An 87,147-nucleotide genomic window follows, 5' to 3' on the forward strand; every position below is an offset into this window, starting at 1 on the left:
TCACGACGCAGAAGCCCAATGAAACGGTGCGCGTGATGTTCGAGCAGATAGATTTCCTGCAACGCCAGATCATCCGCGAAGAACCGCTCGGCAACATCGTCAGCGGCTTTTTGACTTCGTTCTATACCAAGCTCGAAACCAATGACGCCCAAGCCGCGCGTCTAGGCGAATATGAATTGCTCGGTGGCGGCTGGCGGCGCGCGCTCACCTGGCTCGACGAAGTCCGCAAGGTCAAACCCGAAGACATCAATCGCGTGGCGAAAACGTATCTGAAGAATTTCCATTTCGCCGCCATCGGCAATCCGGCGTATTTCGATAAGGAATTGTTCCAAAGCAGATAGACGCAGCCACAGGTAGCGGCTGCGTCCAATCCGGTCACTAAAGCACCAAGGCCACATTCGCGCACTCCCTCGTGAGCGCAGCAGCCCTTATTCCCCCTGCATGCTGCTTACCCTATGACCCAGGGTCTATTCATGCTCAGCAGAGTTTGCCACAGAGGCACAGAGGCACAGAGCGTTAGAGAAGCAGCGGCGGGAGAAACCACGCAGATCCACCAAAAGTTGCGTGATGCAATGCGCGTTGCTCTGTGCCTCTGTGCCTCTGTGGCCGGGAATGAATAGACCTTGCCCTATGACCAGCCTGTACTTTTTTTCGATCGCTCCCTGGTGAATGGATTTTAGTGTGCCCTGGTTATTGCAATTACTCCAAATCCGGCTAATATCGCTGCCGCTGAGGTCACAAATCCCATACGCTTCAGCACCCAAGCCAACGCGCAATTAGAGTTTGAAGTTACTCCTCATGTCCGCGACTGAGGGAGCCTTTCTGATCGTCTCTCGGAATGGAGCCTGATGAAGCTCTCGGCTCGTATTATGGCAGCGATGCTTGCGCTGGTCGTCTTGACCGCTTCAGCCGTAGGTTTACTTACCTATCGCAATCTCGCAGCCGCCATTCTGCCGACCGAATTTGACCGCCTGGCGAATCACACCCAAGCGCTGACGGCTGAGTTGGAGACGTCTGTGCGGCGCGCGCGCAATGATTTGCTGATTATGGCGGGCGGGCCAACCGTTACCAACCTGATCCAAGCCCGCGTCACGGGCGGAACGACCCCGCGCAATACCGCCGCTGAGACCGCCGGGCGTGAGCGCCTGACCCGGCTATTCATCGCCACGCTGGCCGCTGTGCCTGAGTATCTACAATTTCGCCTGATCGGAGTTGCGGATGGCGGGCGCGAGCTTATCCGCGTGAATAGATCGGGAGCGAACGCGGCGCTTCGAGTCCTGCCTGCCGCCGAACTAGAACGCAAAGGGGAACGCGCTTATTTCAAGGAAGCGCTCCAAACCGCCGCCGGTCAAGTTTATGCCTCGCCCATCGAACTCAATCAGGAGCTGGGCGTCGTCGAAAAACCCAACTTACCCATGATGCGCGTGGCGACCCGCGTAAATGACGCTGACGGCCAGCCCTTCGGGATGCTGGTCATCAACCTGGACCTGCGCCCGGCCTTTGCCCACTTGCGTGCGGCCGCGCGCCAAAACCGCGCCATTTACCTACTCAACGAACGTGGCGATTATCTCGTGCACCCGCAAGCTGACCGTGAATTCGGTTTTGCTTTCGGCAATCCCTTCCAGGTGCAAGACGAATTTCCCGCCCTCAGCGGAGCGGGAGCAGCCCCAACAGCCAGCGTCAAAACCATTCAAACTGCGGCGGGCCAGCCAATCGCTGTGGCCATCAGGCCATTGCGGCTGTTGGATCACACACAGATCGTGTTGCTTGAAACGGCGCCGTATCAAGCATTGCTGGCCGCGACCGCCACTGTGCGCCAAGCCAGTTTGCTGGCCGGGTTTGCCGCCACACTGGCCGCCATCCTGCTGGCGCTGGTCTTGACGCGCTCATTGACCAAACCGTTGGTAAAGATGACCGCTGCCGTGGACGCCTTCAGAGGCGATGCGCCGTTGGAAGTGCCGCTTGACGCAGGCGGCGAATTGGGCGTTTTGGCCCGCGCTTTTGCCCGCATGAGCGCCGAGGTGCAAGAAAAGACGGCGGCGCTCAAAGGGGAAATCACCGAACGCCAAGAGGCGGAGGATAGATTCAGGCTCGTGATCGAGGCAGCCCCCAGCGGCGTTGTCATGATTGATAGCCACGGCAAAATCGTTCTCGTTAACGCCGAAACCGAACGGCTCTTTGGTTACGCGCGCGCGGAACTGCTCGGACAATCCGTCGAATTGCTCGTGCCCGCGCGGCTTCAAACCATGCATGCCGGCCATCGTGGCGGCTTTGTCGGCGCGCCTGAAACACGGCGCATGGGCGTGGGACGTGACCTTTTCGGACGGCGCAAGGATGGCAGCGAGTTCCCCATCGAAATTGGCTTGAACCCGATTCAGACCGGCGAGGGGTTGCTGGTGCTGAGCGTGATCGTGGACATCACCGAACGCAAGGAAGCCGAGGAACGCTTCCGGCTGGTCGTCGAGGCCGCGCCCAGCGGTATGGCGATGGTGGATGCAGCGGGCAAAATCATTATGGTGAATGCCGAAACGGAACGGCTGTTTGGGTACCGGCGCGCCGAATTGATCGGTCAGGCGGTTGAAATCTTCGTACCACCCCGCTTTCGGCAACGCCACCCGCAATCACGCCAGGGCTATCAGACCACACCCAAAGTGCGCAGCATGGGCGAAGGACGAGACCTTTACGGGTTGCGCAAAGATGGCAGCGAGTTCCCGGTGGAGATTGGTCTGAACCCGATTTCAACGCCCGCAGGCCCCTGCACGCTAACCACGATTCTGGACATCACCGAGCGCAAACAGGCTGAAGAGGCGGTGCGCGCGGCGCGCGACACGCTTGAGGCCAAAGTGGTGGAACGCACGCTGGAGTTGGAAGAAGCCTATCTGCAACTCAAAGAAGTTGACCGGTTGAAATCGGAATTCCTCGCCACGATGAGCCACGAATTGCGCACACCGCTCAATTCGATCATCGGCTTCACCGACATTTTGTTGCAGCGGCTGCCCGGCCCGCTCAATGAAGAGCAGCACAAACAGCTCTCGATGGTGTATGCCTCCGGCAAACATCTGCTGGGGTTGATTAGCGATTTGCTGGATTTGTCGCGCATCGAATCCGGCAAGGTCGAAATCGCCCGTAACCCCGTCAACATCGAAGAAGTGGTCGCGGAAGTGTGCAATACCGTAACGCCGCTGGCCCGGCAAAAGAAGCTGCACCTAATGACCGAATTCCCCGCGCCCTTGCCAGTCATCGCCAGCGACCATAAACGCATTTTCCAGGTGTTGCTGAATCTGGTCAGCAACGCGGTGAAATTCACTGAACAGGGTGAAGTCAAAATCTCCGGCGTCCGCGCCGACGGCCATCTCAAACTGACGGTCTCGGATACGGGCATCGGCATCAAGCCCGAAAACTTCGCCCTGCTCTTTGAGGCCTTTCGCCAAATTGACGGCTCCTCTCAGCGCCGCTATGAAGGCGCGGGACTGGGGCTGCATTTGTCAAAGCGCCTGGTGAATCTCTTAGGCGGAGAGATTTTTGCGGAAAGTGAATATGGTCGCGGCTCGCATTTTTCCTTTACGCTTCCACTGCATGCTGAAAAGGAGGGGGAAGCATGAGCAAAAAAATTCTGATCGTCGAAGACAACGAACAGAATCTTTACCTGGCGACTTACCTGCTGCAAAACAACGGCTATGAGGTCAGCGCCGCCCGCACCGGCCTGGAAGGCCTGGAGTTGGCGCGGACGCTGCAACCGGATCTGATTCTGATGGACTTACAATTGCCCGAACTGGACGGTTACGAAGTGACCCGGCGGCTCAAAGGCGATCCGGCCACACGTCAAATTCCTGTCCTCGCGGTCACCTCCTACGCCATGTCGGATGATCGCGAAAAAGCCTTGGCGGCTGGCTGTGCCGGCCACCTCGAAAAACCCCTGGCGCCGGAAACGTTTGCTTCGCAAGTGGCGAAATTTTTGTAACCTGAACTGCCGCTCTTGCGACTTTAGGGAAAGGTATTGAATGAAGATTTTAGTATGTGATGACAACCACATGGCGCTCTATTTGTTTGAGACTTTGTTGCGCAATCATGGGTATGACGTAATCACAGCCAGCAATGGCGTCGAGGCGCTGGCCTTGGCCCAGCCAGGCGGCCTTGATCTGATCATCTCGGACATCCTCATGCCGCAGATGGACGGCTTCCAGCTTTGCCGGAAAATCAAAAGCAATGAACGGTTGAAAGAGATTCCTTTCATCTTTTGCACCGCCGCCTATACCGACCCTAAAGACGAAGCCTTTGCCCTGAGCCTGGGGGCCATCCGGTATCTCGTCAAACCGATTGAACCTGATGTTTTCATTCACATCCTGCAAGAGGTGTTTAACGACATTGCCCTGCAAGCGCGCGTCGCACCGACACCCCAGGTGACGGAGGAAACGGCCTTCCTCAATGAATACAACCAACGGCTGACTAAGAAGCTCGAAGAAAAAATGTTTGAGCTGGAGGCGCTCAATAACCAGCTCCGGGAATCGGAAGCGAAATATCGTGAACTGATCGAGAATGCGCACGATGCGGTCGTGCTCATCCAGCCCACCCAAACGTTGAGCTTCGTCAATCCGAAATTTTGCGAACTGACCGGCTATACGCAGGAAACCGCGCTTCACCTGCGCTTCGACGCCTTGCTCCATCCTGATGATTTATTGCCTTACATCGCGCAGACCCAGCGCCTGCTTAATCATGAATGCCCCTCTATCGAAAGCGCCTTTCGCCTAGTCAAGAAAACGGGCCAGTTCATAGACGTTGAGGGGCGTTTCAATCTGCTACGGCGGAATGAGACTGTCACCGGCATTCAAGCCATTCTCAGAGACATTACCGAACGCAAACTGGCCGAACAGCAACTTCAGGCTTCGCACGAACAATTGCGCCGCTTGGCCGCGCACCTGCAAACCGTGCGCGAAGAAGAACGGGCTTCGATCTCTTATGAAATTCACGATGAACTCGGCCAATTGCTGACCGCCATCCGGCTGCGGCTCAAAGGACTCGAGCGCCAGCTTCCGCCTGATCCGCAGGTCTTGTCCGAAGAACTCGCGGCGACGCTCGAACTGGTCAACCAAACGTTGCAAATCGCCCGCCGCATTGCCATGAACCTGCGCCCGCCCATCCTGGATGATTTCGGTTTGTGGGCCGCCCTGGAATGGCAGATTGAAGAGTTTCAGAAATACTCCGGCATTCAGTGTCTGTTAGAACCCTTGCCGCTCGCGATTGAGTTGGCGCCGGATTGCGCCATCGGCCTGTTCCGCATTTGCCAGGAATCGCTGACCAATGTGGCGCGCCACGCGCAAGCCAGCCAGGTTTCCATCGACTTCACCCAGCAAGCGCAGCAGCTTGTGATGCGCATCCGCGATAACGGCAAAGGCATCAACCCCGCTGAACTAAAGCAACGGAGATCGCTGGGGCTGGTCGGCATGCGCGAACGCGCGCTGGCGTTTGGCGGCGCATTCGAAATCCAAGGGCAGCAACAGCAGGGCACCACTGTGACCATCACCATTCCCATCGCCAACAACGTCAATCTTGCACCGTAACTCGCGGGATATGGCGAATGCTTCCCGTGCCGCGCGGGCCACGTTTACCACTGCAATAGCTTGCGCAGTCCCGGCAAATGATTGCGGCTGACGCTGACCTGATGGCCGCTGCTGAGCGTGAGTTGCGCCGTCTGGTTGTCGTAAGGATGGATTTCGCGCACGTGATTGAGGTTGACCAGCACCTGACGATGCACGCGCTGAAAGATGTGCGGGTCATGCTGCGGCTCAAGCTCAGCCAACGTCGTGAACTTCGTCCGGAACTCGCCTTCGGCCGTCGTCACGCAGACCAACCCGCGATCCACGCGCAACGAAGTGATCTGCTCCACGCCCAGCACCAGAATGCGTTGCTGCACGCGCACCGGCAGCCGTTGCAGAGATGTCGTCACGCGCGGTGGCAACGTTTGCAGAAAGTTCGTCAATTGCGCCCGCGCCTGTTCCCACGCCGCCAATTGCCCGCGCGCCTTGCCCAGTGCCTCTGCCAGCCGCCGGCTGACCGGTTTGAGCAGGTAATCCAGCGCGCTCACCTCAAACGCATCCACCGCGTATTGATCGTGCGCCGTGGCGAAAATCACCAGCGGCAGTGCGGCAGGTTCCAACAACCGCAACACGCCAAAGCCGTCCACATCCGGCATCTGCACATCCAACAACAACAAATCGGGCCGCAACGCCTCGACGCGCTCGACAGCCTCAGCGCCGGTTTCTGCCTCGCCGATGACCTGTACCTCCGCTGCGCGCCCAGCAGATCACGCATTCGTTGCCGCGCCAGGGGATCATCATCAACAATCAGCACTCGTATCATTTTGCAGCTAATCCAGCAGGTATCTGAGACCAAGGAATAATGGACGGGAGCGGTCGCCACCTTCGAAGCAAAACTCGTAAGACAAAACACATAGCGTCCTGCTAGGAAATGAGTTCAAGAATCTCCTGGCAATAACCTTGGGCGGTTAGCAGCACGGACTCACGCAGCTTATGTTCACGGCTGTGCATCGTCGGTGTGCGAACTTTGGCGAGATGGGTAAAACGTTCACTCCAGTAACTCTTCTCTTTATTACCCAGCGGCTCCTCGAATAACTCCCACGCGCCGCTGATGATGACCCACAAATCCATGGGGTAAAGGTAATCCAACAAGCGTTCAGCAGCACCGTCACCAAAATTCCTACGCTCTTTTTCCCGCTTCTGCTCTGGGGCGCTTTGCGTCAGCATTGTTTCGATGGAAGGGCAGCGTTGTTTCAACGTATCTAGCCACGCAGAGCCATGCTTGCTTACACATATTTCTTCGATGTAGTCCCGCAAGGCTCTTTCGGTTTTTCCGAGCAATTCACTGGTGGAAGGATCAAGTGGAGGCTTCTCTCGCGCGCATTTCTCGAGATAATCTTGAAAATGTTGCGACCAGCCTTCGTATCTGATCGGGTAAATTTCACGATTTTGCCTAACCAAGCCGTAGGCCAATAAACGCTCTAGCACGATATTGGATGGCTCTGACCAACGTGGGCCAACACAAAGTTCAACTAGGTGATTAAACAAATTGTCCTCAACCAGGATCTCACGCATCTGCTCATAGAAACTATAAATCTCATGATTGGCTTGCAGAATGCCTTCACTGACGGAATTGGCGTCCCAGATATGGCAACACATCATCTCTGCTAAGAAAGGATGTCCACCAGTTCTGTCATAAACATAACTGACCGTCTCATTATTGAATAATTCAGCCCGGCCAGCCGCACGCGCAACAATGGCTTTGACTCCGTTCAAGTCAAGTGGCTTTAAGTAGTAGAGGTGGCAAATCCCTGCAAGTGTTGAGACATCGCGAATTTGTTCCTCAATTAATTTTATTCTGCGGCGGGAAATAATTACTCCGGAGGTGCCGGTTTTGGCTTCGTTATAAATCAACTCCCTGAGTCGCTGTATGGAATCGCTAGCTTCTTTCAGATGCCGAATCTTATCAAACTCATCAAGCACGATGGTTATCTGCAAGCCTTGTTGACGTAGTTTTGACAAGCCTCGATAACATCGATGATAGGCGTGATATGAAGAGTCGTTGGGTAAAGCCAGAATGTCTTCGTTAAACCTGTTAGGTAATGGCAACCCTCGTTCACTCAGAAGGTCTACTACTGCGTCAAGAATGACGGTGAACAAATCTGCTGCCCCGGTATTAGTGGACAAACCTGCAAGATCAGGTTCGACAATCAAAATTTCAGGATTTCTTTGACGCAAGCGGCAAAGTATCTCTGCCACTAATGAGCTTTTTCCCACGCGGTTTAATCCGACCAGCGATATATTACTCCCGCCCACGAGATGGGTAAGCATCTCTTCAATTTCATGCTCTCGCCCGACCAGTCTGTCGCCTTGAATAACTCTGCCATATGCTAAAAATGGATTATTCATGGATTCCCCTGTGAGCTTGTGTTAGTAAGTCGGCGCTGAACGTAACCACTCGGCGAACAATCCGACGCGAATTTTCATGCGTCCGGCAATATCGAATTCAATAACATCACGATCAGTCATGTCCTTCAATAAAAAGTCGCGATTATCAAACACTGGTAAATCCGCCAGATTGGCACCCGTGAAGGGCGTAGAGGTGTTGGCAATAGCGGTCAGCAAACCGAGATAAGTCTCTCTATCGGCTTCAGCGACAGATTCGCCTGCTGCCGTAATCAGAGGATCGAATCTTTCAATGGGCAACCGGTCATTGCCTACCGTCAACTCGCGCGCAACGTTATTGATGTCAGCTTCAGTGATGAACGGGGCTTTCTCTTTGTTGAGGTAACGCACCAGCCGGTCACACATGATCTGAAGGTAAAAAGGACTCCCAGCCGTTAGCTCAAGTAGGCGCGGCAGCGCTTTATTTCCCCGATAACGAGTTTTTTCATCCAACAGGATAGGCTGCACGGCCAGCGAGAGTGCATCGTGTTCTGAAAGGTAGGTAATACGCTCGTCATAAGTAACCCCGAACTCATTCGCGTAAGCCTGCTTGAACTTCGTCATCGAATCCTGCCCCACTACCACAGCACTAAAAGTGTTAAGTTGCAGCAAGGCTTTCCAGTTACGCATAAAGCCTGGCGAAACCAGCTTTTCGGTAATGTACTCAAACAGGTAGGTAAATTCATCAATCAATAACACGATGCGTGGCTCGTGCCAGCCGTTCTCTTTAAGCGTGCGTATTGTTTGCATGACCGCTTGACGGAAGGCGCGCACGGGGTCGTCATGCACCTCGCTCATTGAAGGCCAGGTTGCCAGATTAAAGCCAAGTCGGTCAACTACCTTCATTTGGAGTGAATCAAGGCAGGTTTGAATAAAGCTTCTTTCAGCCGCCTCTGTATTGATTGCTCCAACCGTTAACGAAACAGCTAGATTAGGATGAGTAATTCGCTGCTCGACCTGATGCACGACGGATGACTTACCCGAGCGTTTTTGTCCATATAGCACAAAGCATTGGCCGACCGGACCGTGCAAAACGTATTCCTCAATCCGCTTGACCAGATCTGCGCGGCCAAAAAACATTTCGTGCTTTTCGACTACTTTGCCACCCGCATAAATCCCATACGGATTGGCAATCGGGACGAATGAGTCAGCCAGACTAAGGCGAATCGGAATCGGGTAAACCGCGCTCCTTTCGTTCTGACCGGCGCGAGTTCGATAACGAAGTACCGTCAATAGCGTGAAAGTCTGATCTTCGACCTGGGCTCTTGAGGGTTTGATTTTAAGTTCGATTTCCCGGCGCTCCCCGCTGCGCAGCACTTCGGGTGAAACGCCAGCCTCTTCAACGCTTAAGCCGTTTTCTTCTTCCGCGATCACTTCCAGCGCTTCGATTGGCGCGCCACCAGGCTTTGAGAAGATTTCTAGCCTGACTGTCAAACAACCATCCTTGAGTAAAAAGTAATCGTCTTTCAGCAAGTTGGTCACCTCAAAATCCGGCTTCGCATTTGCTTGGAAATCCTTGAAATTCTGTTTGATCTGTTTTTCGAGATGATGGCAAATCGGGAGCAGCGATTCGACCGAGAGTTTGGTAGGGCTGGTCCTGATCTCTTCGGTGATGGTGTCAAGTTCCGTGGTGACTCGCCCAAATTTGGCCTCACGTTCAATGTAATCATTATCCTGCCAATACCTGGCGACATCAGCCATCACCCGGCTCACTGTGGTCAGTCGTAACCTGTCCAATTCAAAGCGGGTGTTTTGCGCGCACCCCGCCAAAGTTTTGGACATGTCCTGCAACACTCCCACGCTCAGCGGCGAACCTGCCAGCGCATCCAAAGCGGATTTTTCCCGTCGGCAACGATCTTCTTCTGCGTACAGCGCTTCGTTTAGATTTGTGTATTGCTTCAGGAAATTAGCAGGCGCGCGCGATTTTGTCAGTTCAGTTGACAGAAATCGCACAGCGTCGTCGGACATTCGCCCATAATAAGGGAAATCACGCTGAAAACGATTCCACCCGGAGGCATCACTGTCAAAACGTTTAAGTACCGTATTGAGATAAACTCTTCCTTCTTTTGAGAGTAATTCTCCGGGGGCAGGTAAGGCTGAAAGATAAGTCGCCAGCAAGTAGGTCAAATCCTGTTCATGGACTCTTGTGCTGGCCAGCGCGATGGCTTCGGCAAAATAGCAGCGCGCCGTATCGCGCGGGAAACTGTCATTCAGCGCCATTTCCCCAAGGTGCGAGAGACTAAGGCGCATATTTTCAACTACTGTGCGTTCACCCGCAGCTTCTGGGGCTTCCTGGCAAATCGCCGCAATCGTTAGACTGATTTCCGCACGTTCTTTCGGGACTCTGCCCCGCAAGGCATCGCGTTGCCGTTCAAGCCGTTGTATATCCTGTTCGTCGTAATAGCCGCGCGCTTTTGAACGATCATCCACGCGCCGGAAATCACAGGTACTAAGAAGATATTTGGTGAAAGCAGAAAAACCGGAGGAAAAACCTATCAACTCATCGAAGTAGCTGTTTTCCGGTGTTTGATTGGGTTGAAGCCCTTGTTCACGGTATTGCTTGATCTTTTCGATAAAAGCAGTTGTCAGGGGATCAGGCGGCGCAGCGCGAAGCAAAGCCAGAGCTTCATCGAATTTACCCAAAGCGAACAAGCAGTAGGCTTGCTGGCGTATATAGTTGCGCTGTGGGACCCCGGTGGTTTCGCGCTTCAGTTTAGAGAAAACCCCGGCAGCCTGTTCATAACGATTGGCTTTTAGCAAAATTGTAGCCTTAAGGTTATCGAGTGAAATGGTGCTGGCAAATGATTTCCGATACTTGTCTAGAATGGCTATCCCTTCATCGAACTCCCTCAGGCGATTGTGGAGTGCCGCAAGATCTTTAACGGCGCTCAGCCAACGCGGTCCTTGTTGACTGATCTCTTCCATAAAGGAGGTTTTGGCGGTTTCGTAATCTCCGTCCTGCTCAACTCTTTTCGCCTTTGCATAGGGTGAAGACCCTTTAGGAAGCTTTGAAAACGGGCTGACCGGCGAAGAAGTTGGTACGACCACTTCACTATAGTCAGTGTAACCGGTCTCCTTTCGCTTGATTTGCTCCACCGCTTCATACCTGCCTTGTGGCGCATTATCGTGAACCGCACGGGTGAATAAAACAGTTTGGCCGACTATTCCTTGGGTAACCTGAGTGCGTAAAACCTGATCCTCTACGCTGCTGAAACGAAAAAAATAGGTTGTGCGGCGGCTATCTTCGCTTAAAAAGCCAAACCATCGGTCAGGGAAAACCGAAGAAATGTGCCCAGATAGTATTTGTTGCTGACTCTTTAAGTCGCGTGTCAACTCAGCTAGATTTAGGGCTGGTTCGTGATGTTTGAGATCCAAACCATCGGCTTCATCAAAAACTGGGGAGCCGGATGCCAGGGAACGCGCCAACTCAAGGTTCCCCTGCAATGCAACCTTGGCGGCTGGCAGAAAGCGCTCACGCAACGAAAACGCAAGCAACGCCAGCGACGTTCGCCGGGCCAGCGGAGTTTGCGCTAGCAGCGTAATCGCAGCCAGTCCAGGTAATTCTTTGTTTGATAAGTTGCTTATACAACGTCCGATATTGAGCAGTATTTCCTGTTGCAGCGCGGGATTGTCTGCGGGCATCCGCTTCACGAAGCGGCAAAGATATTTGGCAGCACTCTCCCAATCTTTTTCCTGAACTGATAGATGTGCCAGCCCCAGCGAGGCGGAATCATCGCCTAATCGAAACGCCTCACTGAAAAGTGTTCGCGCTTTTTCCGTATCGTTGATTTTGATTGAAAGTAACCCGCATAAAAGAAATATTTCAGCACGCCGATGGCTGCCAGTCTGCCTGATTAATCCTGGCAGGAAATCGCGGATGCGATTCAATTCCTTCATTTTGGTGGCATATTCATACTTGTTTTTACACTTGTTCAGTTCGGCGTAAACCTCTCTTTCATCGCCACTCATGGTGTAAAGATCAGGGTTATCTGGCAAAAAGCGCGGTTCAGGCAATGTTATTGCCACCGGGCCGCTGAACTGGTCAAAAATATATTCCGGTATTTCGGATGTTGGTGGTGGTTCCTGCGGCTGCACTGTTCCCGATGGCGTAGGCGGGTTTGGTGCCGGAGGCGATTGAGGCAAGGGAGTTGGCAACTCTTCTGATTGACCGGGGCCCGTTGGCCTTTCATGCGTGGCTAAAAGAACTCCTTGCTCTATTTTCTCAGGCGCATCGGGTATTTCCGCAATCACAGTTATTGGAGAAGTAGCGCCAGCGAGCCGAAAGGTTCGAATGTCCTTTGCCTCAACTGCGATGACATCCTGTTCGGCTCCCAGAATGACGACGCCCCATTCCTGAATTCTCAACAATTGGCCGCTGACGGTTTTCTTTTTTCCCTGATCTTCATACGAAAGATCAATTTTCCCATTCAGCTTTGCGAATTGTTTCAGGATCTCAAACTGGTTCATAGCGGTTCCTTCAATGGTTCTGGCGTTTAATTGGATTAAGAGTGGCCTAGCACCAAGCTGTTCATCAACTGCCGTTTGTAATCCAGTTGTTGAATTGCCGCGCTGATCGCCATGTCAGCTTCAAACTCGGTAAGCCGTTGCAAGGCTGCCAACGCGCGGGCATTGTCGGCGTAATAAGCGATTACCTCAGCAGCTTTACGCCTGACAAAATCGTGTTTATCCGACAGCGCGCGTAGCAAGCCTTCTGCCAACGTAACGAGATCAATCTGGTTGAGCGATTGCGCGGCTTCCCACTGCGCTTCGCCGTCGAGTGCGTGGAGCAGGACGGGTACGGTTTCAGCAACAGGTGAGTGCCCCAGCGCGGTGATAAGCGTTCGGCGCATGGTGACATCCGCACGCGGCAGGGCTGCCAGCAAAGCCGCTTGTGCTGCCATTCCTCCAATACTGCCCAGTGCGGCGGCGGCCCTTCGGCACACGAAGGAGTCATCGTCATGAGCCAAGGCGCGGCACAATTGGGACAGAGCCTGAGCGCCCCCGATTTGACCCAACGCCCTGACCACACTTTGCCGCACGAAAGGGTTTGCATCGGTCAGGGCTTGGCACAAAGCCGGGATAGCCGCTGTAACACGCCTTTGGCCCAGCGTGTTGGCCGCTTGCAGACGCTGGTCGCTCTGCAAATGACGCAAGTCGGCAATCAGATTGGGGACGGTACGCGTGTCAGTTGGTGCGGGTTCAACGCCTTCCGCTTCTTTGTTAATTGTGGGCGCAGGTTCGGCATCCATCACCAGCCGCCGGGAACGCTGCCGACTTGCCGTCCCGGGCAAGTCGGCGTGAGCGAATTCCCCAATGGAGCCGAGCGATTCGAGCAAGAGGCTCAGCCCTTCTCCATTACGCAGCCGTAACGCCGGTGCTAGGGCTGCCGAAAATTGCTGAGCCAGTTGCCCGGTGATTCCCGAAAAACTGCGCAGAATGGCCGGCAGGTATGGCTCGTCCGACGCGTTGTACCCCCCAAGCAAGCGAGACAACCGATCTCTCAACCATGCTGAGTGGTGCGGTGCGGGGCTGGCTCCGTAGGCCAGTCCGCGCGCCTGCAAACGCAACCTGACGAAGTTGAGTGATTCGGGCAGTTGCTCTAACAGGTCGTAAGGCCGGGCAGACGGTCCGGCCAACCCTAGAAACATGGGTAGCACTTCCGATTCAACCAGCACGGGATCGAAATAAACCCGGCAGAAAGATTGCCTCCAACCTACCTCAGTGGAGAGCGCCGCAGCCGCCAGATATTCCTGCAGAGATGGATGGATGAAGGTATAAACACCGTGTCCAGCCTGACACAAAAGCGCGCTGGCTTTGACATCATCAGCCAATTGATGTGGTGTTACGGTTGGCGCCTTGGCGGCGCAATAGCGTTGGGCTGCTGCCAGCAACAGTTCATCGCTGAAGAGATACACGCTGACATCTTCGGCCGCAAACAAGCGCGCAAAGGCGAGTTGTTTCAGAAAGTCGAGTTTCAGATTGCCACCGCGATCCGGCACCTGGAACCGCGCGACTGACTGTTTGGCCTCGTCGAAAGTGCACGCCAGTAAGCGGACGATTTCGTGGTAAAGCGTAAGCCGATCCCATTCAGTAGCTTGTCCGCTGGAACCCGGCACGCGATAAAGCCCTGCGATGAAACCAAGCAACGCAGGAACACGCGCCAATTCGCGCAATTCGGGGTGGCGCGCCAAAACCTCCTGTAACCGTGTCACCTCAGCGGTGTCACGCTGATAATGCCGGAGGAAATTGCTGATCTGTTCCGCCTCGAAGGGGACGATCTCTAGTTGCCAGAGTTCGTCCGAAGACGAAAGCTGTGCGTAGGGTCGGGTGCTGACGAACAGCCGATTGTGCCCATAAACCGATTGCAGAAAGCGTGTGATCGCGGCGCGCAAGTTCGGAAAGAAATCCGTGCCGCTGACTTCATCCAGACCATCCAGAAAGATCACGACGCGCCCATTCCTTAGGTGCGTATGAAACTCCGCGCAAAGCTCCGTTTTTTCCGCTTCGGAAAGTTGCAGCGGGCGCGCGATGGTGTGCTCGAAAAGTAATTCGACCAACTCCTCGCGCGCGGCGGCAAAGTTCCGGGCCGTCACGTTTTTCAGTTCGAGAAAAACAGGGAAGCTGTCTGGGCCTTTGAGCGCCTGGCAAGCCAGGTAACGCAACAACGTTGACTTGCCCGCCCCTGGTCCACCGGTAATCACGGCTTGCCTGTGAATATTGAATAATTCATCCACTTGGAGCAACTGCCGCTGTGGAGGTGGATCGGTTGAATTACTGTGTACATTGGCCCGCACCTGCATGCGAGAAGGTGCAAGGCTGAGGCTGAGCATGGGTTTGACGAAAACCCGTTCCAATCCATATGACTTTCCATCAAAGAACTGCACCCGGTTAAGCTGCCCGTTCAGGTAATTTTTGTAGTTTTCTAAGCGAGACGATGCGGGCTCGGGCGTAAGCGTTGCGGTTTTGGCTGCGTTACTCGGGACCACAAGACCAGGCAGGTAATTGGTCAAATGCTGTCGGACAAGCCGCTCGAATTCGGCTTTCCCTTTGTAGCCCCACCACAAGCCGTCTTTGGGAAACTTTTCCTGAAACTCCAGCACCTTGCCCCATTGATCGGTCTCCGACTTGTTTTTTGGGGTATAGGCCTTTTGGTTGAAATAGACAAAGACTTGCGGGCTACCTTTTTTCTCCCAGGCGGAATAAGCGAGCTTGAATTCATGCTCAGTACCGGAATTTGACCGTTTGGCAGGAGTGCCGAAGCGTTTCCAGAAAATGCCAATCAGGAGGTCGCAATTTTCGATCTCGAGGTACGGATCAATCAGCCCCTGTGGGCCTTCCCGATGAAATCCGGGGTGGGTGTCTGTTTCCCAGCGTGAAAGTTTAAGCTGCAAGCCGCACAGAGCGGCTATCCCGCGATTCAGTTCATCAACCACGTTAGGCAGACAATCGCGTTCGGCTTTAACATCGCCGGGGGAGGCAACAACGATGCGGAGGATGTGCGTGTCTTCCATTGTTTTGGCTTATTGCTAGCAGACGCTTGCGTTTGGCAGTGAGCAATTTTCAAGCGAGATACAATCAATCTACCTGCTCGAGAATCCTTCAAGTAATTTCGCTTCAGCGGATTTTGTTGTGACTGAAATGCTGCTTGATTGATAAATCTTGATCTGGGGCAGGCGAAGTATGCACACGAGACTGAAGTGAGGCAAGCCGTTTTGGTTCTGACATAAGCTAAAAATTGAGAGGCGACACAACCAACGGAAGCGTAAACGCCACCGGCGTGCCCTGCCCCAGACTGCTGTCAATCCGCAGCCGCGCCGTCTGGCCATACAGCCCAATCAGCCGTTCATTCACATTCGCTAGACCAACGCCGCTCGTCAAGACTTCCGGCAAATGGGCTGGCGCAATGCCAACGCCGGTATCCGCCACGATCACTTTCAAACCATCCGGACGCAACGCCGCCGACAGCGTTATCACGCCGCCGTGCGTAGTGCGTTCGAGGCCATGTTTAACGGCGTTTTCGATCAGCGGCTATATCGTCAGCGCCGGGATTTTTATCGCCCGCGTTTCGGGCAACACGGCCATTTTGATTTGCAGCTTGGCGCCCAGCCGCACGCGTTCGACTTTCAGATAAGTCTCGACCAACTCCAATTCTTCGGCCAGCGTGACGAATTCCGGTTTCTGTTTGAAGGCGTGGCGGAACAGTTCGGCCACGTCCTCCAATAACTCTTCGGCGGCACGTGGCGCGCGTTGAATCAGCGCAGCGACCGAATTCAAAGCGTTGAAAAAGAAGTGCGGATCAATCTGCGCGCGCAGGGCCTTTAGTTCGGATTGCGCGACCAGTTTGCGCAACTCCTCTTCGGCAATCGCGTGCTTGCGACGCGCCTCGTGCAGCCGCTGGTTTTCGAGCGCGCGGCTCAACTGCGCTGCCAGTGCGCGCAAGACGCTCAACTCTTCGCTCAAATAACCCTGCCCGTAAGCACGCGGCCCGCGAGCCAGCACGCCCGCGAACTCGCCATTCACGCGCAACGCCAGCGCCGCCTTGATGTGCCGCCGCCCAAATTCCGCTTCCAATTCCGCGTCGGCGAGTTGCGCGCGTATCAACACCGCAACCTGACGTTGCGTAAACAACGCCGCCAGCCGCTGCTGCTGCTGCCCGCCCGACAATTGATCGAAGCGGCTCGCGGCCTTTTCTTCCAACACCACCAGCGCCAGCAATTCATCCACCCCAATGCTTTGGCGATAGAAGCTGGCGAACAGCGTCAAGGCCTCGCGCACCTCAATCTTGTCGGGCAAAGCCGTCACCTGCAACGTCACGCCCAGGCGCTGTCTCACTTCATCCGCCTGTGTGGCCGGGTCGAAGCCACACAGGCGGATCTCACCGCCATCGCGCCCGCGCAACCTTTCGATCATCTCGACCGTCGAGGTCTTACCCGCGCCATTCGGCCCCAACAAGCCGAAGACTTCGCCCTGCCGCACCTCAAAGCTGACGCCATCCACCGCGCGCGTCTCGCCGTAGCTTTTGCGCAACGCAGTAACGCGCACTTGGCTAAGCACGCCGCTGTTGTCTGCCGCCCTCAAATTTTGTTTTACTGTTGTGTCGAGCAACATACGTTCCTCCATTTCAGCCAGGTGTTAATGCGCGTGGCAACCGATGCACGACGGCACGTTGCGATTCGGTTGCGGTAACGGTTGATTGTCCAGCAAGCCTTGCGCGCGCGTGACATAAGCCGTGCCGCCAAGTTCGCTGACGATGCGTCGCGCGTAAGCGCTGGCCTTGGCGTGATCGCCCAACCGTTACCAGCCGCTGGCCAAACCCCACAGCAATTCGCCGCGCGCATGTTTGCCGAGTTTTTCAAAGTAGGCTTGCTGCAAGGCCAGCGTCTTTTCGTAATCCTGCACGGCGGTTTCCAGCAAGGCCTTGGCCTGCACGGGCACGGGCACATACTTGGAAGTTTCCAGCAACATCGCGCCGCGTGGGATGCGTGTGGACACGCTATTGGGTGCGAGCGCCACGCCTTCATTCAATTCCTTTTCGCCGCGCTCACAAAGTTCGCTGCCTTGTTGCAGCTCGCCTTTGCCGAAAGCCCAGCCCGCATACCTGAGCAAACCGCCGCCGTGCCAGACCAATGCTTCGGCGTGTTTCGGGTCTTGCGCCAGCATCTCTTCGCACAGCTTCATGGCCTTTTCGAAACGCGCTTGATCGCCCGCCATCCCAGCAAAAAAATCCTCGCGCACCTGCAAATCGAAGCGTTCGGCATTGGCGGGCGGCGCAGCTTTCGGTTGCGCCTGGTTTTGCGCGGCAGCCGGTTGCACGAAGCGGCTGGCGAACAAAGGCCACGCAATAGATGCCAGCAGCGCAGCGCTGACGGCCAGTTTGAGCAGTTGGTTCCGTGATCGAATGGTGTTCATTTCTTTTCCCTCCCAAGAAATTGTTGAGTTGTCGCTTGCACAGCCGACGATACGTCAGCGCGGCGCGGCTGGGTTGAGGCTTTCCGGGGAGCGGTAGGAAATTTCGGCTGAACGGTGGTCAGCCCGTGGGCGCAGCGTGGCATGGTTTTGCGCAGGGGAAAACGGACGCTTTGGCGTGCGTAGCACAACCTGCCGAGGGTGTGCTACGTCGCAGCTACGGCCAGGGCTTCACTTGCGACACCACGCAACCTCGGCAGGTTGCGCTACACCCGTGCGAGTCACACGTTCCTCCAAAAACGTCCTTGTTCATGAACACTGCGCGACGCTTTGGGAGGGATCAGGTTTGTTTCGTTCCGCAAGAAACCGCTAGCGAATTTGCGCTTCGACGACGTTGGCCGCCTTGCCCTCCACCCGCAATTCGACATTCACGACGCCGCGTCCGGCCAGCGTGCGCGGCAGGCGGATGTTGGCTTGATCCAGCCCGGCCAAGCTGCCTTGCGCGCCCGCGAAATTGAGCGGGACTTCGACGCCGCCGACGCGCGCGCTCACGTTCGCCAGACCTGTGTGATAGCGGAAGCCCGTGCCGAACAGGATCAAGTAAACCTGCTCTTGCTCTGCGCTCACATCAATCGGCGCGGCTACGAAGCGATTGAGCGCCGCGTTCCATTCGGCCACGGGTTCGACGCTTTGCGCGCCGTCGGGCTTGAGCCGGAAGACGACTGCGGCGGCCACACCCGCGCCACTGGCGTTCGCCGAGAAAATGCTGGGCGCGACGGCGGCGATTGTCAGCGGGCCAGTTGCCACGAGGTCAGCGCCGTTGTACACATTGAGTGTCGCCGCGCCGGGCGCTGTGCCCGCCGGGATCAAAGCGTTGAGTTGCGTGGGCGAGACGAAAAAGAGCGGCGCATTGCGTTCGCTGCCCGCGCTGTCTTTGACGCGCACTGAAGCGCCCGCGAGCACGGTCGGCAATGTCGCGGTCGTCGCGCTTTGCGTGGCCGTTGCCAGATTTGCGCCGAACGCCGCGATGATGGATTCAGGTGCGAGTTGTTGCCCGATGAAACTGGCGGCGGAAACTGTCGTGACGGCGGCGGGCGCGGTGGCGCGGCGCAATTCCCAAACGTCGTTATAAAGCGCATTGCCCGTGCCGCCAATGAGCAGCCAACGATCTTCGGCCTCGATGTAAGCCGCCATTGCGCCATTACGCGCGGCGGGGCCAGCGCCCGCTGACAACGGCGTCCATTGCCGGGTGCTCAGATCGAATTGCCACAACTCATCCGAGTTGCCGTTGCTGGTAAAACCGCCAAAGAGAATGAAGCGGTTGTCTTTGTCCACAAAACTACTGGCGAACCAGCGACCCGCCGGACGCTGCGCGGGCGTCAATTCCGTCCAGGCACGTGTTGCCAAATCAAAAGCCCAAATGTCATCGAGCGGGCCGTTGCGTTGGCCGCCGTAAATAATCATGCGCCGATTCGCGCGGTCATACGCGCCGGTCAACAGGCAACGGATTTGCGGGCGCGTCCCGTTGGGCGACCAATCCTGCCAGGCATTGTTGGCGAGGCTGAAACTTTGTGAGTCATTGAAGCGGCCCGCTTCGGAAGTAAACCCCGCGAATGAAACCAGGCTGCGCGAAACCGGATCGAAGATGCCCGCCGAGCCATAACGCTTCTTCGGGCGCGCGCTGTCAGCGGCGGGCGAGACATCGCGCCATTGCAGCGTCGTCAGATTGAGCGTCCACGTATCGTTGAAAAAGCCGCTGCCCTGCCCCGCATAAACGACCAGTTGCTGGCCCGCCGGATCATAAACGCCGTCAAAAGCGAAGCGTGGCGGCGGCGGCGTACCGACGGTTGACAGCTTGGCCCAAGCGCGCGTTTCCAAACTGAAGGCCCAGGTGTCATTGAGCGGGCCGTTGTCGCCCGACCCGCCAAAGATGATGACGCGTTTGCCGATTGGATCGTAAACCGCGACGCCATTGCGGCGCGCTTCGGGCTTATCTCCCGACGCGGGCGTGAGATTGCGCCACTGCCAATTGGAGGGAGCTTGCGCGGCAGCAGTGATTGCCAGCAACGCGACGATCAAGGCGAGTTGAATGAAGTTTGTTGTTTGACGCATACAGTTCCTTTACGGAAAGTTGGCAGTTGGCGGTTGGCAGTTACTTGCTTTTGATATTTTGTCTCATCCGGTTATTAGCATCGCCAACGGATGGTCGCTTCAAATCAACAACTGCCAACTGCCAACTGCCACTCGCTGTATCGCCAAACAATCGAGTTTTATTTCGCCTTTTCTACTTTGCCGAGTTCACGCAATACATCTTCATTCGATGGGCGCACTTTGTAATCCACCTCGACAAAACGCCAACGCACCTTGCCGTCACGGTCAATCACATAGGTCGCCGGATGCGGGAGGGGACGCTTGGAGCCTGCATTCAATAAGCCGTAACGATCAATTACACGGTGGTCGGCGTCGGAAAGCATCGGAAAATTGACGCCGGGCTGATCTTTGAGTTTGTCACGCAGGAAATGCGCCTTGTCGTGCGGGTCTACGCTAACGGCCAGGATTTCGACCTTGTCGCGGTAACTTTCATCTACAACGGATTTCAGCTTGCCAAGCTGAGCAGCACACCACGGTCACCAATAGCCACGATAGAACACCAGCACCACCGACTTTTTGCCGCGATAGGTTGAAAGCTGGACGGGTTTGCCGTCCTGATCTTCCAACACGAAATCGGGCGCGGCGTCGCCGACTTTGATGCGCTGCAAATCGGCGGGCGGCAAACCGGCGCCGTCTTGCGGCCCTGCTTTCACTTGCGCATTGGCCGTAGCTAGGCTCAAACCACCGAGCAAGACACACAGCAGCACGACCCAACGAATGTACGTCATACAGATTCCTCCAAAAGTTGAATTGAAAAACGCGCCGATCTTAGCAGGCTGAAACAGGTGCGTCTGTAGGCGGGATTACGTGCCGGATGTTCGTCTCGTTTACCGGATCACGCCGGACGGTAAAAGGCACAGGACTTCGCTGATGCCTGACTCCTGACTCCTGATTCCTGATGACCGAAAATTGCGGTGATTTTCAATGATCAGGAATCGGGAGTCAGGAGTCAGGAGTCAGGCGCGAGCTTAATCGCAACCGTCCAACGCATCGCGCAGCAGCGGCTTTATTAGATGCGTGTACGGGCAGCGTGGGGGTGCGGTACCGCGCGCGCGAGCAAGCGGAGGCGCTGCCCTGCTGCCAATTCGCCTCATTTGACGCGCCGCTTGCTCACGCGCGCGGTACCGCCCCGCCGTTCAGTGGTTTTCCCGTACACGGAAGTAAAAACCGATCTAGGCTTGCCATTTGCGCCACGCGGGGCCTCAGCGCACCACCGTCAACGACAGCGCTTGTGTATCAATGGCCGCCGGTGTTTGCGCATCCTGCACGCGCACGGTGAAGCTCCACGTGCCGCGCGTCGTCGCCGTGCCGCTGATGACACCCGTGGTCGCATTGAGCGCCAGCCCTGGTGGCAAGGCGCCGGCAGCCAATGACCAGGCGTAGGGTTTAAGTCCGCCCGTGGCTTGCAAGGTTTGCGCATAATTGCGGCCCTGGCGCGCGTTGGGTAATTTGCCGGTCGTGATATTTAGCGGCGCGGGCGCATTGACGGTCAGCGCAAACGCCTGTGCAGCAGTATCCGCCGGGGTTTGCGCATCGGCGACTTGGGCGGTGAAATTGAATGTGCCTGCCGCTGTGGGCGTGCCGCTGATGACGCCGGTCGCCGCATTGAGCGTCAGCCCCGCAGGCAAACTGCCGACGGTGATTGACCACTGATACGGCGCAACGCCGCCTGTGGCCGCGAACGTGGCCGAATACGCCGTGCCTACTGTGCCGCTAGGCACGCTCGTCGTCGCCAGCACTAAATCCGCCGGCATGGCACCCGCCAATTCATACGCGCCGATGTCGAACCAGCCATCATTCGGACGCGCTTCGCTGCTTTGATGTTTGACGTATTGCCACACGACGTTGTGCGCAGGCAGCACCGCCGCATTCAATGCTACGCCCGCATTGATGCAAGCTGAGCCGACGGCCAGCCTGTAATCCTGCCCGGCTTCATTCACGAAGCCCGGCGCGCTGCCAGTGACCGAAGTGTTGTTGTCATTCACAGTGCCGGTGAACGTGCCGAACGAAATCACGCGGCCCGGCTTGAACCAGTTATAAAGCAAATCAAGCACGCCGCTGTCGTCCAGCAGCGAGACGGTGTTGCCCGCCGCCGTCGCGTAAAAGATGTTGTTGCGCGCCTCGCAACGCTCTTCGTTCGTCGAAAGGCGAAAGAGCGTCGTGCGGTCGGTGCGCGTCGAGATGATCGTGTTGTTGTAAAAATACAGCACACCCTTGCGGTAATTGGCCGTCGTGCCACTGTCGCCGCCGTAATGCGTGAGCTGCCGATTGCCCGCCGCGTCGGGTTCAATCAACACATTGCCGTAAACGTGCGTCGTGCGGTAACGCGGATCGTTGCGAATCAGCACGCTGTCTTCGCCATCGGTCAGATCGAGTTGGCGGTTGCCGCCTTCGATCCAGTTGTAACGCACGACCTGCCCCGCCGAACGGTCTTTCAGATTATTGCCCAGACAGCCGGTGCGCAGCGGGCCAAAGCGGTTGTATTGATAGGTGATGCCGATGGCGGCGGTGTAGGCGTTGTGTTCGTAGATGCTATTCACGTTGCCGTTGTCGTAAATGTAGTTGCCCTCGACCAGGATGTCGCGCGAGGCCAGCGCATCGCTCGATGCCACAAAAAAGCCGTTGCCGCTGTCGTGCAGGATGCAGTTGCGGACGGTGATGTTCTCGCCCTTCTCGATGTAAATCGTGGCGGCGTTATTGACGTAACTTTGCGTCGCGCCGCTGGTCGAGGTGTAGGTGTAAGGCGGACGCCCGCTGCGAATGTCCAGATTCTCGATGGTGATGTAACGCGGCGTCGTGTCGGCGGGCACGCTGGCTCCGCCGATCTTGATGATCGAACGGTTCTCGTTCCAATAACTCAGCGCACTGCGCGTGGTCGCGCCGTTGCCGTCAATGATGGGCAAGGCACCGGTCGCGGCATCGGGCACGCCGCGCACGATGATCGGCGCGGCGGCGGTGCCCTGGCGGCAGATTACCCATTTTTCTTGGTACGGCGTCGCGCGCCAATAAATCAGCACCGTGTCACCTGCCAACAGCGATTCCCACGGCACCGCGCCGATGCTGGCGTAAGGCTTGCCCGGCCCGACTTCATAAACGGCGGCTTGGGCGAAAGGCGCGGTGAGCGCGAACAGAATGCATGTGAACAACAACGTAAAGAGACGATTTTGCATTGGTACTACCTCTTGAGAATTTTCACTGCGCTGCAACGCAGGCTCGCGCCTGCCTGTGCTGTAGCATGGTGGATGGTTTCAACGTGGATAGAGTTTGAAGCTGACGCATCACGACAGGCTCAGTCACCGGCTGAGCAGAGACGCCTTGGCTGGCAGGCTCAACGCCCCCAAGCCCGAAGCTGGTGCTGCATCATCATTTCCTCTCTAAAGATCGAAGGGTTGCGTGAGGAGCAAGAACGAGGGCAATCAATGTGGGTAACAACGCGGCTGGCACAAATTCCCAAGCGTTTTCACACCTAAACCCAATCACCTATACCTGTCACCTGAAAACTCGTGGGTTCTGCGATGGCGGCAGGGTAAAGCAGTTCGGCGGTTTGCGCCAGCGGAAAAATTTGCACCCCAGACTGTTTTTTTCACTCGCATCAGTGGCGTGAGTCGAGGTCAGCGCAGGTGATAAGGCAAGTGTCTGAGTTGTCTTACCACGCGTTTCAATCAACCGGGAACCCAGTAATAACGCTCGTAAGCACCAAGCCGAATCAAATCGCTTTCAGTGCGGCGTCTCCGCTTGTTCACGCGCGCGCTCCGGTGACTTGGAGCGGTTTTCTTTGCGGCTGAGTTCAGTGTTTTCGAGTTTGAAGCGCCCGTGGGCAAAGTCCAACATGCGATTGGCGCCGGCGGTTTCAAGCACGACTTGCTCAAGGGCCAACCCACGCTGCTCGTCTTGCCGATACGTCATCGTCAGCGCGCCCAGGTTGAAACGCAATTTTCCTTCAGTGTCACGCTGCGGCGGAAAACCAAAGAAGGCTTTCAATTGCGGCTCGGCTGCCGCCAAATCGCTGACCGTGAGCACCACTTCTTTGATTTGGGTCGCGCCGTTGGCGTGGCTGCGAGCGCTCGCGTCAAAGCCTTTGTCGGCATCGTCAGGCGAACAGACCAGCGGCAAGAGGGGGTGCAGCGGCACCAGCAAATTCCGCGTGATCAATTCGCCTTGAGCGCCGCGCCTTTCTTCGGGCAAGAGTTCCGAAACAAGCAGGCCGTTTTCAAGCAGTGCGCGGCGGCAACCCGTCAAATCGCGCGCTTGGAAAACGACGGATTCCCAGTCTTCATAAACATCCACCTCGTGCATCAGTTTGTGCAACGATTGGCCGCCGAACAGCTTGTACAACCCAAACTGACGCAGCCAGCGGGCCGCGCTGAGTTTCGGCCCGGCCCGGTACGCTCGCAACTCCAGATAGGTATTATCGCCAAAATAGATGAAGGCGCTTTCGCTGAGGCCATTGCCAGCCGCGCCGCCCTGGCTCACGGTGAAGCCGTTTTCCCGATAAGTCTGCAACGCCTCTGGCAGGTCGCGCACATTGAACACGACGTGCCCCAACCGCAAGGGCGTCGGATGCAACTCCGCCACCGGTTGTAAAGGGGCCTTGAAATCCAGTTCGGCATACAAATAACCACCAGCCAACACCAACACATCAATTGCCAAACCAAGTAAGAGCATCTTTTTAAGCTTGGGGGATACCATCTTTGCTCCGTTTGGGTGTTTAGGTCAGCCGCAAGCTGCAACCACAACAGTCAAAGCAAGGCGGTGGCGTGATCACCGCAAAAGCCGCGCGACAACCATCTCGCGCGGAGTGACAGCGCTCTAAATTTCGAATTTTTGAAAGCGATACTGTGGCGTAACTGCGGCCCGTGCTGTTTGACGGGCCGAGCATAAACGCCGCCGCCAATTATTGCCAGCCAGCGCCCCCCCTTCAGCCAACAAGTAAGTGCCCACTTACAATTTTAGCTTGCGCCGCCCGCGTGGCGTGTGGTAAGTAAGTACATACTTACTTACGATTGACTCCGTCAGGACTGAGGTGATTGAAAAACGCGCATGACGCCCAAACACGAACTTGAAAAACCCAACGTGGCCCGCATGGCCGCCGAAGACCGCCGCCAGCAGATCATTGAGGTGGCCGTCCGGCTTTTTTCGCAAAAGGGCTTTCGCGGCACCACGACCAAAGAAATCGCCCTCGCCGCCGGGGTGAATGAGGCGATTATCTTTCGGCACTTTGCGACCAAACGCGAGTTGTACACCGCGATTATGGATCGCAAGGCCTGCTCCGTGGAGATACAGGCGATTCAGCAGGGCTTGGATGAAGCCATGCAGGCCAAGGACGATCACCGCGTTTTCACGCACCTGGCCTTTCATCTGCTCGAATTCCACGAGCACGACGACACCGCCATCCGGCTGCTGTTGTATAGCGCGTTGGAAAAGCACGAATTGGCTGAAATGATTTTTCGCAATCATATTTCGCGCAAGCACCGCCAGTTGGCCGATTACGTCAAACAGCGCATCGCCGATGGCGCGTTTCGCCGCGTCAATCCGCTGCTGGCCGTGCGCGGCTTTATGGGGATGCTCATCAATCAGGTGATGCATCGCAAGTTTTTTGACTTTGACGGGCACGACACCGTGCCGCAGAACAACCGGCATCTCGCCGAAAAATACGCCGAGATGTTTCTGGCCGGCATCCGGCAGACCGCAGAGCCGAAACGCTAGCGACGGCGACATTGACGAATAAAGAAACAGGCTCCACATCGTGGGAATCTCTGGAGAAGGAACAGCAATGAAGAACGAGCAAGCTCTCAACCGAACTTTCATACACTCCCTCGCGCATTTCGCGCTGCTCTTGGCGGCCCTGGCGCTGGCGTTCTATGCCAGCGCATGCAGCCGCAAGGCCGAAAGCGGCGCCGAACCCATCGCTGAAGCCGCCGGTAAAACCACCGGCAAGGCCGAAGCGGCGCCGACTGCCGTGCCACCGGTCGAAGTCACGACGGCCACCGCCATCATGCGCAACCTGCAACGCGGCGTTGACGTCGTCGGCTCCTTCACCGCCGACGAAGAGGTCGTCGTCGCCGCGCAAGCCCCCGGCGAACTGGCGCAACTGAATGTGGATTTTGGCAGCTACGTGCAGGCGGGTCAGGTCATTGCCACGATTGATCAGCGCGATGCCAAACTCAAAATCGAGCAGGCTGAAGCGACGTTGAAACAAACGCTGGCCCGCTTAGGAATGAAAGACGGAGCAACGTTTGACGCGACGCAAAATGCCGATGTCAAAGTCGCCAAGGCCCAACTCGATTGGACAAAAATGGATTTGGAGCGCGCCGCCAAGCTGGTTGAAAACGGCGATGTCTCGCGTTCGATCTACGATCAGGCGCAAACGCAAAACAATCTGGCGCAGGCGCGTCATCAGGCCGCGATTGATGCGGTCAATCAACAACTCGCCGTCGTCGAGCAGCAGCGGTCGGCGTTGAATCTGGCGAAGAAAGCGCTGGCGGACACGGTCGTGCGCGCCCCCATCAGCGGCGCGGTCAAAGAGAAGCACACGGCGCGCGGCGCTTATCTGCCCGTCAATGGCCGCATCGTCACGCTGGTCAAAATCAATCCGCTGCGCTTGCGCGCCGACATTCCCGAAGCGTCCGCCGCCAGCGTGCGCACGGGTCAGCAGATGACGGTCACCGTAGAGTCCTTCCCCAATCGCACCTTCACCGGGCGCATCGTGCGCATCGGCCCGTCGTTGAATGAGCAAACACGCGCGCTGACCGTCGAAGCGCAAGTCGCCAATCCCGGCAATTTGCTGCGCCCCGGCATGTTCGCCAAATCTTCGCTGATCACGGTGCCCAACGCGCCCGCGATTTTGGTGCCCAGCAAAGCGGTCGCCACCGTCGCGGGCCTCACCAAAGTATTCGTAATCGCCAACGGCAAGGCCGAAGAAAAGATCGTCAAGCTGGGTGTCACTGACGGCGACCTGATCGAAATCAAAGAAGGCGTCAGCAACGGCGCGACGCTCGCCACCAGCAACCTGGATCGGTTGCAAACCGGCAGCGCCGTCAGCACGAAATAAGACGAACGATGAAGAAAGCCTGAAACAAGGCTAGGAATCAGCAGGAGAAGCTATGCAGAAGTTAGCCGAATTATGTGTGCGCCGTCCGGTCTTCGCCACGATGTTGATAATGACGCTCGTGGTGCTGGGCATCTTTTCCTACAACCGCCTGACGGTCGAGCGCTTCCCGCGCGTCGAATTCCCGACCATCACCGTGACCACGCGGCTGCCCGGCGCGGCTCCCGAAGAAGTCGAAACCGAAATCACCGACAAGATCGAAGAGGCCGTCAACACGATCAGCGGCATTGAAGACCTGCGCTCGACTTCGTCCGAAGGCGTCTCGCTCGTTTTCATCACCTTTGACCTGAACCGCGAACTGGATTCGGCGGCGCAGGACGTGCGCGACAAAATCAACACGGTCATCCCCGAATTGCCGCAAACGATTGATCAGCCGACGGTCGAAAAACTAGACCCAGACGCCTCGCCGATTATGACGATTTCGGTGGCCTCCAATCGCAGCGTGCGCGAGATCACCGAATACGCCGACAAGGTGTTGCGGCGGCAAATCGAATCGGTCAACGGCGTCGGCCAGGTGCAAATCCTGGGCGGGCGCAAACGCCAGGTGAACGTTTATCTCGAAGGCGACAAGTTGCGCGCTTACAACCTGACCGTCGCGCAAGTTTCGCAGGCGCTGCAAGGGCAAAACCTGGAAGTCCCCGGTGGCCGCATCGAACAGAGCAATCGCACGTTGACGCTGCGCACGCTGGGGCGGCTGCAATCCACTGCCGAGTTCAACAACATCGTCGTCGCGAACCGCAACGGCTACCCGATCAAAATCTCCGACCTGGGTCACACCGAAGACGGCGTCGAAGACGAACTCAGCGCCGGGCGTTTGAATGACACGCCCGCGCTGCTGTTGAACGTGCGCCGCCAATCGGGCACCAACACGGTGGATGTGGTGAACGAAATCAAAGCGCGGCTCGACGAATTGAAGAAGAACCTGCCGCCCGGTTACACGGTGCAAGTCGTGCGCGACCAGTCAGTCTTCATCCTCGCCTCGTTCCACGCCATCCGCGAACACTTGATCATCGGTTCGATTCTGGCGGCGCTGGTCGTGCTGCTGTTTATGCAAAACCTGCGCGCGACGATCATCGCGGCGATTTCGATTCCGACTTCGATCATCTCGACCTTCGCGGCGATGGAATATGCCGGGATCACGTTGAATGGCCCCTCGATGCTGGGGCTGACGCTTTCGGTCGGCATCGTGATTGACGATGCGATTGTGGTGCTCGAAAACATCTTCCGCTACATCGAAGAGAAGGGCTACGAACCATTCCAAGCGGCCATTGAGGCGACGAAGGAAATCGGCTTGGCGGTCATGGCGACGACGCTTTCGCTGGTCGTGATCTTTCTGCCCATCGGCTTTATGCAGAGCATTCCAGGCCGCTTCTTCAAAAGCATCTCGCTGACGATGGCGTTTGCGATTCTGGTTTCGCTGCTGGTCAGTTTCACGCTGACGCCGATGCTCAGCGCGCGAATGTTGAAACGCCTCAAACGAAAAGCGGGCGAACCGAGTCAACCCGGCGCGCCAGCCCACGAGGTCGAAAAATCTTCGTTCATTATGCGCTGGCTGGATCGCGGCTATACGAAGTTGTTGACGCTGGCGCTGCATCATCGCGTCATCGTGACCGGAATTGCGTTGCTGGTGCTGCTTTCGCCCGCTGTGCTGGGCCGTTTTGTCGGACTGAATTTCTTCCCGCAAGATGACCAGGACGAGTTCGAGGTCAATTTGCGTGCGCCCGAAGGCGACTCGCTGCAAAAGACGCTGGACTTGGCGCAACGCTACGCGGCCAGCATTCGCCAGCTCGGCCACATCAGTTACACGCTGACGACGCTGGGCGAAGACCAACAGCGCACGTCCAATCTAGCGAAAATTTATGTGCGCCTGGCGCCGCTCAACACGCGCACGATTTCGCAGTTCGAGATCATGAACCAGGTACGCGATCAGATTTCGCCGAAGTTCAACGCAGAAAACCTGCGCATCACGGTCGCGCCGGTGGCCGCGATTAGCGGCGGCGGCAGCAATTTCAGCGCCGATGTTGCCTATGTGCTGCGCGGCCCCAATCTGGAAAAGCTCGACCAGTATTCGACGCGCCTGCTCAACAAACTCAAAGCCACGCCCGGTGTGGTGGACGTGGACAGTTCGCTGATTCTGGGCAAGCCGGAATTGCGCGCGGCCATTGACCGGCAAAAGGCGGCGGATTTGGGCGTGAACATTTCCGATGTCGCACAAAGCTTGCGCCTGCTGGTGGGCGGCGATCAAGTCTCGACCTATAACGAAGGCGGCGAGCAATACGAAGTGCACGTGCGCGCGGCGGAAGATTTTCGCACCAACGCGAGCGGCATCGGCCAACTCAATGTGCCATCCAATCGCGTGGGCAGCGTGGGGCTGGACAACATCGTCAAGCTGCAAGAGGCCACCGGGCCAACCCAGATTCAGCGCTTGGGGCGGCAGCGGCAGGTGCTGATCACGGCCAACCTGCGGCAAGGCTTTTCGCAAAGCGCCGTGCTCGCCATGCTGGCCAACGAGGTCAAGGCGATGAATTTGCCGCCCGATTATGTGGCGGGCGTTTCAGGCAACAGCAAGGAACTGGCGCGCACGGGCAAAGGCTTTCTGCTCGCCTTCCTGCTCTCGTTTATTTTCATGTACATCGTGCTGGCCGCGCAGTTCGAATCATTCATCCATCCGGTGACGGTGCTGCTGGCCTTGCCGTTGAGCCTGCCGTTCGCGCTGCTTTCGCTGATCATCACCGGGCAGGCCTTCAATATGTTCACGATGCTGGGCCTGCTGGTGCTCTTCGGCATGGTCAAAAAGAACTCGATCTTGCAGATTGACCACGCCAATGGCTTGCGCGCCAAAGGCATGGAACGGCACGAAGCGCTAGTGCAATCCAGCCGCGACCGCTTGCGTCCGATTCTGATGACGACGATTGCTTTTGTCGCGGGGATGTCGCCGCTCGCTTTCAGCAAAGGCGCGGGCGCGGGCATCAACCGGTCGACTTCGGTGGTCGTCATCGGCGGGCAAACGCTCTGTCTGTTGCTGACGCTGGTGATGACGCCGGTGTTCTATTCGCTCTTTGACGATGCCAAAAACTCCGCCATCTGGGGGCGGATCAGCGGTTTCTTTGGCGGGATGATGGAAGGCGCGCGGCAAAAGACGGCGGAGGCGGTTTCGTCGTTGCTTGGCACGTTCGGTAAGTAGGAGTGTGCGGTGCCAGCCAAAGACCTTTTCCATGATTCAGTCAAACTCAGCCTTGAGCAAGCGGGCTGGACAATCACTGCTGATCCGCTTTTTCTCAAGGTTGACGGTCAAAAGCCTACGTTGATCTGGCGGCGGAAAGGGTGCTGGCGGCACAGCGCGGAGCCGAGCGAATTGCTGTCGAAATCAAAAGCTTTACGAGCGGATCATTTCTCGATGACTTTCATTACGCGGTCGGACAGTATTTGAATTATCGCGCCGTGCTGGCGCTGCGTGAACCGGAGCGCGTGCTCTACTTGGCGGTGCCGCTTGATACCTATGAAGCCTTTTTCCAAGCTGGGATTGCGGCTATTTCCGTGCAGACATACGCAATCAAATTGCTGGCTTACAATCCCGCCACACAGGAGGTGTTGCAATGGATAAATTGACTGCTTACCAAAAAATCGTTGAAGCGATTCTGCGGCAGTACTACCAACTTTCCCTTGACGTGCCCGCTGGCGCACCAACGATTGAAGATCAAATTTTGATTGACCACGAAAATGGGCATTACCAACTCATGCACGTCGGCTGGGATGGCATGAAAAGGGTTTACGGCAGCCCCCTGCACTTGGACATCAAAGACGGCAAGATTTGGATTCAAGCTGATGGAATTGATATTCAGGGCGGCATCGCCAAAGAGCTGACCGAACGCGGCGTGCCCAAAGAAGACATCGTGCTGGCTTTCCACGCCCCTTACAAACGCCCTTACACCGGCTTTGCGGTGGCGTGAGCGGAAATGAAAAAAGCGGCTCAGGCCGCTTCGTTTACCGTTGAGTTGTTGAACCGCTTAGCGCACGCCGCCGAGACCGTAACCGTCGGCCGCCACTGCGCGTTGCACGGGAGAGCCGCCGACGGCATAGCCGCTGGCCGTCACGGTGCGTTGCACGGGCGCTCCGCCGAGGCCGTAACCGTCGGCCATCAGGTTCAGGTTCGCGGGGTTCATCATCAACAACCAAAACATCATCGTGTAAAACATAAAAGCTCCTTTTGAAAAAAAGTATCTCGTTCTTTTCAACGACCAACGGGCTGACCGGCAGCGCGTTGGCTTTTTGGTTCGCTTAAACCAATTTCGTTTCTCGTTGGCAGCTACGGCCCAGCCAGGGCGGGTGGATTCAAGCGTGCCGCGAATTTTTTCTGAGCGGAATTTCAAATGCCTCTCTATTTGACCGAACAAGACGTAACCCAATTGCTGACGATGGGCGAGACGCTCGCCGCCGTCGAAGCCGTCTTCAAAGCCTACGCCGTGGGCCAGGCCAGCAACCAGCCGCGCCGTCGCGTGCGCGGGGGCGGCGGCACCTTGAATGTCATGAGCGGCGCGGTCGCCAACATTGGCGGGTACGATGGCTTGCTGGGAATGAAAGCGTATACCGTGACGCCCAAGGGCTATCGTTTTTTCGTGAATCTGTTTGAAGCCACGTCGGGCCAACTGCTCGCTTTCATCGAAGCCGACAAGCTCGGCCAAATGCGCACGGGCGCGGCCAGTGGCGTGGCGACGAAATACCTGGCGAAGCCGGAGGCGCAAACGGTCGGCCTTTACGGCACCGGTTGGCAAGCCCAGTCGCAACTGGCGGCGGTGTGCGGAGTGCGCAACATCAAAAGCGTCAAGGTGTATGGCCGTAAACCCGAAAAGCAGGCGCAGTTTTGCGCACAGATGAAAGCCGAATTGCAACTTGATGACATCGCGCCGGTCACGCAACCCGAAGCCGCCGCCGAGGCGGACATCATTTGCACCATCACCACCGCGCGCGAACCGGTTTTGCACGGCGCGTGGTTGCAACCCGGCGCGCACGTCAACGCGGCGGGCGCCAATTCGGTCTTGCGGCGCGAATTCGATGACGAGACAGTCAAACGCGCGGCATTCATCTGCGCCGATTCGGTCGAACAGGCGCATCTCGAAGCGGGCGAACTGATCGTGCCGATTGAAAAAGGTATGCTTAATTGGGAAGCCGTGCACGAGTTGCGTTATGTCGTAAATGGCAATTTGAAAGGCAGACAAAACAATGATGACATCACCGTCTTCAAATCGCTGGGACTGGCGCTTGAAGACGTGGCGGCGGCGGCGGTCGTGTACCGCAACGCCATTGCACAAAAGATTGGGAAGGAGCTATGAAAAATCAGTTGGCAGTTGGCAGTTGGCAGTTGGCAGTTGGCAATTTCGCAAGACTTGCGGAGCGTATTTTTTGTTTGTTGGCTGTGGGCTTCGCCCTAACAGGGATGGCGGCGGCGCAAGACGCCAATGTCAAATCTCAAATATCGAATTTGAAATCCGAGCAACGGGTCGGCGTGGATAGCGCCAAGCGGCAAAACCTGACCATGCGCGAGGCCATCACGCTGGCGCTGGAAAACAACCGCGACATCGAGATCGAAAAGATCAATGTGCAGATGAATGAGTTCGAGGTGCGCGCGGCTTACGGCGCTTATGATCCGACGGTGAGCACGGGGTTGTTTTATAACCGGCAGACGACGCCCGTGGCTTCGATTCTGGCGGGCGGCGAAAACGGACGCTTGACCACCGATAGCCTGTCGGGCACGGCGGGACTGACACAGCGCTTCATGGAGCAAGGCAGCGTGTTGCAAGGCACCTTCGACAATCACCGCGACACGACGCAAAACCTGTTTCAGTCGCTCAATCCGACTTACAACACCTCGCTCAATTTCAATTTCACGCAGCCGTTGTGGAAGAACCGCACGATTGACGCGCCGCGCCGCCAGATCAAGATCGCCAAGAAACGCCTCGATCTGTCGGACAGCCAGTTTCGCCAGCGCGCCATCGAGATCATCGCGTCCGTGCAACGCGCCTATTGGGAGTTGGTCTTTGCGCGCCGCGACCGTGAGATCAAACGCGAATCGGTCGAGCTGGCCGACACGCAACTCAAACACAACGAACGCCTGGTCGAAGCCGGCACGCTCGCGCCCGCCGACATCATTTCGGCCCGCGTCGAATTGGAGCGCCGCAACGACGAGGCCGAAGCCGCGCTCGACGCCATTCAACGCGCCGAGAACGCGCTGAAGACCTTGATGCTGCAACCCAGCAGCGGCGGGCAATGGCAGGCCGAGTTGATCCCGGTCGAAGCGCCGCAGGTGGATTCGAGTAATTCCCTGCCGCTCGAAGACGCCGTCCGCCTGGCGCGCGTCAATCGCCCCGAGATGCAGCAATTCAAATTGCGCGGCGAGATCAACCAGATTGACGCCACCTATTTTCGCAACCAGACCAAACCGCAAATTGATCTGGTCGCCAATTACGGCACTATCGGCTTGGCCGGCAGCGCGCGCACCGAGACGAACTTTTTCCAGGCTTCGAATGATCTGCTTTACGCCAATCTCAACAACCTCATCACCCGCGTAAATCTGTTGGACACCACCAAGCCGCCGATACCACTATTCCCGACTTCGACGGGCGGTTCGGGCATTCCCGGCTTTCTGATCGGCAGTTATGGGCAGAGCCTGGCGAATCTGTTCAAGAATGATTTCCGCACCTTCCGCGTCGGCGTGAGCATCAACCTGCCGCTGCGCAATCGCACCGCGCAGGCCAATCTGGGCCACGCGCTCGCCGAAGGCCGCCAGATCGAAGTGCAGCGGCAACGGCTGGAACAACTAATCGAAGTCGAAGTGCGCAACGCCCTGCAAGCTGTCGAGACGGCCAAGAAGCGCGTCGAAGCGGCCAAGAATTCGCGCACGAACGCCGAGCTGCAATACGCCAGCGAGCAACGCAAATTCGACGCGGGCCAGAGCACCAACTTCCTGGTGCTGGATCGCCAGAATGCGCTGTCGGCGGCGCGGGGCCGTGAATTGCGCGCCTTGACCGATTACACTAAAGCCGTGGCTGAATTGCAGCGGGCGCTTTCGACGACGCTCACCAGCAACAGCGTCGAGATTCAATCGGCGATTCCGAATCAATAGAATTTTGCCGCCGATAAACGCCGAAGACTGCGGATTGATCTTGGCTTGATTCGCCAAGATCAATCCGCAGTCTTCGGCGTTTATCGGCGGCAGCTTTGCTTTACCGTACCCGCATGGTCGGATCGCCAAACAACACAAAGCTGTTGCGCACATCGGCGTTGCCAGAGGCGAGACGCGCCGCCGTCATCGCCTCGCCCAGCGTTTTGCCTTCGCCAAACAGCGCCTGAAACAACGCCTGATTGAACAGCAAAGCCGGTTCGGGAAAGATCAGCGCCGAGGTGCCCACCGTCGCAAACGCGCCGCCACTGCTTTCCACCAACACAGCTTCGCTCAGGCCGGTCTGGCTGGGGTCAATGAAATATCCATTCAGGCAAGTCGTCATCACGAACAGGGCTTTGGCCGTGTTGGTCAGCGCGGGCGCATCTTGCGAACGCAACAGGCCATCGCCCGTCCAGAATTGGGTCGAACCGTGACCGAGCCAATTGACCACCAACGGCGCTGCCTGATTGACGCTGTTGACGATCATGCCGCGCACCTGATCGGCCGTGCCGTCATCGCGGCTGATGAATTGTTTGACCATCAACGGCGGCAATAACGCGGCCAGGCGTTCGTTCTCGGCCCGAAAATCCAGCCCCGGTTGCGCCCGGTCGGAAACCAGCAACGCGCCGCGCGGCGTCAGCGCGGGTTTGAAACTGACGAGCTTCGTGACCAGCGCCTCGGCTTGCATCGCCGTCCGCACGGGCAAGCGGCCCAGCGCCAATTCCGGCAAGGCGTCGCCATCGGCATCCGCGAACCAGTTGTCGAGCGCCGTTTCAAAGAAAAAGGTCGCGCCCAATTTGGTCGGCACAAAATCAAAATCGCCCAGCCCCAGATAATTGCGCGGGTCTTGTGTGGCATCGCCGATAAACAGCGCGTACTTTGGCTGGCGCGACCAATTGGCGCGGGCGTAACTCAACAGGTCTTTGACGGCGGCGGGCGTGCGCGTGCCGCAGGCGAATTCGTCGTAGGCGTCTTCCACATCCACGACCGCAACATTAATTCCGCTCAAGCGGCGCGCCGTGGCCAGGCGGTCGGCGGCAGCGCGAAAATCACGATGCGTCACGATCACCAACTCAGCGCCGTTCTGGGGCGCGCGCCAATTCGACGGCTGATTCAACGTCAGGCCCGCGACCCGTGCCAATTGATTGTCGGCCAGCGCCAGATAACTGCCCCCCGCCTCGCTCTGCAACGCGAAGCCGAAGCCCGCGCCCGACGCTTGCACGCGCACCAACAATTCGCGCGCCCCCAGCGCAGCGCCGGTGATTTCCAGCACGCGGATGTTCGGCGTGCTGAAACCATTGATGAAGGCCGTCTGGCCCGCATTCAAGCTGAAATTCAAAGCATCGGCGTCGGCAACGTAGCGGCGCGGATAGCGCAGCCGCACGCTTTCAACCAGGCTGATGTCAGCGCTGCCGACGGTTGAGAGCAACCGGATTTCGTTGTCCCCTTCAAGCAGCCAGCGCACCGGCAAGCTCAACGCGGCGACCTGGCGCGTCGGCCCCGTGAAATTGACGGCATCGGTGGCTTGCCCGTTGATCTCGACCAGCACCGTGTGCGCCTGCCCGGTCACGCCCTGCAACGTCAGTTCGAGTTGGGCTGGCCCGGCGGCGGCGCGGTTGAGCGCTTTCACATTCAGCGCCTGCACAATGGCGTTGTTACTGACGACCGGGCCAAACCAGTTTTCGGCGTCGCCGTTGAACAAGCCTGAAAAATAGATGCTGCGGTCTTTGCGCTCGATGGTTGAAAGGTAGCTGGTGGCGTTGACCGTGCTCGCCGTTTTTGCTGGCTGCTCCTCAATGCGCAACGCCGACTTGGTCGAAAGCGTGCTCGCCACCAGCCAATACACGCGCGTATCGGTCGAAGGCAAATCATTGCCGCGCCCATAAAACTCCACCGTCTCGACGCGATTGCCTTTGCCCGTGGTTTTGATCGGCGCTTCGCTGCCGTCGGCGAACATGCGCAACCACGCGGGGTTCACATTCGGATTGAAACCAATGGCGGTCAACTCCGCCGCCGTCACGCGATACCAACCGGGCTTCCGCACGGCCAGCTTGGCGGCTTTTTCGTTGGGCACTCCTGTCCAAATGGAGGCCGCCGTGCCGTTCTGCGCTTGCAACCACTGCCCGGTCTCGACCGCGCGCCAACCGCTGGGTTCACCATTCAACGCCAGCCCCCACGAACTTTCCGCGGTGTCCGCGCCGGCCCACTCACGCTGGGCGTCGGGTTGCGCCTCGACATTGATTTCGCTCAGCAAACGCGCGTTCACCGCAGCTTTCCCACGGGCCACATTGTCTGCAGCGGCGGGCTGCTGGCCGGTGGCATAAACCGGGCCATGCCAGCGCGTCGCGCCGCTCAGTTCCACGACTTCGAGCCAATAGCTATCGCCCGCCACGCCCTGCGCATCGTTCCAGGCATAGGATTGCCCCGCCATCAGCACGCCGTGTTCGCCCGCCAGCAAGGCCGAACCAGCAATCAAAGTGGGATTGACCCGCACGCGCTCACCGGCTTCCGTCCGGTAAAGATTGAAGCCCAGATTGTCGGCTTCGTAACCCGTGCGCCAGCGCAAACTCACTCCTGCGCCGCCGCGCCTGTTGGGGCGGACAGCGGCGCGGCTTTCACTGGTGACGGCATTGGTAACGGCATTGGTAACGGCGTCAAATTCCATCAGCCGGACTTCGCGGCGGGCCGGTTCCTCTAACTGGTTAGGATTCGGGCGCGCCTGCCGCGCGGGGATTTGCGCCGCCGTGCGCCACCCGCGCCCGTCCGCGCCAACCAGCCATACGGCGCAGAGCAAGAGCAGGAAAGTTGTGAGGGAATAGTGCCAGGCAGCGCGCTGCCTGGCCTTCGGTGATAGGGCAACCTTGGGATGCAACATTTGGGTACTCCTCTGAAAACTGGCGGGGCGCAACGCGTTGACACACGCCAAGCTGAACCTTGCGCAGCCGCGACAGAACGCCGCGACGCATAAGATGCAACGCCAACGCAACACGCCAGTTTAGGGAAAACCAGTGCCGGTTCTGGATTCAGTTGTTCTGTTTCGCTGAATGCATCAAGGAAGGCTCAGAGGATTTATCCGGCGGTAGCGATAACCGTTCACCAATTCCCACCCTAGCTCACCATGGCTCACCGGAAACAATCAGGGCACCATCATTGCACTTCCGCTCGTTTGCGAGGAATCTCGCCCGCAAGGGCTTATACCACATCTGCGACTTTTGAACATGAGGGTTGAGGACTAAGACGCAATTTATTTCCAGGCAGGATGGAATCCAACGCCCACCGCATCAGTGCCAGGAGAGGGATGAGGGATGAAGGATGAACCAAGATTGTCAGGACTTACGCAGAAACTTGCCACAGAGGCACAGAGACACGGAGCAAGACCCAGAACTCTCCTGACAAGCGAGAAAAGCTCTGTGTCTCTGTGCCTCTGTGGCAATCTTGCTTGGTTTTTGCGTAAGTCCTGATTGTTATTCATCCTTCATCCCTCATCCTTCATCCTTGAGTTATTGCTGCTGCTGTTGCTGGGCATAGTCGTCATCCATTTGTGCCGGAGCGCTCCAGGTGGCGACGGGCATCAATTTTGTTTCGAGCAAAGGGGCTTCGGCCAGGGCGACTTGGACGCCGACGCTGAGTTCACTGCTGGCATTGCCTTTGAACACCCCGCGCGTGGGCGGCACATCGCTGTAATCGCGGCCCACGGCGGTGCGAATGTGGCGGTCACCGACCAGCAGATTGTTGGTTGGATCAAAACCGATCCAGCCCAACTCCGGCAACCAGGCTTCGACCCAGGCGTGAGTAGCGTTGGCTTCGGAGCGGTCTTGGTAGTCGCCGTGATACAGATAGCCGCTGACGTAACGCGCCGGGATGCCGCGCCAGCGCAAGAGCGACAACATAATGTGCGCAAAATCCTGGCACACGCCGCGCCGCTCATCCAGCGCGAGATCAATCGGCGAATCCACGCTGGTGGCGTTGGGAACATAATCAAAGTGCTCATAAATCGCCGTGTTGATGCGCCGCAACAGACTCAACGGGTCTGCGTCCTGATCGAGTTGCCAGTCATGCGCCAGTTCCAACAACAGCGGCGTTTCCGCGACGAATGGGCTGGGCGCCAGATAGTCCCAGAGTTCATCGCGCTTCCTCGCCTGTTGCAAGGCCTCCCATACATCTTGTCCGACGGCGTCCGGCAATGCGGCAGCGGGCGTCATTTCGACGGTGGTTTCCGCCGTGATCTTCAGTTCTTTATGTTTGCCCGGAATGTCGAAGTGGTGCACGACATTGCCCAGGAAATCGCCGTAGGCTTGCAAGCGCGCGCGCGGTTGCGTGTTCAGGTCGAATTTCAAACAGCGTTGCCCAACCTCACTGCGCGGTTGCATGCGCACTTCGGTGATGCTTTCGGTAATGGGTGAACTGTATACAAACCGCGTGACGTGGCGAATGGAATAAAACATAGTCAGTGGTCAGTGGTCAGTGGTCAGTGGTCTTGGTTTCAACTGACCACTGACCACTGACCACTATGAAGCGAGGGCGACCTCTACCGGATAAGAAATGTATTGTTGCGCCACGGCAGTATGAATCTGCATACATTGGCGCTGAATGTTGTCGAGATAGGCGTGCAGGTTATCGGCGATGATCTCGTCCATCTGGGCGAACCCCAGCGTCGCGCGCAACTTGCCGGCCAGGCGTTCGGCACGGCCCGCCCGGCCTTTGCCGGCAATCTTGGCGATGGCTTGCAAAGCGGCTTCGACGCGTTCGGCGGCAAAGCGCACGGAGCGCGGGGATTCGGCATTGAGCAACATAAATTCGGCAATGCGCTCTGACTTCAAATCCGCCGTGTAGGCCTGGCAATACGCCTCAAACGCCGTACACGATTTCAACAAGGACACCCAGGAAATGTAATCAGTGCGGCTCTGTTCCGGCTGCTCCGGCGCATCCAGCAAGGCGCGCAAATGCACATCCAACAGCGTCGCCGTCGCGCCCGCGCGTTCGATAAAACGTCCCAGTTGGATAAAGTGCCAGCCCTCACCGTGATTCATCGTCGCATCGGTGATGCCTTGGAACAGATGCGAGCCGTCTTTGATCGGACGGTAAAACTCGTGCGGCTGGGCGTAGATTGCATCCATCTTGGCTTCGCGCGCGCGCAGATAAAGCCGGTTCAGCCGCTCCCACATCTCTTCGCTGATTTGTTCGCGCACCTGCCGGGCGTTCTCACGCGCCGCCGTGATGCAGGCGACCAGCGAATCCTGCTGGCGCAGATTGAAGGTCAAGTGCTCGGTGATGCAATACACATCGCAGGGCGACGTTTCCGGCATCGCTACCCGCAAGCTATTGAGCATCCATTGCCAGCGCTCGTTCGCCTCATCCTGCGACTGATCCAGCAAACTCAGGTTGAGATCGAGCAAGCGCGCCGTATGCTCGGCCCGCTCCAAATAACGGCTCATCCAATAAAGATTGTCAGCAACTCGTGAAAGCATGTTGTTAGAGGCTAGAGATTAGGGGCTAGGAGCTAGAGCTAATTAGCCCCTAGCCCCTAGTACTCCATCAAGCTGAAAATGAGGGATGTAGGGCGGGATTTAATCCCGCCCTACATCCCGGATGCGCTCTCAGCATCCATCACTTACAGCTTGATGGAGTACTAGCCCCTAATCCCTCAATATAAAATCCAAGTGTCTTTACTGCCCCCGCCTTGCGAGGAATTGACGACCAGCGAGCCGCGCCGCAAGGCCACACGGGTCAGGCCGCCCGGTACGATGGTGGCTTGCTCGCCATAGAGAATGTACGGGCGCAAATCCACGTGGCGCGCCTCGACCCGGCCTTCGATAAAGCAGGCCGCGCGGGACAGCGCCAGCGTCGGTTGCGCGATGTAATTGCGCGGATCGGCCTGAATGCGTTGGCGAAACTCTTCGCGCTGCGCGGCAGTGCTGTGCGGCCCGATCAGCATGCCGTAGCCGCCCGATTCGCCGACGGCCTTGACCACCAGCTTATCGAGATTTTCCAGCACGTGCTGCCGCTGCTTGTCTTCACTCAGCAAAAAGGTGTGGACGTTCGGCAAGATCACGTCTTCATTCAAATAGTATTTGATGAGCGCGGGCACATAGGCATACATCGCCTTGTCATCAGCGACGCCCGTGCCAATCGCATTGGCGAGCGAGACGTTGCCTGTGCGGTAGGCGTTGAAAAGGCCCGCCACGCCCAGCCCCGAATCGGGCCGGAAGGCGAGCGGATCGAGGAAGTCATCGTCTACGCGGCGGTAAACCACGTCCACGCGGCGCAACCCCGCCGTCGTGCGCATGTAAACCACATTGTCATGCACGATCAGGTCGCGGCCTTCGACCAGTTCGATGCCCATCTGCCGCGCCAGGAAAGTGTGTTCGTAGTACGCCGAATTGAAGACGCCGGGCGTCAGCAATACGATGGTCGGATCGGGCCGATTGGCCGGGGCCAGCGAACGCAACGTCGCCAGCAACGCTTGCCCGTAATGGTCAATCGGGCGGACGTTGTAATTGCCAAACAGGCGCGGATAGACCTTTTTCATCACCACGCGATTGGCGAGCATGTAAGACACGCCGCTCGGCACGCGCAGGTTGTCTTCCAACACGGCGAAGCTGCCATCATTCACACGCACCAGATCGGTGCCGACGATAGAAACGTAAATGTCGCGCCGCACGCGGATGCCGCGCATTTCGCGCCGGTAATGCTTGCAACTGTAAACCAGTTCGCGCGGCACGACGCCGTCCTTGAGAATCTTTTCGTCGTGATAGAGGTCTTGCAGAAAGAGGTTGAGCGCCGTGATGCGCTGGGTCAGCCCGCGCTCCAACTGCGTCCACTCATCCGCCGTGATGATGCGCGGCAGCAGATCGTAGGGGAAGATGCGCTCCGTCCCCTCGTCGCTGCCATAGACGGTGAAGGTGATGCCCTGATTCAGAAAAGCGAGGTCGGCCAGTTGCTGCCGCTGTTTCAATTCAGCGGGCTGCAATTCCAGCAAACGATGATAGAGCTGTTGGTACTGCGGGCGCGGCTCGGTTGCCGCCGCGAACATCTCGTCGTAAGCCGCATCGAGTTGGTAATTGCCGAAAGGCGCAGCAAGCCTCTGCGTTCCTTGCGCAACTAGCGAAGAGTCCATGCAAAACTCCGCAAAGTATCGCGCACCAGTAGGGTGCCTCTTCAGGGGAGGAAGTTAAATCGTTGCTGTATGGTGGTGCTTGCCGTCGTTGTCGACAATTTATATTGATGGAGCAGTAGATCTGCGAGGGCTTTATACCCTATCGCCCGGCTATCCGTCGAGAGAGGAAGGCTCGCCCTACCCTGAAATGCTAAAAGCCTTGTGCACCTGTCACGAAGAGGATGGCTGGCCGCGCCGTGGCGTTTCACCAACCGCGCTGAACGCCAACCTCAAGTGAACATCCATTATGGCAGTTTGCAGTTGCGTGCGACTGGGCCCGCGCGCGATGCCAGCGTAGGGCAGGTTTTCAACCTGCCCTACGCTGGCATCGGACGGGTAGGTTGAAAACCTGCCCTACAACTTGCTGGGTCGCAGACAAGTGCAAATCGCTCTAAGCTGTCTTGTGGTACTCCATTTGCCATAAATCCGCAGTGGAGATTAAAACGTCGCGCGCACATCGCGCAGCCACAAATTACGGACTTTATGTGAGTGACGAATGTATGGAAAACCAACAATGAAGCAAAAAATGGCGGGTGAAGATACACCTGTGAACACTGCTCTCACCGCATGAAATCCAGGAGGGATTCAAACATGTTTCATTCAATTAAGCTCAAGAAACTGGCGACGGTATTGCTCGCGGTCGTCTTTCTGCTGGCGACGCTTGCGCCGAGCGCAGAAGCGCAACGGCGGCGACGGCGTCCGAGCAAAACCAAGAACATTGCCGTGAGTACCGCCATCGGCGCCGTGGGTGGCGCACTGATCGGCGGCAGGAAAGGCGCGCTGATTGGCGCGGGCGCGGGGGCTGCCGGTGGGTATGGCGTGTACAAATACAAAAAGCATAGAAGACGTCGTTAATGGCAAATGCTCGGTCGCATCAATGCCAGGTGGCACGGCAACTGCTCTGTAGTTAGTGCCCCTGGAAGAAAGACCAGGCAGATGCAATGAGGAGGACTTATGAAACGACAATTAACGCAAGTAGTGGGATCGGTGCTCTTAACAGGCGCGCTAACGGGGCTTGTTCCAAGCAACGCGCTGGCGCAAGATCGCTGGCATCGTCGGCAAGAACGGCGCGAAGAACAGGTAGAACGTCAGGCCGAACGATTGGATCGTCAACAGGAACGCTGGGAATTGCGGCGTTATCGGCAACTGGACTGGCAGCGGCGGCTTCGTTATCAAAGCCGCGGTGGCAATCGTATCGTGGGCTATTATGACCGCTTCGGACAGTTCCAAGCGGTTGGCTATTATGATCGGTTCGGTAACTTCTGGCGTTATCGCTAACACAATAAATGTTTCCACGAAAAAAGGCCCGCCGCCAATTCAATTGGCGGCGGGCCTTTTTTATTCGCGGCAGCCTTCATCGCCTACTAGTACTCCATCAAGCTGAAAATGAGGGATGTAGGGCGGGATTAAATCCCGCCCTACATCCCGGATGCGCTCTCAGCATCCATCACTTACAGCTTGATGGAGTACTAGCTACTTAATCTCCAAATAAACCTGCACCGACCGCAGCCCAACGAAAAAGCACTTGCCAGCAATGAACTGGCAAGTGCTTTTAAGTGAAGACGACCCGTACGGGATTTGAACCCGTGTTACCGCCGTGAAAGGGCGATGTCCTGGACCGGGCTAGACGAACGGGTCAACGAAAATGAAAGAACAAGCTAAGCCGCAAAAACGAAGGCGCGATATTACTGACCGAACCCTATGGCGTCAAGCCAGCGGGCAAAAGATTTTCAGGGCTATCACTTAAGCCCCAACCCCAGCACTTCGCGGCAATACTTGAGGCTCTTTTCCAACTCCGCCTTTTGATATTCCTGTTCGGCCACGCGCCGCTCCTGCCCCGCCGGGACCTTGAATGGCGCGCGCGCCTGGCCGCGTTTGGCGAGCTGAGTGAAGCCCAAGAACTCCTGCGCGCGGATGTCGTGGTAAGGCGTCCAGAAATCCGCTTGCTGATAAGGGAACGGGCGAATGCCGCCAGAAATGATTTCGAGTTGCACCGCAACGCCGGGGCACAGTTGCGCAAAGCGGTCGAAGTATTTCGGCCAATCCACCAACCCATCGCCCATCGCCATCCACATCACTGACGCACCCTCGGGCGTTTCCCAAATCATCGAATCGCGTATGCCGGTCGTGGCCGCATAAGGCCCCAGGATTTCCAGATTGTGCAGCGGGTCTTCCAGCGTCCAGGCGGCATTGCCGGAATCGAGCGTCGCGCCGACGAAATCGCGGCCACAGGCTTCGATCAGATTCACCAATTCCCAGGCTTGCATGTCGCCCGCATGATTTTCGATGGCGATTTTCACGCCCGCATCCAAGGCACGCATACGCACGGCGTGGCAAACCTTGATCGTATCCTGCCAGCGCGCCTCCAAGCCGCCGGGCAACAGGCGGTCGTCGAAGGTGCCCTGGTAGCAACGCGCCACACGCGAACCCAGCGTTTGCGCGACGCGAATCAGCAAGGCCAGATGTTCTTCGGATGTGCCGTATTTCTTGTTGAAGCTTTTGGCCGACGGGCAAATGCTGCCCGTTCCGGCCTGCACTTCGATGCCCAGATCGTCGGCTTTTTTCTTGATGTCTTTCAGATAGGCTTCGCTGTGGTTCTCATACACGTCGAGGTCGGAAAAGAGCACGGTATCCACCTTTAACGTGGCCGCGTAATCGAGCAGTTGCGGCGCCTTCCAGCCAAAGGCGCGGATGGCGAAATTGTCAAAGCCCAGTTTCAAATTGCGTTTCTTGGTTGTTTGCATGGGATTCTTTTGCGCCGCGCCCGAGACGACCGAGCCAGAAACGGCAGTCAGGGAGGCGGCAGTCATAGATTGGATAAACTGGCGGCGTGGTATCGCGTTTTTCATGCCTGTAGTGATGTTCGCTCGGGAGTTTGCGCCGCGCCTTCAAGACCTTATCCAGGAGAAAGGGCGCGTTGCGCGCGCGCAGTATAGTTGATCCTGAAAAGCTTGCCGAGGGTGGGCCGCGAATTTCTGTATCAATCTGCGGGGCCTCGACGTCTATGCTAGTGCTAGGGGGGTGAGTCCCTCAACACCAATAACCCTGATTTCAACCCAGATTTCAACAAGGAGAATTTTCAATGAAAACGCGAATTGCATCTCTGTCCGCCTGCTTCGTCCTGGCTTTGCTGACGGTCGCATGGGCCGCCGACGTCAACGGCAAGTGGACGGCAGAAGTTCCTGGCCGCCAAGGCGCCATGCAAACCATGACCATGACCTTCAAAGCTGAAGGCAGCAAGCTGACGGGCACGGTGTCGGGCCAACAAGGTGACACGGCGATTTCTGACGGCAAAGTCGAAGGGAATGACATCTCTTTTACGGTCGTGCGTGAGTTCAACGGCAACAGTATCAAGCAGGTCTTCAAAGGCAAACTGGCCGGCGATGAAATCAAATTCACCCGCTCCACCGAAGGCGCACCGGGTGGTCAAGCACGGCCACCGGTCGAATTCACCGCCAAGCGCGCCAAATAATCCGCCGGGAAAGCTCGAAAAAACTTTCTGCCACGAAGTGACACAGAAACCAAGAAGATGCTGCTGTAGCCTTTCTTCGCGGTTTCGGCGTCACTTTGTGGCTCAGTTTTTTTGGTGGCAGCATGCAGGCTTGGCCGGGGCGACAGTCAAATCCAAGCGTTCTTTCAAGCAGCCCGGTACACTGGAAGCGGTGCGTACCCAGGTTCGGCTTATTTCTTCAGCGGCACTGTCAGCCGCAAGCGTGTGCCCTGCCCCTGGGCGGAATCTATCTTCAAGCTGCCGCCGAGTTCCGCCGCGCGCGCCTGCATATTTTTTAGACCGTTTCCGCCGCGCGTCCGGCTCAGCACAGTGAGGGGGCTGCCTACAGCCAACTCCGCCGCCGAGAGTTGATAGTCAAAGCCGCAGCCATCATCGCGAATGTCGGCGGTCAGTTGTTGGGGCGTCAATTCGAGGTTGATAGAAAAGTTTTGGCAGGCGGCATATTTGGCCGCGTTGTTGATAGCTTCTTTGAGAATCAAAAAAAGATGGCGGCGGCGGTCGGGATCGAGTTTGATTTGCGCAATGTCAGGCGGGGCGGTGAAGCTCCAATGGACGCCTTGCACTTCAAAGACATCCGCCGCGAACTGGCGCGCGCGCGCAATGACCTGCTGCAAATCATCGCGGCGCGGATCAATTGCCCACACCAGATCGCTCATCGAATCCACCAGCCCACGCGCCGAATCGGCAATCTCCGTCAGCATCACGGTCGCTTGCGCCTGCTGCCCATTCGGTTGACCTTGGGTCTGCTTCACGGCCTCGCTGAGGATGGCCATGCGCGACAAACTGGCGCCGATGTCGTCGTGCAAATCGGTGGCGATGCGCGTGCGCACACGTTCGATTTCCAGCAGCCGATTGATGTGATAGCGGTTGGCGAAAATGGCGGTGGCGCTCAACAACGCCAGCCCCACTGCGATAAACCACCAGCGTTGCCAGAAGGGCCGCAAAATTGTGAAGCTAATGCTAGCGGGTGCGGAGCTGACCTGACCAGCGGCATTCACCGCGCGCACCAGGAAGCGGTAACTGCCGGGCGTGAGATGGGCGGCGACGGTGCGTTGCTCGCTAGGAGAACTCCAATCAGGGTTGTAGCCCTCAAATTTATACTGGTAACGCGGCGGCGCGCCCAGGGCGAAATTCACGCCAAAGAAATCGAGTTCGAGTTGATTTTGATTCGGCTCCAGCCGCAGTCCGTGAAATTCGCGTTGGCCTAATTCGGCTACAGCCTGCGGTTGTCCGGCCACGCGCAACCCGCTGATCACCACGTCTGGTGGCGGTGCCACCTCGTCGTGTTCGGCGGGAATCATCAACGACAGCCCTTCGCGACTGGCGAACCAGAGCGCGCCGCTTTGATCGGCAAACGCCGCCAGCACTTCGCCACGCGCCAAGCCATCGTCTTCGGTGAAATGGTGAATGCGCCCGGTGCTCAGTTCCAGGCGATCCACGCCGCGCGCGTGCGCGATATAAACGCGGCCCCAGCGATCTTCGACCACATACCAAACGACATCGCTCGCCAGGCCCTGGGCCGCCGTGTACTGTGTGAAGCGCGGCTGGTCGGCGGTAGGGTCATCACAACGCACCGCGCCGCGCCCCTTGGTGCCCGCCCACAAACGCCCGCTGCGATCCAGGTTGACGCCCTGCACCAATTCAAGCGGCACACCGGCTGCTTGTCCGAAGTATTCAAAGCGCTGGTTGCGCCAACGCACCAAACCGCCGTTGTGCATACCCAGCCAGACATTGCCGGCGCGATCTTCGGTGAAACGGTTGACCCAGTTATTGGGTGGCAGGCCCTCGGCTTCGCCGTAACGATGCCAGGCGTTCGACGCACGCTCCCAACGGGCCAGCGTAGTCGGCGGATGATAGGAACTGACCCAGATGTCGCCGCGCGCATCGGCAAAGATGCGATTGACGTTGTCGTCGGCCAAACCATCGCGAGTGGTATAAACGCGCGGTTGCACGCGCCCCAGATCGGCCAATTCCTGGATGCCGGAAAAGCGCGCGACGCCCGCGCCGCTGCTGATCCACCAGTCGCCCGCTGCGTCCTCGACCATCTCGCGGTTGCCGACGCTGGATTCGCTGAGCTGTTTGGGCAGATTCAACGTCACCGAATGAAACCGCGCGCTGCCGAGTGGCGTGCTGGCGGGCCGCTGTTCTTGCCGATTTTCTTGCCTGTTTTCCTGGTTGATGTACCAGGCGTTGCTGATGACCGTCAGCGTGCCGTGGCGGTCGGCAAAAATCTGCATCACGTCGTTGATGGCCAAGCCGTCTTCCTGCCGAAAGGTCACCATGCCGTAGCGCGCCACGCGTGTCACGCCGCTGCTGCGTGAGCCAATCCAGAGGTTGCCCGCTTCGTCTTCGGCTAGCGCCGTCACACGCCGCGTGAGGCCTTCGGTGTAGTTGGAAAAACGCCCGCCATCAAACCGGCTGAGCGCGCCGCTGCGTGTGCCCAGCCAGATGCTGCCCGACGCGGCTTGCTGGAATGCGCGGATGTTCGGATCAACCAAGCCGTCTTTCGTCGTGTACCAGCGCACTTCGCCCGCTTTTTCGGGCAACAGCACGCGGCCATTGGCGAGGTTGTCGCCGGTTGATGCAGTTCCCAATGAGCCGGGCTTTTCATTTGCCAGGGCGGCGGGTTCGGGTTTGAAAATCAACAGGCCGGAATAATGCGCGATCCAGATGCGGCCCTGCGGATCGCAGAGCAGCGTCCAGACCATATCCATGTTTTCGCTGGGTCGAATGCGGTAATGTTTGCGCCGTCCATCCGGCAGCAGGCGCGTCAAGCCGTAATTCGTGCCGATCCAGATGCTGCCTTCGGCATCGCCGCGAATGCGCGAAACTTCGATGGTGTCTTCACTATGGCCGGGAATGCGCAACTCGACGCGCTCAAAAACAACCTGGGCGCTTTGCGCGGGCAAGCGGTACACGCCGTTGGTCGTGCCGATCCAAAGCGTACCTTGCGCGTCTTCATACAGCGTGACGACGCGCAACACCGGGTTGCTGGCGTTGATCGGATAGGTGGTGAAAAAGCCCGCGCTCGTCCGCGCATTGCGGGCAGGCGTGAAGCGTGTGACCCCGGCGTAGGTCGCCAGCCAGAACGCACCGTTGCGGCTCTCGACCAGATCGTTGACCGTTGCGTGCGGCAAGCCGTCTTTGACGCCGTAATTGACAAAGCGGTACCCATCAAAGCGCGACAAGCCATCCAACGTGCAAAACCAGAGAAAGCCCCGTGAATCGCGCACGATCTCCAGCACGTTATCGTGCGTCAGCCCGTCGGCAGTCGTGTACAACTTGAGCGGCAATTGCTCCGCGCCAACGCACGCGGCGAACAACGCCAGCCAGAAAAAGGCGAACCTACTTGTGCGTAACCGGAACGGCATAGTGGAATAAGTACCGCAAAACGCCGAGACGCGCCACCGCGCATAGGAAAAAGGGTAGGGGGTCAAGGGGAGAGCCAAGCCGCAGATCAACGCGGAGCACGCCGATCAATCCGCTTGGGTAACAAGGTTGAGCAGCGTTTTTCAGCGTTCATCTGCGGCAAGACCTCTCCTCTTTGAGCCATTACCGGAAAAAGAAATCGCCCACGCAGACAAACGAAAGGACACGAAGTAGGATTTCAAGACTCCTATTTCTTCGTGCCCCTTCGTGTGTCTGCGTGGGCAAGCCCATCCCCACAGTCATAGCGCGTCAATGACTGCCAACACATCCTGGCTGTGCGTCTCCGGTTTCACTTTGCTGAAGATGTGCGCGATCTTGCCCTCTTCGTCAATGATGTAGGTGATGCGCGCAATGCCCATGTACTTCCTGCCGTATAGACTTTTCTCAACCCAGGCGTGGTACTTTTCGAGCATCGTATGTTCGGGGTCTGACAAGAGCGTGAACGGCAGCCCATATTTCGCGGTGAATTTCTGATGCGCCTTTTGGTCATCGGCGCTGACGCCCAAGACCACCACACCGCGCTTTTGTAACGCGGCGTAATTGTCGCGGAAGCTGCACGCCTCTTTCGTGCAACCGGGCGTGTCGTCTTTGGGATAAAAATACAGCACGACTTTTTTGCCTTTGAAGTCGGCCAGCTTGACCGTCTGCCCGTCGGTGTTTTTCAGACTGAAGGCGGGCGCTTTGCTGCCGACCTTGAGTTCGCTTGCCATTTGGTGTCCCCCTAAAAAATCTGTAGGGCAGGTTCTCAATCTGCCCACGATTGGGCAGGTTGAGAACCTGCCCTACACCTTAAAACTAACGCTCCACCGTCAGCGGCCGCTCCAATTTCAAACGCACGATGGCGTTTTGATCCAGGCGCACTTCTTTGCCCCTGCTCAGCAAAATGCCGACAATCACCGCGCCGCCATAAACACCGGCGAGCGCGCCAATCGTTCCGCCATAGCCGTAACCTTCGCCATTGATGGCGCTATTGATGGCGCGCGCGTTGCCTGCCAGCACCGCGACCGTGGCTCCGGCGCTGGCTAGGCCCACCGCCGTGCCGACATTCGTCAACACCTTGCCGCCGTCTTTGCCGCCTTTGAGCGTGCCTTCGCCATCGCTTTTGATCTTCTCATCGCGGGAAAAATCCGAGACCGATTTGATCATCGAATTGAGCCGCCGTTCGCCGCTGTTTAAGCGAATGCGCTCGAAAGTCAGATGCAAGCGACCGCCTTTGAGCAAGCGGCCCGCCGGTTCGGCGACGGTCACACGTCCGACGACTTCGGTACCCTGCTGGATGATGACGCGGCCATCCACGACCACATCGCGGCGCACGGTGGCCAGAATCTCGTCGCCCGGCTCGCTCAGTTTGGAACTGACCGAGTCGCGCAGGCTCAATTGCATTTCGGTGCCGGCGGGAATGACGATCACATCTTCATCTTTGATCGGCGCGGCGGGCGCAGGATTCTGGGCGGCGCTAGCGAACGCCGGTAATAACAAGGCGCATAAACAAAGCTGCGTGCAAAATCTTTTGAACATCCACTTCCTCCTAAAGCTTGCGGCTCCGACTTGCGGTTCAGTTGCGTGGCCAAATTGCCTGTTTGAAGCTGAGCAAACGCGCAGCGCTGGTATGCTAAACCCGCCCCTCTGCCGGGGCAAGCGCGCCGCGTGTACGTTTGCAACAGCACAGGAACGGCGGGCGCTTCAATTGTTGCAAAGGACGGGCGGACACTATAGCCTTGGGACGGATTTTCTAATGAACGATCAACTCGACATGAAATTGTTTTCCGTGGAAGAAGCCAACGCGCTGTTGCCGGTGGTGCGCAGTCTGTTCGGGCAGATTGACCGCGAACGCGCCGTGCTGCGCCGCCTGGCCCCTGAAGCCAAACGCGCTTATGACCGCGCCGAAGAGAATGGCGGCATTGATCAAGGGGTCAAATACGCCCACGCGCTGACCGGCTTTATGGTCGCCGTGCAACAGCTTTTGAGCCTCGGCGTCGAGATCAAGGATTTCGAGCGCGGGTTGTGCGACTTCCCCCACTGGCGCGACGGGCGTGTCGTTTACCTGTGCTGGCAACGCGGCGAAGACCGCATCGAATGGTGGCACGATACCGACGCCGGGTTTGCGGGGCGACAGCCGTTGTGAAGGCAGCAGACAGAAAACCGTCTTGCTGATACGCATGTTGCAAGACCGGGTTGTTGAATTGCCGGGTTGTTGAATTGCTGGGTTGTTGAATGGGAGGATTTCATGATGACCAGTGAAAAGAATCTGACGCTGGAATTAACTCAACCTGAGGCGGAACAGTTTCAAGCCTTCCTGGCGGACTATCTGGAAAAGGTGCGGCTGTCGAACGAGCGCATGGACAAGGAGGAAGCCGAGATTCAACTCCTCAAAAAAGAATCCCGCCGTCTGCTACGCCAAATTGGAGACACGCTCAATGTTGAAACAGTTTTTTGACGCCCTGCTGAGCGCCTATCAGATCATGCAGCGCGTTGAGCGGCTCGAAAAAGAGTTGAAAGAATTGCGGCAAGAACACAACGCGCTGCTGGCCCTGGTACAACGCATTGCCCAAGAACAACAGCACGCCAAAGAACGCGAAACAGATCAGCACCGCCTGCTCCGGTTGGAAATCGAAAACCGCATCCTGCGCGCACAACGGCAACTGCCTCAGCCTGGTAGCGCCACCGAAGAATAAATCGCTATCGCCTGCTACTGCCAACCGCCAACCGCCAACTATCTTGGAAACTGATCGGGGTTGTCCGTAAACAGCGCATCCACGCCATACGTAAACAGGAACTGCCGCATCTCTTCGCGCACGTCTTTGTATTTTCCAGATTGACCGAGGTGGAAGGTATACGGCGTCACCGTCAGCCCCAGTTCATGCGCCCATTGAACGATCTTCGGCTCGGCTTCGATCAGGCTTTTGGAGGGGCCGATGCCGTCGGCGAATTTCTTGACCTCTTGCAAACCTGCGGGATTCAGCCACTGCTTTTCATTCCCGTTATGCACCAGAAACACGCGTGTCAGTTTTGAATTCAACTCGAACGCCAGTTTGCGCAGGCTGGCGGCACTGAAGGATTGGATGATGATGGGCGTTTTGGGATCGGCGTTGGGTTGATCCAGCTTGTGCTTCTTCAGCTCGGCCAGCAGCAGCTTTTCCATCTCGAAACCGCGTTTGCCATACACTTCTGGCTCTTTGGTTTCAGGGTAAAGACCGGCTTTGCCACGCACGGCTTGAATGGCTTCGGTGAAGGTCAGCACGCGCGTCCCTTTGAATTTTTCGTTGAACCAACTGCCCGCGTCCAGCCGCTTGATTTCGGCCAAGGTGAAATCGGCCACGTACCAATGCTTGACGCCGTTTTCAACGGTCGCACGTTCAGGGAAAACTTCTTCAATATCGGTCGTGCGTTCGAGTGTGAGGTCGTGCAGACAAACCAGCACGCCGTCTTTGGTGATCTGCAAATCCTGCTCGATGAAATCGGCCTTCTGTTCAATGCCCAGCCGGTAGGCCTCGATGGTGTGCTCCGGCGCGTAACCCGACGCGCCGCGATGCGCAATCAGGATTTTCTTTTCGGGCTGGGCCAAGCTGACGGCGAGCGGCAAACTGACCAGCAACAAAGCGAGCAAGCCAAGTTGCCCAAGTCGAATAAGGGTGCGTGACATAAAGTTCCTCCGGAGATGTGTCTGTGATGTGGTAATTGATGGCGGCTATCCTGAGAACTTCGCCCGGGTAAGTCAATCGGTGCATAGGTTGCGCGGAAAATTTTGCGGCAATTTTAGGTGAAAGAGTGTTTTCCGCCCGCTCGATCAAGGGTTGATGTGGTATCTTGCCAATCTGCTTTGCCAACCTGCTTCGGAGTGGTTGCGCCGCGTTTTCACATCAGTGTTGCGACGCCTACTTTGAACTATGCGGCAAGCGCGGTTCACAAACTTTTCCCCCGCGATTCCACTGTTTGAGGTCGTACCAGTTATGAACGGGATTGTCATCCGGCTGGCCGGTGTGCCTAACCCAGAGACCCGCATCCTGCAACAAGAGGCCATCAGCATCGGCACGGCGGCGGATTGCGATTTGCAAATCGTCACCGAAGACCACTTCCTGCCGCCTGAAACGTACCTGCTGACCTTGCGTTTGAAAGACGGCGTTTATCGCGTGGCCGCCGCGACCAGTGAAGCCAATTTATTGCGCGACGGCGAACCGATTGCCGTCGGCGAAGCGATCCATGACGGCGACACTTTCCATTTTGGCTCAACCGGTATCCGGCTACGTTTCTTTGCGCTCAGCGAGGCGACAGAATTGAACGACTCCTTGGCACTGGGCACGGCAGTGCTGAAACGTGTCGGCCCGGCTTCCAAGCCCCTGCGTATTCGGCGCAGTCGGAATGGCTCGGCGGAAACGCTGCCCATCCCCCGCACTGATGTCGCGCTGGTTTTCGTCAAACAACTCGTGCGCGAGTTGGCCGCCGAAATCCCCAAACGCTGGCTTTACGTGATGGGCGGGCTGGCTGTGTTGCTGGTGGGCGCGGCGATTTACATTCCGACGCTGGGGTTTATTCAAGGCCGCCAAAATCAGCGCGCCATCAACGACCTCAACAAGACGATCGAAGAGACCCGCACCAAGCTCGAAGCCGTCAACAAAGAACTCACCAAAGTTGGTGAGAATGCCCAAAACGCCATCACCTCGGTTTCCTTCGCTTCACAAGTGGTGAAAAGTTACGGCGACAGTGTCTGCCTGATTTATGGGATGTATACCTTCGTTGACCCGCGCGCCGGGCGCGAAGCGCGCTTCCGCGAATTCAGCGAGAACAGCAATCCGATCAGCGCCAGCGGCGGCTTGAACCTCAGCACCGACGGCAACGGGCGCGTGTACGAAACCGAATTTATCGGCACTGGCTTTTTAGTGGACAAGGGCATCGTGCTGACCAATCGTCACGTGCTGCAACCCTGGGAAGATGATCCAGTCGCCAGCCTGATCCGCGCCCAAGGCTTTCGCCCGCGCGTGCGCGAGTTGTTGGTGTATTTTCCCAAAGCGCATCAACCCATTGCGCTGAAACAATTGGAAATCTCGACCGACCGCGACATCGCGCTGTGCGGTTTCGAGCAAGGCGACTTGAATTTGCCGGTGCTCCCCTTGGATGAGAAGGACGAGGGCGCGGTTAGCGGCCAATCGGTGGTGTTGATGGGTTACCCGGCGGGTTTGGAAGGCTTGCTGGCGCGCGTGGATGAGCGCGAACGCTGGGGGTTGTCACGCGTGACTTTGCATGCCGCGTTGAATGAACTCGCGGGGCGTGAGCAGATTCGCCCGCAATCTACGCAAGGCCACATCGGCGACATTACGCCGCGCCAACTGGTTCACGACGCACCCACCAGCGAAGGCGGATCGGGGAGTCCGGTCTTCGGCCTGAATGGCAAAGTCATCGGCGTCAACCAAGCCGTGATGCTCAACACCCCTTCCAATTTTGCCGTGCCTATTCGGTATGGCGTCGAATTGATTCAAAAACATAAAGCGCAAGCCCGCGCGGATGACGGCGCCTCATCGGCAAGTCCGGTGCTGGGGCAATAGCTTTCTTTAGATGCCAGGCAATGCCTCCGCACCACACCACATGTTGCGTTAGCCTTGCTATCCTTTTCTCCAACCGCTGTCTCTTGTATGGTGCACCAATCTCTCAAGAGGAGCTTCACTGTCATATTATGGAAACCACCGCTCAAGCAGCACCTGCGCAACTCAGTTTCCGCGAAGTCTTGCAATTGCCGCCCGTGCGCCGTTTGTGGCTGGCGCAAATCGTCAGCATCTTTGGCGACTTTCTGGCGCTCTTCGCCGTGCTGAGCGTCGTCTCGTTCAAATTGCATGGTTCGGCGCTGCAAGTCACGCTTATCAGCGTGGCCTTCATGATTCCGTTCGCCTTTGTCGGCCCGCTCGCCGGGGTGTTTGTAGACCGCTGGAACGTAAAGCGCACAATGATTGCCAGCGATTTGATACGGTCGGGGCTGGCGCTCTGCCTGGTGTTCGCCCACAGCTTGACTCAGCTTTATCTAATTCTGTTCGCGCTCAGCTTTGTCTCGACTTTCTTTGTCCCGGCGCAAACGATCACGCTGCGCACCATCGTACCGCAGAATGGTTTGATGGCGGCGAACGCGCTGATGCAGCAAGCCTTTCAACTGGTGCGCATCGTCAGCCCGGCGCTGGCGGGGTTGATGGTCGAACGGCTGGGCGCGCAATCGTGTTATTACGTAGACTTCGTGAGCTTTCTGTTCTCCGCCTCAATGATCGCCTCGCTGGTGATTGCGCGCGAAGCGAAACAACCCGATCCCAACAGCCATCCGCTCAAATCATTGCTGGATGATTTGATGGCCGGGATCAAATTCTGCTTTACGCACGAGACATTGGCCTTTGTCATTCTGGCCATGTCGGCGGCGATGTTTGCGATCAGTTGCTTTGGGCCGCTGATCGCGATTTATGTGCGCGATGACCTGCACGCCAATTCAACCGCCTTCGGCATCATCAACGCGCTAATTGGCGTCGGCATGATCTTCGGCACGCTGAATATGAACCGGGTGCCCGTGCGGGTCAGCAAGAGCCAGTTGATTCTGCTGGGGCTGTTGACGATGGGCGCCTTCGTGCTGCTGCTGGCCGCCTGGCGCAGCCTGATCGGCGCGGGCGTCGGCATGTTCGGCATCGGGCTGGGCGTCGTGTTCGTCTTTGTTTCGGCCCAGACGCTGATGCAGGGGCAAACGCCGATGGAGATGATGGGCCGTGTCAGCGGCAGTCTGATGGCCGCGCTCTCGTGGGCGCAATTGATCGGTCTGGCGATTTCCGGTTCGCTCGCGCACGCGACCGGCGTCAGAGCGCTGTTTTTTGCCAGCGCCGTGATGCTGGCGGCCTTCGCGGGCATCGGCTATTTTCGTTTACCCAACAATGCGGTGACGACGGGGCCAAGCCCGACAGTTTCGTAAGCACAACCATGAGGCATCGTTCGACAAGCTGCCAGCTTGTCGAAGTCTTGGCCGTTAGCCCGGTGGGTTCCCGCCAAGGCTTCGACAAGCTAGCAGCTTATCGGACAAACTGTATGCTGTCGCCCCGTTACGGCAGTGATCTGTGCCGCTGAGAAAATCGAATGAATCAGGATTTGCAATCTATGCTGGCCGAAGGGCGCGCCGCCGTTTCGCTCGACGGCATCCGCGCAGCACGCGAGATCGTTTACCAAACGCTGCAACCGACGCCGTTGCTGGAACACCCGCTGCTGAGCGAGGCCGCCGGCACGCGCGTCTTCGTCAAACACGAAAACCATCTGCCCACCGGCGCGTTCAAGGTGCGCGGCGGTTTGAACCTGATGAGCCAGTTCGCCGCCGCGCCCACGCACAGCGGCGTGATCTCGGCCACGACCGGCAATCACGGCCAATCCATCGCGCTGGCGGCCACGCGCTACGGCGTGCCCGCGACCATCGTCGTCCCGCGCGGCAACAACCCCGAAAAGAACGCCGCGATGCGCGCCTTCGGGGCACGGCTGGTTGAACACGGGCGCGACTTCGACGAAGCGCGCGAAGCGGTCGAGCAATTAGCATCGGCAGAAAACCTGCGCTACGTCCATTCGGCCAACGAACCATTGCTGATCAACGGCGTCGGCACTTACGCGCTGGAAATTATCGAACGGCTGCAACAACGCGGCGCACAAGCCGATGCGATCTTTGTCCCGATTGGGATGGGCAGCGGCATTTGCGGCGTCATCACAGCTTTTCGCGCGCTCTCGCCTGCGACCAGGATTTTCGGCGTGCAAGCTGCGGGCGCGCCAAGCAATTACCTTTCCTGGCGAGCGGGCCAACTCGTCACGACGCCGGAAGCCAACACCTTTGCCGAAGGGATAGCGACGCGCGCACCGGCGGCGCTCACCTTCGAGATCATCAAACAGAACGTGGATGAAATCGTGCTGGTCAGCGATGAAGAAATGCGCGATGCGATTCGCTTGCTGTGGCGCACGACACACAACCTGGTCGAAGGCGCGGGCGCGGCGGCGACGGCGGCGACGCTGAAGCTGCGCGCGCGTTGGCAGGGCCAAACTGTCGTTAATGTCATCTCTGGCGGAAACCTGGCGACTGAAACCTTGCGCCAGGTATTCAGCTAAAGCATCCTACGCGGCAGCAAAGGAGTACGAGATGGCGACACCACAACAGAAACTTGTCTTTACCGAAGCGGAGTATCTGGCGTTCGAGCGTCAGGCAGACGAACGCCACGAATACATTGACGGACAAATCCGGGCGATGGCGGGCGAAAGCATGGAACACGCGCGCATTACCGCCAATCTGGCACGGGAACTCGGCAATGAGCTGAAAGGTAAACCCTGTGAGCCGCTTTTCAAGGACATGAAGGTGCGCAGCGGTCCCGCGCAAACAGCCAAAGCCAGATGGCCCCCCAAAGGCTTTTTCTCCTATCCCGACGTGGTGATCGTTTGCGGCCCGGTCTGTCATGACGAATTCCGGGACGTGGTGGTCAATCCTAAAGTCATTATCGAGGTGCTCTCCAAATCCACCGAAGCCTTTGACCGTGGCGAAAAGTTCAAACGCTATCGCAAGCACAACGGCACCTTGACCGACTACGTTTTGATCGCGCAGGACAAGCCTTACATAGAGCATTTCACGCGGCAGCCGGATGACAATTGGCTGCTCAAGCAGGTCGAAGGACTGGAAGCGAATTTATTCATCGCCTCGCTAGCCTGCCGCTTGTCGCTGGCTGAGCTTTACGACCGCGTGCCGTTCCCCCAGGATGAAGAAGCTAACGAAGAACCCGGCGAAAATGCGCCCGACGAAAGCGAAGAAAACTGATGCTGACCTTCAATCACATTCTCGAAGCCAAACAGCGCCTGCAAGGTGTCGCCCACCGCACGCCCGTGCTGACGTCGCGCCAATTCAACGAGGTGGCGGGGTGCGAGGTCTATTTCAAAGCCGAAAATCTGCAACGTGTCGGTGCCTTCAAATTTCGCGGCGCGTACAACAAGCTCGCCTCAATGAATGCCGAAGAACGAAAGCCGGGCGTACTGGCCTTTTCTTCAGGCAATCACGCGCAGGCAGTGGCGCTGGCAGCGCGGCTGTTCGGCGTGCCCGCCGTCATCGTGATGCCAGAAGACGCGCCCGAAATCAAAGTCCGCGCGACGCGGGGTTACGGCGCGGAAGTGATTTTTTATGACCGTTACGGCCAGAGCCGCGAAGAAATCGGCGACCGCCTCTGCGCCGAGCGCGGGATGACGCTGGTGCCGCCGTTTGACGATTATCTGATTATGGCCGGGCAAGGCACCGCCGCCTTGGAATTGCTGGAAGACGTGCCGGAATTGGATTGCTTGCTCGTGCCGGTCAGCGGCTGCGGTTTGCTGGCGGGCTGTGCGACAGCGGCCAATTATCTGCGCCCCTCCATTCGCATCTTCGGCGTCGAACCGGAAACCGGCAATGACACCTGGTTGTCTATGCAGAAAGGCGAACGTGTCGAAATCCCCGTGCCCAAAACGATTGCCGACGGTTTGCAAGTCAGTACGCCGGGCAAGCTGACCTTTCCGATTGTGCAGGCCCTGGTCGAACGCATCCTGTTGGTCAGCGACGATGAGATGATCGCGGCGCTGCGGTTCATGCTCGAACGCATGAAAGTGCTGGTCGAGCCTTCGGGCGCGGTGGGCGCGGCAGCCCTGTTTCATCACAAATACGATTTCACGGGACAGCGCGTCGGCGTGATTCTGTCGGGCGGGAATGTAGACTTGGCGAAGCTGGGGCAATGGCTGGGATCATAGGTAGCGCGGCTTTTGACAGGCCTCAGACCGGCGCGTAAAATCCGCGTTCATTAAATCACCCGCGCATTCAAGAGACCCCAACTATGGCTTGGTTCAAACGCAAAGAAGACAAGATCAGTGAACCCGCGCCCCCCGCAGAACGCACTGTTAAAACCGAAGGCATCTTCGTTAAGTGCCTGAACGAAAATTGCGGTGCCACCATCTATCGCAAAGACCTGAAAACCAACCTGAGCGTCTGTCCGACCTGCAATTATCACTTTCGCCTGACGGCCCGCGAACGTTTGCAGATGCTCTTCGACGATGGCCAATACGCAGAGCATGACGCCAATATCGCACCGATTGATCCACTGAAATTCGTAGACTCCTTACCCTATCCAGAGCGGTTGGCCAAAAGTCAAAAGGCGACCGGCTTGCGCGACGCGATCATCGTCGGCGCAGGCAAATTGGACGGACGCCAGGTCGTCATCGCCGCAATGGAATTCAATTTTATGGGCGGCAGCATGGGTTCCGTCGTGGGTGAAAAGATCACGCGCGCCATCGAATACTGTTTGGAAAACCGGCTGCCGCTGATCATCGTGTCCTGTTCCGGCGGCGCGCGGATGCAGGAGGGCGCGCTGTCGTTGATGCAAATGGCCAAGATTGCCGCCGCGCTTGCCTTATTGGACGACGCGCGCCTGCCCTATATTTCGCTGCTGACCAACCCAACGACGGGCGGCGTGACGGCGAGTTTCGCGATGCTAGGCGATTTGAATATCGCCGAGCCGGACGCGTTGATCGGCTTTGCCGGCGCACGCGTGATCGAACAAACTATTCGCCAGAAATTGCCGAAGGGTTTTCAACGCTCCGAATTCCTGCTGGCGCACGGCATGCTCGATGCCGTGGTGGATCGCCGCCAATTGCGCGAGTTTCTGATCCGCACCTTGGAATTCACCGGGCCAGACCAATAGAGACTGCGGATTGCGGATTGCGGCTTGCGGATTGAATGAGAGTCCGCGCCGCGTTTGGCGATGCGCACACCACGGGCTATCACAAATGACTTTTATGGCGCTCCTAATCCGCAATCCGCAATCCGCAATCCGCATTTCCCTGCTACTTGCGATCTGCCTGCTCTCACTGGCTTGCGCCAAAGACGGTGTGGCATCCAAACCCATGCCCACGCCAAATGCCACGGCCACGCCCGAACCGGAGCAGGCCAAGAAGACGACGGACTTTAGCGGCGAGCGCGCCTTCAACCACGTCAAAACGCAGGTCGAATTCGGCCCGCGCCCCGCCGGTTCCGCCGCATTGGAAAAAACGCGCGAGTATCTGGTCAAGGAACTGAAAAGCTATGGCCTGAAAGTCACACTGGATGAATTCACGCCCACCACGCCGCAGGGCAAGGTGAAAATGAAAAACATCATCGCCGAATTGCCCGGCGAAGCGCCTAACATCATCGCCATCGCCAGCCATTACGACACCAAACCCTATAAGGAATTCGCCTTCGTTGGGGCCAATGACGGCGGTTCGAGCACTGGCGCGCTGTTAGAAATCGCGCGCGTGATGGCTGCGGAGAAAACAAAGCGCAAGTTCACCTATCAATTCGTTTTCTTTGACGGCGAAGAAGCCTTTTGCGCGGACTGGAGCGAGTGCCTGAACGGCAAAGATCACACTTATGGCAGCAGCCACATGGTCGAACGGCTGCGCGCGGCCAAACAGCTCGAACAGATCAAGGCACTCATCCTGCTCGATATGATCGGCGATAAGGATTTGAAGATTCCGCGCGAGCAGAACTCTTCGTCCTGGCTCATGCAAGCGATCTGGGAGACCGCCCAAGAGGCCGGGTACAACAAAAATTTCCCGGCGCGCACGACCTACACCGAAGACGATCACGCGCGCTTTCTGGAAGCAGGTGTCTCGGCGGTGGACTTGATTGATTTTGAATACGGCGGCCCGGACAATCCTTACTGGCATACCAAAGAGGACACGCTCGATAAGATTAGCGCCCAAAGCCTGAAAGCAGTCGGCGATGTGGTGTTACTCAGCCTGCCCAAAATCGAAGCGCAGATTCGTTAATACAACTACGGGACAGACTGGCAAGCTTGCCGGTTTGTCCCACAACCATTGTCAGGTTTGAAATTGTAATGTTTCCCGCCAGGCTCCACTTATCAGCGTTACCCCCCTACAAGAAAAACCCAAACTGAAAGCAGCGCGACGTAATCTGACTTGGCTGCCAGCGTAAGCGCTATTGGCTAATCAGCTTGCATCTTTTGCGCGTCTATCGGATTATCTGCACGGCAAACGGCGGCGCGGGAAGCAGAAGCAGGCCGCTGGATGTCACCGAAGCTGTTTCCCCAGCAAATTTAAGCAGTCTGGTTCGCTGGATATGGTGCAGTTTGACCTTCCCCCTCAACTAGGTTTTCACGACAATTCGCAGGAACGAATCTGTACGCCGGTGTTGATCGTGTGATCATGCGCCGTCGTTCGGGTGTTGCCCGGTGTCTGGAACTTTAGCTCCAAAGCGCAGGCCGGGAGCGTCATTGTTATTGCGGTGTGCTTTCAGAAACAGCCAGAGCAATAACAGAGACGGGATTTGGACTAACAACTAAAGAAGGAAGAGTAGCTATGGCTAAGTGGGAATATAAGACGGTTGATTGGGGCGAGATTCGCAAGATCGGCTCGCGTATTACGGGTGAAGATTTCATTGACGCCAACGTGGACGCCGGGTTGAATTCGCTCGGACAAGATGGCTGGGAGTTGGTCGCGGTATACGTGGACGGGTACGCCGTGCATCGCAGCAATAAAGGTGAGGAGTTGCTTTCCAGCAGCCGCTACGTCAAATACACCTTCAAGCGGCCACCGGCCAATGCCTAACCCGCACAGAGTAGGCGAACGGTGATGAACCTGGCGTTACTGGCCTTGACCAAGTGGCTGCGGTTCATCACCGCTTCAGACTTTTTCGCGCTCATTTTTTGTGGTTGATCATTTCCTTGATGTCGGCAAACAGTATCTTGGTGATCTGGCCGTCGGCGCCCAGGACTTTGACCGCCGGTTTACTGAATGGCTGCGTGCTGCGCAAGTTGTCAATTTTACCGCGCACGCTGCGTCCGTCGTTGGTGCGTATCTCGACGTCATCGCTGTCGAGCATACCTTGTAATTTCTCCATCATCGTAAAAAAATCTGCCACGGTCTTCTCTCCCCTACTTGTGATGTGGTTTGTGGCCTGGGGCTTTCCCGCCGCCTTCTCTCTAAATTTCAAATCAAAATAAGCCGGTCATTTGTGTCCAAACGAGCTGCGCCGTCTGGGTCGCTTTCTCTTTCACCACCTCATCAAACCCGAACAGCAGCGCCAAAGCTTGAATTCCGTTATAAACGAAATGCGTCGCAACACCTGGCAGAATGCTGCCAGTCGCCGCGCGCAAGAGCGTGAGCACCAGACTCAATAACACAATCGTCGAAATCGCCGCCCAACTACCCCAGTACTGCGGCACGTGTACCAACGCAAATAAAAGAGTGGCGCCGCTCACGCCGCCGGCCATTCCCCAATTCCGCGCCAACCCCGGATAAAGCACGCCACGATACACAACCTCTTCAACCAACGGGGCTGACAGCACGGCGAGCAGGGCCGTCAACACGCGCACACTCATGCCGAGTTTCATCAACTTTTCCAGGTCGGTTTCCTGATGCGGCAGGATTTTCGAAAACAGAATCGCCACGCCCATCATCAACGCCGCCAAGGCGGTGGCATGCGCCCATTTGAATTGCGGATGCCAGCCCCAGCCCATGCTCTGCCAAAACGGACGTTGCCCCCGTTTCGTCACCACAAACCAACAAACTGCCAGTGTCAATAAATGTGCCGGAATCGCCGCCGCCAAGGACAGCATCGCCAGCAACCAATCAATCTGCATTTCTCTGGGCAACTTGCCCGTGCGTGAAACTTGCAGGGCAAAATAGATGACCATCGCGATGAGCTGCGTGCCAAACAGTAACGCAACGCTCACCGCCCAGGTCAACAACCCAGTACCAGCCCCCCAGCCTGCCGCTGGCGGCTCTGCCGAAGCCGTTTCGGCCAGTGCGTGCGCGCCTGGTTGACGAACTGTGGCGCAATGCGGGCAGGCTTCAGCAAATCCTGTTTCAAAGAGTTGCCCACAAGCTGAACAGTAATTCACTGCGGTTTCCATAAGTATTCCGACTTGCCCACTGCCTTCTATCAGGTGGATAAGCATCCGGCCACGGCCTCACCAACCACCATCGCCACTCTACACACGGGCATCAGGGGCGTCAAACCTTGCCTGTCGCACCTGAAAGCCGTTCGGCCCACAACAGCGCGATCAGCGTTTTGGAGTCTTCAATCTCGCCGCGCAGCGCCATTTGCACAGCTTCGGCCAAGGGCAAATAAACGACTTCAACCAACTCATCCTCATCCAATTGCTGCGCCGCAGGCTGCAAATCAGTGGCCAAATAGAAGTAAAGCCTCTCTGCGCAAAACCCCGGCGTCGTATAGAACTCGCACAGCTTTTCCATCCGTCCGGCGCGCCAGCCGATCTCTTGTTCAACCTCGCGCGTGGCGCATTCCAACGGCGTTTCGCCCGGCTCTAATTTCCCTGCCGGTATCTCTAGCAACTCCCTGCCCGCCGGATGCCGGTATTGCCGCACCAACGCCACGCGCCCATCGTCAAAGACCGGTAACGCGCCCGCGCCGCCGTGGTGGCGCACGACTTCGCGGACGATCTCCAAGCCGTTCGCTTCACGCAAGCGGTCGCGCACAACTTCGAAAACCAGTCCTTCGAAAATCGTTTCGGTGGTAAGCAGTTGGCGTGTCATCCGGCGTTTCTCTTGGCAAAGTTAGTAGTTGAACCGCAGTTCGTCCACGCCACGCAGCACGCTAGGAAGCGTGCGTACCCAGGGTTACAGCGGTTTTGGTTTATCGAACACAATCGTCTCGCGGTACGTCGCATAGGTTGCGCGCCCGTTCAGCTTGGCCGGATTGAAGCGGTATTGCCGGAAGGCTTCGATAGCTTTGTTGTTGTAAGCGGAATCGGGCGTGTCGAGCACCCGCACGTTGGTGACGCGGCCTTCGGGTGTAACGACGCCTTCCAGCGTGATCGAACCGCGCGGCGTCGCACCCGGCGGAAATTTGACCGGCTGACGATTGACCAGCGTCGGCAGTTCAAAGGTATCGCTGGAACTCAACTCGACCTTTGAGCCATAGGCGTCAGTCGGACGCGAGATGTCAGACGGCCGGTTCTGCAAGCCTTTGGCGACGATGATCGCGGGCGTCACCGTGATCAGCAAGGCGCGCGCTTCGGGCACCGACTCCATGCCCTCCGGCCCTTTGAATTCGCGGATGCCGAAGCCGCCGCGTTCGCCGCGCAGCATGACCGTCTCATAGTTATTGGCCGAGATGCTGGTGAATTCCATCAAGACCTGATTGCCGTATTGCACCTTGAGGTCGAAGCTGACTTCTTCGCGCGTGATCAGGCGCGGCGTCACCGTCAACGTGAACGGTTTCTCGTTCATCGGTTGCGTGTCGGTGAACGGCTCGCCCTCACGTAACCCGACCGAGGGGCGCAGGTGGCGCAACTTCATGTCTTCCGCGCCAAAGGTGCGCGTGATGTATTCGATCTCTTCGTCAGAGGTCGAGACGGTTTGTTTGAGCTTGGTCACCAAACCGAATTTCTTCGATTTCAAATCATCGAATTGATAGACAGCAATCGTGACACCAACACCGTAATCGGATTTTTTGAGCAGTTGCGCCTGTGCTGTAGTAGGCAATAGGCCGTAGGCCGTAAACAATAAACAGCCTAGCAACCAGCGTAACGCGGCAATACTTTGTCGCTCCATCACCCCGTCATCCTGTCGTTTCATTTGAATCATCTCGCTTCTCCTCCAACAACAACTGATAAGCTTCATTTTTAGAAATGCCGCGCAACCGCGCCGCCTGCTTCAACGCCTCATTGCGGCTCAAATCCAGTTCGCGCATTAACTCTTCAAGCTGTTCCGCAATCGAGCCGGACACGCCCGTTGCCGCATTATCGGCACGCCATCCCGCGATGACAAGCACCAGTTCGCCGCGCGGTTCTTGTTCAACAAAACGTTCAACCAAGGCGCGCAACGTTCCGCACGCAAATTCCTCGTGCAACTTGGTCAGCTCGCGCGCAACCACGGCCTGCCGGTCGCCCAGAATTTCCAGTGCATCAGCCAGCGTTTCGCGCAAGCGGTGCGGCGCTTCGTAAAGAACGAGCGTGGCGCGCTGGGTTTGCAATTCCTCAAAGCGCGCCCGCCGAGCCTGCTGTTTCGGTGGCAGGAAGCCCGCAAACAAAAACGCATCCGTCGGCAAGCCGGATGCAATCAAGGCCGTAATCAATGCCACTGGCCCTGGAATCGGGACGACCGCAATGCCCCGCTCAATCGCCGCCGTCACGAGGCGATAGGCCGGATCGGAAATGCCGGGCGTCCCTGCATCGCTGACCAGCGCGATGCTCGCGCCTTGCGCTATGCGCTCAACTAACTCAGCCGCTCGTTCGCGTTCGTTATGTTCGTGGTAACTGACCAGCGGTTTGCTGATACCGAAGTGTTGCAACATTCGCCCGGTGTGGCGCGTGTCTTCGCAAGCGATCAGGTCAACCTCACGCAAAATGCGCAAGGCGCGCAGCGTAATGTCTTCCAAATTCCCAATTGGCGTGGCAACCAGATAGAGCGGCATAACCGAGAGCGAAGAAAGAATGAAGCAAAGGGTGAATTTCAGCCTTTGCTTCATTCTTCCTTCGAGATGCCATCATTCAAATTCGGATCCTTCCACACCCAAATCCCACCCTTGATGCCGTAAGTGTTCGAGACGACTTCGATGTCGTGCGTCAATTTGAAGGAGAGATTCGCGGCATTGCCGCCGCCCAAATACAGCCGGTCGAAATTCGTCAGCGTGCGGAAGTAATCAATCGCCATCTGCACGCGTTTGTTCCAGCGCCGTTTGCCGACTTCTTTGAACGCACGGTTGCCGAGTTGTTCTTCGTAGGTCTCTCCTTTGCGAAACGGGATGTGCGCCAATTCCAAATGCGGAGCCAACCGTCCATCTTCAAACAATGCCGAACCGAGGCCGGTGCCGAGCGTCAGCACCAACTCTACGCCTTTGCCTTTGATCGCGCCGAGGCCCTGCATATCGGCGTCGTTGATGACGATGACCGGTTTGCCGGTCAGCTTTTGCAAGGCGATTTGCAGGTCGAAACCTTTCCAACCTTGCGGATCGAGATTGACGCCTGACAGCGTGCGCCCGTGCCGTACCACGCCAGGGAAGCCGGCTGAGATGCGGTCATAGGGCGGCAATTGCGCGGTCAACTCTTTGAACTTTTCCAGCAAGACGCGCGGCGGACAGGGCTGCGGCGTATCCACGCGCACACGCGCCGTCAGCATCTCGCCCTGTTCATCCAGGATCGAAGCCTTCAACCCCGAACCACCGATGTCGAAAGCGAGCGTCTTGATACCTTGGTAATCCAGCGGCGCGGGTGGCGCGGTGATGATGAGGGCAGCAGGCGCGGTCTTCGAGCGTGCTTTCTTGGCAGCCTGCTTGGGGGCCGTCTTCCTAGTATTTTTGGGCGCAGCTTTGCGGGCCGGTTTCGTTTTCTTCTGTTTCGTCGTAGGCATTCAACTCTCCGAAATTTGGATTGCTTTGCGTTGGCGCTGCATTGCGTTTGTGCGTAAAATCGCGGCGCTCGGAATATAACTGAATCATCACCAATTGCGAAGAGGAACGAGATCATGCAAATCGCTCGTTGGAACATGCATCTGGCGCTGCTCGCGCTTTCATTCTGCGGCCTGACCGCCACAGCCAAACCGCTCGATCCGTTGAAGCCCGGCCCGCATCCCGTGGGCGTGACGACCACCGTTTTTGTTGACCACAAACGCACCGACGCCTTCACCAAGGAGCCGCGCACGCTGGTCACCGAAATCTGGTATCCGGCGGCAGACGATGCGCGCAACCTGCCGAAAAACAAACTCTCGAATTTCTTCCCCGGCGGCATCACGCCGCAATTGGATGGCCTGCTCAAGCTGGCGTTCAAAAAACCGGTTGCCGAGTTGGATCAGCAGTATTTCAACGATGCCGTCCGCGACGCCCGCGTGCGCGAAGGCAAATTCCCGGTCATCATTTTTTCGCACGGCAATCGCGGCATGCGCATGCAAAACACCTTCTGGTGCGATTACCTGGCTTCGCACGGTTACGTCGTCGTTTCCGCCGACCACACCGGCAACGCCATCGTTACGCTGCTCAACGGCAAGCCGATCCTGTATCAGAACAATGGCCGCGAACAGTCGTGGATTGATCGCCCGCTTGATATGAGCTTCTTGCTCGATCAAATCACGCTTTGGCAGAACGGCGCGGACAGCCGCTTTGCAGGCAAGCTTGACTTGAGCAAACCGGTCGCCGCCGGGATGTCCTTCGGTTCGATGACCGCCATTCGCGTGGCCGATGTGGACGCGCGATTCAAAGCCGTGCTCGCCATGTCCGGCGCGCCCGAAGATCACGCCAACCTGACCGTGCCTTCGCTCTACATGCTCGGCAGCGAAGACACCACGATCAAAGAGGAAGGCAATAAACGCGTGCGCGAAAACTACGCCAAACACACCGGCCCGGCGTTTTTGTTGGAGCTGAAAGACGGCGGCCATTATTCCTTCACCGATGTCTTCAAGCTGGACAAGAACTTCGGCGACGGCATCGGCAAGGGCAAGCGGCGCGCGACGGGCGAAGAGTTTGAATTCACTTCGATGGAAACGACCTATGCCGTGATCAACGCCTATAGCATCGCGTTCCTGGGTTACTACGTGCGCGGCGAACAGGAGTATTTGCCGTTTCTGCAACAGAACCACTGGCCGCGCGAATTGATCTGGAAAGCGAGCGGCGTGAGCGCGGGGCAAACGACGCACGCGAATTGACGACGCGCGTCGCCGATAAGGTACGAGGCGCGTCAAGCTTCATTTGATTCGTAAAGCCCTGAAAGGGCGAAATTCAATCGCCAGGGGCACAGCGAAGCGACGCCCCTGGTACTTGTGCCAAGATGATTCACAAGCCCTGAAAGGGCGAAATTGCGAGTGATTATTGCGCCCCTTCAGGGCTTGTCTGATTTGACGCCGCGACCCAGGGCAACGCCCTGGGCTACTGAATGTCGCCCTTTCAGGGCTTTGAGTATCTGTGAGGTAACACGATGTCCAGAAAAGCCCTCTTCATCACGTTGCTCTTTTGCGCCTTGGCGCAAGCGCCCATCTTCCCATCGCGCCAGTTACAAGCCCAACAAGCCAAACCAACCTCCACGCCTGTTGCCGCCACCGACTTCGCCCGCCTGATCGAACGCCTGTCCGAACCTGGCGGTTATTTCGACACCGACAACCTGATCTCGAACGAAGCCTCGTTCCAGCACGTGATGGGCGCGCTGCGCAAACGCAACGTCACGGGCGGCGCGTACATTGGCGTAGGCCCCGACACCGGCTTCACCTATATCGCGCAGATTCGCCCGAAGCTGGCCTTCATGATTGATATTCGCCGCGACAATCTGTTGCAGCATCTCTGGTTCAAAGCGCTGTTCGCAATGTCGCGCAATCGGCTGGAATACCTCTGCCACATCTTCGGCAAACCCATGCCAGTGGATGTGAAAGCCTGGGACGCGAAGAGCATCGCGCAACTGCTCGAATATCTCGACAAGACGCCGAAGAAGACCGAACTGTTTGAGCAAACGCGCAACGAGATTCAAACCCGCGTCAAAGCAATGGGCCTGCCGCTCAAAGCCGATGAACTCGACAATATCAGACGCATTCACCAGGAATTTTTCAACGCCGGATTGGAGCTGCGCTTCACCAGCAAAGGGCGCGGCTCGCGTTCGTACTATCCCGACTACCGTGACTTGCTGCTGGAAAAAGACCTGACCGGCAAGCAGTGCAACTATCTCGTCAACGAAGCCGATTTCCAGTATGTCAAGTCGCTCGAAGACAAAGACCTGATCATCCCCGTCGTCGGCGACCTCGCGGGCAAAGCAGCGCTCGCCAACATCGGCAAATACATTGCTGAGAAAGGCGAAAAGGTCTCGGCCTTTTACACCTCCAACGTAGAGTTTTACCTGATGCGCGGTTACGGCAGCAGCTTCGACCAGTTCGCCGAGAACCTGCGGCAGTTGCCGCGCAACGAGCATTCGGTGTTTATCCGCAGCTACTTCAACGGCTCGATGGGTTACGACCACCCGCAAACGGTGAACGGTTATTACAGCACGCAACTGCTGCAAACGCTGGACAGCTTTGTGAAGGAGTTTGGCAGCGGCGGGTATCAGTCGTATCAAGATTTGATCAGCAAGCACTTACTAGAATTGAAATAACCTGGGTACGCATCGCTTCCAGCGTGCAGTCTCAATGGCAGACGGCTTCCTTCCGGCAGGAATACGTCTTGAGCCGAGACTGCACGCTGGAAGCGATGCGTACCCAGGGCGAGCCTTCTGAGTTCCTGTCCGGTCGCCTAGCGACTATATGGATAATCGTATGCTGAAACCGTTCACCGTTTGCTTGGGAATTATGCTCCTCTCCGCCAGTGTCGGCCTTGCCGTTCAAGAACCAACGCGCTTACCCTCCCAGCCCCAACCTGTCTCACCAGTGGTTCCGCCGTATCCGCCAATCGCGCGCGCTGCTTGTGTCCAAGGCCCGGTGGCTGTAGTCGTTGAGGTTGACCCAATGGGCAATGTTACGGCGACCGATGTCTTGTATGGCCATCCGTTATTGTGGCAAACAGCTTTGAAAGCTGCGAGCAGTTGGCAATTTGACACCGTTAGAGATGAATCAAACCGACGTCGAGAAGTGCTTCGGTTTGCTTTTCACATCTTGCCCTTTGAAATTCCCGAGAAGAAGCTGGAACCGCTGTGGTCTAGCCGCACCGATGTGGAGGTCAAAGCGCATCCCTTCGAGCCGAGTTGTGATGATTGTACTGAGAAACGCCGCCGCCAACTTCGTCGCGGGGGATGTCCTGCACAGCCTTGAGCATAGCAACCACCGGCGGCTGACCAATAGCAGCAACCGATGCAAGGCGAGCGAGTTTCTCATCGTATTTCGAGCGCTCTATGTCGCGCTCGGTTGCGCCCGGCGCTAGACCATTTATTACGCGTATGAACATCACCCAAAAACGCATCTACGACGTCTGCATCATCGGCTCCGGCGCTGCCGGTGGCTTTGCCGCCAAGGAACTGACCGCCGCCGGGGCCGACACCATCCTGCTCGAAGCCGGCAACAAGGGCCGCCTGGAAGACCTCTACATCCACGACGCGCCGTATGAATTGCCCAAGCGCGGCTTTGGGCTGTTCAAACAGGCGACGCTCTATCCCGACAACATCCGCAACGCCATCGAATTTCGCGGCGAGCGCGTTGGCATTGACCGCATCCGCACGTTGGGGGGCCGCACCTTTCATTGGAACGCCGCCAGCTTTCGCTTTTCCGCCGACGATTTCCGCGAACATTCGCTGTTCGGGATCGAAGAGGATTGGCCGCTGAGCTATGAAGAACTCGCACCGTTTTACTCTTACGTCGAACGCGAGATGCACGTCTTTGGCACCAAGGAAAACCTGCCGCACCTGCCCGATGGCAATTTCGTAGCCGAGTCGCCTGCGCTGCGCTGCTCCGAACGCTACGCGCAAACGCGGCTGGCCAAACGCGGCATCAAGCTCATCCCCACGCGCAAGGCCGTGTTGTTAAAAGGCAAGACCGGGCGCGGCGCTTGTCATTTCTGCGGTCATTGCATGGACGTGTGCGACGCCCGCGCCGTCTGGTCGAGCGACATCACGGTCATTCCCGAAGCGTTGGCGACGGGCAAGCTGACGTTGCGGATGAATGCGCTGGCGCGGCAGGTGTTGGTGGATAAGGAAGGCCGGGCCAGCGGCGTTTCGATCATTGACCGCGTGACGGGCAAGGAAGAAGAGATTCACGCGCGCGTCATCGTGCTGGCTTGCGCTTCGGTTGAATCGGCACGGCTGCTGCTCAATTCCAAATCGGATAAATTCCCCAACGGCCTCGCCAACAACAACGATGTGGTGGGCCGCTACCTGACCGGCCACATCAACTATGCCACGACGGGTTATGTGAAAGAGTTGCTCGGCAAGGATACGTTCACCGGCGATGGTGCGACCGATCACGCCTACATTCCGCGTTTCAATCATCTGCCCTCTTGGCGTGGAAGCAAGCCAAGCTACGTCGGCGGCTGGGGGATGCAACTCAACTATCACCATTGGGATTCGGTGCCGCACGCCAGGCAAGTCGCGGGCTTCGGTTCTAGCTACAAGCAGCGCGTGCGCGACTTGCAACCGGCGATGTTCCAGGTCGGCGCGTGGGGCAAGGTCGAAGCGCGCGCCAGCAATCGCGTCACGGTTGACCCAGCCAAAACCGACAAGCACGGCATCCCGATTCCGATCATTGATTTTCAGTGGAGCGAGAACGATTTGGCCTTGTTCAAAGAGATGACGGATTCGATTTTTGAAGTCTTCGCGGCCTGTGGTACCGACATGATTTTGAAAAACGACGTGAAGCCGGGCGGCTTTGCCAGCCATGAAACCGGCACGGTCAGAATGGGCAAAGACCCAAAGACTTCAGCACTCAACAGCTATTGCCAAGCGCACGAGGTCAAGAACCTGTTCGTCGTGGATGGCGGTAGCTTCACGACCTTTTCGGAAAAGAACCCGACGCTGACGATTGCGGCGTTGTCGGTGCGGGCTTCGCGGTACATCGCCGAGCAAAGGAAGAAGCGCAACTTATAGCTCAACTCATCCGGCAAGAATTGGAATCACCGCCGTCTGAATCGGCTGCCCCGCGATCTCCACCGTACCTTCGCCCACGTACACATCAATCTCTGACCGCAAGCCGAAATCGCCCGGCAAATAAATGCCTGGCTCAATCGAAAAGCAGGTGCGCGGCATAATCACCCGGCTGTCGGGCGTTTCGAGGTTATCAATGTTCGCGCCGTTGCCGTGGACTTCTTCGCCGATGGAATGGCCGGTGCGATTGAGGAAGTTGTCGCCGTAACCCGCGTTCACGATCACCGCGCGCGACACGTCATCCACCTCAGCGCCGCGAAACTGCGCGCCCGCCGCGACCTTGGCGCGAATGAACGCCACTGCGGCATCGCGCGCGCCCGCGACGATGTCGAAGATGCGCGTGTACTTTTCGGGCACCGTCGCACCGACAAAACCCGTCCAACTCAGATCGGCATAGACGGACGCGGGCTGTTTCAACTTCGCCCACACATCCAGCAGCACAAAATCGCCCGCGTTGATCGGCGCGTGGCGTTCGGCGTTCGGGCTGTAATGCGGCATCGCGGCGTTGGCGTTGACCGCGACGATAGGCGGCGCGTCGGCGTGCATGTTTTCTTCGGCAAAGCGCCGCCACATGAATTGCTGGATCGCGTATTCAGTCAGCGCCTCATTCGCCCGAATGCCGCGCGCGATTTCGGCGAAGGCCTCGTGAATGATGCGATGCACTTTGATGGCCGCTTCGACGTGCGTGGCGTGCTGGGCGGGCGACCAGACGGCTTCAAACACTTGCACCAGGTCGGCACTCGTGATGACTTCGACGCCGAAGCTGCGCACGAGTTCGAGCGTCCCGGCGTCTACACGAGCGATGTACGGAATCGCGTTGTTGGGCGAATACTGCATCGCAATGCGCTGCGCGCCGCTCAACGCTTCGGCCACCGCCGCCTGCAACGCCTGCCAACGCAAATAAATGATCTTGCGGCCCGGCAGGTCGTCGAGTTTGTCGGTCTCGATGGCGTGCACGATCTTGACCGGTTCGCCCGCCGCGGGGACGTAATAAAACCAGCGGCGCGTGGCATGCGCGTGCGGATCGAGTTTCAAGATGCGCCACGCCAGCGGATCGCTGTGACGGAAGTCGTAAAACAGCCAGCCGGACAAGCCTGCCTCACGCAGGGCGGTTTGGATTTCAGTAACACGAGTGGAATGGGTGAATGACATAAACTCCCTTTTGATCTGAGTAGTAAATCAACTGACAAAGAGATCACGGAACAGACGGAAATAACGGAACAAGCGGAAGGTTGTTAGCCAAATGTAGTTCCGTGTGTTCCGTTATTTCCATCTGTTCCGTGATCTCTTTCCTATCGGTCTTACTTGCGCTACCACCTGAATTCAGGATCACTTTATTGTAAGCGGTTCGGCTTTGCCCAATGCACACGCGCCAACAGCAAATCGCCGCCGAAGTTGGCCGGGATGACTTCGCCCACCGTGATCCACGATTCGCTGGCGTTGATGTTGACGGTGTGAAAGTTGCCGTAGTGCGGGACTTCATTGGGACGATTCACCGGGTCGCCGTACAGCGGAAAGACCGTGCGCTCCGTTGCGCGTATCAGTCGTTGCGTCTTTTCATTTACGCGCGCGATGAACAAGGGCGAGCGCCAGCGCATTACTTTTTCGTTCTCCGCCGTCTTGCGTGTGTAAACCAAAAACAGTCCTTCCGAATGCGCCAGCCAATGCTGCTGCGTCGTAGACATCGCCAGCGCCTCGCCATCATCGAACTTCCACGCGACCGGCTCGCTCCACTGCAAACCATCTTTCGACGTGTTGACGTAACCAAAGCCGTCTTCGGCACGAATCGTCAGGAAATACTGACCGCGAAAATGCACGAGCGAGGGTTCCAGCAAGCCGCGTTTGACCGTGTTGCGCAACTCATTGCCGACTTGTTTGAGCTTGAGTTCCTTGCCATCAAACGAACAGAGCGCCGTGGTGACGCCGTAATCGGCACGCTCCTTAGGCCGGAACGACATGGGAATCAGCGCGTCGCCATTCGGCAAGATCAGCCATTGCGCGCCGCCCGCCGTATAAAGCGCGCTGCCACGCGGGTCGTTCCATTCCAGCCGCTGACGTGACGACCAATTCCCTTTGGCATCGCGCACGACATAGACCGGGTAACGTTGCGGCTGTTCGGGAAAGTATTTGCCATCGCGGTAATAGACGATGTGGCCGAGCGCGATGATGCTTTTGGTGTTCGGGTGATATTGCGGCATCACATCGCTGACGGCCTCTTCGATGCCGCCCGCGTATGGCCGCCGTCCGAAGCCGGGCACGGGTTGCAGCGCGCTCCACGTTTGCCAATCCGCGCCATCACCCCGCACCTCCTGCCATTGCACCGGGCCGTAATAGTCGGAGCCTTTGATCCATTGCAAGGTCATGAATTTTTGTGCGCCCTGCGGCGAAGGCAACACGCACAGGCGCGGCAGGAACCACGTCGTGCCCTGGTTGTCGCGGTTGCGATTCCAAGTAATGTGTTCGATGCGTGCGATCAGGTCGCGCGGCGCGGAGGCAGCGACGGAAAGAATGCCGTAGACACCTGCGGCAAGGCCGCAGACAAGGATGATTAAGCTAAGTTGTTGGTATGTTCGTTTCATCAGGATGCAGTTGCACGTTTTCGGCCCGCGAAGGCGGGCGGCAGCATAAAGCCTGGGGGGAAGACGGCAGCCGGAACCCTAGATCGGTTTCACTTCGGTGTATGGCAAAAAGCCGCGCCGCGGTACTGTCCCGGCGCAGCGCGCCTACCGTACACGCAAATGAAAACCGATCTAGGAAAGCGTCCATTGAATCTATAAGCCCACGGAGTGGGCGGCAGACATTCAGCAAACATTAAATGGCGGGCCACTATCTGTCGCCCGCCTTCGCGGGCTTGGCGCATTCTCGCTAGCGTACCCAGGGTTCCGCGCTAACGCGCTCCACCCTGGGCTTTATGCTGCCGCCCGCGTTCGCGGGCTGAAGAACTCACCCGGCCTTACCTCAGGCTTGGCGTACATCAAACCGTGGCCAACCGGCGCGCCTGTTCGCCCTGTTTTTCCTGCGGCTGCACACGCCACAACACAACCGCCGCGACCAACAACAACAGCGCCGAAGCCTGCAACGCGCCGCCCAATCCGATGGTGCTTTTCAACGCCCCAGCCAGCGCCGCCATTGTGCCGCCGACAATGCAACCCGCCAAGTTGAACAGGCCATAGCCCGTCGCGCGCACATGCGCGGGCGCAATCTGGCACAGGATCGGCATCGCGTTGCAATCCAGCAAGCCCCGGCTCAAGCCATACACGACCAGACAAACCGACAGCACCAGCGGCGACGAAGTCCAGCCGACGACGAATAGAAATACGCCGCCCGCCGCAAAGCCCGCGACCGGCACCAGCACGCGGGCGCGCGGATTGGTGCGGCTCCAACGGTCAGCCAACACGCCGCCACCCAGGATTCCGGCAAAGGCCGCCGCCTGAATGTAAAAGGTCGCCGAAAAGCCCGCGCCCGTCAGCGTCATCTGAAAGCGTTCGTAAAGATAGAGCGGCAGCCACGTCAGCACGATCCAACCGGCGACGGAAAAGAGCGTGAAGGCCGCGCCCAGCAACAGAAAGTCGCGGTTGGATAGCAAGTCCGTGAGCGCCGCCCACCAATCCGTTTGCGTTGTCGCCGGGTCAACGCGCGACGCAACATCGGCTTCACGCAAGCCCACGATTAGCACGACGGAATACGCAATGCCCGCCACGCCCAACCACGTGAACGCCGCGCGCCAGCCGTACTGTTGCCCGATCCAGCCGCCCGCCCAGCCGCCTGCGATCATGCCGATGTAAAGGCCGCTCTGGTGCAAGCCCGTCGCCAGCGAGCGCGTGCGTTCGCCGTGATGATCGGCCAGCAAGGCCAGCGCCGCCGGGATGTAGCAGGCTTCGCTGATGCCCATCAACGCGCGCGCGCCCAGCAGTTGCCCGAAGCCGCTGACGTGCCCGGTCGCCCAGGTGACGGCAGACCAGACGAACAAACTGACGAGGATGATTTTGCTGCGGCTGAAGCGGTCGGCCAAATACCCGCCGAAGGGACTGAGCGCGCCATATACCCACAGGAACGCGGGCGTGACCAAACCGAGTTGCGCATCACTGACCTGAAACTCCGCACGCAGCAGCGGGAACAGCGAAAAGATCACCTGCCGGTCAAGGTAATTGAGCATTCCCACGACCCAGAGCAGCGCGACTAGAAGCCAGGCGTAGTGTGTGCGTTTCACGATTCGATTCTCCCGCAAAATCCGTCAAGTCACAGAACATTGAGGCTGTTTTTAACCACGAAGAAGTCGGGAAGCTTCGACCTTTTCTTCGTGTCCTTCGTTTCTTCGTGGTTTCATCTGCTTGAGGCCTGACACAACTGGCGAAAACTCGACTGCGCCAACTGCGCATCCAAATCAGCCTCTTCCGCAGCAGTCAGCTTGCGGCGTGGTTCCAAACACTCCCCACAATCAATTCCCTGCCGCCGCAACATCGCTTTGACAGCGGGCACGACCGGGTAGCGCAAGCCGATGGTGATGAGTTCGTTGATGCGCTCTTGCACGGCGCGCGCCTGCGCCCATGCGCCCGCCTGGGCGTGTGCGTAAAGCTCGACGAAGAGTTCCGGCACGACGTTGTAAAAGCTGCCGATGCCGCCATCCGCGCCCATCAGCAAGCCGGCGACCAGCACTTCGTCGTAGCCGCTGAAGAGCGTCACGCCGCGCTGTTTGAGCCGCGACAGCTTATACAGATCGAAGTCGGTGAACTTCAGCCCAATAACGTTCGGCAATTCGCACAGTTCGTGAATCTGCGCGGCGGTCGAGATGCCCGGATAAAGCGCGGGCATAAAGTAAATCAGCAACGGCAAATCCGACGCCGTGGCGATGGCGCGGTAATACGCCTTGATCTCGGCAAAGCTGTAACTGCCCGCCGGCGGCAAGGCGCTGACGGCGTGCGCTCCGGCGCGGGCGGCGTGCTGGGCCAGCGTGACGGCATCGGCGGTCAGGAACGCGCCGACGTGCACGATCACCTGTTTGCCTGCGGGCGAATGTTGAACGGCGGCGGCGGTGACGGCCTGGCGTTGCGCGACCGATTGCAACAAGCCTTCGCCAGTCGAGCCACAGACGTAAACGCCATGCGCACCGGCGGCGTAAAAGCGCGCCAGCAATTGCGCGAACGCGGCGGGATTAAACTGTCCCGCCGCGTCAAAAGGCGTAACGGCTGCGGGTAAGATGCCGTGAAACGTGGTCATGGTGGTTAAGAGCGATTTGCGAGTGCGTATACGCTTGCGGTGCGATACGAAGAACTGTAGTGCTCGGCTTTAATTCGTGCCTTAAAGCCCTGAAGGGGCGAAATTCAATAGCCAGGGGGGCAACGCCCCTGGTATCAACCGAAAATTCATAAGCCCTGAAAGGGCGAAATTTCAGGTGGCTATTGCGCCCCTTTAGGGCTTGTCTTGTTTGTTCGTCAGTACCCAGGGCGTTGCCCTGGGCTATTGAATTGCGCCCTTTCAGGGCTTGGGTAGCAATTTCTTCGGGTACAACTCAACCCTGCAACTGATTCAAGAAAATGCCGGAATGAATTTCACGCACACCGGCGCGCTGATCGTGATTTGCTTGCCAGTGAAACTCAACTTGCCGCTTTGCTGATCAAGGCGAAAGACGGCGATGTTGTCGGTGTTCTGATTCGCCACCAGCAACCATTGCCCGGTCGGGTCAATCCCGAAATTGCGCGGCCATTTGCCCTGCACGGGTTCGTATCCAATCAACACTAACTTGCCGGTTTGCGCGTCTACAGCATAGCTCACGATGCTGTCGTGGCCGCGATTGGAGCCATACAGGAATTTACCCGACGGATGCACGTGGATGTCGGCGCAATACGTCGTGCCGCTGAACCCGGCGGGCAGTGTCGAAATGTTCTGAATCTCGCTCAGCTTGCCTTGGGCTTTGTCGTAGGCGAAGGCGGTCACCGTCGAATCCAATTCGTTGATGACGTAGCCGAATTTGCCGTTGGGATGAAAGTCGAAATGGCGTGGCCCTGACGCCGGTTTGGTCGCGGCGAAACCGTTGGCAATCAGCTTGCCGTTCTTGGTGTCCAGCTTGTAACTCATCACCTTGTCTATGCCGAGGTCGGGCGCGAAGGCGTAATTGCCCGCCGCGTCCAACACGCAACTATGCGCGTGCGGTTCCTTCTGGCGTTGTGGATTGCCGCCCGTGCCCGTGTGTTGCGCGACATCGCTGAGCGCGCCCAAACTGCCATCGGCATTGACGGGATAAAGCACGACACTACCGCCACCGTAATTCGCCAGCAACACCCATTTGCCGGACGGATGCACCGAGACGTGCGCCGGAATGCCGGGCGAGGATTGCTGATTGAGTTGTTTGAGCGCGCCGGTTTTCTGATCAATGGCAAAGGCCGTCACGCCGCCACCTTTCTTGCCGTTGAACTCGTTGACTTCGTTGGCGGCGTAAAGGAAGCGCCGTTTGGCGTCAATCGCCAGAAACGACGGGCTAAGCTTGTGCGTGGTGACGCTCGACGGTTTCAGTTCGCCGGTCGCGGTATCCAGACGATAGACATAAATGCCTTCGCTGGTTTTGTTCGTATAGGTGCCGATATAAACCAGCATGTCTTTGGTGGCGGCATTCGCTGTAAATGAAAAGCCGACGGCGCTGAGGCTGGCGGCAGCAATGAATTCACGACGAGTTGAAGGATTTACCATAGTGCGTTTACTCCGAGTTAATCGGTCAGATGAAAAATCAGGCATCCCCTGGGAGCGCAGGCATCCTTGCCTGCTGTGAGGAAAGCGGCGCAGCGTTCCGCTGTCTAATACGCGCCTTATGCAACCGGGGAAAAGAAAGTCTGCGCCGCTTTTTTTATAGCAGGCAAAGATGCCTGCATCCCAGCAATTAGCGTGGAATCACCCACGGCATCACATACGCATAAACCATCACGATCAACCCCACCAGGCAAGCCAGCGCCAAACTGTGCCAAAAGACCGCTTTGAAAATCGCCGCTTCGTTGCCGTGCTGTTGTGTAGCCGCGCTCGAGACGACGATGGATTGGGCGTCAATCATCTTGCCCATCACGCCGCCCGCCGAATTGGCCGCGCCCATCAGGATCGGGCTTAGGCCCAACTGCTCGGCGGTCACTTTCTGCAAGTTGCCGAAAAGCGCATTCGACCCCGCGTCGGTGCCTGTCAGTGCAACGCCCAACCAGCCGAGCATGGTGCCGAAGAACGGGTAGAGCCAGCCGGTGCTGGTCATACTCAAGCCCAACACAGTATCCATGCCCGAATAGCGCGTCACATACGCCAAACCGACCATAAAGCTGATTGCCAATAACGACGGGATCAATTGCACGAGCGTCTCTTTGAAAAGGCGCATCGTTTTCCCGAACGGCAACCCGGCGAGCAAGGCCGCGATGATGCCGCCAATAAAAACCGCCGTGCCCGGCAGGCTGATGAAGTTCAGATTGACGGTGGCGTCTTCGGGCAAGGGGCGCGGCGCGACGGGCGGCATTTTCATGACCGCGTTGTGCAGCATCGGCATCGGGATTTTCAATGCATCGAAGGTCAGATACTTGCTCACCGACGGCAGGCCCGTGATGAAGATCAGGATCGAAGCGACGATGAACGGCGACCAGCCTTTCAGCACTTCGCCCAGCGAGTGGTGCGGGATGTGGGTCGCGAGTTCGCCGCTGACGGGAATCACTTCTGATGGCTTCCAGAATTTCAAAAACGCCACCATCACCAGCAACGAAAAGACCGATGAAACCACATCCACCAAACCCGCATCCTGATAGTTCGACCAATAAAACTGCATCCCCGCGAACGATAACCCGCTGACGAAAAGCGCGGGCCAAACCTGAAAGGTCTCGCGCCAACCGACCATGCTGCGCACCAGCCAGAACGGCAGGATCAACGACAGCGGCGGCAAAATGCGCCCGGTCATCGCGCTGAATTGCAATTCGGGCAAACCGGTCACGCCCGCGAGCGTGCGAATCGGATTGCCGACGCCGCCCCAGGCGACCGGCGCGGTATTCGCAATCAAACACAGCGTCGCCGCTTGAAAGGGATTGAAGCCCAAGCCGATCAGGAACGCGCCCGCAATCGCCACCGGCGCGCCGCCGCCGCCCGTGCCTTCCAAAAACGCGCCGAAGCAAAACGCGATCAGCACCAGTTGCAGCCGCTTGTCTGACGACAATCCGGCAATCGAATCTTTCATCACCTGAAACTGCCCCGTCTCACAAGCGATGTTGTACAAAAAGATCGAGGCCACGATGATCCACGCGATGCGCAGTATGCCGAAGATAAAGCCGTGAAAGGCCGCCGTGGTGACCAGCGCGGCGGGCATTTTGAACGCCACCAGCGCCAGCAGCACGGCCATCAGCATGCCGCTCAGCGCCGACACCCAGACGCGTTTTTTCAGCACGATCAGCACGAAAAACAACGTCAGCACCGGCAGCGACGAAACCGCCGTCGAGAGCGCACGATTGTGGAAAGGATCGTAAACTTGTTCCCAGATCATCATAAAAGTAGTCAGTAGTCAGTAGTCAGTAGCCGGTAGTCAGTAGCCGGTAGTCAGTAACCAGTAGTCGGTAGCCGGTAGTCAGTAGCGGCAACGGCGTTGTTAATCGTTGGCGGGGCGCGGCGGGTTCGCCCAATGGCCAGCCGGATCGGAACCACTGACGAGCACGCCTTTCAGGTTCCAATCCATGCCGGCGCGCACGTCTGCGGTGGTGTAACGCAACGTCAACCCGCAGCGCCGCCGCGCGGAGGTATTCGCCTCGGAACCGTGCAGCAACAGATCGGTGTGGATAGAAATTTCGCCCGCCCGCAGCACGTTGTTGACTGGCGCGCCGAAGCGTTCGGCCTCCGGCACAACTTGATTCAAAATGCTGGGGTCGCTCTCTTCGGTGAGTTGATAGGTCAGATGGCCGAAATGATGCGAGCCGGGAATGAAGCGCATACAGGCGTTTTCGACATCGGCGTCATCAATCGCCAGCCAGACAGTCACGGCCTTGGTCGGCGTCAGCGGCCAATAGCCCGCATCCTGATGCCAGCCGACGGTGCGTCCGTCACCTGGCAATTTGCAGAAAAAGTGCGCGCCCCAGCCGATGACATTTTCACCCAGCAGGTCTTTGACATACGCCACAATGCGCGCATCGGTGAGCAGGTCGTACACCTTGCCGTACAGCAGATGCGCCGTCTTGATCGAGTAATTGTCCTGTCCCGCAGCCAGCACGCGCGTCAGCAATTCGTCGAAGTAACGGCGGTGAGCAGCGCTTTCCGCTTCCGTGAAAATGCGTATACCGCTGATGTAACCATCACGATTGAACGCCGCGATTTGTTCGCGCGTCAGTGTTTGTGGCGCGGCCACACCGGCCTCGTGAAAGCGGAACTCGCGCGCCAGCTCAGCCAAGCGGTCGGCTTCGGGATAGAGTTTGTTGAATTCAGGATTGAAGTGGTGGTTGATGGGTTGGGAGTCAGCTTGTGTTTGTAACATTGTGTTGAAGGTTGGGACAGTGTGCCGGTACGGAACCGGGAGCGATAGCGACCGGGTTAGACGCCATCAAGTACGATCTGACTCGAAGCAAACCCGGTCGCTATCGCTCCCGGTTCCGTACCAACGTGTTCTGCTTTAATGATCAGTCTCGCGCAACAGGCGTTTCAAATTCAGCGTCGCCAGATAAATCGCCGTTTTACCTTCATGGCTGGCGTAATACGAAACCAGCAGTTGAGCGCCGCGCACGACCAGCCCCGCATAGCTGGTGTCGCCGCCGCTGGGCAAGGTCACGATTAGATTGACTGCGCCCTCCTTCGTCAGCCACGCCACATACGTGCTTGTCTGCCGGTCAGCCAAATGCCCACGCGTCACGCCCAGCAATCGCCCGTCCGGCAACGCGATAAAATTCGGCCCGCCCAGCCGCACGTTCTGCTCTTGCCACGTCCAATTTGTATACGGCGGACGGCTGCTGCCGAGAAAGCCGTTTTGCGTGCCGCGTTCGCGCCGCACCCAGGCCAGCATTTCGCCGTCGGGCAGGAAGCGCACGGTCGTCTCGTTGGGCCGCCCGGCAATCTCAAAGCTCGTCACCCATTGATACCGGATGCCATCGCGCGTCGAAACCAAATGCGCCTGATATTCATCACCGCCGGATTGGTACAACACGCCGTAACCGATGCCGCGCTGCCACGTCACGCGCCAGAGCCAGTCGGCGTCGGTTTTGATTTTCGGATCAATCTCCACCGGGCGCGGCACGCCAAAGTTGCGGCCCAGCTTGTCGGAAAAGGAAACCCGCGTGCGGCGCAGGCCCAGCTTTTCACCTTCGTAATACGAGCCGCCGATCAACAGCATCAACCGCCCATCCGGCGTGACTGACAATTTCGGATCACGCAAATCCACGCCTTCTTCGCTCAGCAACGCGGCTGCTTGCCAGTTCTGGCCGTCGGCGGAAGTGATGACGCGAATCGTGCCGTTGGTTCCCTCCTTGCCGGGCACATGGCCGGTGCCTTCGCGAAAAGTGCAATAGAGTTTGCCGTTGAATTCGACCAGGTCGGTAAAGGCGCTGTGCAACGCGCGGTCGTAAATGCGCACGACTGAGAGCAGGTATTTTTGGGCCGCCGTTTCCTGCGCCAGGGCGGCCAGGGCGTTGAATGCCAGCAACAATAGCACTGCCAGCAGACGCCTCATTTTGCCGCTCCACCCCATTGTTTCATTTGTTCGCGGGCGGCGTTGGTTTCGTCATAACGAATCGGTTGCACGCCGTTTTCTTTGACGAACCGCAACATGCGTTCGTCCACGTAGGCCAACCGTTCCCAATTCAAATTGTGCGCGACGGCGATGCCCGGATAGCCGGGATGACCCAGGTTGCGAATCTCATCATCGTCGTAAGCCAAATGCCCGACGATCAGATATTCGCCGTCTGGCACGGCCTTGAGCGCGTTCATCACATCCTGCACGTAATCACCTGTGTGGCGCCGATCAATCGGGCTGGGGCGCGGCAACGCCAGCCGTCCGCCAATTTGGCGCGTATCAATCAGGCGATTTTGCTGACACCAGGGGCCGAACTTATCGGCTAGGCCCGGCACCACTTGCACCGTGCCCATGTGTAAATCGGCATAGCGAATATCGAAGCCCAGCCGCCGCAATTTGTCGAGTTGCGCCTGCAATTCAATCAGCGCTTCGTCAGCCTTGGCACTGGCTTTGACGCCATCATTGGTCTGATGCAGATAGCCTTTGCCGTCAAGCAATGACGGCACTTTTTCACGCGGCGCAACCGGCCCCCATTTGACGTTATCCCATTCGGACGTCAGATCGGTGTGCAGCCCAAAACACAGGCCCTTGGTTTTCGCCAGCAGCTTGGCCGCTTCTTCAACATAAGGCGAGGCCGCCAGCACGGAGCAGTTTTTGAGAATGCCGTTTTGATAACACTCCTTGACGGCGCGGTTCAGGCTGCGCGCGCAACCCAGATCATCGCCGCGCGTGATCAGGCGAATACGCGATGGCGGCGCGGCGGCATACATTGCGGCCACGGCGAGCGTGCTGTTTTGTAAGAAGCTTCTACGATTCATGTGTCCACTTGTCCTCTTTGACGCGCAGCGTCTTTGGAGTGCGGTGGCTCGACACCGCTTTGGCAGGCCCCTCGTTATTATGACCCGTCAAGGGGTTACCAAAGCGGTGTCGAGCCACCGCACTCCAAAGCTTATTCCTTCGGATGCACCCACGGCTTGCGATATTCGCGCGCCAACAGCTTGTTCGCTTCGGCATCGCCAACGACTTGGTGCTTGGCGGCGTCCCACTTGAACGAACGGCCCAACTTCATCGAATGATTTGCCAGGATGCAACTGGCGGTCGAGATGTGGCCCTGTTCGATGTCAGCAACGGGTTTGCTGCGGTTTTCGATGCAACGCAACAGGTCTTTCATGTGGCCGCGAATCGCGGGCGCAACGTGGCGTTCCAAATCCTTTTCGGTGCGGTCAATCGGGTACTGCTCAAATTCGTAAGTCACGTCCTTGTGCACCGACGGTTGTTTGTTATCCGTCGGGATGAAGTCGTAACTCATCACGCCAGCCTTGAGTGTTCCCTTGTCGCCATAGATCGTCGCGCCCCAGGGATATTTCGGATCGGGCGGATGGCCGTAGGTGCGATGCTGCCAGATCACCGGGAACTCGGGGAAATCAAAGGTCGCCGTTTGCGTGTCGGTGATGTTGGCCTTGCTGTCCTTGTCTATCAGGATGCCGCCATTCGATGAAACCTCGCGCGGCCAGCCCAGACCGCACATCCAGCGCACCATGTCGAGCATGTGTACGCACATATCGCCGACGATGCCGTTGCCGTATTCCATAAAGGCGCGCCAACTGCGCGGATGCACCAGCTTGTTATAAGGCCGCATGGGCGCGGGGCCAGTCCACATTTCGTAATCCAGATAATCGGGCGGCGCGGTGTCGGGCGGGTTCTCTTTGGTGCGCATCTGGTAATAACAATAAATCTCGACCAGCCCGATTTTGCCGAGCTTGCCGGTTTGGACGATCTGCTCTTTGGCTTCGATCAGATGCGGCGTCGAACGGCGTTGCGTGCCGACCTGCACGACGCGGTTGTGTTTGCGCGCGGCGGCGACCATCGCCTGACCTTCGACGACGTCAACGCTGATGGGCTTCTGAACGTAAATATCCGCGCCAGCCTCGCAGGCCGCGATCATCGGCAGCGCGTGCCAATGGTCGGGCGTCGCGATCAGCACGATGTCCAAATCTTTCTCTTTGAGCAGCGCGCGGTAATCGCCGTAAGTGCGCGGCGTCTTCTTGGATTCCTGCCGTCCGGCGACCTGTTCGGCGCAATCGGCCAGCATCTTTTTGTCTACATCACAGAGCGAGACGACCTCGACCGGCGCGACTTGCAGCAGGCGGAACAGGTCGGATTTGCCATACCAGCCGGTGCCGATGAGGCCGACGCGAGCTTTCTTTTGCGCGAACTCTTCGGCGTATTTGTAATTCCTGCGCAAGATTGCCGGAGCGAGGGCAAAGGCGGCGCTTTGGCGAATGAAATCTCGACGTTGCATAAACCAATCCTCCTGGATGATTCAACCATCATCAATGTCCATTTGATTCGACGATGGCCTGATAAACCGCCGTGCGAAACTCGGCCATCAGCCGCAAATCCGTAGGCATTTTTTGCGTCATCATAATGCCGATGAGCTGTTCTTTCGGATCAATGAAAAAGCTGGTCGAAGCCGCGCCCGCCCAATCAAAAGTACCCAGCGAACCGATGCGTTGATGGTCGGCGGCGTCGGTCACTACGCGAAAGCCGAGTCCGAAGCCTGTGCCTTCGCCGATGGTTACGCCTGCGGTCGGCTTACGCGCGTGGGCAGTGTGATCCATCGTCATCAGTTGAACGGTCTTGGGACTAAGCAGCCGCACGCCCTCCAGCGTGCCGCCGTTGAGCAGCATCTGGCAAAACCGCAAATAATCGTGCGCCGTGGAAACCAGCCCCCCGCCGCCAGAATAAAACGTCGCTGGACGCGCGTAGCGGCTTTTGCCCGGCTGATCGGCAATCACCCGTTTGCCATCGGCATCCGCCAGCGCAAACGGCGACAGGCCCCACTGATAATTGACGGTGAAGCGGTCGAGCTTGGCAGCAGGCACATCAAACGCGGTGTCACTCATGCCCAGCGGTTTGAAAATGCGCTGGCGCATAAATTCATCCAACGTGCTGCCCGAAAGCACTTCGACCAAACGCCCCAGCACGTCGGTGCTGACGCCGTAATTCCACTGTTCGCCGGGATGAAAAAGTAGCGGCAACGCGCTCAGCTTTTTGGTGAACTCAGCCAACGTGAGATCGCCCGACAGCAGGTTGGCCGCGCGGTATTGCCGGTCTACGGGCGTGTCGCCAAAGAGGCCGTAAGTCAGCCCCGATGTATGCGACATCAAATCGCGCACTGCAATCGGACGCTTGGGTTTCACCAGCGCGCCGTTCTCGCCATAGACCTGCACGTCTTTGAATTCGGGCAAGTACATCAACAACGGGTCGTCCAACTGAAACTTGCCTTCTTCGTAAAGCAGCATCGCCGCGACGGTCGTGATGGGCTTGGTCATTGAGTAAATGCGAAAAATCGCATCGCTCTTGAGCGGCCTGCCCGCTTCGGCATCAGCCTGGCCCGCCGCAGCGAGATGCACCAGCTTGCCGCGCCGCGCCACCAGCGTAAGCGCGCCGACCAGTTTGCCCTCTTTGATTTTTCGCGCAAACAGTTGATTGATGCGCTCCAGCCGTTCGGACGAAAGCCCGACGGCTTCAGGTTTGACCGGCGCAGCCGTCTGGCCGTACACCGGAATCAGCGCGTACAGCACCAATGCTGTCGCGCGCAGCAATGCCCATGTTCTTTTCATGAAGTTCGCTCCTTGCTTGCTCGTTTAGCCCACCTTTGTCGTCTGATGCGCCACCATCTGCCAGCGCCCTTTCAGTTTGGAATAGACGTGAATCATCCGCGCATCCACAGTGCGATCCGCGCCATTCGTTTTCAGCTTGATGATCGCGTGGCAAGTCACAATCGCCGTGTCCCCGTACAAATTGACCTTCACGTCATCGCGGTCAATGGACACGTATTTCGTCGTGCCCGTTTTGAAGTTGGTGAGGTACTTCGTCTTGTCGTCTACGCGGCCATCGGAATGCGTGTAAACCAACGTGTCGGCATAAAAGGTTTCCAGCTTGGCGGCATCGGCTTTGGTCAGCGCGTCCACCCATTCCTGTTCCAGTTTCAAGACGGCCTGTTCGAGGCCGCTGCCTTTTTGGGGGACGGCTTGGGCAATCAATGCCACGCTCATCAACAGGCCAACAATCCACAAGGTTCTTTTCATGTCTGATGCTCTCCAAAGCCGCTCAGCGGCTCTTTGTGTTTTCGTGTTTGGTGACAGCTTGGTTACGGCTTGCGCGGATGCTTTTTCTTCCACTCTTCAAATTCTTTTTCAGCTTCCGGGCTGAGCCGTGGATAAATATCGCGGGTCTTATATTTGCCGCTCTTCATCGCCTCTTCCTTGAAATCTTCGGTATAGGTTTGATTTTCGGCGGCCTTGATCACCTCGTCCGCGATTTGCGGCGGGAAAACGAGCAAGCCTTCTTCGTCACCGACCACAACATCGCCGGGCAACACCGTGATCGAGCCGATGCGCACAGGCGCATTCCACTCGACGCCGATTTGATCGGCCATCGCCGAAGCGTGCGCGCCCGCGTAATACACCGGGAAATCCTTCCATTGCAGAAAGCCGTTCAGATCGCGGATGCCGCCATCCACGACGATGCCAGCGGTTTTGCGCAGCTTGATGGCAAGGCCGGTCATCGTGCCCATAAACGTGGCGCGTTCGACCATGCCGCCCAATTCGACCACGACTACATCATCGGCATTGGCGTCTTCGCCACCGCGCGTGTTGAAGCGGTAATCCCAATCGCCTTCTTTCGCCAGTTGCTGCACGGCTTCATCCACGTCGGGGCGAAGCGGCAAATAGCGCAAGGTCGTGGCACGGCCCACCATCTTCAGGCCGGGCTGGGTGGTTTTGAGGTGGCTGACAAAACAGTTCTTGTAGCCTTTGTTTTGCACCGCGCCCCAGAGGTTTTCGATTTGCAGGGTTTTGATTTTTGCCAGTTGTTCATCGGTCACGCGCGGGCGTTGGGGCGCCAGCACATCCATCAACGGCGTCCAAGTGTTGCGTTGCGCGCGCAAGCCTGACGGCACGGCGTTCTGGCTGTTCACACGCGCCAGCAGCCCATAGCCAAAACAGAGCACGAGTAACAGAAAAGGCACTGCGGTTCTGATCCGAAACATCTAGCCTCCTCAGCAAACGGACGCAGCCGCGTTCGCTTATGCGCTGACGGTACGATCAAGTTGGTTGTAAGTGAATGCGTTGCGGGTAACAAAAGACGCGCGCATTCTAGCCGCGCCTTGTCACGCTGACAAGGTGGTCTAGGGTGACCAGGCGATGAGCGGCATTTCGCGCGCCGAATTCGTTAGGCGAAAAGGATATGAACTGCACGGCGCGCCGCAAGGTACCAGTGGCGCGCGCAGTTTGAGCAGGTAAATACGCAGCCAGCCACACGACGAGCTACAAAAGTTTGAGTAACTTCTGCCTTAGATCGGTTTGCACTTCGGTGTATGGCAAAAAGCCGCGCAGCGGGACAGTACCGCGCGCGTGAGCAAGCGGCGCGTCAAGCACGGCTGACTGACGCAACGCCGAAGCGCCGCTTGCTCAC

Annotated in this window: 70 protein-coding genes, 1 tRNA gene and 1 pseudogene (1 of these 72 running past the window's edge); 29 read left to right on the forward strand and 43 right to left on the reverse strand. The window is 57.6% G+C overall.

Annotated features, from left to right (window positions below):
* From HY011_30290 to HY011_30305, 4 genes are all read left to right on the forward strand, one after another.
* A protein-coding gene (locus HY011_30290) for an insulinase family protein (protein ID MBI3427239.1) crosses the window boundary here: on the forward strand, nt 1–341 show its 3' portion. The gene continues 997 nt to the left of window position 1, outside the view; only the last 341 of its 1,338 coding nucleotides appear in the window; its start codon lies off the left edge, out of view; the stop codon is at nt 339–341.
* Between the two features lie 507 nt (nt 342–848).
* Nucleotides 849–3,602 (forward strand): PAS domain S-box protein, encoded by a 2,754-nt coding sequence (locus tag HY011_30295; GenBank protein ID MBI3427240.1) that lies wholly within the window; start codon nt 849–851, stop codon nt 3,600–3,602.
* Nucleotides 3,599–3,961 carry a response regulator gene (locus HY011_30300; GenBank protein ID MBI3427241.1) on the forward strand — a complete coding sequence of 121 codons (363 nt, stop codon included), beginning with the start codon at nt 3,599–3,601 and terminating at the stop codon, nt 3,959–3,961. Before HY011_30295 ends, HY011_30300 begins: the two co-directional genes overlap by 4 nt.
* A 40-nt stretch (nt 3,962–4,001) precedes the next feature.
* Complete coding sequence (locus HY011_30305) at nt 4,002–5,558, forward strand: response regulator (protein ID MBI3427242.1); 1,557 nt, start codon at nt 4,002–4,004, stop codon at nt 5,556–5,558.
* A gap of 44 nt (nt 5,559–5,602) precedes the next feature.
* Here the strand turns inward: HY011_30305 and HY011_30310 are convergent, their stop codons facing one another.
* From HY011_30310 to HY011_30370, 13 genes are all read right to left on the reverse strand, one after another.
* The gene (locus tag HY011_30310; protein ID MBI3427243.1) at nt 5,603–6,211 is read right to left on the reverse strand and encodes a LytTR family transcriptional regulator DNA-binding domain-containing protein; all 609 of its coding nucleotides are present in this window, start codon (nt 6,209–6,211) and stop codon (nt 5,603–5,605) included.
* A gap of 247 nt (nt 6,212–6,458) precedes the next feature.
* Entirely contained in the window at nt 6,459–7,943 is a 1,485-nt protein-coding gene (locus HY011_30315) for an AAA family ATPase (GenBank protein ID MBI3427244.1), read from the reverse strand.
* 21 nt (nt 7,944–7,964) lie between these two features.
* Complete coding sequence (locus HY011_30320) at nt 7,965–12,446, reverse strand: hypothetical protein (protein ID MBI3427245.1); 4,482 nt, start codon at nt 12,444–12,446, stop codon at nt 7,965–7,967.
* 35 nt (nt 12,447–12,481) lie between these two features.
* Nucleotides 12,482–15,490 (reverse strand): HEAT repeat domain-containing protein, encoded by a 3,009-nt coding sequence (locus tag HY011_30325; protein MBI3427246.1) that lies wholly within the window; start codon nt 15,488–15,490, stop codon nt 12,482–12,484.
* A 217-nt stretch (nt 15,491–15,707) separates the two neighbouring features.
* Entirely contained in the window at nt 15,708–16,004 is a 297-nt protein-coding gene (locus tag HY011_30330; GenBank protein ID MBI3427247.1) for a hypothetical protein, read from the reverse strand.
* Nucleotides 16,005–16,007: 3 nt separating this feature from the next.
* Nucleotides 16,008–17,087, reverse strand: coding sequence for a histidine kinase (locus HY011_30335; protein ID MBI3427248.1), 1,080 nt, complete (start codon nt 17,085–17,087; stop codon nt 16,008–16,010).
* Nucleotides 17,088–17,111: 24 nt separating this feature from the next.
* Nucleotides 17,112–17,270: a hypothetical protein gene (locus tag HY011_30340; GenBank protein ID MBI3427249.1), complete on the reverse strand. Its 159-nt coding sequence runs from the start codon at nt 17,268–17,270 to the stop codon at nt 17,112–17,114.
* Between the two features lie 3 nt (nt 17,271–17,273).
* Nucleotides 17,274–17,888 carry a hypothetical protein gene (locus HY011_30345; protein MBI3427250.1) on the reverse strand — a complete coding sequence of 205 codons (615 nt, stop codon included), beginning with the start codon at nt 17,886–17,888 and terminating at the stop codon, nt 17,274–17,276.
* Between the two features lie 366 nt (nt 17,889–18,254).
* Complete coding sequence (locus tag HY011_30350; protein ID MBI3427251.1) at nt 18,255–19,997, reverse strand: hypothetical protein; 1,743 nt, start codon at nt 19,995–19,997, stop codon at nt 18,255–18,257.
* A gap of 158 nt (nt 19,998–20,155) precedes the next feature.
* Nucleotides 20,156–20,485, reverse strand: a complete 330-nt coding sequence (locus tag HY011_30355; GenBank protein MBI3427252.1) for a peroxiredoxin family protein — start codon at nt 20,483–20,485, stop codon at nt 20,156–20,158.
* A 27-nt stretch (nt 20,486–20,512) separates the two neighbouring features.
* Entirely contained in the window at nt 20,513–20,764 is a 252-nt protein-coding gene (locus tag HY011_30360; protein MBI3427253.1) for a redoxin domain-containing protein, read from the reverse strand.
* 474 nt (nt 20,765–21,238) lie between these two features.
* Nucleotides 21,239–23,206, reverse strand: coding sequence for a putative Ig domain-containing protein (locus HY011_30365; GenBank protein ID MBI3427254.1), 1,968 nt, complete (start codon nt 23,204–23,206; stop codon nt 21,239–21,241).
* Between the two features lie 547 nt (nt 23,207–23,753).
* Nucleotides 23,754–24,725, reverse strand: a complete 972-nt coding sequence (locus HY011_30370) for a VOC family protein (protein MBI3427255.1) — start codon at nt 24,723–24,725, stop codon at nt 23,754–23,756.
* Nucleotides 24,726–25,076: 351 nt separating this feature from the next.
* Here HY011_30370 and HY011_30375 point away from each other — a divergent pair, with 351 nt between their 5' ends.
* The 5 genes and pseudogenes from HY011_30375 (at nt 25,077) to HY011_30395 (ending at nt 31,094) form a co-directional block, all read left to right on the forward strand.
* Complete coding sequence (locus HY011_30375; protein ID MBI3427256.1) at nt 25,077–25,742, forward strand: TetR/AcrR family transcriptional regulator; 666 nt, start codon at nt 25,077–25,079, stop codon at nt 25,740–25,742.
* A gap of 67 nt (nt 25,743–25,809) precedes the next feature.
* Complete coding sequence (locus HY011_30380; GenBank protein ID MBI3427257.1) at nt 25,810–27,087, forward strand: efflux RND transporter periplasmic adaptor subunit; 1,278 nt, start codon at nt 25,810–25,812, stop codon at nt 27,085–27,087.
* 52 nt (nt 27,088–27,139) lie between these two features.
* Entirely contained in the window at nt 27,140–30,328 is a 3,189-nt protein-coding gene (locus tag HY011_30385; protein MBI3427258.1) for an efflux RND transporter permease subunit, read from the forward strand.
* 9 nt (nt 30,329–30,337) lie between these two features.
* Nucleotides 30,338–30,753: pseudogene (locus HY011_30390) on the forward strand (XisH family protein).
* Nucleotides 30,741–31,094, forward strand: a complete 354-nt coding sequence (locus HY011_30395) for a XisI protein (protein MBI3427259.1) — start codon at nt 30,741–30,743, stop codon at nt 31,092–31,094. The pseudogene HY011_30390 and the gene HY011_30395 overlap by 13 nt, the downstream one beginning before the upstream one ends.
* A 57-nt stretch (nt 31,095–31,151) precedes the next feature.
* On the opposite strand, the gene HY011_30400 is transcribed toward HY011_30395, so the two are convergent.
* On the reverse strand, nt 31,152–31,340 hold the full coding sequence (locus HY011_30400) for a hypothetical protein (protein MBI3427260.1): 189 nt from the start codon (nt 31,338–31,340) through the stop codon (nt 31,152–31,154).
* A 174-nt stretch (nt 31,341–31,514) separates the two neighbouring features.
* Here HY011_30400 and HY011_30405 point away from each other — a divergent pair, with 174 nt between their 5' ends.
* Together HY011_30405 and HY011_30410 are read left to right on the forward strand one after the other, a co-directional pair.
* Nucleotides 31,515–32,474: an ornithine cyclodeaminase family protein gene (locus HY011_30405; GenBank protein ID MBI3427261.1), complete on the forward strand. Its 960-nt coding sequence runs from the start codon at nt 31,515–31,517 to the stop codon at nt 32,472–32,474.
* Nucleotides 32,471–34,264, forward strand: a complete 1,794-nt coding sequence (locus tag HY011_30410) for a TolC family protein (protein MBI3427262.1) — start codon at nt 32,471–32,473, stop codon at nt 34,262–34,264. Before HY011_30405 ends, HY011_30410 begins: the two co-directional genes overlap by 4 nt.
* A 100-nt stretch (nt 34,265–34,364) precedes the next feature.
* Here HY011_30410 and HY011_30415 read toward each other — a convergent pair whose 3' ends face one another.
* From HY011_30415 to HY011_30430, 4 genes are all read right to left on the reverse strand, one after another.
* Nucleotides 34,365–37,178, reverse strand: coding sequence for a hypothetical protein (locus HY011_30415; protein ID MBI3427263.1), 2,814 nt, complete (start codon nt 37,176–37,178; stop codon nt 34,365–34,367).
* 625 nt (nt 37,179–37,803) lie between these two features.
* Nucleotides 37,804–38,748, reverse strand: a complete 945-nt coding sequence (locus tag HY011_30420) for a transglutaminase family protein (protein ID MBI3427264.1) — start codon at nt 38,746–38,748, stop codon at nt 37,804–37,806.
* A gap of 63 nt (nt 38,749–38,811) precedes the next feature.
* Nucleotides 38,812–39,771 (reverse strand): alpha-E domain-containing protein, encoded by a 960-nt coding sequence (locus tag HY011_30425; GenBank protein ID MBI3427265.1) that lies wholly within the window; start codon nt 39,769–39,771, stop codon nt 38,812–38,814.
* Between the two features lie 176 nt (nt 39,772–39,947).
* Nucleotides 39,948–41,420, reverse strand: coding sequence for a circularly permuted type 2 ATP-grasp protein (locus HY011_30430; GenBank protein ID MBI3427266.1), 1,473 nt, complete (start codon nt 41,418–41,420; stop codon nt 39,948–39,950).
* Nucleotides 41,421–42,026: 606 nt separating this feature from the next.
* On the opposite strand from HY011_30430, the gene HY011_30435 reads away from it, so the two are divergent.
* Together HY011_30435 and HY011_30440 are read left to right on the forward strand one after the other, a co-directional pair.
* Nucleotides 42,027–42,314, forward strand: a complete 288-nt coding sequence (locus HY011_30435) for a hypothetical protein (protein ID MBI3427267.1) — start codon at nt 42,027–42,029, stop codon at nt 42,312–42,314.
* 99 nt (nt 42,315–42,413) lie between these two features.
* Nucleotides 42,414–42,737: a hypothetical protein gene (locus HY011_30440; GenBank protein ID MBI3427268.1), complete on the forward strand. Its 324-nt coding sequence runs from the start codon at nt 42,414–42,416 to the stop codon at nt 42,735–42,737.
* A 285-nt stretch (nt 42,738–43,022) separates the two neighbouring features.
* Here HY011_30440 and HY011_30445 read toward each other — a convergent pair.
* Together HY011_30445 and HY011_30450 are read right to left on the reverse strand one after the other, a co-directional pair.
* Nucleotides 43,023–43,097: transfer RNA gene (locus HY011_30445), tRNA-Glu, on the reverse strand.
* 101 nt (nt 43,098–43,198) lie between these two features.
* On the reverse strand, nt 43,199–44,308 hold the full coding sequence (locus HY011_30450) for a sugar phosphate isomerase/epimerase (GenBank protein ID MBI3427269.1): 1,110 nt from the start codon (nt 44,306–44,308) through the stop codon (nt 43,199–43,201).
* Between the two features lie 233 nt (nt 44,309–44,541).
* On the opposite strand from HY011_30450, the gene HY011_30455 reads away from it, so the two are divergent.
* Nucleotides 44,542–44,931: a hypothetical protein gene (locus HY011_30455; protein MBI3427270.1), complete on the forward strand. Its 390-nt coding sequence runs from the start codon at nt 44,542–44,544 to the stop codon at nt 44,929–44,931.
* A gap of 209 nt (nt 44,932–45,140) precedes the next feature.
* On the opposite strand, the gene HY011_30460 is transcribed toward HY011_30455, so the two are convergent.
* From HY011_30460 to HY011_30470, 3 genes are all read right to left on the reverse strand, one after another.
* Complete coding sequence (locus HY011_30460; GenBank protein ID MBI3427271.1) at nt 45,141–48,263, reverse strand: hypothetical protein; 3,123 nt, start codon at nt 48,261–48,263, stop codon at nt 45,141–45,143.
* 375 nt (nt 48,264–48,638) lie between these two features.
* Entirely contained in the window at nt 48,639–49,109 is a 471-nt protein-coding gene (bcp, locus tag HY011_30465) for a thioredoxin-dependent thiol peroxidase (protein ID MBI3427272.1), read from the reverse strand.
* Between the two features lie 85 nt (nt 49,110–49,194).
* Complete coding sequence (locus HY011_30470) at nt 49,195–49,917, reverse strand: hypothetical protein (GenBank protein MBI3427273.1); 723 nt, start codon at nt 49,915–49,917, stop codon at nt 49,195–49,197.
* A 217-nt stretch (nt 49,918–50,134) separates the two neighbouring features.
* On the opposite strand from HY011_30470, the gene HY011_30475 reads away from it, so the two are divergent.
* From HY011_30475 to HY011_30485, 3 genes are all read left to right on the forward strand, one after another.
* On the forward strand, nt 50,135–50,524 hold the full coding sequence (locus tag HY011_30475) for a DUF2203 domain-containing protein (GenBank protein ID MBI3427274.1): 390 nt from the start codon (nt 50,135–50,137) through the stop codon (nt 50,522–50,524).
* A gap of 102 nt (nt 50,525–50,626) precedes the next feature.
* On the forward strand, nt 50,627–50,836 hold the full coding sequence (locus HY011_30480; protein MBI3427275.1) for a hypothetical protein: 210 nt from the start codon (nt 50,627–50,629) through the stop codon (nt 50,834–50,836).
* On the forward strand, nt 50,817–51,074 hold the full coding sequence (locus HY011_30485; GenBank protein MBI3427276.1) for a hypothetical protein: 258 nt from the start codon (nt 50,817–50,819) through the stop codon (nt 51,072–51,074). Before HY011_30480 ends, HY011_30485 begins: the two co-directional genes overlap by 20 nt.
* Before the next feature lie 38 nt (nt 51,075–51,112).
* Here the strand turns inward: HY011_30485 and HY011_30490 are convergent, their stop codons facing one another.
* Entirely contained in the window at nt 51,113–52,042 is a 930-nt protein-coding gene (locus HY011_30490; GenBank protein ID MBI3427277.1) for a glycerophosphodiester phosphodiesterase, read from the reverse strand.
* Between the two features lie 307 nt (nt 52,043–52,349).
* Here HY011_30490 and HY011_30495 point away from each other — a divergent pair, with 307 nt between their 5' ends.
* The 8 genes from HY011_30495 to HY011_30530 all read left to right on the forward strand — a co-directional run bounded on the left by HY011_30495 (nt 52,350) and on the right by HY011_30530 (nt 60,996).
* Nucleotides 52,350–53,939, forward strand: a complete 1,590-nt coding sequence (locus tag HY011_30495; protein ID MBI3427278.1) for a trypsin-like peptidase domain-containing protein — start codon at nt 52,350–52,352, stop codon at nt 53,937–53,939.
* Between the two features lie 128 nt (nt 53,940–54,067).
* Nucleotides 54,068–55,330, forward strand: a complete 1,263-nt coding sequence (locus HY011_30500; protein MBI3427279.1) for an MFS transporter — start codon at nt 54,068–54,070, stop codon at nt 55,328–55,330.
* A gap of 182 nt (nt 55,331–55,512) precedes the next feature.
* Nucleotides 55,513–56,496 (forward strand): threonine dehydratase, encoded by a 984-nt coding sequence (locus HY011_30505; GenBank protein MBI3427280.1) that lies wholly within the window; start codon nt 55,513–55,515, stop codon nt 56,494–56,496.
* A gap of 31 nt (nt 56,497–56,527) precedes the next feature.
* Nucleotides 56,528–57,193, forward strand: coding sequence for a Uma2 family endonuclease (locus HY011_30510; GenBank protein ID MBI3427281.1), 666 nt, complete (start codon nt 56,528–56,530; stop codon nt 57,191–57,193).
* The gene (locus HY011_30515; protein ID MBI3427282.1) at nt 57,193–58,146 is read left to right on the forward strand and encodes a threo-3-hydroxy-L-aspartate ammonia-lyase; all 954 of its coding nucleotides are present in this window, start codon (nt 57,193–57,195) and stop codon (nt 58,144–58,146) included. Before HY011_30510 ends, HY011_30515 begins: the two co-directional genes overlap by 1 nt.
* Nucleotides 58,147–58,229: 83 nt before the next feature.
* Nucleotides 58,230–59,093 carry an acetyl-CoA carboxylase carboxyltransferase subunit beta gene (locus HY011_30520; GenBank protein MBI3427283.1) on the forward strand — a complete coding sequence of 288 codons (864 nt, stop codon included), beginning with the start codon at nt 58,230–58,232 and terminating at the stop codon, nt 59,091–59,093.
* Nucleotides 59,094–59,187: 94 nt separating this feature from the next.
* Nucleotides 59,188–60,198, forward strand: coding sequence for a M28 family peptidase (locus tag HY011_30525; GenBank protein MBI3427284.1), 1,011 nt, complete (start codon nt 59,188–59,190; stop codon nt 60,196–60,198).
* 549 nt (nt 60,199–60,747) lie between these two features.
* A complete protein-coding gene (locus tag HY011_30530; GenBank protein ID MBI3427285.1) occupies nt 60,748–60,996 on the forward strand; it encodes a DUF4177 domain-containing protein in 249 nt (82 codons plus the stop codon).
* A gap of 91 nt (nt 60,997–61,087) precedes the next feature.
* On the opposite strand, the gene HY011_30535 is transcribed toward HY011_30530, so the two are convergent.
* The 6 genes from HY011_30535 to HY011_30560 form a co-directional block, all read right to left on the reverse strand.
* Complete coding sequence (locus tag HY011_30535) at nt 61,088–61,309, reverse strand: hypothetical protein (protein MBI3427286.1); 222 nt, start codon at nt 61,307–61,309, stop codon at nt 61,088–61,090.
* A 73-nt stretch (nt 61,310–61,382) separates the two neighbouring features.
* A complete protein-coding gene (locus tag HY011_30540) occupies nt 61,383–62,303 on the reverse strand; it encodes a CPBP family intramembrane metalloprotease (protein MBI3427287.1) in 921 nt (306 codons plus the stop codon).
* Nucleotides 62,304–62,403: 100 nt separating this feature from the next.
* Nucleotides 62,404–62,946, reverse strand: coding sequence for an NUDIX hydrolase (locus tag HY011_30545; GenBank protein ID MBI3427288.1), 543 nt, complete (start codon nt 62,944–62,946; stop codon nt 62,404–62,406).
* Between the two features lie 84 nt (nt 62,947–63,030).
* Nucleotides 63,031–63,999: a TonB family protein gene (locus HY011_30550; protein MBI3427289.1), complete on the reverse strand. Its 969-nt coding sequence runs from the start codon at nt 63,997–63,999 to the stop codon at nt 63,031–63,033.
* Nucleotides 63,974–64,828: a 16S rRNA (cytidine(1402)-2'-O)-methyltransferase gene (gene rsmI, locus HY011_30555; protein MBI3427290.1), complete on the reverse strand. Its 855-nt coding sequence runs from the start codon at nt 64,826–64,828 to the stop codon at nt 63,974–63,976. Before rsmI ends, HY011_30550 begins: the two co-directional genes overlap by 26 nt.
* A 50-nt stretch (nt 64,829–64,878) precedes the next feature.
* Complete coding sequence (locus HY011_30560; protein ID MBI3427291.1) at nt 64,879–65,763, reverse strand: ROK family protein; 885 nt, start codon at nt 65,761–65,763, stop codon at nt 64,879–64,881.
* 114 nt (nt 65,764–65,877) lie between these two features.
* Here HY011_30560 and HY011_30565 point away from each other — a divergent pair, with 114 nt between their 5' ends.
* The 4 genes from HY011_30565 to HY011_30580 all read left to right on the forward strand — a co-directional run bounded on the left by HY011_30565 (nt 65,878) and on the right by HY011_30580 (nt 70,892).
* Entirely contained in the window at nt 65,878–67,050 is a 1,173-nt protein-coding gene (locus HY011_30565; GenBank protein MBI3427292.1) for a dienelactone hydrolase family protein, read from the forward strand.
* 269 nt (nt 67,051–67,319) lie between these two features.
* Complete coding sequence (locus HY011_30570) at nt 67,320–68,477, forward strand: hypothetical protein (GenBank protein MBI3427293.1); 1,158 nt, start codon at nt 67,320–67,322, stop codon at nt 68,475–68,477.
* Nucleotides 68,478–68,637: 160 nt separating this feature from the next.
* Entirely contained in the window at nt 68,638–69,129 is a 492-nt protein-coding gene (locus HY011_30575; GenBank protein MBI3427294.1) for an energy transducer TonB, read from the forward strand.
* Between the two features lie 125 nt (nt 69,130–69,254).
* Nucleotides 69,255–70,892: a GMC family oxidoreductase gene (locus HY011_30580; GenBank protein ID MBI3427295.1), complete on the forward strand. Its 1,638-nt coding sequence runs from the start codon at nt 69,255–69,257 to the stop codon at nt 70,890–70,892.
* 6 nt (nt 70,893–70,898) lie between these two features.
* Here HY011_30580 and HY011_30585 read toward each other — a convergent pair whose 3' ends face one another.
* The 13 genes from HY011_30585 to HY011_30645 all read right to left on the reverse strand — a co-directional run bounded on the left by HY011_30585 (nt 70,899) and on the right by HY011_30645 (nt 86,722).
* Nucleotides 70,899–72,101, reverse strand: a complete 1,203-nt coding sequence (locus HY011_30585) for an aminopeptidase P family protein (GenBank protein ID MBI3427296.1) — start codon at nt 72,099–72,101, stop codon at nt 70,899–70,901.
* Between the two features lie 182 nt (nt 72,102–72,283).
* Nucleotides 72,284–73,528, reverse strand: a complete 1,245-nt coding sequence (locus HY011_30590) for an exo-alpha-sialidase (protein ID MBI3427297.1) — start codon at nt 73,526–73,528, stop codon at nt 72,284–72,286.
* A gap of 395 nt (nt 73,529–73,923) precedes the next feature.
* Complete coding sequence (locus HY011_30595) at nt 73,924–75,159, reverse strand: MFS transporter (GenBank protein MBI3427298.1); 1,236 nt, start codon at nt 75,157–75,159, stop codon at nt 73,924–73,926.
* A 113-nt stretch (nt 75,160–75,272) separates the two neighbouring features.
* Entirely contained in the window at nt 75,273–76,166 is an 894-nt protein-coding gene (locus tag HY011_30600; GenBank protein MBI3427299.1) for a dihydrodipicolinate synthase family protein, read from the reverse strand.
* A 309-nt stretch (nt 76,167–76,475) separates the two neighbouring features.
* Nucleotides 76,476–77,633 (reverse strand): lactonase family protein, encoded by a 1,158-nt coding sequence (locus HY011_30605; GenBank protein ID MBI3427300.1) that lies wholly within the window; start codon nt 77,631–77,633, stop codon nt 76,476–76,478.
* Between the two features lie 187 nt (nt 77,634–77,820).
* Nucleotides 77,821–79,440: an L-lactate permease gene (locus HY011_30610; protein ID MBI3427301.1), complete on the reverse strand. Its 1,620-nt coding sequence runs from the start codon at nt 79,438–79,440 to the stop codon at nt 77,821–77,823.
* 102 nt (nt 79,441–79,542) lie between these two features.
* Nucleotides 79,543–80,418 carry a phytanoyl-CoA dioxygenase family protein gene (locus HY011_30615; protein MBI3427302.1) on the reverse strand — a complete coding sequence of 292 codons (876 nt, stop codon included), beginning with the start codon at nt 80,416–80,418 and terminating at the stop codon, nt 79,543–79,545.
* A 135-nt stretch (nt 80,419–80,553) separates the two neighbouring features.
* Nucleotides 80,554–81,621: an exo-alpha-sialidase gene (locus HY011_30620; GenBank protein ID MBI3427303.1), complete on the reverse strand. Its 1,068-nt coding sequence runs from the start codon at nt 81,619–81,621 to the stop codon at nt 80,554–80,556.
* A complete protein-coding gene (locus HY011_30625) occupies nt 81,600–82,484 on the reverse strand; it encodes a ChbG/HpnK family deacetylase (GenBank protein MBI3427304.1) in 885 nt (294 codons plus the stop codon). Before HY011_30625 ends, HY011_30620 begins: the two co-directional genes overlap by 22 nt.
* A gap of 131 nt (nt 82,485–82,615) precedes the next feature.
* Nucleotides 82,616–83,968, reverse strand: a complete 1,353-nt coding sequence (locus HY011_30630; protein MBI3427305.1) for a Gfo/Idh/MocA family oxidoreductase — start codon at nt 83,966–83,968, stop codon at nt 82,616–82,618.
* 31 nt (nt 83,969–83,999) lie between these two features.
* On the reverse strand, nt 84,000–85,292 hold the full coding sequence (locus tag HY011_30635) for a serine hydrolase (protein ID MBI3427306.1): 1,293 nt from the start codon (nt 85,290–85,292) through the stop codon (nt 84,000–84,002).
* 24 nt (nt 85,293–85,316) lie between these two features.
* Entirely contained in the window at nt 85,317–85,760 is a 444-nt protein-coding gene (locus HY011_30640; protein MBI3427307.1) for a nuclear transport factor 2 family protein, read from the reverse strand.
* Nucleotides 85,761–85,822: 62 nt separating this feature from the next.
* On the reverse strand, nt 85,823–86,722 hold the full coding sequence (locus tag HY011_30645; protein MBI3427308.1) for a hypothetical protein: 900 nt from the start codon (nt 86,720–86,722) through the stop codon (nt 85,823–85,825).
* Nucleotides 86,723–87,147 lie beyond the last annotated feature (425 nt).

Source organism: Acidobacteriota bacterium, assembly GCA_016196035.1.
In the GTDB taxonomy this organism is placed as follows: domain Bacteria; phylum Acidobacteriota; class Blastocatellia; order RBC074; family RBC074; genus JACPYM01.

Coding starts and splice junctions, on each gene's coding strand:
- HY011_30295 (MBI3427240.1), top strand. CDS start 849: ATGAAGCTCTCGGCTCGTATTATGGCAGCGATGCTTGCGCTGGTCGTC.
- HY011_30300 (MBI3427241.1), top strand. CDS start 3,599: ATGAGCAAAAAAATTCTGATCGTCGAAGACAACGAACAGAATCTTTAC.
- HY011_30305 (MBI3427242.1), top strand. CDS start 4,002: ATGAAGATTTTAGTATGTGATGACAACCACATGGCGCTCTATTTGTTT.
- HY011_30315 (MBI3427244.1), bottom strand. CDS start 7,943: ATGAATAATCCATTTTTAGCATATGGCAGAGTTATTCAAGGCGACAGA.
- HY011_30320 (MBI3427245.1), bottom strand. CDS start 12,446: ATGAACCAGTTTGAGATCCTGAAACAATTCGCAAAGCTGAATGGGAAA.
- HY011_30325 (MBI3427246.1), bottom strand. CDS start 15,490: ATGGAAGACACGCACATCCTCCGCATCGTTGTTGCCTCCCCCGGCGAT.
- HY011_30335 (MBI3427248.1), bottom strand. CDS start 17,087: ATGTTGCTCGACACAACAGTAAAACAAAATTTGAGGGCGGCAGACAAC.
- HY011_30345 (MBI3427250.1), bottom strand. CDS start 17,888: ATGAACACCATTCGATCACGGAACCAACTGCTCAAACTGGCCGTCAGC.
- HY011_30350 (MBI3427251.1), bottom strand. CDS start 19,997: ATGCGTCAAACAACAAACTTCATTCAACTCGCCTTGATCGTCGCGTTG.
- HY011_30360 (MBI3427253.1), bottom strand. CDS start 20,764: ATGACGTACATTCGTTGGGTCGTGCTGCTGTGTGTCTTGCTCGGTGGT.
- HY011_30365 (MBI3427254.1), bottom strand. CDS start 23,206: ATGCAAAATCGTCTCTTTACGTTGTTGTTCACATGCATTCTGTTCGCG.
- HY011_30370 (MBI3427255.1), bottom strand. CDS start 24,725: ATGGTATCCCCCAAGCTTAAAAAGATGCTCTTACTTGGTTTGGCAATT.
- HY011_30375 (MBI3427256.1), top strand. CDS start 25,077: ATGACGCCCAAACACGAACTTGAAAAACCCAACGTGGCCCGCATGGCC.
- HY011_30380 (MBI3427257.1), top strand. CDS start 25,810: ATGAAGAACGAGCAAGCTCTCAACCGAACTTTCATACACTCCCTCGCG.
- HY011_30385 (MBI3427258.1), top strand. CDS start 27,140: ATGCAGAAGTTAGCCGAATTATGTGTGCGCCGTCCGGTCTTCGCCACG.
- HY011_30395 (MBI3427259.1), top strand. CDS start 30,741: ATGGATAAATTGACTGCTTACCAAAAAATCGTTGAAGCGATTCTGCGG.
- HY011_30400 (MBI3427260.1), bottom strand. CDS start 31,340: ATGTTTTACACGATGATGTTTTGGTTGTTGATGATGAACCCCGCGAAC.
- HY011_30405 (MBI3427261.1), top strand. CDS start 31,515: ATGCCTCTCTATTTGACCGAACAAGACGTAACCCAATTGCTGACGATG.
- HY011_30410 (MBI3427262.1), top strand. CDS start 32,471: ATGAAAAATCAGTTGGCAGTTGGCAGTTGGCAGTTGGCAGTTGGCAAT.
- HY011_30415 (MBI3427263.1), bottom strand. CDS start 37,178: ATGTTGCATCCCAAGGTTGCCCTATCACCGAAGGCCAGGCAGCGCGCT.
- HY011_30420 (MBI3427264.1), bottom strand. CDS start 38,748: ATGTTTTATTCCATTCGCCACGTCACGCGGTTTGTATACAGTTCACCC.
- HY011_30425 (MBI3427265.1), bottom strand. CDS start 39,771: ATGCTTTCACGAGTTGCTGACAATCTTTATTGGATGAGCCGTTATTTG.
- HY011_30430 (MBI3427266.1), bottom strand. CDS start 41,420: ATGGACTCTTCGCTAGTTGCGCAAGGAACGCAGAGGCTTGCTGCGCCT.
- HY011_30435 (MBI3427267.1), top strand. CDS start 42,027: ATGAAATCCAGGAGGGATTCAAACATGTTTCATTCAATTAAGCTCAAG.
- HY011_30440 (MBI3427268.1), top strand. CDS start 42,414: ATGAAACGACAATTAACGCAAGTAGTGGGATCGGTGCTCTTAACAGGC.
- HY011_30450 (MBI3427269.1), bottom strand. CDS start 44,308: ATGAAAAACGCGATACCACGCCGCCAGTTTATCCAATCTATGACTGCC.
- HY011_30455 (MBI3427270.1), top strand. CDS start 44,542: ATGAAAACGCGAATTGCATCTCTGTCCGCCTGCTTCGTCCTGGCTTTG.
- bcp (MBI3427272.1), bottom strand. CDS start 49,109: ATGGCAAGCGAACTCAAGGTCGGCAGCAAAGCGCCCGCCTTCAGTCTG.
- HY011_30470 (MBI3427273.1), bottom strand. CDS start 49,917: ATGTTCAAAAGATTTTGCACGCAGCTTTGTTTATGCGCCTTGTTATTA.
- HY011_30475 (MBI3427274.1), top strand. CDS start 50,135: ATGAACGATCAACTCGACATGAAATTGTTTTCCGTGGAAGAAGCCAAC.
- HY011_30480 (MBI3427275.1), top strand. CDS start 50,627: ATGATGACCAGTGAAAAGAATCTGACGCTGGAATTAACTCAACCTGAG.
- HY011_30485 (MBI3427276.1), top strand. CDS start 50,817: ATGTTGAAACAGTTTTTTGACGCCCTGCTGAGCGCCTATCAGATCATG.
- HY011_30490 (MBI3427277.1), bottom strand. CDS start 52,042: ATGTCACGCACCCTTATTCGACTTGGGCAACTTGGCTTGCTCGCTTTG.
- HY011_30495 (MBI3427278.1), top strand. CDS start 52,350: ATGAACGGGATTGTCATCCGGCTGGCCGGTGTGCCTAACCCAGAGACC.
- HY011_30500 (MBI3427279.1), top strand. CDS start 54,068: ATGGAAACCACCGCTCAAGCAGCACCTGCGCAACTCAGTTTCCGCGAA.
- HY011_30505 (MBI3427280.1), top strand. CDS start 55,513: ATGCTGGCCGAAGGGCGCGCCGCCGTTTCGCTCGACGGCATCCGCGCA.
- HY011_30510 (MBI3427281.1), top strand. CDS start 56,528: ATGGCGACACCACAACAGAAACTTGTCTTTACCGAAGCGGAGTATCTG.
- HY011_30515 (MBI3427282.1), top strand. CDS start 57,193: ATGCTGACCTTCAATCACATTCTCGAAGCCAAACAGCGCCTGCAAGGT.
- HY011_30520 (MBI3427283.1), top strand. CDS start 58,230: ATGGCTTGGTTCAAACGCAAAGAAGACAAGATCAGTGAACCCGCGCCC.
- HY011_30525 (MBI3427284.1), top strand. CDS start 59,188: ATGGCGCTCCTAATCCGCAATCCGCAATCCGCAATCCGCATTTCCCTG.
- HY011_30530 (MBI3427285.1), top strand. CDS start 60,748: ATGGCTAAGTGGGAATATAAGACGGTTGATTGGGGCGAGATTCGCAAG.
- HY011_30540 (MBI3427287.1), bottom strand. CDS start 62,303: ATGGAAACCGCAGTGAATTACTGTTCAGCTTGTGGGCAACTCTTTGAA.
- HY011_30545 (MBI3427288.1), bottom strand. CDS start 62,946: ATGACACGCCAACTGCTTACCACCGAAACGATTTTCGAAGGACTGGTT.
- HY011_30550 (MBI3427289.1), bottom strand. CDS start 63,999: ATGATTCAAATGAAACGACAGGATGACGGGGTGATGGAGCGACAAAGT.
- rsmI (MBI3427290.1), bottom strand. CDS start 64,828: ATGCCGCTCTATCTGGTTGCCACGCCAATTGGGAATTTGGAAGACATT.
- HY011_30560 (MBI3427291.1), bottom strand. CDS start 65,763: ATGCCTACGACGAAACAGAAGAAAACGAAACCGGCCCGCAAAGCTGCG.
- HY011_30565 (MBI3427292.1), top strand. CDS start 65,878: ATGCAAATCGCTCGTTGGAACATGCATCTGGCGCTGCTCGCGCTTTCA.
- HY011_30570 (MBI3427293.1), top strand. CDS start 67,320: ATGTCCAGAAAAGCCCTCTTCATCACGTTGCTCTTTTGCGCCTTGGCG.
- HY011_30575 (MBI3427294.1), top strand. CDS start 68,638: ATGCTGAAACCGTTCACCGTTTGCTTGGGAATTATGCTCCTCTCCGCC.
- HY011_30580 (MBI3427295.1), top strand. CDS start 69,255: ATGAACATCACCCAAAAACGCATCTACGACGTCTGCATCATCGGCTCC.
- HY011_30585 (MBI3427296.1), bottom strand. CDS start 72,101: ATGTCATTCACCCATTCCACTCGTGTTACTGAAATCCAAACCGCCCTG.
- HY011_30590 (MBI3427297.1), bottom strand. CDS start 73,528: ATGAAACGAACATACCAACAACTTAGCTTAATCATCCTTGTCTGCGGC.
- HY011_30600 (MBI3427299.1), bottom strand. CDS start 76,166: ATGACCACGTTTCACGGCATCTTACCCGCAGCCGTTACGCCTTTTGAC.
- HY011_30605 (MBI3427300.1), bottom strand. CDS start 77,633: ATGGTAAATCCTTCAACTCGTCGTGAATTCATTGCTGCCGCCAGCCTC.
- HY011_30610 (MBI3427301.1), bottom strand. CDS start 79,440: ATGATCTGGGAACAAGTTTACGATCCTTTCCACAATCGTGCGCTCTCG.
- HY011_30615 (MBI3427302.1), bottom strand. CDS start 80,418: ATGTTACAAACACAAGCTGACTCCCAACCCATCAACCACCACTTCAAT.
- HY011_30620 (MBI3427303.1), bottom strand. CDS start 81,621: ATGGGGTGGAGCGGCAAAATGAGGCGTCTGCTGGCAGTGCTATTGTTG.
- HY011_30625 (MBI3427304.1), bottom strand. CDS start 82,484: ATGAATCGTAGAAGCTTCTTACAAAACAGCACGCTCGCCGTGGCCGCA.
- HY011_30630 (MBI3427305.1), bottom strand. CDS start 83,968: ATGCAACGTCGAGATTTCATTCGCCAAAGCGCCGCCTTTGCCCTCGCT.
- HY011_30635 (MBI3427306.1), bottom strand. CDS start 85,292: ATGAAAAGAACATGGGCATTGCTGCGCGCGACAGCATTGGTGCTGTAC.
- HY011_30640 (MBI3427307.1), bottom strand. CDS start 85,760: ATGAAAAGAACCTTGTGGATTGTTGGCCTGTTGATGAGCGTGGCATTG.
- HY011_30645 (MBI3427308.1), bottom strand. CDS start 86,722: ATGTTTCGGATCAGAACCGCAGTGCCTTTTCTGTTACTCGTGCTCTGT.